100 protein-coding genes (1 of these 100 running past the window's edge) are annotated in these 115343 nt (G+C 36.4%); 59 read left to right on the forward strand and 41 right to left on the reverse strand.

Annotation, left to right across the window (positions count from 1 at the left end):
* The 4 genes from dnaA (at position 1) to PFY09_RS00020 (ending at position 3207) form a co-directional block, all read left to right on the forward strand.
* Positions 1-1455 carry a chromosomal replication initiator protein DnaA gene (dnaA, locus tag PFY09_RS00005; protein WP_076393394.1) on the forward strand — a complete coding sequence of 485 codons (1455 nt, stop codon included), beginning with the start codon at positions 1-3 and terminating at the stop codon, positions 1453-1455.
* Positions 1456-1551: 96 nt separating this feature from the next.
* The gene (locus tag PFY09_RS00010) at positions 1552-2001 is read left to right on the forward strand and encodes a low molecular weight protein-tyrosine-phosphatase (protein WP_271160960.1); all 450 of its coding nucleotides are present in this window, start codon (positions 1552-1554) and stop codon (positions 1999-2001) included.
* A 2-nt stretch (positions 2002-2003) separates the two neighbouring features.
* Entirely contained in the window at positions 2004-2504 is a 501-nt protein-coding gene (locus tag PFY09_RS00015; protein ID WP_271160961.1) for a Cif family virulence factor, read from the forward strand.
* Between the two features lie 4 nt (positions 2505-2508).
* A complete protein-coding gene (locus tag PFY09_RS00020) occupies positions 2509-3207 on the forward strand; it encodes an SAM-dependent methyltransferase (protein WP_271160962.1) in 699 nt (232 codons plus the stop codon).
* Positions 3208-3302: 95 nt separating this feature from the next.
* On the opposite strand, the gene PFY09_RS00025 is transcribed toward PFY09_RS00020, so the two are convergent.
* Both PFY09_RS00025 and PFY09_RS00030 read right to left on the reverse strand, forming a co-directional pair.
* Positions 3303-3680 (reverse strand): GxxExxY protein, encoded by a 378-nt coding sequence (locus PFY09_RS00025; protein WP_076393402.1) that lies wholly within the window; start codon positions 3678-3680, stop codon positions 3303-3305.
* Between the two features lie 31 nt (positions 3681-3711).
* Complete coding sequence (locus PFY09_RS00030; protein WP_271160963.1) at positions 3712-4584, reverse strand: DUF4349 domain-containing protein; 873 nt, start codon at positions 4582-4584, stop codon at positions 3712-3714.
* Positions 4585-4743: 159 nt separating this feature from the next.
* On the opposite strand from PFY09_RS00030, the gene PFY09_RS00035 reads away from it, so the two are divergent.
* Entirely contained in the window at positions 4744-5811 is a 1068-nt protein-coding gene (locus tag PFY09_RS00035) for a DUF2891 domain-containing protein (protein WP_271160964.1), read from the forward strand.
* Between the two features lie 116 nt (positions 5812-5927).
* Here PFY09_RS00035 and PFY09_RS00040 read toward each other — a convergent pair whose 3' ends face one another.
* On the reverse strand, positions 5928-6401 hold the full coding sequence (locus PFY09_RS00040; protein ID WP_271160965.1) for an Mpo1 family 2-hydroxy fatty acid dioxygenase: 474 nt from the start codon (positions 6399-6401) through the stop codon (positions 5928-5930).
* A 71-nt stretch (positions 6402-6472) separates the two neighbouring features.
* Between PFY09_RS00040 and PFY09_RS00045 the strand changes: the two genes are divergently transcribed.
* The 5 genes from PFY09_RS00045 (at position 6473) to PFY09_RS00065 (ending at position 12650) form a co-directional block, all read left to right on the forward strand.
* A complete protein-coding gene (locus PFY09_RS00045; protein WP_087710908.1) occupies positions 6473-7318 on the forward strand; it encodes a helix-turn-helix domain-containing protein in 846 nt (281 codons plus the stop codon).
* Between the two features lie 89 nt (positions 7319-7407).
* The gene (locus tag PFY09_RS00050; RefSeq protein ID WP_271160966.1) at positions 7408-8718 is read left to right on the forward strand and encodes a TolC family protein; all 1311 of its coding nucleotides are present in this window, start codon (positions 7408-7410) and stop codon (positions 8716-8718) included.
* A gap of 22 nt (positions 8719-8740) precedes the next feature.
* On the forward strand, positions 8741-9847 hold the full coding sequence (locus PFY09_RS00055) for an HlyD family secretion protein (protein ID WP_271160967.1): 1107 nt from the start codon (positions 8741-8743) through the stop codon (positions 9845-9847).
* A gap of 94 nt (positions 9848-9941) precedes the next feature.
* Entirely contained in the window at positions 9942-11534 is a 1593-nt protein-coding gene (locus PFY09_RS00060) for an MFS transporter (RefSeq protein ID WP_271160968.1), read from the forward strand.
* Positions 11535-11945: 411 nt separating this feature from the next.
* Positions 11946-12650, forward strand: coding sequence for a class I SAM-dependent methyltransferase (locus PFY09_RS00065; protein ID WP_271160969.1), 705 nt, complete (start codon positions 11946-11948; stop codon positions 12648-12650).
* A gap of 259 nt (positions 12651-12909) precedes the next feature.
* Here the strand turns inward: PFY09_RS00065 and metG are convergent, their stop codons facing one another.
* Positions 12910-14946 carry a methionine--tRNA ligase gene (gene metG, locus PFY09_RS00070; RefSeq protein ID WP_271160970.1) on the reverse strand — a complete coding sequence of 679 codons (2037 nt, stop codon included), beginning with the start codon at positions 14944-14946 and terminating at the stop codon, positions 12910-12912.
* A 332-nt stretch (positions 14947-15278) separates the two neighbouring features.
* Between metG and PFY09_RS00075 the strand changes: the two genes are divergently transcribed.
* From PFY09_RS00075 to guaA, 22 genes are all read left to right on the forward strand, one after another.
* Positions 15279-18005 carry a SusC/RagA family TonB-linked outer membrane protein gene (locus PFY09_RS00075; protein WP_271160971.1) on the forward strand — a complete coding sequence of 909 codons (2727 nt, stop codon included), beginning with the start codon at positions 15279-15281 and terminating at the stop codon, positions 18003-18005.
* Positions 18006-18010: 5 nt separating this feature from the next.
* The gene (locus PFY09_RS00080; protein WP_271160972.1) at positions 18011-19594 is read left to right on the forward strand and encodes a RagB/SusD family nutrient uptake outer membrane protein; all 1584 of its coding nucleotides are present in this window, start codon (positions 18011-18013) and stop codon (positions 19592-19594) included.
* 19 nt (positions 19595-19613) lie between these two features.
* Positions 19614-20693 (forward strand): SusE domain-containing protein, encoded by a 1080-nt coding sequence (locus PFY09_RS00085; protein WP_271160973.1) that lies wholly within the window; start codon positions 19614-19616, stop codon positions 20691-20693.
* Between the two features lie 102 nt (positions 20694-20795).
* Positions 20796-22955: a glycoside hydrolase family 97 protein gene (locus PFY09_RS00090; RefSeq protein WP_108409675.1), complete on the forward strand. Its 2160-nt coding sequence runs from the start codon at positions 20796-20798 to the stop codon at positions 22953-22955.
* Between the two features lie 58 nt (positions 22956-23013).
* Positions 23014-23493 (forward strand): DoxX family protein, encoded by a 480-nt coding sequence (locus PFY09_RS00095; protein WP_076393441.1) that lies wholly within the window; start codon positions 23014-23016, stop codon positions 23491-23493.
* On the forward strand, positions 23490-23849 hold the full coding sequence (locus tag PFY09_RS00100; RefSeq protein WP_271160974.1) for a hypothetical protein: 360 nt from the start codon (positions 23490-23492) through the stop codon (positions 23847-23849). The genes PFY09_RS00095 and PFY09_RS00100 overlap by 4 nt, the downstream gene beginning before the upstream one ends.
* A gap of 42 nt (positions 23850-23891) precedes the next feature.
* Positions 23892-25745: a glycoside hydrolase family 13 protein gene (locus PFY09_RS00105; RefSeq protein ID WP_271160975.1), complete on the forward strand. Its 1854-nt coding sequence runs from the start codon at positions 23892-23894 to the stop codon at positions 25743-25745.
* A 137-nt stretch (positions 25746-25882) separates the two neighbouring features.
* Positions 25883-26395 (forward strand): nuclear transport factor 2 family protein, encoded by a 513-nt coding sequence (locus PFY09_RS00110; RefSeq protein WP_271160976.1) that lies wholly within the window; start codon positions 25883-25885, stop codon positions 26393-26395.
* Positions 26395-27813 carry an MFS transporter gene (locus PFY09_RS00115; protein WP_271160977.1) on the forward strand — a complete coding sequence of 473 codons (1419 nt, stop codon included), beginning with the start codon at positions 26395-26397 and terminating at the stop codon, positions 27811-27813. The genes PFY09_RS00110 and PFY09_RS00115 overlap by 1 nt, the downstream gene beginning before the upstream one ends.
* Positions 27814-28641: 828 nt before the next feature.
* On the forward strand, positions 28642-29544 hold the full coding sequence (locus PFY09_RS00120) for a branched-chain amino acid transaminase (RefSeq protein ID WP_271160978.1): 903 nt from the start codon (positions 28642-28644) through the stop codon (positions 29542-29544).
* Positions 29537-31222, forward strand: a complete 1686-nt coding sequence (gene ilvD, locus PFY09_RS00125) for a dihydroxy-acid dehydratase (RefSeq protein WP_271160979.1) — start codon at positions 29537-29539, stop codon at positions 31220-31222. The genes PFY09_RS00120 and ilvD overlap by 8 nt, the downstream gene beginning before the upstream one ends.
* A 22-nt stretch (positions 31223-31244) precedes the next feature.
* Positions 31245-32984, forward strand: a complete 1740-nt coding sequence (gene ilvB, locus PFY09_RS00130) for a biosynthetic-type acetolactate synthase large subunit (protein WP_271160980.1) — start codon at positions 31245-31247, stop codon at positions 32982-32984.
* Between the two features lie 10 nt (positions 32985-32994).
* The gene (gene ilvN / locus PFY09_RS00135; RefSeq protein ID WP_076393459.1) at positions 32995-33585 is read left to right on the forward strand and encodes an acetolactate synthase small subunit; all 591 of its coding nucleotides are present in this window, start codon (positions 32995-32997) and stop codon (positions 33583-33585) included.
* 157 nt (positions 33586-33742) lie between these two features.
* Positions 33743-35224, forward strand: coding sequence for a ketol-acid reductoisomerase (gene ilvC / locus PFY09_RS00140; RefSeq protein ID WP_271160981.1), 1482 nt, complete (start codon positions 33743-33745; stop codon positions 35222-35224).
* A 137-nt stretch (positions 35225-35361) separates the two neighbouring features.
* Entirely contained in the window at positions 35362-36630 is a 1269-nt protein-coding gene (gene ilvA / locus PFY09_RS00145) for a threonine ammonia-lyase IlvA (protein ID WP_271160982.1), read from the forward strand.
* 112 nt (positions 36631-36742) lie between these two features.
* Positions 36743-37471 carry a pirin family protein gene (locus tag PFY09_RS00150; RefSeq protein ID WP_271160983.1) on the forward strand — a complete coding sequence of 243 codons (729 nt, stop codon included), beginning with the start codon at positions 36743-36745 and terminating at the stop codon, positions 37469-37471.
* Between the two features lie 232 nt (positions 37472-37703).
* Positions 37704-38255: an NADPH-dependent FMN reductase gene (locus PFY09_RS00155; RefSeq protein WP_076393683.1), complete on the forward strand. Its 552-nt coding sequence runs from the start codon at positions 37704-37706 to the stop codon at positions 38253-38255.
* 281 nt (positions 38256-38536) lie between these two features.
* Entirely contained in the window at positions 38537-39535 is a 999-nt protein-coding gene (gene purM, locus PFY09_RS00160) for a phosphoribosylformylglycinamidine cyclo-ligase (RefSeq protein ID WP_271160984.1), read from the forward strand.
* A 48-nt stretch (positions 39536-39583) separates the two neighbouring features.
* Positions 39584-40150: a phosphoribosylglycinamide formyltransferase gene (gene purN / locus PFY09_RS00165; RefSeq protein ID WP_271160985.1), complete on the forward strand. Its 567-nt coding sequence runs from the start codon at positions 39584-39586 to the stop codon at positions 40148-40150.
* Between the two features lie 413 nt (positions 40151-40563).
* Complete coding sequence (purH, locus tag PFY09_RS00170; protein WP_256039242.1) at positions 40564-42081, forward strand: bifunctional phosphoribosylaminoimidazolecarboxamide formyltransferase/IMP cyclohydrolase; 1518 nt, start codon at positions 40564-40566, stop codon at positions 42079-42081.
* 248 nt (positions 42082-42329) lie between these two features.
* Positions 42330-43568, forward strand: a complete 1239-nt coding sequence (gene purD / locus PFY09_RS00175; RefSeq protein WP_256039241.1) for a phosphoribosylamine--glycine ligase — start codon at positions 42330-42332, stop codon at positions 43566-43568.
* Between the two features lie 209 nt (positions 43569-43777).
* Positions 43778-45307, forward strand: a complete 1530-nt coding sequence (gene guaA / locus PFY09_RS00180; protein ID WP_271160986.1) for a glutamine-hydrolyzing GMP synthase — start codon at positions 43778-43780, stop codon at positions 45305-45307.
* A 290-nt stretch (positions 45308-45597) separates the two neighbouring features.
* Here the strand turns inward: guaA and PFY09_RS00185 are convergent, their stop codons facing one another.
* Positions 45598-45867: a hypothetical protein gene (locus PFY09_RS00185; protein ID WP_271160987.1), complete on the reverse strand. Its 270-nt coding sequence runs from the start codon at positions 45865-45867 to the stop codon at positions 45598-45600.
* 93 nt (positions 45868-45960) lie between these two features.
* Here PFY09_RS00185 and PFY09_RS00190 point away from each other — a divergent pair, with 93 nt between their 5' ends.
* A complete protein-coding gene (locus tag PFY09_RS00190; protein ID WP_271160988.1) occupies positions 45961-47460 on the forward strand; it encodes a carbon-nitrogen hydrolase family protein in 1500 nt (499 codons plus the stop codon).
* Positions 47461-47511: 51 nt separating this feature from the next.
* Here PFY09_RS00190 and PFY09_RS00195 read toward each other — a convergent pair whose 3' ends face one another.
* Positions 47512-47661, reverse strand: a complete 150-nt coding sequence (locus tag PFY09_RS00195; protein ID WP_165796727.1) for a bacteriocin-like protein — start codon at positions 47659-47661, stop codon at positions 47512-47514.
* 961 nt (positions 47662-48622) lie between these two features.
* Between PFY09_RS00195 and PFY09_RS00200 the strand changes: the two genes are divergently transcribed.
* On the forward strand, positions 48623-50269 hold the full coding sequence (locus tag PFY09_RS00200) for an ABC1 kinase family protein (RefSeq protein ID WP_271160989.1): 1647 nt from the start codon (positions 48623-48625) through the stop codon (positions 50267-50269).
* Between the two features lie 91 nt (positions 50270-50360).
* On the opposite strand, the gene PFY09_RS00205 is transcribed toward PFY09_RS00200, so the two are convergent.
* Together PFY09_RS00205 and PFY09_RS00210 are read right to left on the reverse strand one after the other, a co-directional pair.
* Positions 50361-53000 (reverse strand): hypothetical protein, encoded by a 2640-nt coding sequence (locus PFY09_RS00205; protein ID WP_271160990.1) that lies wholly within the window; start codon positions 52998-53000, stop codon positions 50361-50363.
* 52 nt (positions 53001-53052) lie between these two features.
* A complete protein-coding gene (locus tag PFY09_RS00210) occupies positions 53053-53232 on the reverse strand; it encodes a hypothetical protein (protein ID WP_116098135.1) in 180 nt (59 codons plus the stop codon).
* A 59-nt stretch (positions 53233-53291) separates the two neighbouring features.
* On the opposite strand from PFY09_RS00210, the gene PFY09_RS00215 reads away from it, so the two are divergent.
* Entirely contained in the window at positions 53292-54035 is a 744-nt protein-coding gene (locus PFY09_RS00215; RefSeq protein WP_271160991.1) for a S24 family peptidase, read from the forward strand.
* A gap of 103 nt (positions 54036-54138) precedes the next feature.
* A complete protein-coding gene (locus PFY09_RS00220; protein WP_271160992.1) occupies positions 54139-55506 on the forward strand; it encodes a flavin monoamine oxidase family protein in 1368 nt (455 codons plus the stop codon).
* 19 nt (positions 55507-55525) lie between these two features.
* On the opposite strand, the gene PFY09_RS00225 is transcribed toward PFY09_RS00220, so the two are convergent.
* Complete coding sequence (locus tag PFY09_RS00225; RefSeq protein WP_076393494.1) at positions 55526-55873, reverse strand: winged helix-turn-helix transcriptional regulator; 348 nt, start codon at positions 55871-55873, stop codon at positions 55526-55528.
* A 114-nt stretch (positions 55874-55987) separates the two neighbouring features.
* Here PFY09_RS00225 and PFY09_RS00230 point away from each other — a divergent pair, with 114 nt between their 5' ends.
* From PFY09_RS00230 to PFY09_RS00240, 3 genes are read left to right on the forward strand one after another with little or no spacing between them, the layout of a single operon-like run.
* Entirely contained in the window at positions 55988-56752 is a 765-nt protein-coding gene (locus PFY09_RS00230; RefSeq protein ID WP_271160993.1) for a type 1 glutamine amidotransferase domain-containing protein, read from the forward strand.
* Positions 56753-56786: 34 nt separating this feature from the next.
* A complete protein-coding gene (locus PFY09_RS00235) occupies positions 56787-57203 on the forward strand; it encodes an OsmC family protein (RefSeq protein WP_408640179.1) in 417 nt (138 codons plus the stop codon).
* Between the two features lie 4 nt (positions 57204-57207).
* Positions 57208-57822, forward strand: a complete 615-nt coding sequence (locus PFY09_RS00240; RefSeq protein WP_271160994.1) for an NADPH-dependent F420 reductase — start codon at positions 57208-57210, stop codon at positions 57820-57822.
* 41 nt (positions 57823-57863) lie between these two features.
* Here PFY09_RS00240 and PFY09_RS00245 read toward each other — a convergent pair whose 3' ends face one another.
* Together PFY09_RS00245 and PFY09_RS00250 are read right to left on the reverse strand one after the other, a co-directional pair.
* Entirely contained in the window at positions 57864-58610 is a 747-nt protein-coding gene (locus tag PFY09_RS00245) for a pirin family protein (protein WP_271160995.1), read from the reverse strand.
* Between the two features lie 60 nt (positions 58611-58670).
* Complete coding sequence (locus PFY09_RS00250; RefSeq protein WP_271160996.1) at positions 58671-59264, reverse strand: isochorismatase family protein; 594 nt, start codon at positions 59262-59264, stop codon at positions 58671-58673.
* A gap of 111 nt (positions 59265-59375) precedes the next feature.
* Here PFY09_RS00250 and PFY09_RS00255 point away from each other — a divergent pair, with 111 nt between their 5' ends.
* Positions 59376-59717: a winged helix-turn-helix transcriptional regulator gene (locus PFY09_RS00255; protein WP_271160997.1), complete on the forward strand. Its 342-nt coding sequence runs from the start codon at positions 59376-59378 to the stop codon at positions 59715-59717.
* A 33-nt stretch (positions 59718-59750) separates the two neighbouring features.
* Positions 59751-61103 carry a DEAD/DEAH box helicase gene (locus tag PFY09_RS00260; protein WP_256039233.1) on the forward strand — a complete coding sequence of 451 codons (1353 nt, stop codon included), beginning with the start codon at positions 59751-59753 and terminating at the stop codon, positions 61101-61103.
* A gap of 32 nt (positions 61104-61135) precedes the next feature.
* Here the strand turns inward: PFY09_RS00260 and PFY09_RS00265 are convergent, their stop codons facing one another.
* The 9 genes from PFY09_RS00265 to PFY09_RS00305 all read right to left on the reverse strand — a co-directional run bounded on the left by PFY09_RS00265 (position 61136) and on the right by PFY09_RS00305 (position 68154).
* The gene (locus PFY09_RS00265; RefSeq protein ID WP_108410240.1) at positions 61136-61570 is read right to left on the reverse strand and encodes a lipocalin family protein; all 435 of its coding nucleotides are present in this window, start codon (positions 61568-61570) and stop codon (positions 61136-61138) included.
* 287 nt (positions 61571-61857) lie between these two features.
* On the reverse strand, positions 61858-62325 hold the full coding sequence (locus PFY09_RS00270) for a hypothetical protein (protein WP_271160998.1): 468 nt from the start codon (positions 62323-62325) through the stop codon (positions 61858-61860).
* Position 62326: 1 nt separating this feature from the next.
* Positions 62327-62980, reverse strand: a complete 654-nt coding sequence (locus tag PFY09_RS00275; protein WP_084196431.1) for a GDSL-type esterase/lipase family protein — start codon at positions 62978-62980, stop codon at positions 62327-62329.
* A 77-nt stretch (positions 62981-63057) separates the two neighbouring features.
* Entirely contained in the window at positions 63058-63519 is a 462-nt protein-coding gene (locus PFY09_RS00280) for a lipocalin-like domain-containing protein (RefSeq protein ID WP_076393510.1), read from the reverse strand.
* Positions 63520-63713: 194 nt separating this feature from the next.
* Complete coding sequence (locus PFY09_RS00285; RefSeq protein ID WP_271160999.1) at positions 63714-64877, reverse strand: iron-containing alcohol dehydrogenase; 1164 nt, start codon at positions 64875-64877, stop codon at positions 63714-63716.
* A 1213-nt stretch (positions 64878-66090) separates the two neighbouring features.
* Complete coding sequence (locus PFY09_RS00290; protein ID WP_271161000.1) at positions 66091-66669, reverse strand: hypothetical protein; 579 nt, start codon at positions 66667-66669, stop codon at positions 66091-66093.
* Positions 66670-66702: 33 nt separating this feature from the next.
* Positions 66703-67107, reverse strand: a complete 405-nt coding sequence (locus PFY09_RS00295) for a hypothetical protein (RefSeq protein ID WP_087710837.1) — start codon at positions 67105-67107, stop codon at positions 66703-66705.
* Positions 67108-67141: 34 nt separating this feature from the next.
* Positions 67142-67687 (reverse strand): hypothetical protein, encoded by a 546-nt coding sequence (locus PFY09_RS00300; RefSeq protein WP_271161001.1) that lies wholly within the window; start codon positions 67685-67687, stop codon positions 67142-67144.
* Positions 67684-68154, reverse strand: a complete 471-nt coding sequence (locus PFY09_RS00305; RefSeq protein WP_271161002.1) for a toll/interleukin-1 receptor domain-containing protein — start codon at positions 68152-68154, stop codon at positions 67684-67686. The genes PFY09_RS00300 and PFY09_RS00305 overlap by 4 nt, the downstream gene beginning before the upstream one ends.
* Before the next feature lie 108 nt (positions 68155-68262).
* On the opposite strand from PFY09_RS00305, the gene PFY09_RS00310 reads away from it, so the two are divergent.
* Complete coding sequence (locus PFY09_RS00310) at positions 68263-70797, forward strand: phosphoenolpyruvate carboxylase (RefSeq protein WP_271161003.1); 2535 nt, start codon at positions 68263-68265, stop codon at positions 70795-70797.
* A gap of 169 nt (positions 70798-70966) precedes the next feature.
* On the opposite strand, the gene PFY09_RS00315 is transcribed toward PFY09_RS00310, so the two are convergent.
* A complete protein-coding gene (locus tag PFY09_RS00315) occupies positions 70967-72577 on the reverse strand; it encodes a S8 family peptidase (protein WP_271161004.1) in 1611 nt (536 codons plus the stop codon).
* A gap of 86 nt (positions 72578-72663) precedes the next feature.
* On the opposite strand from PFY09_RS00315, the gene PFY09_RS00320 reads away from it, so the two are divergent.
* The 4 genes from PFY09_RS00320 (at position 72664) to PFY09_RS00335 (ending at position 76421) form a co-directional block, all read left to right on the forward strand.
* The gene (locus tag PFY09_RS00320) at positions 72664-73788 is read left to right on the forward strand and encodes a DegT/DnrJ/EryC1/StrS family aminotransferase (RefSeq protein ID WP_271161005.1); all 1125 of its coding nucleotides are present in this window, start codon (positions 72664-72666) and stop codon (positions 73786-73788) included.
* 520 nt (positions 73789-74308) lie between these two features.
* Complete coding sequence (locus tag PFY09_RS00325) at positions 74309-74890, forward strand: hypothetical protein (RefSeq protein WP_271161006.1); 582 nt, start codon at positions 74309-74311, stop codon at positions 74888-74890.
* A 27-nt stretch (positions 74891-74917) separates the two neighbouring features.
* Complete coding sequence (gene galE, locus PFY09_RS00330) at positions 74918-75940, forward strand: UDP-glucose 4-epimerase GalE (RefSeq protein ID WP_271161007.1); 1023 nt, start codon at positions 74918-74920, stop codon at positions 75938-75940.
* Between the two features lie 28 nt (positions 75941-75968).
* Positions 75969-76421 carry an adenylyltransferase/cytidyltransferase family protein gene (locus PFY09_RS00335; RefSeq protein WP_076393532.1) on the forward strand — a complete coding sequence of 151 codons (453 nt, stop codon included), beginning with the start codon at positions 75969-75971 and terminating at the stop codon, positions 76419-76421.
* 49 nt (positions 76422-76470) lie between these two features.
* Here PFY09_RS00335 and PFY09_RS00340 read toward each other — a convergent pair whose 3' ends face one another.
* From PFY09_RS00340 to pnuC, 5 genes are all read right to left on the reverse strand, one after another.
* The gene (locus PFY09_RS00340) at positions 76471-79041 is read right to left on the reverse strand and encodes a TonB-dependent receptor domain-containing protein (RefSeq protein ID WP_271161008.1); all 2571 of its coding nucleotides are present in this window, start codon (positions 79039-79041) and stop codon (positions 76471-76473) included.
* A gap of 167 nt (positions 79042-79208) precedes the next feature.
* On the reverse strand, positions 79209-80234 hold the full coding sequence (mltG, locus tag PFY09_RS00345) for an endolytic transglycosylase MltG (protein WP_271161009.1): 1026 nt from the start codon (positions 80232-80234) through the stop codon (positions 79209-79211).
* Between the two features lie 28 nt (positions 80235-80262).
* Positions 80263-81030 carry a diaminopimelate epimerase gene (gene dapF, locus PFY09_RS00350; protein WP_087706375.1) on the reverse strand — a complete coding sequence of 256 codons (768 nt, stop codon included), beginning with the start codon at positions 81028-81030 and terminating at the stop codon, positions 80263-80265.
* Between the two features lie 104 nt (positions 81031-81134).
* Positions 81135-81761 carry a hypothetical protein gene (locus PFY09_RS00355; RefSeq protein WP_116099522.1) on the reverse strand — a complete coding sequence of 209 codons (627 nt, stop codon included), beginning with the start codon at positions 81759-81761 and terminating at the stop codon, positions 81135-81137.
* A 4-nt stretch (positions 81762-81765) separates the two neighbouring features.
* On the reverse strand, positions 81766-82437 hold the full coding sequence (gene pnuC / locus PFY09_RS00360) for a nicotinamide riboside transporter PnuC (RefSeq protein ID WP_271161010.1): 672 nt from the start codon (positions 82435-82437) through the stop codon (positions 81766-81768).
* Between the two features lie 165 nt (positions 82438-82602).
* Between pnuC and PFY09_RS00365 the strand changes: the two genes are divergently transcribed.
* From PFY09_RS00365 to PFY09_RS00380, 4 genes are all read left to right on the forward strand, one after another.
* Entirely contained in the window at positions 82603-84120 is a 1518-nt protein-coding gene (locus tag PFY09_RS00365) for an APC family permease (protein WP_084196433.1), read from the forward strand.
* 61 nt (positions 84121-84181) lie between these two features.
* On the forward strand, positions 84182-85195 hold the full coding sequence (locus PFY09_RS00370; protein ID WP_271161011.1) for a WD40/YVTN/BNR-like repeat-containing protein: 1014 nt from the start codon (positions 84182-84184) through the stop codon (positions 85193-85195).
* A 421-nt stretch (positions 85196-85616) separates the two neighbouring features.
* The gene (gene hemN / locus PFY09_RS00375; protein ID WP_076393548.1) at positions 85617-86975 is read left to right on the forward strand and encodes an oxygen-independent coproporphyrinogen III oxidase; all 1359 of its coding nucleotides are present in this window, start codon (positions 85617-85619) and stop codon (positions 86973-86975) included.
* A 4-nt stretch (positions 86976-86979) separates the two neighbouring features.
* The gene (locus PFY09_RS00380) at positions 86980-88191 is read left to right on the forward strand and encodes a hypothetical protein (protein WP_271161012.1); all 1212 of its coding nucleotides are present in this window, start codon (positions 86980-86982) and stop codon (positions 88189-88191) included.
* A 25-nt stretch (positions 88192-88216) separates the two neighbouring features.
* Here the strand turns inward: PFY09_RS00380 and PFY09_RS00385 are convergent, their stop codons facing one another.
* Complete coding sequence (locus PFY09_RS00385) at positions 88217-89581, reverse strand: PQQ-dependent sugar dehydrogenase (RefSeq protein ID WP_271161013.1); 1365 nt, start codon at positions 89579-89581, stop codon at positions 88217-88219.
* A gap of 215 nt (positions 89582-89796) precedes the next feature.
* Between PFY09_RS00385 and secD the strand changes: the two genes are divergently transcribed.
* The 7 genes from secD (at position 89797) to PFY09_RS00420 (ending at position 97091) form a co-directional block, all read left to right on the forward strand.
* Positions 89797-92709, forward strand: a complete 2913-nt coding sequence (gene secD / locus PFY09_RS00390) for a protein translocase subunit SecD (RefSeq protein ID WP_271161014.1) — start codon at positions 89797-89799, stop codon at positions 92707-92709.
* A gap of 398 nt (positions 92710-93107) precedes the next feature.
* Positions 93108-94340, forward strand: coding sequence for a TCR/Tet family MFS transporter (locus PFY09_RS00395; RefSeq protein ID WP_271161015.1), 1233 nt, complete (start codon positions 93108-93110; stop codon positions 94338-94340).
* Between the two features lie 195 nt (positions 94341-94535).
* Positions 94536-94886 carry a Sec-independent protein translocase subunit TatA/TatB gene (locus tag PFY09_RS00400; RefSeq protein ID WP_076393558.1) on the forward strand — a complete coding sequence of 117 codons (351 nt, stop codon included), beginning with the start codon at positions 94536-94538 and terminating at the stop codon, positions 94884-94886.
* A 1-nt stretch (position 94887) separates the two neighbouring features.
* Entirely contained in the window at positions 94888-95454 is a 567-nt protein-coding gene (locus tag PFY09_RS00405) for a phosphatase PAP2 family protein (protein ID WP_076393560.1), read from the forward strand.
* A complete protein-coding gene (locus PFY09_RS00410; RefSeq protein ID WP_271161016.1) occupies positions 95451-96266 on the forward strand; it encodes a tetratricopeptide repeat protein in 816 nt (271 codons plus the stop codon). The genes PFY09_RS00405 and PFY09_RS00410 overlap by 4 nt, the downstream gene beginning before the upstream one ends.
* Before the next feature lie 13 nt (positions 96267-96279).
* Entirely contained in the window at positions 96280-96591 is a 312-nt protein-coding gene (locus PFY09_RS00415) for a hypothetical protein (RefSeq protein ID WP_271161017.1), read from the forward strand.
* Positions 96592-96635: 44 nt separating this feature from the next.
* Entirely contained in the window at positions 96636-97091 is a 456-nt protein-coding gene (locus tag PFY09_RS00420) for a tRNA (cytidine(34)-2'-O)-methyltransferase (protein ID WP_116547422.1), read from the forward strand.
* A gap of 25 nt (positions 97092-97116) precedes the next feature.
* Here the strand turns inward: PFY09_RS00420 and PFY09_RS00425 are convergent, their stop codons facing one another.
* The gene (locus PFY09_RS00425; RefSeq protein ID WP_108411135.1) at positions 97117-97590 is read right to left on the reverse strand and encodes a 23S rRNA (pseudouridine(1915)-N(3))-methyltransferase RlmH; all 474 of its coding nucleotides are present in this window, start codon (positions 97588-97590) and stop codon (positions 97117-97119) included.
* Positions 97591-97710: 120 nt separating this feature from the next.
* On the opposite strand from PFY09_RS00425, the gene PFY09_RS00430 reads away from it, so the two are divergent.
* Together PFY09_RS00430 and PFY09_RS00435 are read left to right on the forward strand one after the other, a co-directional pair.
* A complete protein-coding gene (locus PFY09_RS00430; RefSeq protein ID WP_271161018.1) occupies positions 97711-98733 on the forward strand; it encodes a DUF4421 family protein in 1023 nt (340 codons plus the stop codon).
* A gap of 1 nt (position 98734) precedes the next feature.
* Positions 98735-99754: a YihY/virulence factor BrkB family protein gene (locus tag PFY09_RS00435; protein ID WP_108411133.1), complete on the forward strand. Its 1020-nt coding sequence runs from the start codon at positions 98735-98737 to the stop codon at positions 99752-99754.
* Here PFY09_RS00435 and nhaA read toward each other — a convergent pair.
* The 13 genes from nhaA to PFY09_RS00500 all read right to left on the reverse strand — a co-directional run.
* A complete protein-coding gene (gene nhaA, locus PFY09_RS00440) occupies positions 99751-100932 on the reverse strand; it encodes a Na+/H+ antiporter NhaA (RefSeq protein WP_271161019.1) in 1182 nt (393 codons plus the stop codon). The two genes, PFY09_RS00435 and nhaA, sit on opposite strands and share 4 nt — an antisense overlap.
* 2 nt (positions 100933-100934) lie before the next feature.
* Positions 100935-103145: a RelA/SpoT family protein gene (locus PFY09_RS00445; protein ID WP_271161020.1), complete on the reverse strand. Its 2211-nt coding sequence runs from the start codon at positions 103143-103145 to the stop codon at positions 100935-100937.
* A 112-nt stretch (positions 103146-103257) separates the two neighbouring features.
* Positions 103258-103623, reverse strand: coding sequence for a hypothetical protein (locus PFY09_RS00450; RefSeq protein ID WP_271161021.1), 366 nt, complete (start codon positions 103621-103623; stop codon positions 103258-103260).
* Positions 103624-103769: 146 nt separating this feature from the next.
* Positions 103770-104744 (reverse strand): XAC2610-related protein, encoded by a 975-nt coding sequence (locus PFY09_RS00455; protein ID WP_271161022.1) that lies wholly within the window; start codon positions 104742-104744, stop codon positions 103770-103772.
* Between the two features lie 78 nt (positions 104745-104822).
* Positions 104823-106730, reverse strand: coding sequence for an acetate--CoA ligase (acs, locus tag PFY09_RS00460; protein WP_271161023.1), 1908 nt, complete (start codon positions 106728-106730; stop codon positions 104823-104825).
* Between the two features lie 102 nt (positions 106731-106832).
* Positions 106833-108719, reverse strand: a complete 1887-nt coding sequence (locus PFY09_RS00465; protein WP_271161024.1) for an AMP-binding protein — start codon at positions 108717-108719, stop codon at positions 106833-106835.
* A 108-nt stretch (positions 108720-108827) separates the two neighbouring features.
* Positions 108828-109187 carry a response regulator transcription factor gene (locus PFY09_RS00470; protein WP_087706415.1) on the reverse strand — a complete coding sequence of 120 codons (360 nt, stop codon included), beginning with the start codon at positions 109185-109187 and terminating at the stop codon, positions 108828-108830.
* Between the two features lie 140 nt (positions 109188-109327).
* Entirely contained in the window at positions 109328-109765 is a 438-nt protein-coding gene (gene tnpA, locus PFY09_RS00475; RefSeq protein ID WP_271161025.1) for an IS200/IS605 family transposase, read from the reverse strand.
* Positions 109766-109840: 75 nt separating this feature from the next.
* Positions 109841-112552, reverse strand: a complete 2712-nt coding sequence (locus PFY09_RS00480; protein ID WP_408640194.1) for an ATP-binding protein — start codon at positions 112550-112552, stop codon at positions 109841-109843.
* Positions 112545-112739, reverse strand: a complete 195-nt coding sequence (locus tag PFY09_RS00485; RefSeq protein ID WP_185205758.1) for a hypothetical protein — start codon at positions 112737-112739, stop codon at positions 112545-112547. Before PFY09_RS00485 ends, PFY09_RS00480 begins: the two co-directional genes overlap by 8 nt.
* A gap of 77 nt (positions 112740-112816) precedes the next feature.
* Complete coding sequence (locus tag PFY09_RS00490; RefSeq protein ID WP_116099539.1) at positions 112817-113044, reverse strand: DUF6814 family protein; 228 nt, start codon at positions 113042-113044, stop codon at positions 112817-112819.
* A 43-nt stretch (positions 113045-113087) separates the two neighbouring features.
* Entirely contained in the window at positions 113088-114668 is a 1581-nt protein-coding gene (locus PFY09_RS00495) for an MFS transporter (RefSeq protein WP_271161027.1), read from the reverse strand.
* 236 nt (positions 114669-114904) lie between these two features.
* Positions 114905-115343: the 3' portion of a porin gene (locus PFY09_RS00500; protein WP_087706424.1), read on the reverse strand. 941 nt of this gene lie beyond the right edge of the window; 439 of the gene's 1380 nt are visible here — the last part of the coding sequence; the start codon falls outside the window, past its right edge — the gene reads right to left on this strand; the stop codon is at positions 114905-114907.

Genomic DNA, 115343 nt, shown 5'->3' on the forward strand with positions numbered 1-115343 from the left:
ATGGATGAAAATTTAATGATGATATGGCAGAAGTGCCTTCAGTTCATGCGCGATAATCTGAACGCAGCTGAAGATAATTCTGATCTGAAAAAACTTGAAAAATCTTTCGATTTACTATTCGATAAGGTTCAGCCGATTTCATTGGTTGAGAATAACCTTACGCTTATGGTACCGAGCGATTTTTACAAGGAATATATTGAGGATAATTACCTGTCCTTGCTTTCGGCTGCCCTGAAGAAAAACATAGGAAAAGGAGTGAAATTATGGTATTCTGTAATGGAAAACAAACCTGCCGGTTTGGAAAGACCCGTTACCATGAATATGAAAGGTAAATCTGTACCTACTCCGAAAGTGCAGGAAACAATGCCGCAAGGTTTTTCTGCCAATATCGTGAATCCATTTGTGGTTCCGGGAATCAGAAAAGTAAATATTGATTCCAACTTAAAATCAGACTTCTCTTTCGATAATTATGTAGAAGGAGAAAGCAACAAATTTGCAGCTACGGTTGCAAGATCTATCGCTAAAAGACCGGGTGCAACAGCGTTTAACCCATTATTTTTATACGGAGGTTACGGTGTTGGTAAAACGCACTTAGGACAGGCTGTAGGTCTGGAAGTAAAAAGCCAGTTTCCGGATAAAGTAGTTTTATATCTGTCTTCCGAAAAATTCATTCAGCAGTTTATTTCGGCTGCAAAAGCACATAAGCAGACCGAGTTTGCGAATTTTTATCAGATGGTTGATGTTTTAATCATTGATGATATTCAGTTCCTTTCCGGGAAATCTGCAACACAGGACAGCTTCTTCCACATTTTCGATCATTTGCATCAGAACGGAAAACAAATCATCCTTACTTCAGATAAAGCTCCGGCAGATATTCTGGATATTCAGGACAGGATTGTTTCCCGATTCAAATGGGGACTTTCTGCAGAGATCAAATCTCCGGATATTTCAACAAGAAAGCAGATCATCATTGATAAATTAAGCCGAGACGGAATCGTTCTTCCGGATGATATGCTGGATTTCCTTGCTGCGGAAGCAAAAACAAACGTAAGAGAACTTATCGGAATCATCAATTCTGTTATTGCTTACTCTACCATTTATAAGCAGGATCTGAGCTTAACTTTACTGAAGGATACCATTAATAAGATTGCATCCAACCAGAAAAAAGTCATCAATATTCCTTACATTCAGGAAGTGGTTTGCGATTATTTCGGAATCAAAAAAGAACAGCTTTTATCCAAAACAAGAAAAAGAGAAATTGCGCTTCCAAGACAATTGGCGATGTATTTTTCTAAAGAGCTAACCAATGCCACTTTCACAAAGATCGGCGAGGAAATGGGCGGAAAAGACCATTCTACGGTAATGTACGCTTGTGATACCATCAAAGATGTTTCCAAGATCGACAAAGAAGTTAAAAAGTATGTGAAGGAATTGGGAGAGAGAATTAAACAGTAAGAAATAATTTAATTTGAATACAGAAAATGGAGAATAATTTTATTCTTCATTTTTTATTTAGTTTTGTTATCTGAAACATTAAAAACTGAGACTGAGATGAAAATATTAATGGTATGTCTGGGAAACATTTGCAGAAGTCCTTTAGCAGAAGGAATTATGAAAGCAAAGGCTCCTGAAAATTTTGTAATAGATTCTGCCGGAACCATTTCCATGCACGAAGGAAATCATCCCGACAAAAGAGCCATTAAAACCGCTTCAAATCACGGAATTGATATTTCGAAACAGAGATCCAGACCGATAAGGTCTGCAGATTTTGAAACATTTGATAAAATCTACTGCATGGATGTGGATGTTTTGGCAGATGTGGTTTCCAAAGCTAAAAATGAAGAACAGCGGAAAAAAGTTTCCTTGTTTCTTGAAGTTTTAGACGATCATGAAAATGCTGAGGTTCCCGATCCTTATTGGGGAGATATGCAGGAATTTGAAGACGTCTATCATTTGCTGGATCGTGGCTGCGATGCTGTTTTAAATAAAATTTCAAAATAATTATGAAGAAATTTTTCATCCTTTTTCTTTTTTGCAGCAGTTTTGCTTTTGCCCAGACAAAAGATGAAATCGCCATCCGTACCATGATGGATGATTTTATGATGTGCATTAAAACCAGAGATGAGGCAAAGTTTGTATCGCTTTTTCAGGATCCGGTTCTCTGGACGGGAGTGTATACAGATCGTACCTATAAAAAAGTTGTAACAGAATATCCCGACGAAAAAAGCTATTTTACAGATAATTACAAAGCCTTCATTAAAAGTTTTAAAGACAATAAATCGGAGGAAAAATTTGATAATGTGAAAATTATCGAAGACGGATCCATTGCTTCCGCTAATTTCGATTACAGTTTCTGGCATGACGGCAAAATGCTGAACTGGGGAAAAGAAATCTGGACGCTGATGAAAACCGACGGCAAATGGAAAATTACTTCCGTTTCTTTTTCCATGGATCTTACAAAATATTACCCACAACCTTCTTTAAAAGAAAGAACAAAAAAATAAAATCATGCTTTTTTTACTTCCTGCTTATCTTTCGGAAAACACTTCTATTACGCATTTTTCACCAGTGATTAAAGAGTATATCATGCAGACCGATTACTTCTTCGTGGAAAATGAAAAAACCGCCAGAAAAGTGGTTAAATTTTTCGCTCCCGAAAAAAAACAGTCGGATCTGAAACTTTTTTTGCTAGATAAATACACAGAAAACGCAGATATTAAAGAAGCGCAGCAACTGATGCTAAAAGGTCAGGATTTTGGATTGCTTTCTGAAGCGGGACTTCCGTGCATTGCAGATCCGGGAAATCTGATGGTAAAATGGTGTCATGAGAAAAACATCCGCGTTATCCCGATTTCAGGACCTTCATCCATTATTTTAGCACTAATTTCCAGTGGTTTTAACGGTCAGGAATTTACCTTCAACGGCTATCTTCCGATTGATAAAAGTGAAAAGAAGAAGCAGATTCTTCATTTAGAAAGTCTGGTTCAGAAGACAGGATATTCGCAGATTTTTATGGAAACGCCTTACAGAAACAACGCGCTTTTTGAAGATCTGACGAAATTTTTATCACCAAACACAAAGCTTTGCATCGCCGCCAATATCAACGATCCTGAACAGGAATTTATTAAAACAAGAACCATAAAAGAGTGGCAGAAGCAAAAACCGGAACTCCATAAAATTCCTACGGTGTTTGTTTTGGGAAAATAGAAGATTTTATAATCTCCCGCAGATTTTACTGATCAGGCAGATTTTTTTAGTGCAAATTTAATCTGCTTAATCTGCAAAATCTGCGGGAGAGATAATTATAACTTATTGACCACTCTTTTAATTCCATCTAAAATATTCGTAGTATTAAAATTAATCAATAATCCGAGTCTTTTATCTGAAAGTTTCAAATAAGTCTGCAATTGCTTGTAATGAATTTCTTCAAGATTTTTTACAGATTTTAATTCCAAGATAACCTTGTCTTCCACCAGAATATCGATTCTGAAATTTAAATCAAACCTTTTGTTGTCATACATAACCGGAATTGCAACTTCTGGCTTCACATCCAGTCCGTTTTCTTCCAGTTCATAAATAAGAATTTTTTGATAGACACTCTCCAAAAGACCTGGTCCAAGACTGTTATATACATTAAAAATGCATTTTCTTACCAAGTAGGAAATTTCATTTTCATTCATTTGTTTTTAATGCAAAATAAAAAAAATATCTTTATTTTTTCTTCCTATTTCTCCATTTTCTCCAAAGAAATACAACCACAGGAATCAGCAGAAAGAAAGGCCAAAGCGAAATAACTCCTAAAAAAAAAGCCACAAAACTGTTCCAGCCTTCCGTTACCGAATCTCCGAAACGGCTTCCGAAACCAATCTTCGAAGTGGCGGAAGTTCTTACTTTTTCTTTGTTTAAACTCAGGTTTAAAGTGCTGTAATTCACGCGATCGTCTATAAAACGAAGTCTGCCTTCCGAAACATCAATTTCATCTTCCAGTTCACGGATGTTTTCCTGAATTTCCAAAATGTCTTTCGTTGTTTTTGCGCTTTTCAGCATATCTCTGTATTTCTCGAGATAAATCTTTTTATTGGCGAGTTTGATGGAAACATCAGTATATTCTTCCGTTACATCATCTGAAGAGATATTTTTAGACAAAACCGAACCGACACCATCTGAAAAAGAATTCACCAAAGCATCGAAATTCTGATGAGGAACTCTGATGGTTAAGTCGATATTTTCCTCATTATCATTATTCTGAAACTCTTCTTTCTGAATATAGGCTTTGTTGCTTTTTACAATGCTACTAACCTGATCCTGAGCTTTTTTAATGTCTCCGACCTGAATTTTTAAATCGCCGTTTTTGATGATTTTTTTGGAAATGGAAGGATTGACTTGAGAGGAAGAGGAATTGTTGTTAGAAGCTATTTTTTCCGAAATTCTGTTTGGCGGCGGTGGCGGTGCTTCTTCCTTTAGAAAAGCTTTGTCAGTATCGTTTGCCGGCATTTCCATTATAACTGCGGCATCTGCAATTTTTTCAGATTTTCCACAATGTATAATAACTAAACAGAATAAAGGCAGAAATAATTTTTTCATGAATACAAGTTTCGGGAATATGATCAAAAATCATGCTTAAAATTGTTTTTTAAAGGATATTTTCTGATAAATATTCAAAATAATTGAAGGTAATTTATGAATTTCTATTTTTAGCCTGATCGCAAATGAAAAATTGAATTTATTTTATATTTTTAATGAATGAAAAAGAGTCTTTTAGCTATCGTTTTTTTACCGTTTATGATGTTTGGTCAGCAAATTCCGAAACTTACCGATGAAATGGCGGTGAGATTATCTGAAAAGCCGCTTCATTGTATCAATCAGGAATATCCGAACAAAACGGCGCATATCATCAATAACGAAAAAGAAGTTCCTTTAAGTCCTAAAGATCTTCATCCCAGTTTTTATGGCTGTTTTGACTGGCACAGTTCTGTTCACGGACACTGGATGCTGCTTCGGCTGCTGAAAACAAAACCCGGTCTTTCCGTGGCAAAAGACATTGAAAACATTCTCGACAATTCATTTAAAAAAGAAAGTTTACAGACTGAAGCCGATTATTTCACCAAATATCAACTAACCGGAACATTCGAAAGAACGTACGGATGGGCATGGTTGCTAAAATTAGACGAAGAACTGGCTACATGGGATCATCCCAAAGCAAAAATATGGCATGAGAATCTAAAGCCTCTTACCGATAAAATTTTAGCTTCGTGGAAGACTTTTTTACCCAAACAAACCTATCCTAACAGAACGGGAGTTCATCCCAATACTGCTTTTGCAATGGTTTTTGCACTCGATTGGGCAAGAGCGACCGGAGATAAAGATTTTGAAAATCAGCTCATTGAAAAGGCAAAATATTTTTATCTGAACAATACCAAAACACCCGCTTATCTTGAACCGGACGGATCGGATTTCTTTTCGCCAAGTCTGGAAATTGCAGATCTGATGCGACGCGTTTTACCCCAAAAAGAATTTGTCGTGTGGTTAAATAATTTCTATGAAAAGCGAAGCCTGGAAAATATTGAAAAAATTCCGGTGGTGAGTGATCTTTCAGATTATCAGACGGTTCATTTAGTTGGCTTATCTTTTTCAAAGGCTTGGTGTATGAAAGGAATCGCTAAATCGCTTCCTGTAAATCATCCTTTGAAACAGAAATTTGAGAAAACAGCCAATGTATTTTTAAACAACGGATTGCCATTGCTTTTTCAGGGAAATTATGGTGGTGATCATTGGCTCGCAAGTTTTGCTGTTTATGCTCTGGAAGATTAATAAGGTTGGAAGTTTGATGCCGGAAGAGGGAAGTTGTATAGCCTGAAAATCAACTTCCATCTTCAATCATCCGTTTCAGTTATCGATCATCATTCATCATTCATCAATCATTAATATTAATATCTGATTCCCAGTTTTTTAAGAATAAAACTCAACAGCCAGATCGGTCCTACCAAAAGAAACTGTAAATCTTTCAGGAAAAAAGGTTTTTTGCCTTCAATCTTATGTCCTACAAACTGAAAAATCCATGTTATTACAAAAACAGCGAGATAAACCATCCACGATTTTTCTTCAAAACGGATGTTGATTCCATAAGCGAAACTTTCCATTAAAATCATCACGAAAAACATAATAAGACCGATTAAAAAAGAAAGTCTGGTGTAAAAAATAGTCACTAAAGCGATGGCTGCAAAGCTTATATAGCTGATTTCGCCGATGTACCTGAAGCCAATTGATTTTGAAGGAATGATAGAAATAAAACCTAAAATTGTCCAGAAAATTAAAGGAACACAGATCCAGTGGATCAGCTTATTGGTCGAGTTTCTGTGGCTTTCGGCGTATTCTGCAAATAGTAAATCGATTTTTCTCATATCTCTAATTTGGAAAACACTAAAATAATAAATTTTTGTGACCGCTCAAGAGATTGCTTTATATTTGTACTATGTCTGTCTTAGAAAAATTCGGAGTTGAAATTTTTACGCAACATAATATTTTCGAGAGAATTTCTGTCGATAAACCGTTCCGTCCTGATAATCCGGCGTTTATCTTTGTGAAAACAGGGAGTATTAAGCTGAAACAGCACTTCCGCGATCTTGAGCTTTCTGCCAATATGTTTATGGTGACGGATCCTCAGACGGTGTACGAAATGATCTCCATCAGCGATGATTTTCAATCGAGAATGGTTTCGTACAAGCGTGAATTTATTTCGGCTTTATCTTTGAAATTCAACAGATTAATTACGTACCGTTATTTCAGGCAGCAGATGAACATTGGTGTTCCTTTCGAACCGGATGAATTGGAAGTCGTCTGGAAAAGTGTAAATTTCCTCAAATACATTCTCGATTCTGAGACAGAAATGACCTACAAGAAAGAAATTGTTGAACATCTTTTTTCCGTTTTCTGTTATCAGATGGCGGGAATTATTTCCAAGGAAGACAGCAATTCCATGAGCCAGATGTCCAGACAGGAAGAAATTGTTTTTATTTTCCTGAACGATCTTGCGCAACACCACACCCATGAGCGAAGCGTGGAGTTCTATGCGCAACGTCAGTCGATTACAACCAGACATCTTTCGGCGGTGGTAAAAGAGATTACGGGAAAGTCGGCAAGCCAGATTATTTCACTGATTGTGATGAACGAGGCAAAAGTGCTGCTGAACTCTTCAAATAAGCCGGTTTCGGAGATTTCAGGTATTCTCGGGTTTAGTGATCCTTATTCTTTTTCGCACTTTTTTAAAAAGCATCTGGGCGAAAGTCCTTCTCAATACAGAAATCAGTTCGAAAACTAAAATCTTACATTTGAACATCTTTTTCCAATTCTTAAACATTTGTTTGAGTTTGTTGCTGCCGTACCTTTGTATCCGTAAAACAAGGTAAAATGGTTAAGAACATAAAAACAGCGCTATCACTCGTGATAGCCTTATTTCCTGCGCTGTTTTTTTCACAGGAAATAAAACAGCTCACTGCAGACGAAGTTGCCGAACTCGCGGTGCAGAATCATCAGCAACTGAAAGTTTCGGCACAGAATATCGACATTGCCAGACAGAATACGGAAGTGGTAAAACTACAGAAACTGCCGAACATTACGGCTTCTACAAGTCAGTTCTACTTAGGCGATGCCGTTGCTATCGACAAAGATTTCTCAAATTCCACAAATGTTCCGATGCCGCACTACGGAAGTTCGTATGCAGTTCAGGCAACACAGCTTATTTTTAAAGGTGGATTGGTGAACAAGTCTATTGAAATGGCGGGACTTCGTGAGCAGCTTTCCAAACTGGATCTGGAAAAGAATAAACAGGACGTAAAACTTCTGGTCATTTCAAATTATCTGGATATTTATAAAATTTTAAATCAGGAAGCAGTTTTTCAGAACAATAAAAAACTGGCTCAGGAAAGACTGAAAAATATTCAGAAATTTTATCAGCAGGGAATGGTGACGAGAAATGAGGTCATTCGAGGTGAACTGGCAATCAAAAATTTAGATCAGGGTATTTTAACGTTAAAAAACAATAAAAAAATTCTGAATTATAATTTAAGCATTGCTTTGGGTTTGCCTACTTATACGGAAATAGTTCCTGTAGAAAGTTTGCAGAACAAAGAATCGGGAATCGGGATTGAATATTATGTAAATCTTGCTCACGACAGCAATCCTTTGCTGAAATCTGCGAAAACAAATATTGATGTTGCCGATAAAAATATTGAAATTATTAAAACCGACAGAATGCCTACAATTTCAGGTTTTGGAGGATATTCTCTGCAAAGACCGATTACAACAAGAAATCCTGTTCTGGATATGTATTCTGGTGGTTGGCAAACGGGGATTTCATTAAGTTACAATATTGATAACCTGTTTAAAACCAAAGAAAAAGTGAAGCTGGGAGAGCTGCAGAAAACACAGGCAAATGATGCCATGACTTTAACGCAGCAGAATATTGATATGGCTGTAAATGCGGCATATACCAAATATCAGGAATCGATTCAGCAAGCGGAAATTTTAAATGATGCTAAAAAATTAGCAGAAGAAAACTACAAAATTACCGAAGCTAAATATCTGAATCAGTTGGCGGTACAGGCGGAAATGATCGACGCGCAGAACCAGAAATTACAATCGGAGCTTGATTATGCGAATGGAGAAATCAATGTGCTGTATCAGTATTATAATCTTTTAAAATCTACCGGAACACTTTAATATTTAAAATTTGAAAAACAAAATGGAAAACAAGGAACAAAATACAACTCGGGCTTCTGCCAATTCAGGAGCTGCAGCCAATAAAAAAGAACGGAAGAAAAACAGAATCAAAGCTGTCATTTCCAACATCGTGGTTTTTGCCGTGATTGGTTTTGGATTGTATTGGCTGATTGCCCAATACTTTCACATCGGTGATAAAACATACACAGAAGCAGCTCAGGTTGAGGAATTTATCAACCCCATCAATACAAGAGTTTCAGCTTACATCAAAGAAATAAAATTCATTGAGCATCAAAAGGTTAAAAAAGGAGATACACTTGTTGTACTGGATGATCGCGAAATTTTAACCCAGATCGGACAGGCGGAAGCAGCATATCAGAATGCTTTGGCGCAAAGAACGGCAACAAGTTCATCGGTGAATACGGTTTCCAATAACGTGAATGTAATGGAATCTAATATTGCCGGAGCAAAAGCAAGACTCTGGAATGCTGAGCAGAATTTAAACCGTTACAAAAACCTTCTGGCTTCCGAAGCGGTGACGAGACAGCAGTACGATCAGGTAAAAACGGAGTATGATGCACAAAAAGCGGCGTATCAGACTTTAATCAACCAGAAACAGTCGGCAAATCTTTCCACGACAGAGGTGAAAAGTAAATTCGGGATCATTGATGCGGAAATTAAACGAACAAAATCCGCATTAGATATGGCGAAAATTAATCTTTCGTACACGGTAATTACTGCACCTTATGACGGAGTGATGGGGAGAAGAACGATTTCTGAAGGACAGTTGATTCAGCCGGGACAACAGGTGGCAACGATTGTTTTGAACGGTCAGAAATGGGTGACTGCCAATTTTCTGGAAAGTCAGATGCCGAATGTAAAAACAGGAGAAAAAATGATGATGACAGCCGATGCATTGGGCGGAAAACAATTTGAAGGAGTGGTTACAGCAATTTCTGCGGCTACAGGTTCGAGATATTCTAATATTCCGACGGATAATTCTACCGGAAATTTCATTAAAGTTCAGCAGAGAATTCCTGTAAGAATTGAGTTTACGCCTTCCAATAAAAAAGAAGATATCGAAAAGCTGAGCGCAGGAATGAATATGAATATTGTGATTAAAAAATAAGAAGGACAGAAAGAAGGATGAGGAACACCGAGGTTAATGTGTTTGGAAAATCATACATCTTCAGACTTTCAGCCTTCAAATCAAATTTTAAAATATGTACAACAAAGGATTATACCGAGATTGGGTACCGAAACCTGTTCAGCTTTTACTGATTGTGCTTTTACTGGCGATCGTGATGCCTTTGGGCGGTGTTTACACAGGAAACATCAGTTATATGGTGGGCGGAACCGGTGCGCTTTCGGAAAATTATATTTTTGCGAATTATGCTTCCACGATCGGAATGGGAGCGGCAATGCCGATTGTTCTGAGACTAAAAATGCGGTTTAAGATCAGGGATAAAATTACAGTTGTTCTGGTTCTTTTGGGAATTTTAAATTACATTAATGCAACCACACTTCAGCCTTCTGTAATCATCGGAAGTTCTCTTCTGATCGGTTTCTTTAAAATGATTGTTGCGATCGAATTATTTTTACCCGTTATGGCAATGGTCGGGAACCGTGGTGTTTTTTACGGCGTTTTTTATTCTTTTATCCTGATTATGAACCAGATTGCGGGATATTATGCCGTAGAAGTTTCGGTTTTGTATAACTGGCAGCAGTTTTTCGTGCTGATTTCGATTTTGTGTTTCGGACTGGCCATTTTGCAGTGGATTTTTATGCACGATCAATATTTTGCTTTAAAAGTCCCGCTTCATTATATTGACTGGCTTAGTATTGTGCTTTTTGTGGCAACGTTTATGTTTTCGGCGTATGTTTTTGCTTTTGGAAAGCAGCAGGACTGGCTGAATTCTAAAAATATCATGAATGGATCGATTGGTGCTTTTGTAAGTTTTGCGCTTTTGGTGACCAGACAGACGCATCTGAAAAGACCTTATTTATCTTTCAAGGTTTTTTCAAAAAGTAATGTTCTTCACGGATTGTTTATGCTTCTTTGTCTGGGAATGTTTATGGCAACGGCAACGTTACAGAATATTTTTGCCGTCGGAGTTTTGGGATACGACCAATTAACGAATGCAAAGCTGAATCTTCTGATGATTCCCGGAATTGTAGCTGCCGGAATTGTGGCGATTATCTGGTTTAAAAGAGACAAACCTGTAAAAATGTATATTTTTTCCGGATTTGCAGCGATGCTGGGATATTCGGTTATTATGTATTTCTCTATGGTTTTGGAGTTTAATTATGACAACTGGTATCTTCCTTTATTCCTGAAAGGTTTTGGGATGACAGTACTTTTTATTTCCGTTTGGTATTACACGCTGGATAAGCTTGAACTTGATGATATGATGGCTGCCATCGGACTGGCTTTGGTCTGGAGAACTTTTCTTACGATCGGCTTCTTTTCGGCGGTATTTTCATGGTTTCAGTACCGTTTTCAGGTGGAAAGTTTAGGAAATCTGGCGGTTTATATGGATGGATTAACGGTGAGTTCACAAAGTGTGGCTGCCAATCTGAAAGGTATTCAGCTCAATGCCATTATTGCTGCCAATAAAAAGATTTTCGGATATATCGTTATTGCTTATTTCGGAATTTTAGGATATATTCTTACGCATCATTTTGGAAGAGAGCGTTTTGTATCCACAAGATTTATAAAAGTGTTAAACGGAAAATCTGTAATTGCCAGAAGAAGACTTTTGGAAAGAAAAAGATTATCCGAAGAAATAAAAGACGCAGCAGGTCCTGCGATGTAAAGAACCTTGTTTTTCATTTACTGAGTCAAAGCTCCATTTTAATTGTAAAGTGGGGCTTTGCGTTTTTAGAATGGTTTAAAATTTTAAAGTTAAAAATTTCGAATGTTAATTTTAGAATTAAAACTTATGATAAACTAATTTCAGAATTAACCGCAAAAGGGACAAAAGATAATGTTAAAGCGAATTTCCAGAATAATCAAAGTGCTCAAAAGAATAAAAATCAAAGATTTTTAAAAACTATTGTGAGCTTTTTCATTGATAATGATCAACTTTAAATAAAAAATTTATTAGATCTTTTGCAGCTTTTGCGGTTAAATAAAAGTTTAAACAGAATTTTAGTTAAATGCGTTTATCACAACAGATGTTCATTTAAAAATTTCAAAAACTTATCTTTGTACCATATATCAAACTATGAAAGATTTAATGGGGAAAGCCATTTGGGATTTTTATCACAACGAAAATCCTGAAGATCTGCAGACCGAAACTTCTATTTCCGAACTGGATGAACTTCCTGTAAAATATCTGTTCCGCGATTTTGACGGAATGAATGCAATCGAGCAAAAAGCCCTGCAACTTGCAAAAGGAAAAACGTTAGACATTGGAGCAGGAGCGGGTTCTCATGCTTTATATCTTCAGAATGAAAAATATCTTGATGTTACCGCATTGGATATTTCTCCGAAATCCATTGAAGTCTGCCAGTTGAGAGGAATAAAGAAAGCGGTTACTGAAAATATGCTTCATTTTTCCGGAGAAACTTTTGATACGATTCTTTTGCTGATGAACGGCACAGGCATTTTCCAAAGTCTTCATGTGATTGATATTTATCTGAAAAAACTTTATTCGCTTCTGAATCCGAACGGTCAGATTTTAATCGACAGTACGGATATTCTGTATATGTTTGATGAAGATGAGGACGGCGGTGTTTACATTCCTGCGGAAGGATATTACGGCGAACTGGATTATATTGTTCATTATAAAGGAGAATCTGAAGATCCGATAAAATGGCTGTATCTGGATTTCAATACCTTAAAAAATGCAGTAGAGAATAATGATTTTAAAATAGAAAAAGTGTTGCAGGAAGAGGATTCTTATTTAGCTAAACTGACTAAAAAATAATTAGTTTTTGTCATTGCGAGGAGCAAAGCGACGAAGCAATCTCAAACTTAAAAAATAACATTCAGACTTAACTTTTCTTAAAGCCTTAACAGAATCTTAATGGTTAAAATTTGAAACATTAAGATTTGAAACATTAAGATTTATTTATATTGTTAAGATTAATAAAAGATTGCTTCGTCGCTTTGCTCCTCGCAATGACAAATAAAAAATCCACATGATTTTTAGTTCATGTGGATTTATTTTTTATCTTAATATTGGATTATCCGATCTCAATACCATTTTCAATATTGCTGTCATCCGGCGTTACGAAAGATAATTTTCCGTCCGCTTTTGTAGTTAAAAGCAGCATTCCCTGAGATTCAATCCCTTTGATTTTTCTTGGGGCAAGATTCAATAAAATCATAACCTGCTTTCCAACAACTTCTTCCGGGGTAAAGCTTTCTGCAATTCCTGAAACTACAGTTCTTACGTCCACTCCTGTATCAACAGTTAGTTTCAGTAATTTATCTGCTTTCTCAACTTTTTCAGCTTCTAAAATAGTAGCTGTTCTTAAGTCGATTTTCATAAAATCATCAAAAGTGATTTCTTCTTTCATAGGTTTTGCGTTAGGATTTGTTTTTTTATTGTTTTGCTTGGTGTCTTCCAATTTCTGGATTTGAGCTTCGATAACATTATCTTCAATTTTTGAGAAAAGAAGAGATGCTTCGTTGATTTTATGACCTGTTTCAATTAAAACAGATTTAGTTTCAATAGTATTCCAATCAGATTTTTGAACATTAAACATATTCAACAATTTCTCAGAGCTGAAAGGCATAAACGGTTCACACAACTGTGCTAAAGCAACTGCAATCTGAGCTCCTACAAATAAAGAATGTGCTGCTTTTTCAGGGTTATCTTTTATTGTTTTCCATGGCTCTTCTGTCTGAAGATACTGGTTTCCGAAACGTGCCAAATTCATTAAAGCTGTTAAAGAATTTCTGAATTCATAGTTTTCTAAAAATCCTGAAATTTCTTTTGCTGATTTGTTAATTTCTTTTAGCTCAGGAGTGTTTACATCACCTTGAGGAACAACCCCATCATAATATTTATGAATTAACACTGCAACTCTGTTGATGAAATTTCCGAAAATTCCAACCAATTCAGAATTATTTTTCGTCTGAAAATCCTTCCACGTAAAATTGTTATCTTTTGTTTCAGGAGCGGATGAAAGCAGGGCATATCTTAATACATCCTGTTGTCCCGGGAAATCTTCTACATATTCGTGCGCCCAAACCGCCCAGTTTCTCGAGGTGGAAATTTTATCGTTCTCAAGATTAAGGAATTCAAAAGCAGGAACATTTTTAGGCATGATATAATCTCCGTGAGCTTTCATCATCGCAGGGAAAATAATACAGTGGAATACAATATTATCCTTTCCAATAAAGTGAACCAAATCACTTTCCTCGCTTTGCCAGTAATCTTTCCAGTTTTTTCCGTTTTTCTCCGCCCATTCTTTCGTGAAAGAGATATATCCGATTGGCGCATCGAACCAAACGTACAATACCTTTCCTTCCGCATTCGGAAGAGGAACCGGAACACCCCAATTCAGGTCTCGGGTCATGGCGCGAGGTTTTAGACCATCATTTAACCATGATTTTACCTGTCCGTAAACGTTGGGTTTCCAATCGTCTTTATGCCCTTCAATAATCCATTCGTTCAGGAAATCTTCGTAATCATTTAATGGTAAGTACCAGTTTTTTGTGTCTTTCAAAATAGGAACGTTTCCGCTTAACATGGATTTCGGATTAATCAATTCCGAAGGTGAAAGGGTAGTACCGCATTTTTCACACTGGTCTCCATAAGCGTTCTCATTGCCGCAGTTCGGACAGGTTCCGACGATGTATCGGTCTGCCAAGAATTCTCCAGCCTGTTTGTCGAAATACTGCTCAGACATTTCTTCGGTGAACTTTCCTTTTTCATAAAGAACCTTAAAGAAATCCTGACTAGTCTCGTAATGTTTCGGAGAGGTTGTTCTGGAATATTCGTCAAAAGAAATCCCCAAATCTGAAAAAGATTTTTTAATGATTTCGTGGTATTTGTCTACAATATCCTGTGGCGTAACCCCTTCTTTTTTAGCTCTTATGGTAATGGGAATTCCGTGTTCATCGCTTCCGCAGATAAACGCTACATCTTTCCCCAATCTTCTCTGAAATCTCGCATATACATCCGCAGGAATATAAACACCTGCCAAATGTCCTATATGAACCGGTCCGTTTGCATATGGCAATGCCGCCGTAATCATCTTTCTGTTTGACATTTATAGTAAAGTTTTAGGGTGCAAAGATAAGCATTATCCATGAAAATCTGATATTGTCTGTATTTTGAAGCTTTACGGGTAATTTGAGGATGTTAAATATTACATTTAGTTAAACGAATGTTTAACTTTTTGTTAATTTTAAACCAGTATTATGTATTGCATATTTTAATGTAACGATTTGAAAAATAAATATTTAACTTAAATGGATCGTTTAATATACATAAATTTATGTTAATTTTAAATAAATTTATCATAATTATAATTTTTTTATAAATTGCAACGCAAGCAGGAATGCTTATTTAACAAGAACGAAACTATATAAAAGAAATATTGTGAAAAACTTTACAACGGTATTAAAAATTGCGCCTGCATTTTTATTGGCAAGTACAATGATTCATGCGCAAACAAAAGACTCTGCTACGAAAGAGAAAAAAATAGAAGAGGTTGTTTTGATTGGGTATGGTAAACAGAAGAAAACGGATCTTACGGGAGCAATTACTTCTGTCACTGCTAAAGATTTTAATGGAGGAGCCACTTCTCCGGGACAGCTTATCCAAGGCAAAACGCCGGGTGTTCAAATTACAACTAATAGTGGAGCACCAGGTTCAGGAACATCAATTCGTGTACGTGGTATTTCTTCATTAACAGGTAATAATACTCCTTTAATTGTTATTGATGGTGTACCTCAGGATTTTGTAGGAATAAGTGGAGCTTCTGATCCTCTATCCCTCATAAATCCAAATGATATTCAGAGCTTCGATATCTTAAAAGATGCATCTTCTACTGCAATTTATGGTAACAGAGCCTCAAATGGTGTTATTTTAATTACAACAAAACAGGGATCCGCAGGCAAATTAAAAATTAACTTCTCAACCCTTGCTTCTGTATCTGAAAAGATGGGTAATGTAGATGTTTTAGATGCAGATTCTTTTAGAAATTTTGTAAATACTTATGCTCCTAACAGTTATAAATCTCGATTAGGAAGTGCAAATACAAACTGGCAGGATCAGATATACAGACAAGGATGGGGAACAGATAATAATCTTTCTCTTACAGGAGGAATTAAAGGATTGCCTTATCGTCTATCTGTTGGTTACAATGAACAAAATGGTATTGTAAGAACAAATTCATTTAGAAGAACATCATTAGGCGTAAATTTAAATCCTAAATTCCTTGATAATCATTTAACAGTAAATGTAAATGCAAAAGGAACATTTACAGATAATCAATTTCCTGCTGGAGGAGTAATTGGTGATGCAACTTATTTTGATCCGACTCAGGCTGTTTATTCTGGTAATTCCAATTATGGAGGTTATTATGAATGGCTATTAAATGGTGCTTTAAATGTGAACGGAACCCCAAATCCTTTAGCAAAGCTTGAAGCTACAAGAGATATATCTTCTGTTGTAAGAGGCTTAGGAAATATTCAGCTCGATTATAAGTTACACTTTCTACCAGATTTACATTTTAATGTAAATGCAGGATATGATTATAGCAAAAGTAATGGTTCAACTACGGTAAGTCCATTATATAAAGTAGGTTTTGCTAACAAAGGATCTTATAGAGAATATAGCCAGGAGAAAAAAAACAGCTTATTGGAAACTTTCCTGAGCTACACTAAAAATATTAATGCTATAGATACTAATGTGGATATTGTTGGTGGATATTCTTATCAGGATTTTAGAAATTATGTACCTTTTGCACCAACATTTACAGGGGTAAATCCTCCAACGGTGGGAAATAACTATGAAGACAGAAAAGTTCTGGTTTCTTTTTATGGTCGTGGAATTTTTACTATTGCTAATAAGTATATTATTTCGGCTTCTGTAAGAAGAGATGGTTCTTCAAGATTCTATAATGGATCAACAGATAATCTTTGGGGTGTTTTTCCAGGTGTTTCTGTAGCTTGGAAAATTAATGAAGAAGGTTTCTTAAAAAATATTTCTGCAATTTCTAATTTAAAGTTGAGAGCAGGATGGGGAAAAACGGGTAATCAGGAAATCACAGGTGGTACATATCCTGCATATGCTGCATATAATCCAAGCCAGAGTGGAGCCTCTTATCAATTTGGCAATCAATATTATTTCATGTATAGACCTAATATTTATAATCCCAATCTAAAATGGGAAACCACAACAACAAAAAGTTTAGGTTTAGATTTTGGGTTTGCAAAAAACAGAATATATGGTTCTTTTGATGTATATCAGAAAAAGACTGAAGATCTGATTTTGGATTCTCCTATCGCTGCAGGAGATTTAAGTAACCATAATATTCTGAATGTTGGAAATATGGAAACAAAAGGGATCGAAGGTTCAATAACTTTTGTACTTATTAAGACAGAAAAAACAACTTGGGAGTTTTCTTTTAACGCAACCCATTATAATTCAAAAATTACAAAATTGGTAAATGGAGCTGATGATAGTTTCAATTTGCCGGTAGGTGGAATTGCGGGTGGCGTAGGGAATACTATTCAAGCACACGCAGTAGGATATCAGCCATTCTCTTTTTATGTATATCAACAGGTTTACGACAATGGTGGAAAACCTATAGATGGGGTATATGTAGACAGGAACGAAGATGGTGTTGTTAACGCAAAAGATATGTATTATTACAAATCAACACAACCGGATGCTATTTTAGGGTTTAATACAAAATTAACACATAATAACTGGGATTTTGGGTTTAGCGCAAGAGCTGTTTTAGGAAATTATGTTTACAATAATGCTGCATCTAACAGTTCATTACAATCTGCTGCAACAAATGATTATTTACAAAATGTATACTCTACAACTCCTGATTATAAATTCTCTCTTCCAAGATATCTTTCGGATATTTTTATAGAGAATGCATCTTTCTTCCGATTGGATAATGTAAATGTCGGATATAATTTTAAAGACTTTATGTACAAAGGAAGTAATTTAAGAATATATGGAATGGCGCAAAATGTTTTTGTGATTACCAAATATTCTGGGGTAGATCCTGAGATTTTTGGAAATATTGATAATGGATATTATCAGATGCCAAAAGTGTATTCATTAGGTCTTAATTTTCAATTTTAATAAGTATGAAAAGAATAAAATTTAACAAAATAAATACAGCAGTAGTACTTTTTGGTCTACTTGCTACAACTTCGTGTGTTAATGATCTTGAACAGTCTCCTATTACAGATGTAACCTCTGTAAGTGTCTTTAAGGATTTTGCAAATTACCCTAATGCCTTAGCAAAAGTGTATGGAGGCTTTGCAAATGGAGGTCAGGAATCAGGTGGAGGAAATGCCGATATCAATGGTATTGATGGAAATTTTTCTCAATACACCAGACAGCTTTTTACAATGCAAAACTTGCCAACAGATGAAGCTGTTATCGCATGGAATGATGGTACTTTGCAAACAATTCATAAGATGACTTGGGACTCTCAAAATGAATTTATCAGTGCTTTATACTATAGAATATATACGGAAATTGCATTTTGTAATGAATTTTTGAGAAATGTTACCGATGAAAAACTGGCTTCAAATAATATTACAGGAGCTAATCTTACGGAAGCAAAATATATGAGAGCTGAAGTACGTTATCTTAGAGCATTATCTTATTATCATGCACTTGATCTATTTGGTAATGTTCCATTTGTAAAAGAAGATTACCTACCTGGATCAGTAAGTCCGCCACCAAGAATTACGAGAGCAGAACTTTTCAATTTTGTAGAATCTGAATTAAAAGATGTAGAAGGTCAACTTAAAGATCCAAAAACAAATGCATACGCCAGAGCTGATAAAGCGGCTGCATGGTCTTTATTAGCCAGATTATATTTAAATTCTGGAGTTTATAATGGTTCAAATCATTATACAGATTGTATTACTTATTGTAATAAAGTTATTCAGGCTGGATATTCTTTAAAAACCAAATACGGAGATTTATTTTTAGCTGATAACGACAAAAATAATCCTGAAGTAATTTTGCCTATTGCATTTGACGGACAGAGAATTCAAACATATGGAGGAACTACTTATATGGTACACGCTGCAGTAGGAGGTAGTATGCCCGCTTCACAGTTTGGAATTAATGGCGGTTGGGGAGGTCTTAGAACTACAAAGGCTTTCGTAAATTTATTTGCAGGCAACAGTTCCGATCAAAGAGGTAATTTTTATACAAACGGTCAAAACTTAGAAATTAACGATCTGGGAACCTTTACAGATGGATATGGTTTTATTAAATATAAAAATGTTACCAGTTCTGGTGTTGCAGGATCTGATAATGCAGGTAACTTTGTAGATTCAGATATTGCAGTTTTTAGGTTAGCAGATATCTATCTAATGTATGCGGAAGCTACATTAAGAGGCGGTTCTGGCGGAAATCTTACTACTGCAATTGGATATGTTAATGCACTTAGAACCAGAGCAGGAGCAAGTACTATAGCATCTATCAATACAGATTATATACTTGATGAAAGAGGAAGAGAGCTTTCATGGGAATTTACCAGAAGAACAGATTTGATCAGATACGGTAAATTTACAACAGCTTCATATTTATGGCCTTGGAAGGGAGGAATAAAAGATGGAAAAGCTGTAGAAGATTTTAGAAATCTTTATCCTATTCCGGCTAAAGATATTATTGCGAATCCAAATTTAATTCAGAATCCTGGGTATTAACAAAAAACACTTTTTTAAAATGAAACATTTATTTAAAATATTCACACTGTTTGCGGTAGCATTTATTATTTCTTCTTGCGAGAAAGATGAGGATCTAGCTGTTGTAAACGATGGGACGAATCCAACAGTTTCTGCAAATAAAACTTCAGTTGTTTTAATTAACAATCAGTCTGCCAATGAGGCTGTTGCGTTTAATTGGGTAAACTCAGATTTTGGGGTTCCTATTCAAATTACCAATCAATTGCAATTTGCTCTTAAGGGAACGAATTTTGCCGCTCCAAAAATTGTTGAGCTTTCAGCAGGGGCTAAATCTTACAGTATGATCGGAAATGATCTTAACAATATAATTTTAGGATTAGGAGTTACATCTGTTACAGCTACAGATATTGAAGTTAGGATAAAGTCAACGGCTGTTGGTAAAACTCACTATTCAAATGTAATTTCATTAAAAGTTACACCATTTATTAATGGTCCTATTTATACTTATACAGATTTATACTTAATAGGTGATGCTACAGCAGGAGCATGGGATAATGTAGCAACAAATGCGAAAATTTACCCATTATTAAAATCCTCAACTCCCAATGTATATACTTATACAGGATATTTTGCACAAGGTGGATTTAAAATTATTAAAACTCCAGGATCTTGGGATCCTCAGTATGGTATGGGTTCATCTGCAGGAATATTAAGTACAAGCGGAGGTTCTGGAAATATTACTATTAGTGGGTCAGGATATTATAAAGTTACTATTAATACATCTTCCTTAACTTACACTGTTACCCCTGTAACACCTTCAACAACTACGTATACATCTATTTCTTTAATCGGTCCTGCCGCTGGAGGTTGGTCTACGGATTTAGATTTAGAGAAATCTACTTTTGATCCTCATGTATGGGTGAAGAAAAATGTAATGTTAAGTTCAGGAGAGTTTAAGTTCAGAGCTAATCATGATTGGGGAACAAACTGGGGATTATCTCAGCAGTACTTTGGAACAGCATTATTGGGTGGAGGGAATATCCCTTTAGCAACAACATTTAATTATAATGTTTATTTTAATGATATGACAGGTGATTTCTCTGTAATTCCAGCGAATTAATCAAATCATGTTTCCAATAATAATTTTAAATTGAATTTTACATAGCAAAGTGTTGCTTTTCGGCAACACTTTCTTTATTTTTAAAGTCTATAAATAGTCATTATGAAGAAAATTACAGCAGGAGCAATCATGCTCTCTATGATGTTTGCGGGTGTTAATGCACAATCTTTAAAATCGCCGGATGGAAAGTTCGAAATGGATTTCCAGTTGAAACAGGGCGTACCTTATTACAATCTTAAATATAACGGGAAAACGATCGTCGAAGATTCCAAATTGGGACTCAGATTATTTAAAGATACTTCAATAAAATTTGCCTCAGAAATTGCAAAACCGGAAGATGTAAAATTCGATCTCAACAACGGTTTTACCAAAGTAGACGAAAAGCGTGATGCTAAAAACGAAACGTGGCAGCCTGTTTTAGGAGAAAAGAAAAACTATATCAATCATTACAATGAATTGGCGGTGACGCTTAATCAGACTTCCACAGACAGAAATATCGTGGTGAAATTCAGACTGTTTAATGATGGTTTAGGTTTCAGATACGAATTTCCTCAGCAGAAAAATCTCAATTATTTCGTAATTAGAGAAGAAGATTCTGAAATTGATTTTCCTACAGATATGAAATCCTGGTGGATTGTTGCAGATTATGATTCTCAGGAATACCAGTATCAGGAAACAAAACTTTCTGAAATTCCTGCAAGATGGCCGAAAGCTGCAGATGCAAACGCTTCGCAGACTTTAATTAAAAATGCCGTTCAGTCGCCGGTAATGTTGAAGCAGGAAGGAAAAGAGCCATTATACATCAATGTTGCTGAAGCTGCCGTTTTAGATTATCCGGCCTCTCACTTAGAAGTTGATGCACAGAATTTTAAATTAAAAACACATCTTACAGCAGACAGACAGGGTGCGAAAGGTTACATTCAGACTCCTTCCGTAACTCCCTGGAGAACCATTATCGTTGCTCCGAAAGCAGAAGAGGTGATGGATTCTAAAATGCTTTTCAATCTTAACGAACCTACGAAATATACCGATACTTCTTACATCCACCCAACAAAATACATGGGAGTATGGTGGGAAATGATCATCGGAAAATCTCAATGGGCTTACGGACAGCCGGAATCGAATGTACGTCTTGGTGTAACAGATTTTTCTAAACTGACACCAAACGGAAAACATGGAGCCAACAATACAAAAGTGAAAGAATATATAGATTTCGCAGCAGAAAATGGTTTTCAGGGACTTTTGATTGAAGGCTGGAATGTTGGTTGGGAAGACTGGTTCGGTCATTCAAAAGAATTTGTTTTCGATTTCATTACTCCTTATCCTGATTTCGACATCAAGATGTTAAACGATTACGCACATTCCAAAGGCATCAAACTGATCATGCACCACGAAACTTCAGGTTCTGCAACGAACTATGAAAGATGGGCAGACAAAGCGTATCAGTTAATGAATAAGTACGGTTATGATGCCGTGAAAACTGGGTACGTAGGAGACATGATCCCAAGAGGAGAACATCATTATTCTCAATGGACAATCAACCATTTTTACAGAATTGCTGAAAAAGCAAATGAATATAAAATTATGGTAAACTCCCATGAATCTGTTCGTCCGACAGGAGAAAGCAGAACATATCCAAACTATATCTCTGCGGAAGCAGCGCGTGGAACGGAATATGAAGCTTTCGGAGGAAACAATCCGGATCATCAGACCATTCTTCCGTTTACAAGATGGATGGGAGGTTCGATGGATTATACCCCGGGAATTTTCCAGACAAAACTGGATTACTATTTTCCCGGAGACAAGCGTTTCGTAAAAACAACTTTGGTAAAACAGTTAGCGCTTTATGTAGTAATGTATATGCCTCTTCAGATGGCGGCAGATTTGCCTGAAAATTACAAAAAGCACATGGATGCCTTCCAGTTTATCAAAGATGTTGCAGCAGACTGGGACGATACGAAAATCTTATCGGCAGAACCGGGAGATTACATCATCACGGCAAGAAAAGCAAAAGGAACTGAAAACTGGTTCGTAGGTGGAATTACCGATGAAAACAAACGTGATTACACTGTAGATTTTTCTTTCTTAGACAAAGGAAAAAAATATGAAGCTACGATTTACGAAGATGGAAAAGATGCGGATTACATCAATAATCCTCAAAGCTATAACATCTACAAAAAAGAAATCACAAGCAAATCTAAAATTAATTTTAAAATGGTACGAAGCGGAGGTTTTGCCATCTCTATCAAACCTGTAAAATAATTTTAATAAACTAAAAACCTTACAGATTTTCTGTAGGGTTTTTTTAACACTTGTTCCTATGATAAAAAGAATTTTTACCCCCATTCAGATGCCATTTTGGTGGCAGGATCTGCTGTTTGCTGTTCCAAGAATAGTTTGCGGATATTTACTGACGAGCGACTTCGGTGCAGCAAAATTCGGTTTGCCGTGGTCTCCCGCAGACAATAATTTGAAATTTTTTGAAGTGGCTTTCTGGTTTCCGAATGATGTCGCAGAATATGGTGGTATTTTCGCCATGTTTCCTGCGTTTTTTGCTTGGATGGGAGCATTCAGTGAAGCAGTGGGCGGAATTTTTTTATTGTTAGGATTATTAACAAGACCTTTTGCAGTGCTTATTTTCATTACCATGTTTGTCGCTGCATTTTTTCAGCAGATGAATCAGGGAGTCTGGAATATGCTTCCTGCAATGGGAATGATGTGGGTGAGCTTATTTTATAGTATTTTAGGCTCCGGAAGATTTGGGTTAGATTATATAATTGCTAAAAAAATGATCCGATGAAAAAATTAGTATTTCTTATAATCTCCTGTTTTCTGATGTTCAGTTGTGTTCAGAAAGCCTATAATCAGACTGTAATTTATACAATTGAGATTCCGGATTCTGAAGGAGTTATCTCTGTAGGAATCAGAGGGAATGACAAACCTTTGAATTGGGATCAGGATATGGAGCTTAAAAAAATTAATAATAAAGGTTTTTATCAGGTAAAAGTCACTTATCTTACAGGATATAAATTTACTGAAGTAAAATTTACCCGCAACGGAGAATATGAACTTCAGAATATGCCTAATCGGAGAATTGAGTTTAATCCTTCTGGAGTTACCCAATACAAAGCCGTTTTTAATCAGCCACTAAAATAAATACTAAAATCATTCATATTATATTAATTATATTAAAAAAATATGCGTCATAAACTTTTTTACATAACAACGCTTTGTGCATCCTCTTTATTTTTTTCACAGATTCAGAAAGTAGAACCTGCATTCTGGTGGAAAGGAATGAAAAATCCGGAACTTCAGATTCTGGTGTATGGAAAAGATATTGCTAAAAACGAAATAGAGCTTTCAGACGGTGTTCAGATCAAAGATATTCAGAAAGTTGAAAATCCGAACTATGTTTTTGTAACCGTTAATACCAATGAAATTAATGTTCCGAAGTTTAAAATCAATATTAAAAACGGAAAGAAAAATATAAGTTCTTACACTTATGAATTAAAGCAAAGAAATCCTGATTCTTCAAACAGAGAATCCTATTCTTCCAAAGATGTGATGTACCTCATCATGCCCGATCGTTTTGCGAACGGTGACGAAAAAAACGACTCCAGCCCGAATTTAACCGAAAAAGCAAACCGAAATCTTCCTAACGGCAGACATGGAGGAGATCTGCGCGGGATCATCAACAATTTAGATTATATTCAGAACCTTGGAGCAACTGCAGTCTGGCTTACTCCAGTTAATGAGGACAACGAAAAAGTATATTCTTACCACGGATATGCACAGACCGATTTATACAAGATCGATGAACGTTACGGAACCAACGAAGAGTATAAAGAACTTTCCCAAAAACTGAATCAGAGAAAAATGAAGCTCGTAATGGATTATGTAACCAATCATTGGGGAGTTTCGCACTGGATGATCAAAGATCTGCCTACAAAAGACTGGATTCACTGGTTCAGTGATGGAGAAAATGGTTTTAAACGTTCCAACTATAAAACAACCACTCAGTTTGATACAAACGCTTCTGAGGTAGATAAAAAATTAGCTTTGGACGGATGGTTTGATACGACAATGCCCGATATTAACCAGAAAAATCCTTTGGTTTTAAAGTATTTGACTCAGAATGCAATCTGGTGGATCGAGTATGCCGAACTGGGAGGCTTTCGGGTAGATACCTATCCTTACAACGATAAAGAAGCCATGGCAAAATGGGCAAAAGCCATTACAGATGAATATCCTAATTTCAATATTGTAGGAGAAGCATGGCTGTACTCCAGCGCACATATCGCAGCATGGCAAAAAGATTCTAAAATAGGAGAGGCAGCAAATTATAATTCAAATCTTCCTTCTGTAATGGACTTTACGTTATATTCTGATCTGCCGAAAGCCTTGAAAGAAAAAGACGGTTGGGATTCCGGAATGGTAAAATTATACAATGTTTTTACAAGCGATTTCCTGTACCCGAATATCAATAACCTTTTGGTGTTTTTTGAAAATCACGATACCGAAAGATTTAACGAAGTTTTCAACGGAAATCCTTCAGAATACAAACTGGCAATGACTTTAATATCGACAGTTCGCGGAATTCCACAGTTGTATTATGGCTCTGAAGTGGGAATGCGCGGCGACAAAAACAAAGGGGGCGATGCAGACATCAGAAGAGATTTTCCGGGCGGCTGGAAATCAGATAAGATCAATGCTTTCAATCCTTCAACTCAGACTCCTGAGCAAAAAGAATTTTACGATTTTACCCAGAAGTTGCTGAACTGGAGAAAAGGCAAAGAAGTCATTCATACAGGAAAAACAAAGAATTTTGTTCCGCAGAATAATGTTTTTGTGTATTTTAGATATAATGAAAAAGAAAGCGTAATGGTCATTTTAAATAATAATGATGCCGAACAAACGATAGACGTGAAGCATTTCGCAGAATCTCTGAACGGTTTTTCAAAAGGGAAAGACATCATTTCCGGCAAAGAATTTCCGGTAAAGGACAATTTTAAAATTCCTGCAAAATCATCAATGGTTATTGAATTGAATTAAAACTAAGTTTCACAATTAAAATCTTTGTGATCTTACCTAAGTGAAACGCCTTTGCGAACTTAAAGACAGTTAGTAGTTAAAAAGAAAACTTTGAGCTCTTTGCGTTAAAAAATAAAATTAAAGGTTTATAATTAAAAATGAAAAAAACAACAATATTCTTTACATTCATCCTATTTGTATTGAGTTTTACATCCATTTCTGCTCAGTCAAAATTCGATAAAGAAAAAACAGAAATCGGAACCATGCTCGACGGATTTAATGTCGCGGCAGCAAAAGCAGATTTCAATACTTACTTTAATTATTTTGCCGACGAATCTGTTTTTATCGGGACAGATGCTACAGAAGTCTGGGACAAAAAAGCCTTTATGATTTGGGCAAAACCTTATTTCGACAAAAAGAAAACATGGAATTTTACTTCCCTGAAAAGAAATATCTACTTCAGCAAAGACGGAAAACTGGCGTGGTTTGATGAGTTACTAAATACCCAGATGAAAATCTGCCGCGGTTCAGGAGTGGTGGAAAAAATCAACGGAATCTGGAAAGTAAAACAGTACGTACTCTCTGTAACCGTTCCAAATGAAGTTGTAGACAAAGTTGTCGCTGAAAAAGCACCAATCGAAGAGATGTTAATCCAAAAACTGAAGAAATAATGGCAGAAATGGTAGGAAAAGTAGATGCAGGAAAATTTGGAAAAGTAAAAAAACCAAATCTTTCAATGGCTCAAATCATCAACATGAGCATGGGATTCTTGGGAATCCAGATGGCTTTTGGTCTGCAAAATGGAAACGCAAGCCGGATTTTGGCAAATTTCGGAGCCGATGTACATGAATTATCATGGTTTTGGCTCGTAGCACCCGTTACAGGACTTATTGTTCAGCCGATCATCGGTCATATGGGAGATAATACATGGAGTCCGCTGGGAAGAAGAAAACCTTACTTTTTAATAGGAGCCGTTTTATGCGCCATCGGATTGGTAATGCTTCCCAATGCCGCTTCTGCAACACAAATGATGGCTGCAAACGTTTTACTGATGGCGGTTATTTTTCTGGCCATGATGGATGCTTCTATCAATGTGGCAATGGAACCTTTCCGTGCTCTGGTGGGAGATATGCTTCCAAAACATCAGGCAACGATTGGTTTTTCTGTTCAGACAATTTTGATAGGAATTGGAGCAGTGATCGGTTCAGATTTACCAAACTGGCTTACCAAACTGGGAATTTCCAACGAAGCTCCCAAAGGGTTCGTAGCAGATAATGTCATCTATTCTTTTTACATCGGAGCAGCCGTACTTATAATATCAATTTTATATACAATTATTACCACCAAAGAATATTCTCCTGAAGAATTTGCTTCATTTGAAGGCGGAAAAGAAATCGCAGAAGAAAAATCCAAAATGTCGGATATTTTCAAAGATTTTGCCAATGCACCCTCACAGATGAAAAAACTGGGAATTGTTCAGTTTTTCTCATGGTTTGCATTATTTACCATGTGGGTTTTTACAACGAGTGCTTTGGCGACGCATCATTTCGGGCTTTCCCCGGAAGATACCCATTCAGCGGAATTTAATAAAGCAGGAGATTTAACGGGAAGCCTGTTCGGAAGTTATAATTTCTACGCCATTTTCTTTGCGTTTGCATTAACACCGATTGCTAAATTTATCGGTAAAAAACAGACTCACGCGCTGGCTTTGGCAAGTGGCGGTTTCGGACTGATTTCCATGTACTTTATAAAAGATATTAATTACCTGTGGATTTCCATGGTAGGATTAGGTTTTGCATGGGCAAGTATTTTGGCAATGCCTTACGCGATGCTTATTGACTCAATTCCACAAAAGAAAATGGGCGTTTATATGGGAATTTTCAATTTCTTTATTGTAATTCCTCAAATCATTAACGGAGTTTTTGGAGGACCAATTGTTAGCAGAATTTTCGGTAAAATGGCAATAGATTATATTGTAGTGGGCGGAATCTGTATGGTTTTAGGAGCTGTTCTCACTCTTCTTTTCGTTAAATCTGAAAAAGACACCCCAAAAGAAATTGAAAAAGAAATTCAGCAGGTGCATTTCTGATAAAAAGAGAAATACTTCAGTTGATTTCCTAAAATTACCCAAGTTCGGAATAAAGATTATAAAAAACTTGTTTAAACTAATTTCAGAATTAACCGCAAAAGGGACAAAAGATCATATTAAAGCGAATTTCCAGAATAATCAAAGCGCTCAAAAGAATAAAAATCAAAGATTTTTAAAAACTATTGTGAGCTTTTTCATTTATAATGATCAACTTTAAATAAAAAATTTAGTAGATCTTTTGTGACTTTTGCGGTTAAGTAAAAGTTTAAAACAGACTTAAAATATAAAAATAATAGCTTAGCTCATTCTCGTTAAATTAAGGATAAGCAAAATTTAAACACTTTTTATCCAGAATTCAGGTTAAAATTTTAATATCAAAATCTACCGGATCCGGTAGATTTTTTTATTGATGACGGTAAAAAATCGAGAAAAACTTTAAAAATACAATCCCGATACATGATTTTTAGCAAATTTTAGACGTCGTATTTTTATTCCGCTTTACACTTTAGCAATCAGTCGGTTATGAATTATTATGTTTTGATGAATATCGTAAAAAAGATCGGTTTTTATGGATTTTTGATAATTTTAGGGTAGAATTTTTACGAAAAAGTAAATCTGTCTCAAAATTAGTTTATACATTTGTATTGTTAAATACAAGCAAAATGAATAACTCAATTATTATTCTTGTCATTCTTGTCATTATCGGGTTTCGGTGATGGGCAATGGCTTGTGATAATTTTTGAAATTGAAATAATACAGACCATTCTCATCACGAGGATGGTTTTTTGTTTAAACTACACACCAAAATAAAAATTAAAACGATATAGAATGTATTACAATGACGACAGTGTTCTCTTCTTTGATGGAGAATATGTGAAAGCAAAAGAAGCAAAGACCGATTTGTACGGTCAATCATTACACTACGGATACGCGGTTTTTGAAGGCATTAAATCCTACAAAACAGCCAATGGAACCAAAATTTTTAAAGCAGAAGAACATTATGAAAGACTGAGAAAATCAGCAGAAGCAATGCATATGCCTTTCCATTATTCTACCGAAGAAATGGTAGAGAGTACGTACAAACTATTGGAAATTAATAATTTGAGCAATGCCTATATCCGTCCTTTAGTTATCTGTTCTCCCAATATGTCCCTTTCAAAAGGACAAAAAAGCTACCTTGTTATTGAAGCATGGAATTGGGATAACGGTTATCTGGCAAATAAACTGAGAATTATGACTTCTTCCTTTCAGCGCCCCAATCCGAAAGCATTTAAAATAGAAGCTAAAGTGAGCGGACATTATGTAAACTCTATTTTGGCGTGTCAGGAAGCAAAAGATAAAGGTTTTGACGAAGCACTTGTTCTGGATGAAAAAGGAAATGTGGCAGAAAGCTCTGGCGCAAACGTATTCTACGAAAAAGACGGAAAACTTTTCACGCCGGCAAAAGGAAACATCTTGCCCGGTATTACAAGAGCCACGGTGTTTGAAATATGTAATCAGTTAGGGATTTCATACCAAGAAAAATTGTTTACGCCACAAGAAATGCAGGGCGCAGATGCGGCATTTTTCTGTGGAACGGCGGCAGAAATTGTTGCTCTGGAATCTTTGGATAATATCCCTTTCAGAATCGATTGGGAAGACAGTTTATCAGCGAAAATTCAGCAGGCTTACCGTCATTTGGTCGTAGAAGAAAATTATTCATATCTGAAATCAAACTTACAAAATGCATAGTACAGAACTGAACAAATATTCCAAAACGCTTACAAAAGACCCGACGCAGCCTGCAACTCAGGCAATGTTTTACGGTATTGGTTTCCAGAAAGAAGACTTCGACAAAGCCCAGATCGGAATTGCAAGTATGGGTTACGATGGAAACACCTGCAATATGCATCTTAACAGCCTCGCTGAAATCGTGAAAAAAGGAGTGAAAGAACAGAATTTGGTAGGCTTAATGTTTCATACTATAGGAATAAGTGATGGGATGACCAACGGTACAGACGGGATGCGCTATTCTCTGGTAAGCCGGGACATTATTGCAGATTCCATAGAAGCTGTATGCGCAGGACAGTATTACGACGGGCTCATCACCGTTCCCGGATGCGACAAAAATATGCCCGGTTCCCTCATTGCTATGGCAAGACTGAACCGACCTTCCATTATGGTATATGGCGGAAGTATTGCTCCCGGACATTACAAAGGTCAGGATCTGAACATCGTTTCTGCTTTTGAGGCTTTGGGAAATAAAATTGCCGGAAAAATTTCAGAAGAAGACTTTCAGGGAGTCATTCAAAACTCCTGTCCGAGTGCAGGAGCCTGTGGCGGAATGTACACCGCAAATACCATGGCTTCTGCTATTGAAGCTCTGGGAATGAGTCTTCCGTATTCTTCTTCCTATCCGGCGCTCAGTCGCGAGAAAAAAGAAGAATGCCAATTTGCGGGACATTACATCAGAATTCTTCTCGAAAAAGACATCAAACCTTCCGATATCATGACACCAAAAGCCTTTGAAAATGCTTTGAGACTGATTATGATTTTAGGTGGAAGCACCAATGCTGTACTGCATTTTATTGCCATTGCAAAATCAATAGGATACGATCTGACTTTGGATGATTTTCAGCGGATCAGCGATGAAACACCGTTTCTGGCAGACCTCAAACCCAGCGGAAAATATCTGATGGAAGACCTTCATAAAGTAGGAGGAGTTCCGGCGGTAATGAAATACCTTTTGGATCTGGGACTTCTTCACGGCGACTGCCTTACAGTAACAGGTAAAACTATTGCAGAAAACCTCGAACATGTCACCTCCATTATAGAAAGAGATCAGCATATTATTCACGATATTAAAAATCCCATCAAAGAAACAGGACATATCAGAATACTATACGGAAATCTTGCCGAGAAAGGTTCCGTAGCCAAAATCACAGGTAAAGAAGGAAACTATTTCAGGGGAACTGCTATTGTATTTGATGGCGAAAAAGAATTCATCAAAGGAATTGAAGACAAAAAAATCAAAGAAGGAAACGTTGTCGTTATCAAAAACGAAGGTCCGAAAGGCGCTCCCGGAATGCCCGAAATGCTGAAGCCAACTTCCGCTTTAATGGGTTCCGGCTTAGGAAAAAATGTAGCACTGATAACAGACGGAAGATTTTCCGGAGGAACACACGGTTTTGTTGTAGGACATATCACACCGGAAGCATTTGAAGGAGGACTGATCGGTCTTATACAGGACGGAGACCTCATTGAGCTCGATGCAGAAAAAAATACCATCAATGCATTGTTGTCGGATGAAGAAATTACAAAAAGAAAAGCCGGTTTTCATCAGCCTGAATACAAAGTGAAAAGCGGAGTCCTTTATAAATATGCCAAATCTGTGGCAGATGCATCGCAGGGCTGCGTAACCGACCTGTAATCACAATTAAAATTAAAACATTATGAATACACTTGAAATAAATGAACAGAAAGATACCCTAAGTTCGGAAGCCATTGAGATATCCGGTTCCAAAGCAGTTTTAGAAGCCTTATTGCAGGAAAATGTAGACACTGTTTTTGGTTATCCCGGAGGAGCAATTATGCCTATTTATGATACTTTATACGATTATTCCGAAAAACTGAAACACATTCTCGTTCGTCACGAACAGGGCGCAATTCATGCAGCACAAGGATTTGCAAGAGTATCAGGAAAAACGGGCGTTGTCTTTGCGACAAGTGGTCCCGGAGCCACCAATCTGGTGACAGGTCTTGCAGATGCCATGATCGACAGTAACCCGGTGGTTTGCATTACAGGACAGGTTTATGCTTCCTTGTTGGGAACAGATGCATTTCAGGAAACCGATGTTATCAATATCACCACACCGGTTACCAAATGGAACTATCAGGTTACCGATGCCACAGAAATTCCTGAAGCCATTGCCAAAGCATTTTACATTGCAAATACAGGTCGTCCCGGTCCTGTTTTAATTGATATTACCAAAAATGCACAGCTTCAGTTGTTCGATTATTTAGGCTATAAAAAATGCACTCACATCCGAAGTTATCGTCCCGAACCCGAGATCAGAAAAGAATATATTGAAAAAGCAGCACAGCTCATTAATCAGGCCAAAAAACCATTCGTTCTTTTCGGACAGGGAGTAATTCTGGGGAAAGCGGAAGAAGAATTAAAATCTTTTATTGAGAAAATTAATCTTCCGGCTGCAGCTACCGTAATGGGACTGAGCGCGTTGCCTACCCATCATAAATTGCACGTAGGAATGTTGGGAATGCATGGAAATTACGCTCCCAACGTAATGACGAATGAATGCGATGTGTTGATCGCCGTAGGAATGCGTTTTGATGACCGCGTTACCGGACGCCTCGATAAATATGCAAAACAGGCAAAAGTAATTCACCTTGATATTGATCCCGCAGAAATTGATAAAAATGTAAAAACAACAGTTCCTGTTTGGGGCGACTGTAAAAAAACACTCCCTTTACTGACGGCACTTCTCAAAGAAAACGACCACTCAGAATGGGTAGAGAAATTCCGCGAACTGGAAAAAGAAGAAATAAAAGAAGTCATACATAATGAACTGAATCCCAATACAGATGCCATGACGATGGGAGAAGTTGTCAGAGTATTAAACGAGCTTACCAACGGAGAAGCCATTATCACAACAGATGTCGGTCAGCATCAGATGGTTGCTTGTCGATATGCCCGGTATAACCGTTCAAAATCCAGTGTAACTTCCGGAGGACTGGGAACAATGGGATTTGGCTTGCTTACTGCTATCGGAGCATGGTATGGAGCCCCCGAAAAAACAGTCGTTGCGATTATCGGGGATGGCGGATTTCAGATGACACTTCAGGAATTGGGAACCATTATGCAGTTTGGGGCAAAAGTTAAAATACTTATTCTCAATAATGAGTTTCTGGGAATGGTGAGACAATGGCAGCAATTATTCCACGACAGACGTTACTCCTTCGTAAATATTACAAGCCCCGATTTTGTGGCAGTTGCCAAAGGATATTACATTGAAGGTGAAAAAATATCCGAAAGGAAAGATTTAAAAGCTGCCCTCGAAAAAATGCTCAGTCATGATGGGGCATACCTTCTGGAAGTGATGGTAGGAAAAGAAAACAATGTATTTCCGATGGTAGCGCAGGGAACCTCAGTTTCGGAGATCAGACTAAAATAAAAAAAAGAAAATGGAAAAACAGGAATTTACCATCACACTATACACCGAAAATTCAGTGGGATTAATCGGCAGAATATCGGGAATCTTCTCACGGAGAAAAATCAACATCGAGAGTCTGAATACCTCACCTTCAGAAGTAGAAGGCATTCACAGATTCACCATCGTTATCCAGGAGAACGAAGAAGTAGTGAGAAAACTTTGCCGACAATTGGAAAAGCAGATCGATGTAATGAAAGCCTATTACAATACAGACGATGAAATTGTATGGCAGGAACAGGCACTTTACAAAGTACCTGCAGATGTGGTTACCGAAAAAGTATATGTAGAGCGACTGCTTCGGCAGTATGGCGCATCAACCGTAGTCATCCGTCAGGATTACATCGTTTTTGAAACAGCCGGACATCGTGAAGAAATAGACAGATTAACCGAAGAACTTAATAAATACGGTCTCATAGAATTCGTTCGCGGTGCCAGAATCGCCATCATTAAAAACAGTGCGGGAATCCACCAAAAAGTACTTCAGTTTGAAAACCGTGAACCCTCTCCGCATATTGTAGAAAATGAATATCTCGATAAGCGGGATGATGTTTTTACCATGTAACAAATCAGTCAAAACAATCAAACTCCGAATTGAATTGAATACAATGTTTTATTGTTTCAAAAAATATTCAAAACAAAACCTAAAATAAAAATATTAATCCTGAAAAGTAGTTACAGTAAACATTTTACTTAATACTTTTTACATTTTACCCAAAAATATGGCAAATTACTTCAATACCTTATCACTAAGAGAACAACTGCATCAGCTTGGACAGGCAGAATTTATGGACAGTACAGAATTTTCCGATGGTGTAGCAACTTTAAAAGGAAAAAAAATAGTAATCGTAGGATGTGGCGCTCAGGGACTTAATCAGGGGCTTAACTTAAGAGACAGCGGACTCGATGTTTCCTATGCCCTCAGAAAAGAAGCCATCGACGAAAAAAGAGACTCATGGAAAAATGCCACAGAAAACGGATTTCATGTAGGAACATATCAGGAACTCATTCCCACGGCAGATTTAGTCATCAATTTAACACCCGATAAACAGCATACTTCCGTCATCAGCACCGTACAGCCACTCATGAAAGAAGGCGCTACATTGTCCTATTCCCACGGATTCAATATCGTAGAAGAAGGAATGCAGATCCGTAAAGACCTCACCGTAATCATGGTTGCCCCGAAATGCCCCGGTTCCGAAGTCCGTGCAGAATACCTGCGAGGTTTTGGAGTACCCACACTTATTGCCGTACATCCCGAAAATGATCCTCAGGGAAAAGGATGGGCAGAAGCAAAAGCCTATTGTGTGGCAACTGGCGGACATAAAGCAGGCGTATTAAAATCATCCTTTGTAGCAGAAGTAAAATCAGATTTAATGGGAGAACAGACCATTTTATGCGGACTTTTGCAGACTGGCTCCATTCTTTCCTTTGATAAAATGGTAGAAAAAGGTATTGATGCAGGGTATGCTTCCAAGCTCGTTCAGTACGGTGTTGAGGTGATCACAGAAGCACTGAAACACGGCGGTGTGAGCGGAATGTTAGACCGGCTTTCCAATCCTGCAAAAATCAAAGCATTTGAACTTTCCGAAGAATTGAAACACATCATGCGACCGCTTTTCCAGAAACATCAGGATGATATCATCTCCGGGGAATTCTCCAAAACCATGATGCAGGACTGGGAAAACGGAGATGCCAACCTTTTGAAATGGCGTGCGGAAACCGGCGAAACAGCCTTTGAAAAAACTCCGGCGGGAGACGTAAAAATCTCCGAACAGGAATATTTCGATCATTATCTCCTCATGTCCGCATTCATAAGAGCAGGCGTAGAACTCGCTTTCGAAACCATGGTGGAAGCAGGAATAAAACCGGAATCTGCCTATTACGAATCCCTGCACGAAGCTCCCCTCATTGCCAATACCATCGCCAGAAAAAAACTATTCGAAATGAACCGCGTGATTTCCGACACCGCAGAATATGGCTGCTACCTCTTCGATCAGGCTTGCAAACCCCTTCTGGCAGACTTCATGAAAAAAGTAGACACAGACCTCGCAGGAAAAAACTTCAACGAAGGAAAAGACGCGTCCGTAGACAATGCGCAATTGGTTCACATTAACGACACCCTCAGAAACCATCCGGTAGAAACGGTCGGCAGAAAACTTCGTCAGGCAATGACGGCAATGAAATCCATAAAAACCGTATAAAATTTTTTGGGCAGCTATTTCCGCCCTCCGTTCCCGCTTTTTTCTTTTCTCGAAAAAGAAAAAGAGCTCCACTCAGGTCGGGCTGCGAGACATTTCCGCTTTCAGGAAATAAAGACCATAAAAAACCGGTAAAATAAATGAAGATGAATAAAACACTCACACTTCCCACACTCGAATCCGTCATACAGGCAAGAAAAAGCATCGAAAACGTGGTGAATTACACCCCTTTGCAATACAACGCCCGTTTGTCGGAAAAATTTGATGCGCATATTTACCTTAAAAGAGAAGACTTACAGCCGGTGCGATCCTACAAATTAAGAGGCGCTTATCATAAAATAAAAACCCTTTTCAACGAAGGCAGAACTTCAGAAGGAATAGTTTGTGCAAGCGCAGGAAATCACGCTCAAGGAGTTGCTTTTTCATGTAAGCAGCTTCAGATTAAAGGAACTATTTTTATGCCCGTAACCACACCAAAACAAAAGCTGGAACAGGTAGAAATGTTTGGCGGTCATTTTGTAGACATTAAACTCTTCGGAGACACCTTTGATGCATCCAAAAAAGCCGCTTTGGATTTTGCAGAAACTTCTGGCGCTGCCTTTATTCATCCTTTTGATGACGTTCAGATCATTGAAGGACAGGCAACAGTCGCACTCGAAATTTTAGAACAGAAAAAAGAAGCAACAGACTTTGTTTTTATTCCGATTGGAGGAGGAGGACTCGCTTCCGGAATTTCCACCGTATTTAGAGAACTTTCCGCAGAAACCCAACTTATAGGCGTAGAACCGAAAGGAGCGCCTTCCATGAAAACATCCATAGAAAACAAAATCAATACCGAGCTTGCTGAAATTGACAGCTTTGTAGACGGAGCAGCCGTGAAAAAAGTAGGAGATTTAACATTTGAAATTTGCAGTAACACACTCTCAGACTGCATTTCCGTAGATGAGGGAAAAATTTGTGAAACCATTCTTCAGCTTTACAATAAAGACGCTATCGTACTGGAACCGGCGGGAGCATTATCAATCTCTGCACTCGAGCAGTATAAAACGCAGATTAGAGGAAAAAATGTAGTGTGCATCGTCAGCGGAAGCAATAACGATATTACCAGAATGGAGGAAATTAAAGAACGCGCTTTGCTCTACAATGGTCTTAAGCACTACTTTATGGTAAAATTTCCGCAGCGTCCCGGTGCTCTTAAAGATTTTGTCCTCAATGTATTGGGAACAAACGATGATATCACCCATTTTGAATACACCAAGAAAAACTCCAGAGAAACAGCTTTGGCAATTGTCGGAATCGAGCTTTCCGATCCATCAGACTTCGAAGGACTCAGACAGAGAATGCAGAATCTGGATTATTTTGAGTCCTATCTCAATGAAAACCCCGATGTTCTCAATATGCTTGTGTAATATCAAAAACAAACAATAAATCCGCTGAAAATGCGGATTTTGTCGTTCTTATCTTACATCAACAGTTTAGCCGTTTATCTCCTGTACATTTGTATCATAAAATAAAAACATTATGAAAACAGTATATCATAAAGCAGACACAAGAGGTCACGCCAATCATGGATGGTTAAACTCTTACCACACCTTCAGTTTTGCCAATTACCAGAATCCTGAAAGAACACACTTCGGAGTATTAAGAGTATTGAACGACGATACCGTTACGCAGGGAATGGGTTTCGGAACACATCCTCACAGAGACATGGAAATTATTTCCATTCCGTTGGAAGGAGATCTGGAGCATAAAGATTCTATGGGAACTACAGCAGTCATTAAAAAAGGAGAAATTCAGGTAATGAGTGCCGGAACCGGAGTAATGCACAGCGAATACAACAAAAATAAAGATCAGGCGGTAAAATTCTTACAGATCTGGATATTCCCGAGAGAAGTAGGAGTAGAACCAAGATACGATCAGCAAAGCATTAAAGAAGGCGAAAAAATAAACGGCTTCCAGCAGATCTTATCTCCCGATAAAAACGACGACGGCGTTTGGATTCATCAGGATGTATGGTTCAATCTTGCCAATTTTACCAAAGGAAACGGCAAAAACTACACGCTGAACAAAAAAGGAAACGGAGTCTATGCGTTTGTACTGAAAGGAAGCGCAAAAATCGGAGACCGTATTTTAAATGAAAGAGACGGCTTAGGAATCTGGGATACCCAAAGTTTCAACATTGAAGCCATAGAAAACGCAGAAATATTATTAATGGAAGTTCCGATGGAATTACCGTCATATCTCAGATAAACCCTTAATTTTGCACAACGAAAATTCCCCGCCTTTGGAGGGGTGGCAAAAATTCAGAATGAATTTTTGACGGGGTGGTTAAAAAAAATTTAGTCGGACTTCTCATCTTTGCTGAGTGAAACGCCTTTGCGAACGAAAAAATAGAGATTTGCCAATAAAAAAAATCTTTGCGACCTTAGCGTTAAAATTCGGACAAAATAACAAAAACATACTTTAAAATAGATAAAAAACAATGAAAGTTTTAGCAATAGCAGGAAGCAATTCCGATACATCGATCAATAAAATGCTGGTTACTTACGCAGCTTCATTAATTCCAAACGCAGACGTGGAAATCGTAGACATGAACGCTTTTGAAATGCCTATCTACAAACACCAGCGTGAAGTGGCAAGCGGAGTTCCGCAGGAAGCAAAAGACTTTGCCTCAAAAATCGACGGAGCAGATGTTTTACTGGTTTCTCTGGCAGAACATAACGGAACATACTCTTCAGCATTCAAAAATGTATTCGACTGGACATCAAGAATTAAAGACAGAGCAGTATGGAACGAGAAACCAATGCTGCTAATGGCGACAGCTCCCGGAGCAAGAGGAGGTTTAGGTGTTTTGGAAGCTTCAGGAAAACGTTTCCCTCTTCATGGCGGAAATATTGTAGACACCTTCACACTGCCTTTCTTTAATGATAATTTTGATAAAGCGGCTCAGAAAATTTCTAACGAAGAGAAAGACAGCGAATTAAAAGAGAAAATTCAGAAAATTTCTGCCTTAGAATCTATTCTTGAAAAATAGATTTGAAAATTAATATAAAATTAATATCTTTGCAAAAAGGAAAAAAGATGAAAATTCAGACCACTTTTAAAGAATGTTTCTCCAAGAAAGGGAATATTGTGGACTCTGAAATTCTGAGATAAAACAACGGCCGATAATCTACCAAGATTGTCGGCTTTTTTGTTTTCTGAATTTGAATAAAAAGTAAAAATAAAATGTACCAATTCAGTAATGCAGAAATTTACCAATTCAAAACATTGTTACATTGCTAAACTGATACATTGTTAGATTATTAAAATACTATGAGCAACACGTACAAATCAGCAGGAGTAGACAAAGAAGAAGGATACAAAACCGTTGATAAGATCAAGAAAGCGGTGGGAGAAACGCACAATTCCAATGTACTCAATCATTTGGGAAGCTTTGGAGCATTCTATGAGATCGGAGGATACAAAAATCCGGTTCTGGTTTCCGGAACAGACGGAGTAGGAACAAAGCTTAAAGTAGCTTTAGACTCAAAAAAATACGATTCTATCGGGGTAGACTGCTTTGCTATGTGTGCCAACGATATTCTTTGTCACGGAGCAAAACCATTATTTTTCCTTGATTATCTGGCTTGCGGAAAACTGGACTCCGAAATTGCTGCAGAAATCGTTTTAGGAATGGTAGAAGCCTGTAAAGACAATAACTGTGCATTAATTGGCGGAGAAACTGCTGAAATGCCGGGAATGTATCAGCCGGGAGATTACGATGTTGCGGGATTCTGCGTAGGAATCGTTGAAAAAGACCAGATTATTGATGGTTCAAAAATCAAAGCAGGAGACAAAATTATTGCGTTGCCAAGTTCAGGATTCCATTCCAACGGATTCTCTCTGGTAAGAAAAGTGTTCCCGGATTTCAACGAAGAATTCGAAGGAAAGCCTTTGTACGAAACGCTTTTGGTTCCAACAAGACTATATTATAAAGATATTCATAAAATTCTTGAAGAAGTAGAAGTTTCAGGGATCGCGCATATCACAGGAGGTGGTTTGTACGAAAATATTCCAAGAATTATTGGTGACGGACTTTGCGCATCGATTGATGCTTCAAAAATCCAGATTCCAACAGTTATGTTAGAACTGGAAAAAAGAGGAGGAGTTGCCCGTGAAGAAATGTTCGGAACATTCAACATGGGAGTAGGAATGATCGTTGTAGTGGATGCACAACACGCAGAAAAAGTATTGCACCTTTTAGACGATGCTTACGAAATCGGAGAAATTACAGAAGGAAGCGAAAAAATCAACTTGAAAATTACCAATTAGATAATGTATTCCATTTTCAAAATTAACTAATTTTCAAATTGACTAATCATGAAGAATCTTGTCATACTCGTTTCAGGTTCAGGAACCAATCTTCAGAGAATAATCGATACCATTGATAATGGAGAAATCCGCAATGCAAAAGTATCGTTAGTGATTGCCGACAGAGAATGTTACGGACTGGAAAGAGCGAAAAACCATAACATAGAAAATATTCTGATTCCGAGAGGGAAAAACTTCAGTAATGAACTGTCTGAAAAAATTCCTCAAAATACAGACTTAATCGTTTTAGCAGGATTTTTATCCATCCTGAAATCCGAGTTCTGTGAAAAATGGAACGGAAAAATAATCAATATTCATCCGGCTTTGCTTCCGAAATTCGGAGGAAAAGGAATGTGGGGACACCACGTTCATAACGCCGTGATCGAAGCAAAAGAAAAAGAAAGCGGAGCAACCGTACACTTTGTAACTTCAGGAATCGATGAAGGAGAAGCCATCCTTCAGAAATCATTTGAAATTACAGAAGACGATACTCCCGAAAGCGTAGCGGAAAAAGTTCACTTAATAGAATATGAAATTTTCCCAATTGCGATAAACAAAGTATTGAATAATAATTAGACATTAATTATTAGCGATACAAAAAATTCCCCTCCTTTGGAGGGGTGGCAAAAATTCAAAGAATTTTTGACGGGGTGGTAAAAAAGCTAACAACAATGAAAGGCTTCGACAAGCTCAGCCTGACAACGCAAAATCTAGCCACTCAGTTTGTCATTCCGTAGTAATCTAAGCTTAGTTGAGATGCTTTCAGCGTGACAAACAGAATGGAAAAATAGTTAGTATTAGAGATGCAGCGCTGAGCCAAGAGTTTATCCTGAGCTTATCGAAGGAAATCATCTCTTTAATGAAAAAACACATTTAGATTTTATTATTTCGAAAAACAAGAAAAATCTAAGTAAAAATAAAAAGATCGGAGGTGAAAGAACCGGTCTACAGTTTGAAATAGCTGTAAAAAGTAAAAAATCGAAAGTAAAATGAGCAAAAAAAGAGTTTTAATCAGTGTTTCTGACAAAAGCGGGTTAACCGAATTCGCGCAGTTTTTGGAAGCCCAAAATTATGAATTGATTTCTACAGGAGGGACGTTCAAACATTTGAAAGACGCTGGTTTAAATCCGATTCAGATTGATGAGGTTACCAATTTCCCTGAGATGTTGGATGGAAGAGTGAAAACATTACACCCGAAAGTTCACGGTGGTTTGTTGGCGGTTCGTTCCAACGAAGAACACATGAATACTGTTCAGGAACACGGAATTGGACTGATTGACATGGTAATTGTGAATCTTTATCCTTTCTTCGAAAATGTAAACAAAAACATTTCTCTTCACGAAAAGGTAGAATTCATCGACATCGGAGGACCTTCAATGCTTCGTTCTGCAGCGAAAAACTTCGATTCGGTTACAGTAATCACGGATGTTGAAGATTATGCAACCGTAAAAATCGAAATGGAACAAAACGGTGATACGTACATCGAAACCCGTAAAAAACTAGCAGGAAAAGTATTCAACCTTACTTCGGCTTATGATGCCGCGATTTCAAGAATGCTTTTAGATGAAGAATATCCAACCTATCTTAATGCTTCTTACAAAAAAGTTTCTGATTTAAGATATGGAGAAAACCCGCATCAGACAGCAGCTTACTACGTTTCTACTTTCGAAAACGGAGCGATGAAAGATTTCGAACAGTTGGGAGGTAAAGAATTGTCTTTCAACAACCTTCGGGATATGGATCTTTGCTGGAAAGTAGTGACCGAGTTCAAAGAAGAAATGGCTTGTTGTGCAGTAAAACACTCTACACCTTGCGGAGTGGCGATCGGAACTTCAGCTCTGGAAACCTATCAGAAAACTTTCGAGTGCGATCCGGTTTCCATCTTTGGCGGAATTGTTGCTATGAACTACAAAATCGATGCGGCAACCGCAGAAGAATTAAACAAAACCTTCCTTGAAATTGTAATGGCTCCTGAATTTGATGAAGAAGCACTTGAAATTTTAAGAAAGAAAAAGAACTTAAGAATTATAAAAATTGTCAATCCGGTTTCAGACAAACAGACTTGGGTGAAAATTGACGGAGGAATCCTTGTTCAGGACAACGACAGCATCTTTTCGGATGACATCAAAGTTGTCACAGAAACACAGCCTACAGAAGAGCAGAAAAAAGCATTATTATTCTCTCAGAGAGTGGTAAAATATGTAAAATCCAATGCGATTGTCGTTTCCAACGGAATTCAGGCTTTCGGAATCGGAGGAGGACAGGTAAACAGAATCTGGGCAACTCAACAGGCGATCGAAAGAGCCAAAGAAAAATTCTCCGGCGACTTAGTATTGGCTTCTGATGCATTTTTCCCGTTCCGTGACGTAGTAGATTTCTGCGCTCAGGAAGGAATTACAGCAATCATCCAGCCGGGAGGAAGTGTAAAAGATCAGGACAGTATAGATGCCGCCAATGAACACAAAATCCCGATGATGTTTACCGGAATTAGACATTTTTTACATTAATTAAAATTAAATTAAAATTATAGATGAAAATCTGTAATTTAGGATAGATTGCTTTCCGGTCTTTGCTGAGTGTTAACGCCTTTGCGAACTTAAAAAGCAGTCAGTTATTAAAGATATCTTAGCGGACTTTGCGTTAAAAATTTTTATTGAGATTAAATGCATACATCCGGAAATTATATTTTGAGATTGTATTTATAGCATCCAAAATTATATATTTGTAAATTATAGACTAGTTAATTAAATAAAGTATGAGAATATTAATCATAGGTGAAGGTGGAAGAGAATCTGCTTTGGCAGCAAAACTTCAGAATGACCCGAGAATTTCTAAAATGTTTTTTGCCAACGGAAACGCGACCACTGATGTTATTGGAAAAAATGTTCATTTATCAGAGATTAAAGAACTTAGAGATTTTGCCATCAAAGAAAAGGTAGACTTAACGATTGTTGGTCCCGAAGCTCCGCTTGTAGCAGGTTTGAAGGACGAATTCAAAAAACACGACCTTAAAGTTTTTGGTCCGAATCAGAAAGTTGCAAGTTTGGAAGGAAGTAAGGCTTTCTCTAAGAAATTCATGCAGACCTATGATATCAAAACGGCAAAAGCAGTAGTATTCGATTCCTATAATGAAGCTAAAGAATATGTGCAGACACAAAAGTTTCCATTGGTTGTTAAAGCAAGTGGTTTAGCAGGCGGAAAAGGCGTGGTAATCTGCGATACATTGGAAGAAGCTGAAGCAACGATTCATGATTTTATGATCAGAAGAATCTACGGAGATGCAGGAATCCGTTTAGTGATCGAAGAATATTTAGAAGGATTTGAAGCCTCTATCATCGCATTCTCAAACGGGGAAAAATTATTCCCTTGTATTGCGGCGAAAGATTATAAAAAAGCCGGAAATGGCGATACAGGACCCAATACAGGAGGTATGGGAACCGTAGCTCCAAGCCCCGAATTTACTCAGGAACACTACGCAGATTTCGAAAAAAATATCTTAGAACCTACCATTAAGGGTCTTAAAGGAGAAGGGTTCAGCTTCAAAGGAATCATTTTCTTCGGATTAATGGTAACGAAAAACGGAACCTATCTTTTAGAATACAACATGAGATTCGGAGATCCTGAAACGCAGGTTTTAATGGCTTTAATGGAAAACAATCTTCTGGATGTTATTCAGGATTGTATGGACGGAAAAGATATCGAGCTTAAATTTAAAGACGAAAAAGCAGTTTGCCTTGTGATGTGTTCAGGAGGTTACCCAAGAAACATCGAAACAGGTTTCGAAATCGTGGGCGAAGATAAACTGAAATACAGCAAACTTTTATACGCAGGAGCCATCAGAAAAGGAGATAAAGTAGTTTCTAACGGTGGAAGAGTACTGAACATCGTGGCTACAGGAGCAACGTATGATGATGCCCGCAAAAAAGTGTATGAAGATGCAAGTCATGTGCATTTCGATTACGGCTTCTACAGAGAAGACATCGGAAAGTTTTAAAATAATGCCCTGATTTTTCGGGGCTTTTTTTGTTAGAAGCTATTTCCCGCTTTCCGCTGTATCTTTTTTGTCATTGCGAACAAAGTGAAGCAATATTTGGGACTTCTCAGCAATCGCAATAACAAAAAAGGATGCCGCTGCAATCGGGGCTATAATTTCAGACAATTTTATAAAATCATTTATCAATCATTATTCATCAATTATAAAAAATGAACAACGGTATTATCATATTAGATTTCGGATCACAGTACAACCAGCTTATCGGGAGAAGAATCCGTGAGATGGGCGTATATTCTGAAATTTTACCATTCAATACACCTTTAGAAACGCTATTAGAAAAACAGCCGAGAGGAATTATCCTTTCCGGCGGACCAAGTTCTGTGAATGCAGAAAATGCCCATTTGGTGGAAAAAGAATTATATGAACAGGGAATTCCGGTTCTGGGAATTTGCTACGGAATGCAGTTAACAGCACACCTTTTAGGCGGAAAAGTTCATAAAGGCGTAAAAGGTGAGTACGGAAAAGCACACCTTGAAATCGTAAAAGAATCGTCTTTATTAAAAGGCGTTACCAATAATTCTGTGGTTTGGATGAGCCATTTCGATGAAGTGGGAGAATTGCCTGAAGGTTTTGAATTAAATGCAAAATCCGGCGTAATCGCTTCCATCTCTAATGAAGATAAAAAAATCTACTGTGTACAGTTCCACCCGGAAGTTTCCCACACCGAAGAAGGAGGAAAAATGCTGGAAAATTTCGTTTTCGGAATCTGTAATGCAGAGAAAAACTGGAAACTGACCAATTACATCGAAAAAACCGTTACAGAAATCCGTGAAAAAGTGGGAGATCAGAAAGTAATTCTTGGACTTTCAGGAGGAGTAGATTCTTCTGTAGCGGCAGTGTTAATTCACCGTGCCATTGGCGACCAGTTGACTTGTATCTTCGTAGATACAGGTTTACTGAGAAAAGACGAAGGCAAAAAAGTAATGGATAATTATGGAGAGCATTTCCATATGAACATTAAATTAGTGGATGCTTCCGAAAGATTTTTATCGAAATTAGCCGGAGTAGATGATCCCGAAGCCAAAAGAAAAATTATTGGAAACGAGTTTATTCACGTTTTTGATGAAGAATCTCATAAAATTGAAGGCGCTAAATTCTTAGCACAGGGAACAATTTATCCGGATGTAATTGAAAGTCAGTCGGTAAACGGTCCTTCTGCGGTAATTAAATCGCACCATAACGTTGGCGGACTTCCTGAAGATATGGAATTCGAATTGCTTGAGCCTCTGAGAGAATTATTCAAAGATGAAGTAAGAAAAGTAGGCGAAGAATTGGGAATTCCTCATCATCTGGTTCACAGACATCCTTTCCCGGGTCCGGGATTGGGAATCAGGGTTTTAGGAGCAGTTGATGCAGAAAAAGTAAGAATTTTGCAGGAAGCAGATGATATTTTCATTGAAGAATTATACAAAAACGATTTGTATGAAAAAGTTTCTCAGGCTTTCGTGGTGCTTCTTCCGGTAAAATCTGTAGGAGTAATGGGCGATGAAAGAACATACGAATATACAGCCGTAGTTCGTTCCGCAAACACCATCGACTTCATGACCGCAACATGGAGCAGACTTCCTTACGAGTTTTTAGATACCGTTTCAAGCAGAATCATCAACGAAGTAAGAGGAATCAACAGAGTAGCGTACGATATTTCAAGCAAACCACCTGCAACCATCGAGTGGGAATAATTTTGTCTTGAATTTTAAATATAAATCCTGCCTTTTGGCGGGATTTTTTGTCTACCAATCCTGTCTCAGGAAAATTAATATGCTTAAAAGATAAATCAGGATAAGAAAAACAATTCCATTTAAAATATAAAGTAGAACTTTCCGATGATGCTGATGAATAATGTAAAAGTTAATAATTAGAATTAGTAAAATAACGGGAATAAATTCAAGGAAAAACTCAATTTGAATACATATTGACAAAACCAGATAGATCCATGATATCAATAAAGTAACTACAGAAATAGTTTTCATTAGTTTAATTTTTCAAATATAAAATCAGAAAATATCTTAGAATAATCTTCACTAAAATAGAAAATTCTGCTTATTCCATCATATCTTGCAATTACAAACTTGATATACTTGTAAGATTGTTTTTGTATTAAATAAAAGTCATCTAAAATCTGCTTTGTATTTTTTTTAATATTTTCATTTTTTGCAATATGATTTCTAAGTTCGTACAAACTAATGAGCTCATTTATAGGCAATGGGCGATCGGTATATGAAATGTCAAAAGTTTTCATCTTCGAATCATAATTTTGGATTTTACTATAAATCAACTCTTGCATTTTTTTAATACTAACTTTTTTCCCTAAATTTAAATAAAATTACATCAAATGCAAATAGAAACAAGACCATTAACGGTTCAGGATTATGATGAATTGGTCGTTACCATGAAGAGAGCTTATCCCCAAATGTCGGAATACGTCTGGTCTAAAAAAAGTATCGAAAAACTTACCCGAATATTTCCTAAAGGACAAATCTGCATTACGGTAGACGGAAAACTCGCAGCGGTTGCCCTTTCCATTATTGTGAATTATGACGAATTTGGCGACGATCACACGTACAGCGATATCACAGGAAATTATACTTTTAACACCCACCTTTCAACAGGAAATGTCTTATATGGGATCGAAGTTTTTGTAGATCCTGAATTCAGAGAATTGAGATTAGGAAGAAGATTGTATGACGCAAGAAAAGAACTTTGCGAATTACTGAACCTGAGATCCATTATTTTAGGCGGCAGAATTCCAAATTACCACAAGCACAGCGATTTATCTCCAAGAGAATACATCCGCAGAGTTCGGGATAAAGAAATCTACGATCCGGTTCTGTCTTTCCAGCTTTCCAATAACTTTTTGCCAATCAGGGTTTTAAAGAAATATCTTCCTGAAGACGAATCATCCAAAGAAAATGCAGTTCTGCTTCAGTGGAACAATATTTATTACAGCAAAAAACCAAACACCATGCAGGACAGCATTATCCGTTTGGGATTGGTTCAATGGCAGATGAGACATTTTAAGGATATTGATGCTTTCTACGAACAGGTTGAGTTTTTTGTAGATGTGATGGGAGATTATAAAGCAGATTTTGTTCTTTTCCCCGAATTATTCAATACACCTTTATTGGCACCGTTCAACAAACTTTCGGAGCGAGACAGTATGATCGAACTGGCAAAATTAACGGATGAGATCAAAATGAAAATTTCCGATTTGGCGATCAGTTATAATGTCAATATCATTTCCGGAAGTATGCCGGTTTTTGAAAATAATGATCTGTATAATGTAAGTTATCTTCTTCATAGAGACGGAAGAGTCGATGAATATCGAAAGATTCATATCACGCCCAACGAGAAAAAATATTACGGAATGAAAGGCGGGAACGAAATCCGTGTTTTTGATACCGACTGCGGAAAAATAGGGTTAGTAATTTGCTATGATGTTGAATTTCCGGAGCTTCCAAGAATTTTAGCCGATCAGGGAATGAAAATTCTTTTTGTTCCGTATCTTACGGACACTCAGAACGCCTATATGCGTGTTCGCCATTGTGCGGCGGCAAGAGCGATTGAGAACGAATGTTATGTGGCAATTGCAGGTTGCGTAGGAAATCTTCCAGGAGTTAATAATATGGATATTCAGTTTGGTCAGGCTGCGGTTTTTACCCCTTCGGATTTTGCGTTTCCGTCCAATGCGGTGAAAGGAGAGGCAACCCCGAACACAGAAATGACATTAATTGTAGATGTTGATTTAAATTTACTGAAAGATCTTCATCACCACGGTTCAGTTCAGGTAATGAAAGACCGGAGAAGAGATTTATACGAAACCTATCTTAAATAAAAAAACGGGACGCTACTACAGCGTCCCGTTTTATTTTTTTCACAAAGAAATCTAGTTTGGACATAAAACAGCCAGACAGATCAATCCCGGACATCTCGGTTTTCCGTCATCAGGACAGCATTTGTTCGAGCAGTTTCTGACTAATCCGCCACCTGCAATACTTTTCATTTCTTCTCTTGAAACTTTCTTTAAATTTTTCATTTTAATAATTTTTTAGCGTTGGTTTTAATATTTTGTCATTGTAAAGTTAAAGAAAAAAAATGTAATAAATTCATTTAGAGCTTTTTCCCGCTATCCACTGTATCTTTTGGGTTACGGCTTCCTGAACTACGTTCGTAAACCTCCGGTTTATGCTCCAGCCGCAACCCAAAAGGATGTCGTTTCTATCGGGGCTAGGATGGAAGTTGTTTAATTAAACAGCAGAAAATAACCACAGAGTTTGTCATTTTTTAGAAATCTAAGTGCAAATCTTTCAATATTATATTTCTAATACTACGTTTAGATTCCTGCGGAAAGACAAACTAAATTAAAAAGATTGAACAGCTTTATTATCATTTGCTGAGTGAAATCGAAGATTCGATGTAGTCAAACGCCATTGCGAACGAAAAATATTTTCAATCCTTTAAATAAAATCCTCGTGATCTTTGTTTTAGAAAATAGATTCTTCAATCTGCTACGCTTCTTTCAGGATGACATATCGTATTTAATTAAATTTAATTCAAAAATTTGCGATAAGAAAAACTTGCATTACACTGCTATCATTTGCTGAGTCAAACGCCGTTGCGAACGAAAAATATTTTCAATCCTTTTAAATAAAATCTTCGCGATCTTTGCATTTAATATAGATTCTTCAATCCGCTGCGCTTCTTTCAGGATGACAAATCGTATTTAATGAAATTTAATTCAAAAATTTGCAATAAGAAAAATTAGCATTACACTGCTATCATTTGCTAAGTAAAACGCCATTGCGAACGAAAAATGTTTTCAATCCTTTAAATAAAATCCTCGTGATCTTTGTTTTAGAAAATAGATTCTTCACTGCGTTGCACTTCGATCAGAACAAAACTGAAAGGGAAAATTATAAAAAAGCAATTTAAAATAGAAAATTAATTATTATCAATAGGAACAATTTTTGAACTAAATTGCAACTACATTTCAGAATATGTTCGATAAACAGCAAAGAAAATTAAAGAGATCTGCCAGATTAATTTCCGTATTAAGCAAATACGGTTTTAAAGATATGTTGGCAAGAATGAATGGCGGAACTAAAGACGAAATTCCCTCCAATTCCGACGAAGTAGTTTCAAAAGGAACTGTTTACGAAAGAATCCGGCTCGTTTTGGAAGAACTGGGACCTACTTTTGTGAAGCTCGGACAGTCCTTCAGCAACAGGGAAGACCTTCTTCCGCCGGAACTTATTCAGGAACTGCAAAAACTTCAGGATAAAGTGGAAACGGTTGAAATGAACGTGGAAGAAATATTGGAAAACGAATTCAGTATTTCGGTAAAAGATCATTTTGCTCAGGTTCAGAAACTTCCTTTGGCAACTGCATCTATTGCGCAGGTTTACAGAGCAACATTAATTGATGAAACAGAAGTTATTCTGAAAATCAAAAAAGCGGATGTTCAGTCTGTGATTGAGGACGATTTACTGCTTATCAAAGATCTGGAAAAGCTTGTTTCTTCCTATTCCGAAATAGGAGAGAAGCTCAATCTGAAACAGGCAATTTCCACGTTTGAAAAATCTTTGCTCGAAGAAGTTTCGCTGATTAATGAAAAGGAAAATATCCTGCAGTTCAGAAGAAATTTTAAAAACAGCAAAGAAACCTATGTACCGAAAGTATACGAGGAATTTTCCAACAACAATGTACTCTGTATGGAGTTTATTGATGGAATTAAAGTAACGGATACAGCAACTCTTTTACAATACAATATTGATCCCGTGAACATTTCCGAAACGGGACTCAGACTTTTTGTTTCCCAGATTTTAGACTATGGTTTTTTCCATGCAGATCCTCACGCGGGAAATATTTTGGTGAAAACAGACGGAAAAGTGGTTTTTATCGATTTCGGTGCAGTCGGGAAAATTCCGCCGAATGACAAAGAAGTCCTTGAAAATCTTATTGTAAGTTTTGTTGCCAAAAATCCACATAAAATTGTCAGATACCTGAAAAAAATGGCGATCAGTTATGAGATTCCGGATGAAAGAAGATTTGAAAATGATGTGGAAGATATTCTGAATTTCGTTCACAGCTCATCCTTGAAAGAAATTAATGCACAGGTCATCATCAATAAAATGAAGGATGTCCTGAAAGACAACCGTCTTCAGATGCCGGATTATTTTTATCTTTTATTTAAAGGGATCAGCCTTATCGAAGGAGTGGGAAGAACCATAAATCCGGATCTGGATGTTGTAAAAAGCCTTCATCCTTACACCAAAAAAATATTTACCAAAAAAATAAGTCCGAAAAATATTGTAAAAACAGGAATGGACAGAATGCTCATGTTTACAGATAATGTAGACGAAATTCCCAAAGAGCTTCGTTCCGTTTTACAGAAATTAGACGAAAACAAATTCACTGTTTCCAGTGAAATCAAAAATATAGAAAAGACGAATCAACTGATAAAATCGAGCATTATCAATCTTATTCTGGCAATGGTTTTAGGCGCAAATATCATCGCAACGGCTATTGTATTTACTTCAGAATCGGAACCGAGAATCGGGGAATTGTCTTTGGTAGCCGTTTTAGGATTTATCTTTTCTGTATTTTTAGTAATTGTTATTTTACTGAGGGTTACGAGAAAGTAAAACTTTCAGTTCTAAAATAAAAACCCTGCAAGTTCAGCATTTTAGTCTGGACTTGCAGGATAATATGGTTTTAGTGATTTAAATTTTGAAATTAGCTATAGACTCTGAATTCAAATGATCCGGCTTCTCCGTAAACATCATAGTTGAATCCGTAAGAATCTACAATATCTACGTAAATAGTATCATTATCTATTCTTCCGCTCACACAAAATCTCTGGTCTTTTCCTACGGTTTTTTGGTTTATTACACTTACTGACCAAATTTTTCCGGCAGGAAATGCTCCGTTTAAAGTACCGATAAATTCTCCTGTACCTTTCTTACTCCACACAATATCTCCAACGGTATTTTCAAATACTGTAAATCTTGGCTGTGCTGTAGATTCATCAAACACCAAAGATCCTGAATAAATTTTGTATGGTTTAACCTCTTGTAAATGCTTTCTCTGAACAAAATCTGTATCGCTATTGGCTGGAAATACATTAATTCCTGAAATACCTGTTCTACGGTCTATTTTAGCAATATTTGAAAGATATACAGAACTGATGTTTGAATTACCAATCGTTGCAGTATTGTCACCGTTTCCTGTTGTTGCTGCACCTAGTACAATTTCATTAGTAGATGTGTTTCGATCTTTGAAACCACTTCTGTTACCTACAACAACACTTTGAAAAACATTTTTGGAGCTTCCGGTTGCCTCACCTATGAAAATACTTTTCTGTGCTTCTTCTACGTTTATCCCTGCCCCGGTTCCAATAGCGATCAATTCGTTCCATATATTAATATCATAGAAATTTCCTTTGAAACTTTGTAGTGCATAACAGCCTAGTATAACTGATGATCTTAAATTTAAAGAATTTTGAGCGATATCCTGACCAACGGCTACTATTCTGTCAACAATATTACTTGCATTCTTGAAGTTGTTGTGTCCGAGTATGGTGTTGATTCTTGATTTTCTTATATTTTGAAGATTATTATTACCAAAAACAAATGTTGTTGCAATAGAGTTTGCTTTTGATAAGGAATTAGTCCCAAAAACAGCATTATCAATACCTACTGCATATTTGGACGCAGAATTTTTACCGAAAGCGATATGATTGTCATTGCTGTTTGCTGTTCTCAGCTCAAATGTTACTCCATTGTTAAAATCTCTGACTTCATAAATGGACAATTGATTTTCATTATTTTTAATATGTTGTAAGGAAACAATTATCTCTCCAGTAATACTTGTTCCTTCTAAAGGGATATCGAAAAAATTATTGATATTATCCGTTATTTCAGTTAATTGGTTGTTTACTACCCATGAGTCATCATTTCCGCTGTCAAATATAAAACCAGTTTTGTATCCCCATGTCCCGGTATTACCAATATTTGAAGTAATGCTAAACAGGTAAGATTCTCCCGGAGTTAAACCTTCAAAAAGTCTGTAATTTCCGGCGGGGGAATTTTTCAGGATTAACTTTTTTGTTTTTACATCATATGATGCGTTGGAATTTGGCGGTGAAGAAACTAAAGAAAGATTTACATTCTCAACAGGAACTTTATTCAATTCGTCCTGAATATGATTAATAGATTTTCCCTGAATTCCAAAATATTTTTCTTTAAAATTCCCTTCTACTAACGGTCTGTAATTGAAGTCTGGGCTTCCGTTTCCGTAATGCTCGTGAGAACCGATTAACAAGTTGTGACTTGCAGGATGTCTTTTCGGATCTTTATAAAATCCAAAACCTAACATGACATCATTATCTAAATAGGAATCATGCGTTTCGTCGGGATATTTTCCACTTGCATCGTAAATATTTCCTCCCATCACCAACGAGTTAAATATATAACGGTAATTTCTTACATTATATCCTGTAACTACAGAACTATGTATATCGCCTGCCCAGATTAGATTTCCGATAGTGACATTATTAGTCATCATTTGCCTTAAATTAAAACCATTGGAGGCTATTGCGGTTCTGTTTTGGTTGCCATAAATTCCTTTAGCATTAGCAATATTGTTACCAAAGGCTGTTATTGAATCGCCAATCGGAATATCATTCAATTCATACAAACCAGTACCGAATAAACTGTAATTTGTTCCATCAACAAAACCTTTCCCTAGTTTTGAACCGTAGGCGATTAACGAATCATGCGCAGGGTGTTCAGGTCTGTACTCTGTATTTCCTTTAAAATCAGAAAGAATATCGGTTCCCTGTAAAATGTATCTTGAAGAATATAATTTTTCGCTCTCATCTTTGCCAATATAATTCGGTAAGACATTCCATCCTGCAATAAAAGCATCATACATTGTTTTGTTTTCATGATCTTTGTTGTTTGTAATAACCCTTCTGCCAGAGTTTGTTGTATACTGCAAATAATGATCGTTGATGTATTGTTTTGAATAGACATTTCCTGTTAATCCACTTTCAGAATTGTCTATTGTGGCAATATTTGAAGGTAACTGATTAACATTTAATTTATTTTTCCAATTTTGGACGTTCTCACTGCTTAAATTGGAAGCGTCTAATTTGGCTAAACTGTTTTCATGAGCATTAGAAGAATTAAGGTGACTATTGAACGCTTCTAAACTTGCTGTTTGATGAAAAAGTGCAGAAAGTCCTTCAATTGATGAAAGCGGAATAGATTCACTTTTGTGAAAAAAAGAAGACCAGGATGCTGCAAATTCCTCTTCCGTAGGTGTTTTTCCTGTCTGAAACCAATATAGAATTGTATTTAAAGGTGTTGCCATTTTTTTAATATTTTGTTAGTATTTGGTTGATAGATTTTAATTTGTGATAATATTAGTAAGTGATTTTAAATTTCGGGAACATGTAATCGTCCTTTCGGATCTCAGGATAATAATTTTGTTCATCAGATAAATCGATCTTATAATTTGATTTCGAATAGAAATCTTTTGCTGTTTTTTGACAAGTGGCGAGAATTTCAGCAATTTCTTGTAACTTAGTTATTAATATTTCCATACTTTTGGTTGATTTAAAAAAGCAAATGTAAACGATTTATTTCGTATAAAAAAATAAATATGCATCAAATTTCGCCTATAAAAAATAAAATTTTACAATACATTGAATATAAGGGTATTAGTAAATATAAATTTTATCAGGAAAGTGGTATTACAAGAGGGGTTTTGGATAAAGAAAGCGGAATAAGCGAAGATAATATAGCGAAATTTATCGCTTACGCGCCGGAAGTTGATCTGTCATGGCTTTTTTTAGATCAGGGAAAAATGCTTAAAAATAAAGAAATCGAAAAAACGTTTGAAATTGGTGATTTTAAAAATGATAAAAAGCTTCAGCCTGAAATGGTAGACATTTCCAGAGATAAGCAATATGACAAAGTTTTTAGTAAGCTGAAATTTGATGATGAAATAAAGATTGTTGAAAACGGAATTCCTTTTTACAGCCTGCCGGTAAGCGCAGGGAAGCTTAATGAACTGCTAGAATTAACAGAAACACCTACCGGATATATCAATTTGCCCGGAGTTCACTGTGATGCATTTTTTCCTATTATTGGCGCTTCATTTGAGCCCTATATTAAAGCAGGAGACATAATAGGAATCAATTTTATAGATAAATGGGAAAATCTCGATCCGGATTGTATTTATTTAATTATTACTTATGATCAGAGAATGATTAAAAGATTAATGCATCATCCTGATGATAGTACATTGCTGATATGTATTTCTCCAAACTATAAAGAATTTACTATTGATAAATTTACTATCCGATATATTCATAAAGTAACATTTTGCGGACGTCCAATCTGATTTTCATAAACCGTCGGACTTAATATTTTTTGTTTTAAAAGTTTTTATTGCATTTATAGAAAAATTGAAAAATAAATTATATTTGTTTTTCAAAAAAATACAAATGCAACGCAGAAAATTTATTAAGAATACTTTAGCAGGTCTTCCCCTGATATTTTTAGCACCTTCTTTACTGGCTAACTCATGCGCTTCTTCTGAGGATGAAGCTGATGATCCTAACGGAAAATCTGTTGTCGTTATAGGAGCGGGGATTTCAGGTCTTGCTGCAGCCAAAAGATTGAAAGAAAAAGGCTTTGAGGTTACAGTTTTGGAAGCTCAGGAAAAAGTGGGAGGCAGACTGAGAACCAACCGAAGTCTGGGAATTCCTTTTGATGAGGGAGCAAGCTGGATTCACGGAATCAATGGAAATCCGATAACAACTCTGGCTCAGCAGGCAGGAATGCAGACTTTTGAAACGCTTGATGACAGCAGAAAATCCTATGATATTGGCGGAATTCTCCGTAGCGATACTGTATTTGATAATATAGAAGCTGAGTATTACAATATTCTTGCTGCTTTAAAAAATAATGGTAACCCTGCGCAAAGCTTTCAGACCGTTTTCCAAAATTTATATCCGGCTAAATTTAATGACAGATTATGGAAATTTTTCCTGTCTACCTATTTCACGTTCGACAGGGGCGATCTGGATAAAGTTTCATCATTGCTGTATGATGAAGGAGAAGAATTCGGAGGGGCAGAAAAAATAGCAACTAATGGTTATGATACGATTGCCAATTTCTTAGCTTCCGGACTTAATGTTAAATTTAACGAAAGAGTCACCAAAATAGATTACAGCAATACCAAAATAAAAATAACACACAACGGAATCATTTCGGAGGCAGATTATGTGATTGTGAGTGTTCCGCTGGGTGTTTTAAAAGCCAATAAAATTGAATTTCTTCCTTCACTTCCCGCTGCAAAGCAAAACGCTATCCAAAAAGTGGGAATGAACTGTATAAATAAATTTCTTTTAATATGGAACACTGCTTTTTGGGATGATGTACAGTATATTTCCTACACACCGGAAACAAGGGATAAATTCAATTATTTTGTGAATGTAAAAAAGTTTCATCCGAATGTAAATGCGTTAATGACTTTTGCATCCGCAGATTATGCAAGACAGACGGAAACAATGTCTGATTCTCAGGTTATCTCAGAAATTATGACTCATCTGAAAGATATTTACGGAAACAGCATTCCGAATCCTTCAAATTTGCTTCGTACCAAATGGCAGAATAATGAAAATTCTTTCGGTTCCTATTCCTATACGGCAGTCGGTACAGAAATGTCTCATTTCGATGATTTGGCAGAAGAGGTAAACGACAGACTTTTCTTTGCCGGAGAACACACGGAAGCAGATTATTTTTCAACCGCTCACGGTGCTTACTTAAGCGGAATTCGGGAAGCTGATAAAATTATAGCGCTGCTTTAAATGAAGTAACGGACTTAAATTATTTTTCTTCAATGCCGAAGTCTTTCATCAGTTCAAATCCGTAATTTCTTAAAATTGAAATAATTTCTACAGCTTTTTTACCGCGCTCAGTAATGTTGTATTCTGTTCTGGGGGGAACTTCCGGAAATATTTCTTTGGAAATAAAACCGTCTTCCAGCAACTCTTTTAAATTTTTAGAAAGCATTCTGTCTGAAATATGAGGAATACTGTTGGCTAATTCCGAGTAACGCCATGCTTTATCTTTCAGACGCCAGAGAATAGGCATTTTATAGGTTCCGCCTATTTTGCTCATGGCAAATTCTACAGGATTGTGAAAAAGGTGCTTATCCGATACAAAATCAGGCATACTTACATTTTTGTGAGTTCCTTACAAAGATAGCCATTATTCATTTTCTTTCTTACTCAGAATTATCTTTGTTTCATCAAAATTAAAAATTTTAAAATCAAAAAAAAACAAAAAATGGAAAAAGTAAAAGAAGTAAATAGTTATGTTCATTTTCACGGTGCTCCCGTAAAAGGTAAAATTCTGATGATTGCAAGTTCGCCAAGTGTGAGTAAACAAACCAATTGGCCAATCGGTTTCTGGGCAGCAGAATTAACGCACCCTTTGAGAGTTTTTCAGGAAGCAGGTTACGAAGCGGAACTGGCTTCAACAGAAGGCGGAAAACTGGAAATGGATGGCTATTCCAACCCTTTGGATGAAAGCGGTTATTCTGCACACGATGTAATTTCTTTAGGGTACATGCAGAAAACTGACTTTAACGAGATGCTTGAAAATACAAAAAAACTAACCGAAGTTGATGTAAAAAACTATGACGCTGTTTTCTTGGTTGGCGGACAGGGACCGATGTACACATTCAGAGGAAATAAAGATTTGGAACAATTATTTGTGAGTTTCTATGAAAGCGGAAAGCCGAGCGCAGCGGTTTGCCATTCAACAACTTTATTATTGGAAGCTAAAAAATCAAATGGTGAATTGCTTGTAAAAGGAAAAACATGGACGGGTTTTGCTGACGCAGAAGAGGAATTTGCAGATCAGGCGGTCGGAATGAAAATTCAGCCTTACAGAATTGAAGAAGAAGCTAGAAAATTACAGGAAACAACATTTAAAGTTGCGGCTCCGTTTAGTTCATACGCTATTCAGGACGGGAATTTAATTACCGGACAACAGCAGAATTCGGGAGCGGCTGCGGCAGAATTAGTAGTAGAACTTTTAAGTAAATAATTATTAAAGTTTAAGATTGATTAAATAAAATAGCATGCAGATCAAAAGAAAATCAACCGCAATATGGAGCGGAACCGGGAAAGACGGAAAAGGAAATCTCACGACTCAAAGCACGATTTTAAACGAAACCCAATATGGTTTTAATTCCCGTTTTGCAGACGGAATTGGAACGAATCCTGAAGAACTGATTGCTGCAGCTCATGCCGGTTGCTTCAGTATGAAACTGGCGTTTAATTTGCAAGCTGCAGGTTTTTCGGCAGATGAATTGAAAACTGATTGTGAAATCGTTCTGGAAGACGGAAGCATTACTCAGTCTAACATTACTTTGGCAGCAAAAGTTTCCGGAATTGAAGCTGAGAAATTTGAAGAGCTGGTAAAAGATGCTGAAGCCAATTGTCCGGTTTCTAAACTGCTGAATGCAAAAATTACCGTAAATTTCACGTTAAACTAAAAGTATGAATATAGCAATCATCGGCTCCGGAAATGTAGGCGGAGCTTTGGCTCAAAAGTGGATAAAAGCGGGACATAACGTTTTGATAGGCGCACAGTTTCCTTTGAGTGAAAAAAATATTTCCCTTGCAACAAAAATCGGGGAAGATCGCTTTGCTGTGATCGAAAATGCGGTGAAGCAGTGTGAAGTTGTACTTATTGCAACACCTCCAACGGCGATTTTTGAAGTGATTGAACAGTTAGGCGATGTTTCGGGAAAAGTAATTATTGATGCTACCAATGCAGTAATGAAGTCTCCAGAACCTTACAAAACAGTGTATCATGCTTTGGCAGATAAAACCAACGCAGAAATCGTAAAATGTTTTAACACAACAGGTTTTGAAAATATGCTCGATCCGATATACAATGGTGAAGGAATCGATATATTTATGGCGGGAGACAGCGAAAAAGCAAAAGAAATTGCCAAAAAACTGGCTTTAGATTGTGGTTTCGGTTCTTGCATAGATTTTGGAAAATCTGATAAAGTAGAACTTTTGGAAAAATTTGCACTTTCGTGGATCAATCTCGCCATCATGCAGGGTTACGGAAGAGATATGGCTTTTAAGATTTTGAAAAGATAATTTATAAAAAAGGCTGAAGTTTAAAATTTCAGCCCTTTTGTTTATCTTTTCATTCCGCTATACATTCCGTTTCTTGTAAACGTTGAGTTTTTATCAATTTCAAAACAAACCAGTGTGCAGGTTTCATCTACAGATAAAATTTGGGACTTATTATCAAGAATGACGCTTTCACCTTGCTGCAAGAAAGTTTCATTTATATTCACTTTCCCGTCGAAAATATAAATAAAATATACAGAGTTTTCAAAATATGAATCGGGTAACCTGATGTTGTTTTTTTCCGCTTCCATATCATACACCAAAATATTGCTTTTGATTTCAAGCGATGCATTACTGCCTTTTACGCCTGCTACGAGCCGCCATTCATTCTTGATTAATTTTCCGGCATTGGCAAACTGTACCTGTGGTGGATCGTTTTCGTTCTCAGGTCTTATAAAAATCTGCAAAAGCCGTACATCTTCTGTAAACCTCTCAGCAGGAATACTTTCTTCGTGATAAATGCCGTTTCCTGCATTCATTAGCATTAAATTCTCCGGTGTTACTGCGATTTCCTTACCCGTGCTGTCTTTGTGCAGCATTGTACCGCTTCGCATCAGCGTAAGTATTTCGTCATTTTTGTGAGGATGCATCCCTACAAATGCGCCCGGTTTAAGATGAGCATCATCAAATCTGCCTAAATTATAAAATCCAAGATCATGATCAGCCGTATTTCTTCCGGGAATTACAATATTAATATGAAAATCCCCATGTCCGGCTTTTTGTCTTTCAGAAGCTTTATTTATTGTGAACATAAAAAAGTTATTTTAAAAAAATAAATGAATCCTTAAATTGAGGACTCATTTATTCTTAATTTATCCCATAGATGGTAAAACATCAGAAAACAAGATTCCTAATAATTCTCCACCTTCCGGTCTTGCCCAGTCTTCAGCAATTTCTGCCATAAGCGTATTAGTAGCTGTTAAAACAACTCCTGCTTTTGCCATTCTCTGCTGGCTTAGATTTTCACTTAAATCAAACGGAGAACCTGATGCATCCATTACAGCCTGTACATTAAAACCTTCTTCAACAGCACTGATAGCCGGATAAACAAGACAGACATCTGTGGTTACTCCTGCCATAATTAAATTTTTCTTTCCCGTTGCCAAGACTGCGTCACGAAAATCTGTATGCTCCCAACAGTTTACAATTCCTTCTCTTTTTATTCTTTTTTCAAAAGCTTCAGGGAGAATTTCTGCTAATTCGGGCATTAAAGGTCCCTGTGCAGCATATTCCTGGCTGCTTGTAAATATAACAGGAATATTCAGAACTTTTGCCATTTTTGCCAAAGCCAGTGTTTTCTTTTCAACTTCCTCCAGAGGAATATTTTTGATGAGTTTCATTGTTCCCACCTGGTGATCTATAAGCAATAAAGCGGTGTTGTTTGATGTAAATTTTGTTGTATTCATTTGTTTTATTATTTAAATATATTGCAAAATTAAAATACTTACTATACTTTTGCAATAAGTGTATAAAATGTATATTAGTATACTTTAATATAGTTATTTAAATAATAGGCAATGCAAGAGAAAATAGAAATTCAGCCGGTAATGGATGCACTGGAAGTTATTGGCGGAAAATGGAAATTTCCGATTTTATACAGTTTGTGCAGCGGAAAAAAACGATTTAAGGATTTATTGCAGGATATCGGGAAGATTACTCCCAAAATGCTTAGTCTGGAATTAAAAGATTTAGAAATAAACGGATTGGTAACGCGCACCGCCATACCTACCGTTCCGGTTACCGTTGAATATGAAATGACAGAGTATGGTTTAACGCTAAAGCCTGTTTTGGTTCATATTCAGGAATGGGGTAAAAAACACCGTGAAAAAATTATTAATGAAAGCCTGAATTCAAAATAAGAGCTTCAAAAATTAATTCTCTATCTTTGCAAAATGGAAAAACTCACTTTTGCAGATTTTGACCTTCCGGTTAAAATTCTTGATGTTTTAGCGGATCTTAATTTATTTGAACCTACTCCGATTCAGGAAAAAAGTATTAAACCAATACTTTCCGGGCGTGATGTGATGGGGATTGCACAGACGGGAACCGGAAAAACACTGGCTTATCTGTTACCTGTTCTTAAAACCTGGAAATACAATAAAACAGGAAATCCTACGGTTGTTATTTTAGTTCCTACAAGAGAATTGGTGGTTCAGGTAGCTGAAATTGTTGAGAAATTAACAGAAAATATTACTGCAAGAGTGATAGGGATTTACGGTGGAAAAAACATCAACACCCAAAAATTATTGTTTAATGATGGCTGCGATATTCTGGTAGGAACTCCGGGAAGAGTAATGGATTTGGCAATTGATAATGCCATTTCTTTAAAGGAAGTTCAGAAACTGATTATTGATGAGTTTGATGAAATGCTGAATCTGGGTTTCAGACCACAGTTGACACACATTTTTGAAATGATGAGAGAAAAAAGACAGAATATTCTTTTTTCTGCTACCATGACGGAAGCTGTAGACGAAATGCTGGATGAGTATTTTGCCAGTCCTGTTGAAATTTCACTGGCAAAATCCGGAACGCCGCTTGAAAAAATAGATCAGACCGCTTATAAAGTAGAAAATTTTAATACCAAAATTAATTTACTAGAGCATTTGCTGAAAACAGATGCCGATATGTCTAAAGTTTTGATTTTCACTAATAATAAGAAGAATTCAGATCTTTTATTTACAAAAATTGATGAGCTTTTTCCTGAACAGTTTGATGTGATCCACTCCAATAAATCGCAGAACTACAGACTAAAAGCGATGAAACGTTTTGAGAATGAAGAAATCAGAGGTCTTATTACGACAGATGTCATGGCAAGAGGTCTGGATATTTCAGACATTACGCACGTTATCAATTTTGAAACGCCCGATATTCCGGAGCAGTATATTCACAGAATCGGTAGAACGGGTAGAGCTGACAAAGACGGTAAAGCCATAACCTTCGTTACCAAGAAAGAAGAAACTTTAGCTCTTGACATCGAATTATTGATGGATAAAGAACTGAAATACATCGATTTCCCTCAGGAAGTTAAAATCAATCCTAAAAAGATTGCTTCGGAAGAAGAAACGGTAATCATGAAAAATCCTGTGAAGGTTAAACTGAATGACGGTGGAGGTGCATTTCATGAAAAGAAAGCAAAAAATACCAAAGAAAACTGGGGCGGACCTTCCAAAAGAAAAGCTCCCAAAAAATTTGGAGCCAACAGAGCGCAGCAGAAATCAATATCTAAATCCAAAAGAAAGAAATAAAAAAACTCCCGAATTTTTCGGGAGTTTGCTTTTTATCGGGTTAAAACCAGAACTATTTTGTCATCGATTCCGTCTCCGTCTTCATCACTGTAATCCGAAACAATATGCATTTCATTATTCGTAAGCTTCAGAACTTCACTGGCTTCGCCGTCTATAACGATCTGTTTGTTTAGTGGGTCATAAGAATAAGAAGAAGTGTCTGTTCCCAGATTTTCACAATTTCCGCTCATTCCCTCATCAAAAATGTTGCTTACCATTGTATTATTCGATTTAAAATCAAATGTACTTTTTTTGTAGCAGCTTGAAGAAGGATCATTGTAAATAGTACTTCCGTTTTTTCCGGAAACTGCCATTTCTCTGGATGGCTTCCAGACTCCTACAACAGATGCATAAACATCGTCATCATCACTTTTGCAGGCTGTGAAAAGAAAACCTGCTGAAATAGCAAGAAATAAGATTTTTTTCATGGTTTAAACTAATTTTTAAGGCTGCAAAGAAAAGGAAAAAAACTTTTCACACAAAATCTTTCAATAAAATAATCATCGAGTTTGTTTAAACTTTTTAACCGCAAAAGATGCAAAAGATTTTAACACTTTAGTTATTTAAGTGGAAAAAAAGAACACATAAGTTTAAAAAAATCAAAGATTTTTTTCTTTGCAGACGTTTGAATACTTTAAATAAACCCGTATTCTAGCTATAAGTTTAAATTAATTTATCAACAAAAAAGCTGCTTCAATACTGAAACAGCTCATTTTTATTCCTCATCCTCATCAAGAAAATTCAGTTCGTCATCCCGCTGAACATAATCATGCGAAATTCCCGGAGGATTAAACAATCCCCAATTATCAACAATAAAATGTTTAGGATTAAATCCTGAAACCCAGTCGACGAATAAAAGCCTGAATTCTTCGGTAAGATTTCTTATAATTGTATAATACTTTGCATCTGTAAATCCCATCATTTCAAGTGTATTTCCGCTTACCATAATGCTTCTTGCCGCTTTTCTTATGATCGCTGCATTTTCCATCTTAATGTCATACAGTTTTACGGCTTCCGCACCGGATATTTTTGCCTGAATAATCATGCTGTCTTCAAGAAGATGCGATTTCAGTGTCTGGAGATAATCATTATCCTCAGGAAATAAATCTGTTATCACTTTTAGAGTTTCGTAGATTTCCTGCGCTTTTTTAAAAATCGGAATGTTTCGGGTAGATTCTCTCATTTTATTTCATATAAGGATTCATCACAGAAGTCCATAATCTGTAGCCTTCCGGCGTCATGTGAAGCATATCTTCCACAAACAGGTCTTTTCTCACGTTTCCGTTTGTATCCTGCATTACCTTTGTGATGTCAATAAACGCTGCATTCGGCTGCTTTTTCATGAAATCGGCAATCTTTTTATTGGCTTCCTTCATTTGCGGCCATAACTTTTCGCGGCTCGGAGAATATTTAATGGAAATATAATCTACTTCAATTTTCGGGAATTTTGCACGGATTTTTTTGTAGAATGTTTTAAATCTTTCCACTACAACATCGGCTTTCAATTTATCGTTGTCGGCAAAATCGTTCTCACCACAGTAAATGATGATCTGTTTGGGTTGATAAGGATTTAAAAGATCTTCTGCATAATCATTTAGATCCGTTAATCTTGAGCCTCCGAAACCTCTGTTGATGATGGTTTTATCCGGAAAATAATTCGCAACATCCGTCCATTTCGTGAAAGACGAACTTCCTACTAAAAGAATTGCATTTTCAGCAGGAGGATTTTCCAGATTCAGTTTCTTAAAATTTTGGATGTCCTGCCAGAACATCGGTTTTTCCTGTGCAAAAAACAGGGCAAAAGTCAGCATCAGAAATGCCGAAAAAATCTTCTTCATTGTTTTAATAATTTTAGTTGAATATTAAAATTTTCTTTTCAAGAAAAAACTCCCGAATTTTTCGAGAGTTTTCTTTTTTATCTTTTATACGTTACGTATTCTGCATCTGGTATCGTATCGCCGTCTTGATCTATATTGCCGGACAATTGCTTTATTCTCATTTCAGAGCTTGTAAGAACTACAATTCTGTACTTCACAGCACTGTTCCCAGTGTAGGTAACGGTTAAATCCTTTGTTTCAGAATTGTACTCATATTTTCCTTCTACTTTTGCCACTACATTACAGTTTGTTCCTGTTCCTCCATAAGTAGTAAACGAGGTGTAGTAATCTGTTCTGAACTCCAGTTTGTCATTTACGGAACATCCTGTTGGAACATGCGTATCAATTACAAATTTATCGTCTTTTCCTGATATCGTTTCTTTTTTACTGATCTTCCAATCACCTTTCATCATATCCATTTCATAACCCTGGATATCATCATCGTTACATGAAGTAAGCGCTAACGCTGAAAAGGCAAATAAAAGTAATGGTTTTTTCATTTTTACAAATTTAAGAATATGCTAAAATATAAATAAATTTGAAATATCTCTAATGAAATTAAGGTTTTTTAAACGATTGATTACATAAAAAGCAAATTGGAATAAAAGTTGTAAGAGGAAAGTTTATCCCTGTCTGCTTTATTTTCAGCAGCATAAGAATAAACTTCCATCTTTAATTCTGATACTTTCTGCTTTTAATAGCTCATTTCCACAATTTTAGAAGCATCTTGAGGAGTCAGTTTTCTGTATTCTCCCAAACCAAGCCAGTTTCTCTCTGTAAAAGTTTTTTCCACTCTTTCAGCCGTTCCTTTATAATCTTCTGTGTAATCAGAAAGTTTCGTATCAATATGAAGGCTGTGGAAGAATTCTTCCAGTTTTTTGATTCCCAGTTCTGCCTTTTCTTCTACAGATCCCTCTTTAATTCCCCAGACTCTTTCCGCATACTGAGCCAGTTTACCTTTCTTGGATTCAAAATTATAACGGTAATGCGATGGTGCAATAATGGCTAAAGTTCTTGCGTGATCGATCCCGAAATAAGCCGTCAGTTCGTGTCCCATCGCGTGAACCGCCCAGTCTGTAATCACACCCTTCTGAATCAGTCCGTTAAGAGCCATTGTACAGCACCACATGAAATTTCCGGCAGCGTCATAATCAAATTCCTCCACCAAAACTTTCGGAGCGGTTTCCTGTAAACTGATCAGAATACTTTCTGCAATTCTTTCCTGAAGATCTGCCGAAGAAGGAGCCGTCATATACTGTTCCAAAACGTGAGTATAAGCATCCGTTAAACCATTAACGATCTGTCTTTGCGGAATCGATCTCACCACTTCCGGATCCAGAACCGAGAATTGAGGAAATAATCCGGGACCTCCCGAAGACAATTTTTCGTTGGTTTCTCTTCTGGAAATCACGTACCCCGAATTCATTTCAGAACCTGTTGCAGGAAGCGTAAGAACAGTTCCGAAAGGCATTCCTTCGCCTTCAAAAGTTCTTACAGGTTTCGTAAGAATTTCCCATGGTTCCCCTTCATAATTTGCAGCAGCGGAAAGAAACTTCGTTCCGTCGATTACAGATCCGCCTCCGACAGCCAAGAGAAAAGTAATATTATTTTCTTTGATAAAGCTTAAAGCATTAATTAATACTTCATATTCCGGATTGGCTGGAACTCCGCCGAATTCATGCACTTCATGATCTTTTAAAGCTTCTTTTACCTGATCGTAAACACCGTTGTTTTTGATGCTTCCGCCTCCGTAAATCATTAAAATTTTGGCATCTGCGGGAATTTCTTTTGAAATTTTAGCAATTTCACCTTTTCCGAAAAGTATTTTGGTTGGATTTTTTAGTTCGAAATTAAGCATTGTTCTTAAATTTATTTTAAATCAAAATTACGCAATACCACACAAAAACTAAGTTAATAAAGTTTTAAAATTTTAATGATTCCTTTTTATTAAAACTATTGAATTTTGTTGAATAATCATTTAAAAGATCACATAAGAAGAAAATCAAAGCTTTTCATAGACTAATGTGTTCTGATATAAAGCTTAGAAATTGTTTTAAAATCTTATGTTATTGATGTGTTTAAAAACTTTTAGATTCAATCTACAACACTGTCATTTTGAGCGCAACGAAGTGGAGTCGAAAAATCTCAAAAAACTTCATATGAATAGATTCTTCATTGCATATTGCTTCGTAAAATTTCATTCTGAATGACAGTTTTTTAATATAATACATTAGTCACATAAGTTTAGTTTAATTAAATACTTAGAAGTTCACATAAGAAGAAAATCAAAGATTTTCACAAACTAATGTGTTCTGATATAAAGCTTAGAAATTATTTAAAATCTTATGTGACTAATATGTTTAAAAACTTTTAGATTCAGTCTGTAAAACTGTCATTTTGAGCGCAACGAAGTGGAGTCGAAAAATCTCAAAAAACTTCATATGAATAGATTCTTCATTTCATAATGCTTCGCAAAATTCCATTCAGAATGATAGTTTTTTTTAATATGACACATTAGTCACATAAGTTTAGTTTAATAAAAATAATTAGAAGATCACATAAGAAGAAAATCAAAGATTTTCACAACTAATGTGTTCTGATATAAAGCTTAGAAATTATTTAAAATCTTATGTGACTAATATGTTTAAAAACTTTTAGATTCAGTCTGTAAAACTGTCATTTTGAGCGCAACGAAGTGGAGTCGAAAAATCTCAAAAAACTTCATATGAATAGATTCTTCATTTCATAATGCTTCGCAAAATTCCATTCAGAATGATAGTTTTTTTTAATATGACACATTAGTCACATAAGTTTAGTTTAATAAAAATAATTAGAAGATCACATAAGAAGAAAATCAAAGATTTTCACAACTAATGTGTTCTAATCTAAAGCTTAGAATCATTTTAAAATCTTATGTGACTAATGTGTTTTAAAAACTCTTACATTTAATGTGTAACGCTGTCATTTTGAGCGCAACGAAGTGGAGTCGAAAAATCTCATATTAAGATAGATTTTTCATTGCAAATTGCTTCGCAAAATTTCATTCTGAATACCAAAAAAATTAAAAAACTTTAATAAGCTCCATTACTTTTTACCTCCAATTTTCCTGTTTTTCTATTGATTTTAATGAAAAAAGATTCCTTAGTTTCAGAATTGTTTTTAGATTTTGAAAGATACAGTGAAATGTACTGATCTTCAATTTTATATGAACTCCCCAACTGATTGGAACTGTCAACCGTATATCCGAAAGTATTGGCAATTAAAATAGCTTCCGGAAGATTGTCTACAAATCCGATAAAATCTCTTAGCTGCTGTTCGTTTGAAAAGTATTTCGACTGGCTTTTTTCACAGGCTAAAACGTAGGAAAAACAATTTTCTCCGATGCATTTCTGAAAAAATCCTTTTTCCGGTGCAGGATCATTCAGCGTCATCAAATCCGGCATCTGGCTTTCGTAAATAATGGCTTTATCGGGATCGGGATTATTTCTGAGAACGCTCCAGTATTCGTATTTTTTATCCGGAACGATAAAAGGGTAGAGCAGTTCTGTATTATCAAGGATTTCCGGAATTTTTTTGAAGTCTGAAGGAACGGTTTTCTGGCTGAATATCCAACCTGAGCAAAGCAGTAAAACCGGAAATAATACTTTCATTCTTTTATTTTTGCAAATGTAGCGAACAGAAATTTACTGGAAAATAATTTTGTAGTAGCCGTTCTCGTCTTTCACATCAATTCCAATGCCAGTAAAGGTGAGTTTGTTGATCTGAAAACCATCGCAGCCTCCTTTAAATTCAGATGATTGTATCGTAAAAGTGAAATTTTTAATATTGGAAGTAAAGGTATAATTTTTCGTTCCGTTGTAAGCACCCACATTTTCCAGAATAACCATATCATCATTGGTTTTTGTAAGCTGAATATTGGTCTGGTTTTCCTCCTTCACCGAATAATTGGTAAGCGTTCCGTCTGTTATCAGATTCACATCATTGGAATCCACAAATTTAAAAGCAATCGGCTGTGGCGCATTGTAGCAATCTTCGCCACAGGCGGAGAAAAGGAGAAGGGGAAGTAAGAATAGGAGTATTTTTTTCATGGGATTCAGATTGGTGATTAAGCTTTAGAAATAATTAATGGTAACTGTGAAGATCTATATTGAGTTCTTTCAATACAATGGGATTAAGACCATTGTCAAAATATTCACTCCACACTTTTACACTTTCCTTTCGAATTGTTTCGTGGGATATTTTTTTCTTTTCATTTATAAGATAAGGAGCCCAAAAGCAAAAATCATATGTTTCGGAATCATGTAGAGAATCATTCGGAAATTCCCATAAAATATACGGTAAATCAAGTTCATGATACCAATCAATTAAAAAAATCATTTCATAAATTTCTTTAATCGAAGCTTTTTTTGAAATCCACTTTTTTGTTAGGCGAATCATTAAATTCATATCACGAGACGGTGTAAATTCTGGATTATAGGTGATATTAAGCGGTAAATTATATTGATTTAATAATTCTCGTTTCTTCTTTTCTTCTAAAAATTCGTCTTCTAAATTTTCATCAGAACAATACCAATCGAAAAATGCTTCCTCAAAATGAACTAAATTTTTAATTCGAGTTTCAGTATCAATTATATATTTTTTACGTTCAAATTCATTACAATTTATCAAAAATTGAACTTTTTTTTTACTTCGTCACATTCGATAATGCGTGTATTCTCTAATTCTAAAATTTTTTTTACGACTTTGTCAATTTCATTATTTATGACTTGAATTGATACTTTATCAGCTAATAAAGGTGAAAAATCATATATAGAGTCAAAAGAAATATTTAACCAAATAGGTAAAATAGTCTTTTCTTTATTGAAAATTTCTTTTGAAATTAATCCATTTAATTCTTTTTTAGTCCATTCTTTTCTTAAGAAGTTTTCACTAATTATTACTAGACCATAATTTGATTTTTTAATTCCATTAGAAATTTCTTCAAATAGGGAATCTCCAAATTTTAATGTTAGCTCGTCATACCAAACTTTAAAACCTAATTTCAATAGTTCTTCGGCTAATGGTCTTACAAATGTTTCTTTATCTTCTGATGCATGACTTATAAAAAAGTCATATTCTTTCTTGATTTGATGCATTTTGTTATTTAATGATAATAAATCGAAATTACGACAATTTATCATTTTTAAAAGAATTTTTTAAATAGAATTAAAATGAATTTCTTAAAAATCCCCTACATTTGTTATATGATACACGACCAACGCGCAGAAAAATTCAGGCAGATCGTGGAAAATAAGTTCCAGATCTACAATTCATTGTTTATGAGCCTGCCTTATGATAAAATGACGAATATCGGGATGCTGCTTCCGTTCCTTTGTGAAGAAAGCAAAATCGGCTACGAAGCCGGAAAAACGCCTGAAGAAATCGTTGAAGAATTCTTTAAAAATCATACCGATTTGCAGACTGAAGAACAGAAAACAGAACTTCTTTTCAAAATCATTCAATACATTGAAAGACAGGTGGTTTTGTTTGACAGTATTGAAGATGCTGCATTTCCGAACCTGCATTCCGAAAGTGATAACGGAACGGTAACCAATATGTACGAACGTTCGCTTCAGGATCATAAATTGGAAAAAGTGCGTGAAAAACTAAAAGATTTTGCTATTAAAATTGTGTTTACGGCGCACCCGACACAGTTTTACCCAAATTCTGTACAGAGAATTCTTCACGATCTCAGAAATGCCATTACAACCGATTCTATCACGAATATCGATATGCTTTTGCAGCAGTTGGGAAAAACACCGTTCGTCAATAAAGAAAAACCAACTCCGATTGATGAAGCGTTGAGCATCATTTATTATCTGAGATATGTATATTACGATACCATCGGAGAACTTTTCACGAAAATAAAAACGACATTCGAAAACGATCATTTTCATCTGCATGAAGATCTGATCCAGCTTGGTTTCTGGCCGGGAGGAGACCGCGACGGAAATCCTTTTGTAACGGCAGATGTCACGAAAAGAGTAGCAGAAGAACTGCATACTGCAATTTTAAAAGCCTATTACAACAACCTGAAATCGGTTCGAAGAAGATTGAGTTTCAGAGGCGTTTCGGAGGTTTTAACAAAACTGAGCAACGAACTGTATTCCGCGATTTTCAGAAATGAAAAAATTACGGCAGATGATATTATCAAAAGACTTGAAGAAGCCGAAAAGATTCTTGTGGAGCAGCACAATTCATTGTTCCTTGATCAGTTGGTGAATTTCAAAGACCGTGTGAAGATTTTCGGGACGCATTTTGCGACTCTGGATGTTCGGCAGGACAGCAGAATTCATCAGAAAGTAATTGATGAGGTTTTTGCTAAAGTATTCGGAGCCATTGATGCTACGCACGAAGAAAAATTCAATAAGTTAATTCAGGTTAGTGAAAAAGTAAATCCGGATGATTTTGAAGATATTGTAAAAGATACTTTGCTCACCGTTTCCCAGATTTCAGAAATTCAGCAACTGAACGGTTTAAGAGGAATGAACCGCTATATTATTTCCAATTCCGATGCGATAAAAGATGTGATGAATGTGTATGCGTTTTTTAAAGTCTGCGGTTATCAGGAAGAAGAAATCAATATGGATATCGTTCCGCTTTTCGAAACAATGGAAGGTCTTGCCAACGCAGAAAATGTAATGAACGAATTGTATCAGAATCCTGTTTACAAAAAACATCTGGAAAAAAGAGGAAATCAGCAGACGATTATGTTAGGTTTCTCGGACGGAACGAAAGACGGAGGTTACCTGAAAGCCAACTGGGAAATTTATAAAGCCAAAGAAGTGTTAACGAAACTTTCCGAGCAAAACGGAATTAAGGTCGTGTTCTTCGACGGTCGAGGAGGACCTCCCGCAAGAGGAGGCGGAAAAACCCACGATTTCTATGCTTCACAGGGAAAAACCATTGCGAATAATAAAATTGAATTAACGATTCAGGGACAGACGATTACGAGTATTTTCGGAAATAAAGAACAGGCAAAATATAATTTCGAACAGCTTCTGACCGCCGGAGTGGAAAATGATGTTTTCAAAAATTCGAAAAAAGAATTAACCGAAAAAGAAAGGGCGTTAATCATCGAACTGGCTGAAATCAGTTATCAAAAATATTCAGATCTGAAAGCGCATCCGATGTTTGTACCCTACCTTCAGGAAATGAGTACGCTCGAATATTACGGAAAAACAAATATCGGAAGCCGTCCGTCGAAAAGAGGAGGCGGAAGTGAGCTTAAATTTGAAGATTTAAGAGCGATTCCTTTTGTTGGATCATGGTCGCAGTTGAAGCAGAATGTTCCGGGATTCTTCGGATTTGGTTTTGCGATGCAGCAGTTGAAAGAACAGGGAAGGTTTGATGAAGTAAGAGAATTGTACAGAGGTTCGGATTTCTTTAAAACGTTGGTTTTAAACTCAATGATGAGTATGAACAAGACCTATTTTCCTTTGACGTATTATATTAAAAACAACTCGAAATTCGGCGCATTCTGGAATGTTCTGTTTGATGAATACAATCTTTCCAAAAATATCATGCTGGAATTAACAGGCTTTAAAATGCTACAGGAAGAAGATCCGCTTTCCAGAAAATCGGTGAAAATCCGCGAGAGAATTGTTTTGCCTTTGTTGAGCATTCAGCAATATGCATTAATGAAAATTCAGAAAGGAGAAGGCGATCTGGAAGCATACGGAAAACTGGTGACACGTTCTTTATTCGGAAATATTAATGCGAGCAGAAATTCGGCTTAATAATAAATAATCCGTGTGTCATTCTGAATGCAGTGAAACGGAATGAAGAATCTATAAATATTTTGCTTAGATTTTACTGAATGATGATTTGCAATTAGACATCAGGCTTCGGCTTCGCTCAGCCTTCGGGAATAATAAGAAAACCTCTCGCATTGAGAGGTTTTTCAGTTTATTCTTTTATGAATTTTTCGTAGTAAATTTTATCCTTCGTCTGGATTTTCAGGTAATAAACGCCTTTTGCAAAATCTTCGACTTTTATAGATTTTTGAATATTGGTTTTTGTAATGAATCTCCCTAAGTTATCGTAAACTTCCAAGGATAAAACATCACTTTCTGAAGCTATGTTTAAAATATTTTTAACAGGATTCGGAAAAATGGCAATATTGTTTCTTTTTACCAGTTCCGAAGTGCTTAAAACGTTATTGTAAAGACCTCCGAAATTTAAAATTCCGAATCCCATCTGATCGGTATGATTGGGATAAAGCGATGCATTCTGTCTTAATTTATCCCTCATTAAATCTCTGTTCATTGCCGGGAAAGCCTGAATCAGACAGGCAACACCTCCCGCTGCAATCGGAGTGGCAATGGATGTTCCGCTGACCAAAATTGTCGAATTGTTATTGGTAACACTGGTTGCGGTGGTTCCTCTTGCACTGGCATCGGGTTTTATAACCCCCGCAGAATTCGGACCGAAAGATGAGAACGTGGAAGAAGCTCCTGAAGAATCTACGGCTCCGATGGTAAAGACTTTTGCATTATCCGCTGGAGTTAGAATATAATGCCATGTTTGAGCTCCTGAATTTCCTGCGGCAAATAATGTGAAAATTCCTTTGTTAACAGCTATTTCGGCTCCTCTTGCAATAAAGGAAGTGGTTCCGTTCAGGTTGGCGTAAGTGTAGTTGTATTTCGGATCATCAAAAGTACCATAACCTAAAGATGTTGTAATCATATCAACGCCTTTTCGGTCGGCTTCTTCAGCAGCTTCAATCCAGTACAGCTCTTCTTCTGGAATTTCGATTGCTGCATTTTCACTTCGGTACAGATAAAAATCCGCATCCGGAGCGGAACCTACAAAAGTATCCTGAACATATCCTCCGATTGCGCCCAAAATAGCAGAACCGTGATTATTAAGCGAAGTATTGTAAATGTCTGTGCCTTTGGTTACAAAATCATATCCGCCTTTGATGTGTCCGTTGGTCCATAATCTTGAAAAAGCAGAACCTGTATTTGCATAAGGAAATCCTGTATCAATCACGGCAATGGTAACTCCGGTTCCTGTGTATCCTGCCAAATGAAGCGGACGGAGATTGATCTGGTCGATCTGTGCGGAACCTGAACCATAGTCAAAAGTGGTTAAATTTTTATTAGCGGGATCTGTTGGATTATCCCACTTATTCTGATGGCTTAATTTTGTTCCTCCGGAAGAATTTCTGGCAAAACTTTCTACAGACTGTACATAATTCTGCGCCTGAAGCGTGGCAATCTGAGCCGGAGTTGCATTTACGGCAACCCCATTCAGCCATTTTGAGTAATCGGTTACGGTGAACCCTAAATTCTGAATATTGGTAATGTAAGTCGGTTCTATCGGAGCATCCTGATCATTCAGCGTAATTCCTAACGAAGTACGTCTGTTAAGGGATTTTTGAGATAATTCTGATAACGGATTTGCATAGAATGCAGCCTTGTTCGGTTTGTCTTTAAAAAATACAAAAACAAGCGATGTCTGTGCAAAACTGGCAGAGTAACCCGCTAAGAGACAAAAAAGTAAAGTTTTTTTCATGTATTTATTTTGTATAAAGATAAAACAAAATCAATAAAATTTTTGAAGGGATTTTAAATTCCTTATTTTTACAGAAATATTTATTTATGAAAAAGATTCAAATGGTTGACTTACAAAGTCAGTATTACAAGATAAAAAATGATGTGGATAATGCCGTTTTAAATGTAATGGATTCAGCGGCTTTTATCAATGGTCCTGAAGTAAAGTCTTTCCAGAATGAATTAGAGTCCTATCTGGACGTAAAACATGTTATTCCCTGTGCAAACGGGACAGATGCACTTCAGATTGCTTTAATGGGTCTTGATCTGAAGGAAGGTGATGAAATCATTACGGCAGATTTTACTTTTGCGGCAACTGTGGAAGTTATTCATTTGCTTAAACTTAAATCGGTTTTAGTGGATGTGGATTATGATACTTTCACCATTTCAACAGAGGCGATTAAAAAAGGCATTACTCCGAAAACAAAAGCGATTATTCCGGTACATATTTTCGGACAGTGCGCGAATATGGAAGAAATTTTAAAAATTGCTGAAGAGCACAATTTATATGTAATTGAAGACAATGCACAGGCAATCGGTTCCGAATTCACTTTTTCAGACGGAACCATAAAAAAAGCGGGAACCATGTCTACGGTGGGAACGACTTCTTTCTTTCCTTCTAAAAATTTAGGATGCTATGGAGACGGAGGAGCAATTTTCACGAATAATGATGATCTGGCGCACCGTTTAAGAGGAATTGTAAACCACGGAATGTACCAAAGATATTATCATGATGAGGTTGGCGTAAATTCAAGATTAGACAGTGTTCAGGCTGCTATTTTGAGAAAAAAACTTCCACATCTCGATAACTATAACGAAGCAAGAGGAAGAGCAGCAGATTATTATGATGAAGCTTTTGCCGGACATGAACATATTTTAACTCCAAAGAGAGCTGATTATTCAACGCATGTTTTTCACCAGTATACTTTAAGAATTCTAAACGGAAAGCGTAATGATTTGCAAAAATTCTTAGCTGAAAAGGAAATTCCGGCAATGATCTATTATCCGGTAGCTTTAAGAAAACAAAAAGCCTATTTTCAGGAAAGTAACGATGCCGATTTTGTGAATACAGATAAATTATTAGATCAGGTAATTTCTCTTCCGATGCACACTGAACTGGATGATGAGCAGCTGAAGTATATTACGGATGCGGTGTTGGAGTTTATGGGATAAGTTATGCTTCACGACGAAAGGATATTGAAAAATAAGTTTGCTTATTTTTTTACAATTGTTTTTGTATTCTGTTGGATAATATTTTTTGCATACAATATGTTTAATCTTTTTTTAATGGATTACGGATTAAAGGAAGAATATCTTCAAATTAAGATACCTATTTATATATTGTATTTTTTAATATTTCCATTATTGGTTATTACTTTTATAAGTATTTTTAGAGAGTCAAGGAAAATGTTTATATACTTAAATATCTCTTTGTTCTTTATGATTATTTTTCATGCAATATTTTTTGTCGTTAGATATCAAAAAGCTATTGATCCCACAAGATTTCTATTATCTTATATATTTTTTAATTTATTATTTGTGATAGTTCCGACTGTATTAATAAATTATTGGAAGCATTTGCCAGTTGACAATGAAATAGAAAGTATAGGAACACACAATGATTAACAAATAAAAATTAATAAAACATAACTTTGTCAAAGTTTAAATCTTTGACAAAGTTAAAAACATAACCATGGAGATAAGGGGAACTCATTTGGAAATAGATAAGTTTTATCATATTTTTAACATAGGAATTAATTCTAAACTAACTTTCTTAAGTAATGAAAATTATAATTATTTTCTTCAGAAGGTTAAAGTATATTTAGTTCCTTATTTTAATATTTATGCTTATTGTTTAATGCCAAATCATTTTCATTTTCTTCTCAAAGTAAAGTCTGTCGAAGAAATAGCTTTTTCTGAAAAAAAGAGTGGACTCAATTCCGAAGATGGGTTTTTCAGTAAAGGCATTGGCAAATTGATTAGCAGCTATACTCAGTCTTTTAATAAAGTATATCAAAGAAGCGGACCCATTTTTGAGTCACCTTTCAAAAGAATTCATATAGATTCTGATGATTATCTTAGAAATTTAATTGTATATGTTCATCAAAATCCAGAAAATTTTCATACTTATAAGTTTTCATCTTATCCCGCAATAATTTCCAATGCAGAAACCAATATTATGCGTAAGGATGTTTTGGAGCTATTTGGCAACCGTGAAAATTTTATACAGTATCACTTAAAAGAAATTAACTTAAACTTTGTCAAAGATTTTTAACTTTGACAAAGTATTTAAAAATTAAAAATGGCAATACTCGTAACAGGAGGTTTAGGATATATCGGTTCCCATACGGTGGTGGAACTTTTAAATAACAATTTTGAGGTTGTTATTGTAGACGATTTATCGCATTCCGAGAGATTTATATTAAAAAATATTGAGGAAATTACAGGGAAAAAACCTGTTTTTTATCCTTTTGATTTAAAAAGAAAAGAACTTTTAACGCAGGTTTTTGATGCTCATAAAATTGAGGGGTGTATCAACTTTGCGGCATTCAAAGCGGTGGGTGAAAGTCAGGTAAAACCTGTTGATTACTATGAGAACAATTTGTTTTCGTTAATCAATATTCTGCAGGAATTTAAAGAAAGAGGAATTTCAAACTTTATTTTCAGCTCATCCTGCACGGTTTACGGACAGGCGGATGAAATGCCGATCCATGAAAATACTCCGTTAAAAATGCCTGAAAGCGTTTACGGAAAGACAAAACAGATGGGAGAGGAGATCCTGACTGACTTTGCAAAAGCATATCACCGTAAAATTTCTTTATTGAGATATTTCAATCCGATCGGAGCGCATCCTTCCGGGAAAATCGGGGAACTGCCTATTGGAATTCCGAATAATTTAGTACCTTACGTGATGCAAACTGCGGCAGGAATTCGCGAGAAGTTGAGTGTTTGGGGAAATGATTATCCTACCGAAGACGGAACGGCAGTTCGTGATTATATTTATATTGTGGATTTGGCTAAAGCCCATGTTGCAGCACTGAAAAAATTAATGGAAGACGATTCTGATCATGCTGTGATTGATATTTTTAACTTAGGAACAGGAAAAGGTTCATCGGTTCTGGAAGTAGTAAAAGCTTTCGAAACAGCAAATGATGTGAAAGTTCCTTACCAGATCTGCGACAGAAGAGAAGGAGATATTACCATTGCTTATGCAAACGTAGATAAAGCCCAAAAAGAGCTTAACTGGAAGTCTGAAACGTCTCTGGAAGAGGCATTAAGAACAGTTTGGCAGTGGCAAAAATATTTAGAAACAAGAAACACTTAATAATTTGTACAAAAAAGAAGATATTTATATGAAAACACAAAGAATAGGCATCACGTTTTCGTCATTCGATCTGCTTCACGCAGGACATATCAAAATGCTTGAAGAAGCAAAAACGGTATGTGACTACCTTATCGTAGGTTTGCAGATTGATCCCTCTCATGATCGTCCAACCAAAAATAAGCCGACTCAGACGATCGTAGAGAGATATATTCAGCTAAAAGCAGTAAATGCTGTTGATGAGATTATTCCATATTACACAGAGGAAGATCTCCTGGATATTTTAAAATCTTTCGTAATTGATGTAAGAATTATCGGGGACGATTATTTAGACAGAGATTTCACCGGTAAAAAATACTGCGAAGAAAAAGGAATTGAGATTTTTTACAATAAAAGAGATCACAGGTTTTCTTCCAGCGATTTAAGAAAAAGAATCTACGAAGCCGAACTTCAGAAACTGGAAAAAGCAGAAGCTGCAAAATAAAAAAATCCCGAATTTAATTTCGGGATTTTTTGTTTGTATGAAAGGCGGATTACATTGGTCCTCCTTGCTGATCGTCTCCGGTTGCATTGGAGTTGATGTCTTTTTTACGTTTTGGCTGCTCTACTTTTTCGTTTCCTTGCTTGAATCTGTAGGTTAAAGATAAAGCAAATTGTCTTGGCTGCCATTGCATATAAGAATCTCTTATACTGTTTGCAGTGTATGTTGTAGCCTGCATTGCTCTCGTATTGAAAATATCCTGAATATTGAAAGATATCGTTCCATTACCATCCCAAATCGTTTTTGATGCTCCGAAGTTAATGGCATACATATCTTTTCTGTCCTGATAAGCAGTTTTTTGTCCTCCTCTGTAGAAACCTTGAATCTGGAAATTAAAAGTTTTGTCGACTTTAAAAGTTGTGGTAAGTCTTGCTCTTGTTGAAAAACCACTACCGTTAAAATCTGCAACTGCCTGAATAGGATTTCCGTTTTTGTCGAATGTGTCATACAAAGTGCTGCCTTTGGTATTATATCCAAATAAATCTACGTTACCTAAAAATTTAAGCCAGCTTGTTGCATCCCAGTTAAAATTCAGATCTAAACCGTAACGGTCATCAGATCCCAAATTAATTGGCTTGGTATGAGATTCAATACGTCTTGGTATAATAAGACTTCCATTTTCATCTTCTGCAAGTTTATTATAAACTAACATTTTTGTATCATCGGTCTGATGTCTGAAATACAAAGTCGGGTTAATAGTGAATTTCTTTTTAGAAATACTGTAACCGAACTCGTAAGAATCTACGTAGGAAGGATTCAGATCAATATTTCCGTCAAAAATATTTTGATTATCACTATAATTCGGGTTAGGAATCATAAAGAATGATCTTGGACGATCAATTCTTCTCGCATAGTTTAGTAAAAGCTGATTGTCTTTAGCAAATTCATAGCTTAAATAAACACTTGGAAACAGATTATTATAATTCTTTGTAGTAATTATAGCCTTATCCTTAGGAGATAAATTGGCATAATTAATATCGATATTAGAGATTTCATCTCTTAATCCTAATTGATAGCTTATTTTTCCGATCTTACTTTTAAACTGCAAATAAAAAGCATTAAATGTTTCTTTATACGTTGCGTCATAGGTGTAAGGTCTTAAGAATGATAAGGTAGGATTTAAAGCTGTACTTTCCTGAACATCATTGCTGTAATCATTAGAGTTGATGTCTATTCTGTATCCTGCCTCTAATTTGGAATACTCTCCAATCGGCAATTCGTAATCTGCTTTACCAATTAACGTTTTATTTTTAGTGTTCTGGTTTACAATATCCTTAAGGCTGAATATTCCATTTCTGGTTTCATCAATATTGGTATCATTAAAAGATCTGTTGCTTTGTAAACTTAGTGATACGGATAAATTCTGACCTTTATCGTCAAATTTATGATCTATTCCAAAATCTCCCTGAAAAGCAAGATTGTTATTTGTACCCAAAGTTCTTCTGTTAGAAGATGAACTTGGATTACTTAAATAAAAATAGCTGTAGTCAATATTTCCGTCATTTTCACTGTCAAAAGTTCTCACCGTACCGGAGGCGTTAAGTGAAGTTTTTGGAGAAATGTCGTATACAACTCCTGCGGAAGCGTTGTAATTGTTATTCTTACTGTTGGTTACTGAATTTTGATGTCTTTCCGTAAAATCGCTTGCGGCAATAGCATTAGAGAAATAATCGTCGCTTCTGTTTGTATTTTTAGATTCTCTATAACCACCTCCGCCATTAAGAAACCATGAGAAGTTTCCCTTTCTCCAGCTTAAATTGGTATTAAGGTTTGTTTGTGGCAAATATCCTAAAGTTCCGGTAACACTTCCGTTGAAGCCTGTTTTCTTATTTTTCTTAAGAATAATATTTAAGATACCTGCTGTTCCGCTTGCCTCAAATTTTGATGAAGGGTTGGTAATTACTTCAATTTTCTCGATCTGATCTGCCGGAATACTCTGCAACGCATTGGCTCCGTCATCAATTCCAAGAAGGGCAGAAGGTTTTCCGTTGATCAAAAATTTCACATTAGAACTTCCTCTCATAGAAACCGTTCCGTCTGTGTCTACAGAAACCGAAGGAACGTTGGAAAGGACATCCTGAAGATTTCCACCTTTACTTACAATATCCTGAGACGGATCATATGTTCTTTTATCCAGTTCCACCTTGTAAGGCTTCGTAGCCTGAGCTGTGATCACAACTCCCTGAATGTCTCCTGTTTTCAGATTGGTAGCGCTTTTTTCAGGGTCGATTGATAAAGCACCGATGTTTCCTGCCGCAGTAATTTGTTTGTTAACTACACTTTTCTGGTAATCGATTGCTTCAATAGTAATGTCGTAAGCTCCCGGAGCAAGATCAAGCTTGTACTGACCTTTTTCGTCGGTAAGCGTAGCATCACTGAACTGTTTGTTTGCCTTGTTACTGAAGGTAACAGAAGCGTAAGGAACGGGCTGGTTGTTCTTGCTGACCACCGACCCGGAAATACCGACCTTCTCCTGTGCAAAAGCCAATGCTGCTGCCGAAAGTACAAAAGTAAGCCCTAAGGTTTTCTTTGTAAAAATGTTAATGATTTCCGTCTGATTCATAAGGTATTTTTTGTGTAAAATCGTGAAAGATTTTGCTTAATATTATGAAATTGTTAATGTGTTTAAATTTCAGAATATTAAGTTTAATTTATTATTTGTAAGGTATATGTCGAATTAAAAAGCCAAATGTTAGTTATAGAATTGTTAAAAAAAAGTTAATATGATTATTATTTTATATTTTTTGAATTCAGCCAGTCCTGATAAGCTTTTGCATTAATAGCATGTTGCTCTGCACTCGCTGTAAATTTGTGGTATCCGAATCTCACAGGATCGGCACACATAAAAATATAATCGTTCTTTTCTGCATTTAACACTGCATCCACAGAATTTTTATCTACTACGCAAATAGGTCCCGGAGGAATTCCTTTGTTTGCATACGTGTTGTATGGCGATGGAGTAGACAGATGCTTATAAAAAACCCTTTTGATCTGTTCCTTAAAATTTGTCTGCTTATTGATTGCATAAATTACCGTTGGATCAGATTGAAGCTTCATTCCTTTTTTATAACGGTTAAGATACAATCCTGCAATCGTTTTCTGTTCGTCCTTTTTTCCTCCCGATTCCTTGTATACAATAGAAGCCAGAGCATAAATCTGATCTCTCGTTAAACCGGATTGCTGTTCTTTAGACTTTCTTTCGCTGTTCCAGAATTCATTATACTGATCATCAAATTTTTTGAAAAATTCTTTCGGAGTTACCGTCCAGAAAAAATTGTACGTATCAATAAAGAAATACTTTTTTAAATCTTCCGCATTGTTATATCCTTTTTCGGCAGCAATCGAATTGAAATCATTCACAAATTGTAAAGAATCCTGTTCTGTTTTTTTTGTTACTTTACCAATCATCTGATAAACATCCCCAAAATCACCAATTCTGAAGCTGTTCTCACTCTGATTTCCTGCTTTAATCATATTAACCAAATTCGCGTTCCCTAAACCTTTCTGAAAGTGATAACGTCCCGGTTTGAAATACTTGTCTAGATCTTTTTCTTTCGCAACAGCTTCAAAAGCTTCTTTATTATCGACGTATTTCGCCGCAGAATCAAGGATTTGTTTAAAATTTGCCTGATGAGGAATCAAAACATATCCGTCTTTTTCGATGTTATTACCGTAATATTTTCTATAAAATTTAAATCCAAAAAATCCTCCTGCTACAAAAACAAGCAGGATGATGATAAGAATAGCTTTCTTCATTTAAATGGTGATTAAAAGTTTTGCTTTTTTAAATAAGGTCTATTTTACCTCTAAAAACCTGCTTTGCAGGACCTTCGAGCCAGATATTCTGAAAAGTGTCTCCGTTTTTTTCAGCATATACTTTCAGATTTCCGCCCAAAGTTTTAACTTTTACAGAGATTAGATGGTTATTTTGCAGAAAAGTTAAAGCCGAAGCTGTAACTCCGGTTCCGCAACTGTACGTTTCGTCCTCAACGCCTCGTTCATAGGTTCTTACGAAAATCTCATCATCCGAAATTTTTTCCATAAAATTCACATTGATGCCTTTTTCCTTATAATTTTCAGAATTTCTGATGCTGTTTCCTTCCGCAAAAACGTTGTAGTTAACGATATCTTCCACATATTTCACGTAATGCGGCGAACCCGTATCCATCACCGTATCCTCTCCGTCATTGGAAATGGTAGCAACATCGCTCATTTTTAATTTTACAATTCCATTGTGGATTTCGGCAATATGCTCTCCATCGATAGCGGTAAATTTGCAGTTGCCTTCAAAAATATCAAGGAAAAAAGCGAACGCTACAGAACATCTCGCCCCGTTTCCGCAAAAACTTTTAGAGCCGTCTGAATTGTAATAATCGACTTCAAAATCATACCCTTTCGCTGTGTTTATTTTGATAAGTCCGTCTGCACCGATCCCGAAACGGCGGTCGCAAAGTTTCTGAATATTCTCAATGGAAAGATCATCCCATTCTCCGGAACGATTGTCTATCATTACAAAATCGTTTCCTGTACCCTGATATTTATAAAATTCCATATTTCTTAATAGAATGTTTGTTTTAAAAATTGAAACTGCAAAATTACTATAATTAAAACGAAAACGAACAGTGTTAGCTGCCCGTTTCCTTATTTATAATGGTTTTATCTGAATCCGCCTCCGCTTCTCGTTGGTTGAGGAGAAGTTGTCTGCGGTTGAGGAGTCGAAGCTCCCGAACTGTTTCTGAATCCTCCGCTGTTTGAATTCGTATTGCTTCCGGAATTATTTCTAAAGCCACTGTTTGAATTGCTGTTCCCCGAATTATTTCGGAAACCTCCGTTGTTCTGAGGTCGTGGAGTTGTTGTATTCTGCTGTGGATTTCTGAATCCGTTATTCGGTCTCTGGTTTGTATTCTGTCCGTTGTTCGGTCTGAAACTTCCGTTCGAACTTCCGTCGTTTACACCGCCTCTGAAACCGTTATTAGGTCTTGCCGAAGTCGTTCCGTTCGATCCTGATCTTCTTTCAACATAAACTTTTCTTCTGGAGTTATTATAATTCTGGTAATAATAAGGCATTCCATTATCATAATAATACGTATAATCGTTTCTGTAATAATATCCGTCGTTTCCCCAATATCCGCCGTTTCCGTAATATCCCTGAGGCGCATAATAATATCCGTTGTCATAATAAGGATCTCCGTAATTATTGGCATAAGGATCCGAATATATCGCGCAGGAAGTTAAACTTGCCATTGTAATTAAGCTGAATGCTATTTTAAATAAATTTTTCATGTTTTTAATGTACTTTTTTTTCTTTATAACTTTTTTTCCAACTGGCGTATCCCTGGATCGCCATAAATGTAAATACCAAATATTGAACCGAAGTGATTCCGAGTTCCTTATAAATCATCATCGGAATGCAGATAAAATCTCCGATGATCCAGAAAATCCAGTTCTCTATGCGCCTTTTCGCCATAAACCACATCCCCACCAGAAAAATGGAAGTCGTAATCACATCCAGCCAGTTTCCCCAGTCCAAATGATCCAAACCTAAATCCACACCTTTCATGGAAAACTTATTGTCAATATAAGGCTTGAAATAATACACTACCATTACTAAGATTAAACTTAAAACGAAAAGTAAAATCCCGTACTGCCATTCTTTTTTGGATGCCCAGCTTACTTCTACATGAACGTGATCTTGAGAACTTTTTCCCCACAGAATCCATCCGTATATGCTCATTACGGTGTAATAAACATTAATCATACAGTCGCCGAGAAGCCCCAGATTAAAAAGAATATAGACGTAAATGAGGGTTGAAACAATTCCTGTAGGATAAACCCAGATATTTTTTTTAATTGAAAAATAAACACTTAAAATTCCGAATACCGTAGCTGAGAATTCCAACAAAATCTGCGTGAGAGAGGCGGTTTCATAAGGTTTTATGAAAAGATCATATACATTCATGCGTTCAAAAGTAAATAAAAAAACACTTACTTTGCAATGATTTAAATATTATGAAAATCAGATTTTTAAGTTTCATAATTTAAAATTAACACGGAAAAATTATTAATAAACGTTAATGTTTCTAAATTTTTTATATTTTCGTAAATCTTTAATAAATAATAAAATATGTCTAAAATTTGGACCAAAAAACCGATGAGTGCTTTCGAAAATGATATGAAAAGCAGTCAGCTCAAAAGAGTACTCGGTAAATGGAGTCTTACAGCTATCGGAATCGGGGCTATTATTGGTGGAGGAATTTTCGTACTTACAGGTACCGGAGCGTATTATCATGCGGGACCTGCATTGGCTCTTTCCTTCATTATTGCCGGAATTGCTTGTGTATTTGCAGCATTGTGTTACTCAGAATTTGCATCTATTCTGCCTGTTGAAGGTTCTGCGTATGCGTATGCGTACGGAACAGTGGGAGAAATATTTGCATGGATCATCGGTTGGGGACTCATCCTCGAGTATGCGATGGGATCTATGACAGTAGCCGTTTCCTGGTCGGGATATTTTAATAAGTTGTTAAAAATGTTCGGTCTTCATCTTCCGGATTACCTTACCTCAGATCCTGCAAGTTATTCAGGAGAAGGTTTTTCAATGAATTTACCGGCATTCCTTATCGTAATTTTTGTAATCTCTATTCTTATCAAGGGAACTAAAGAAGCGGCTAAAGCAAATAACCTTATCGTAATCATGAAGGTTTCTGCGGTTCTTTTCGTGATTATTGCAGGAGCATTCTTCATTAATGCAGATAACTGGAATCCTTTCATTCCTGCTGCTACAATGGTAAAAGAAGGAGAAAATCTTAAAGAAGCGTATGGAATTCAGGGGATTATTTCCGGAGCGGCGGCAATTTTCTTCGCGTATGTAGGTTTCGATGCCGTTTCTACACAGGCTGGAGAAGCGATCAACCCGAAAAAAGATGTTCCGTTTGCGATCATTGTTTCACTTTTGGTTTGTACAGGATTATATATTTTGGTATCTCTTGTTTTAACAGGGATGATGCATTACTCAGACTTCAATCCACAAGGAAAATATCCGGACGCAATTAAAGCACCTGTAGCGTATGCATTCGAAATTGCAGGACAGGGTTGGGCTGGATACATCATCACGATTGCAGCAACTGTAGGTTTGATTTCTGTATTGATGGTAATGATCATGGGACAATCGAGAATTTTCTTGGGAATGTCTAAAGACGGTCTTATTCCTAAAATGTTCAGCGATGTTCATCCGGTAAGAAAAACACCGGCTAAAAGTTTAATGCTTTTAGGAATCATTATCGCTACTGTAGCAGCGTTTACACCAATTAGTAAACTGGCAGATATGACGAGTTTCGGTACTTTATTCGCATTTACAATGGTTTGTGTTGCGGTTTGGATCTTAAGAAAAAAAGAACCGAATATGCCAAGAACATTTAAAGTTCCTGCACTTCCTGTAATCGCAACATTAGGAATCTGCATCAACCTTTATCTGATCTGGAACTTAAGCCACGAAGCAAAATACCTTTCTATGGCTTGGTTAGCGCTTGGTGTGGTCATTTACTTTACCTACAGTTTAAGAAACAGTAAACTTCACAAAGTGGGTTATGGCGAAACGTTCAAAGCAGAGCAGGAGCCGTTAGAAAAACCTGATTTAGATTAAAATTTTATAAATAGATCAAATAAAATCCACAGAATTCTGTGGATTTTTTATTTTTGTGAATATGAAAAAGCTTTTACCATTTTTACTGTCATTCTCCGGGATTTTTACATTTTCTCAGCAGATTGAAAGTTCAGAAACAATTTTAAACGACAAAATCAGCATCAGAGCTATTGAAATCTACGATAACAAAGTCTGGTACAGCGGAACGGATTCTAAGTTTGGTTTTGTTGATCTGAAAAATACAGACAATCAGAAACAGATTAAATTATCGGAAAAGAAATTGCAGTTCCGTACTTTGGGACAGGATAAAAAGGCTTTTTATGCCATCAATATCGAAAGTCCCGCTGAATTTTTTAAGATCGATAAAAAAAGTTTGAAATATGAAGTAGTATTTAGAGATGCTGTGAAAACGGCTTTTTATGATGCGCTCCATTTTGTGAATGATAAACTGGCTTATACTTTCAGTGATGCAGATAAGGACAGCAAATTAAAACTTGCCAAATTTGATAACGGAAAATGGACTATGCTTAAAAATGATGTCGTACTGAATGAAGGAGAAGCAGCTTTTGCAGCAAGCAATACCAATATTTCATCCACCAAAAACTATTTATGGATTGCAACAGGAGGGAAAGCTTCAAGAATTTTAAAATTAAATTTTAAGAATAATCAATTTAAAATTTTCAATACTCCGGTTATTCAGGGAGAATCTTCTCAGGGAATCTATTCCATCGATTTCTTAGATGATACATTCGGGATCGCGGTTGGCGGAGATTATACAAAACAGGAAGCCAATATCAACAATATCGCAACCACCAACGACGGCGGCGAAACATGGCAAATCCAGGCTTCCGGACAAAATTCAGGATATACAACCTGCGTGAAGATAAAACCAAATTCCAAAGGAAAAGAGATTATTTCGGTTGGAGATCGACATATCAGTTATTCTTCGGATTTCGGAAAAACATGGAAGAAAATTTCGGAGGAAAAAGGGTTTTTTGTTTGTCAATGGATTAATGAAAATACCGTTGTTTTTGCAGGAAATGGTAAAATTTCTGTCATGAAATTGAAATTCTGAATCTAAAGAATAGAATTTAACTTCAGAAATTCCAAAAACGATTATTTTTTTGAACTTATCTTTGATGTTTTTATATGGAGTCTTTTTAAACTTTTTATTTAACAGCAAAAGGAGCAAAAGATAACTAACCTTTTATTTAAAGCTGATGATTATAAATGAAAAAGTTCACAATAGTTTTTAAAATCTTTGATTTTTATTCTTTTGAGCACTTTGAATATTCTGATTATGCAGTATGATGTCTTTTGCCACTTTTGTGGTTAATTCCGAAATTAGATTAAACATATTTAAATTCGGAATATTTAGACTCATTATAAATTTCGTAAAAACGGCTAATATATTTCATGATACAAAATTCATCAGATATAGTTAATTTTGCATTATGAAACCTGATCTCGGTTCACCTTAAAATTGTAAACAGAAAATGAATTCTTTAATCGATAAATATAATATTCCCGGACCTCGTTACACTTCTTATCCCACCGTTCCTTATTGGGACGAAAATTCTTTCACTCCGGAATTGTGGAAGCAGAGTGTGATCCGAACATTCAAAGAAAGTAATGCAGAAGAGGGAATTTCTATATACATTCATCTTCCTTTTTGCGAAGCTTTATGTACCTTCTGCGCATGTCACAAACGGATCACAAAACAACACAGCGTTGAAATCCCTTATCTCGAAAGTGTTTTAAAAGAGTGGCAACTTTACCTTAAACTGTTTAACGAAAAGCCCAAACTGAAGGAATTGCATTTAGGAGGCGGAACTCCGACTTTCTTTTCTCCGAAAAACTTAAAAACCTTACTGGAAGGAATTTTTGAAACAGTGGAAATTGCCGAACATCAGGAATTTTCTTTTGAAGGACATCCGAATAATACCACGAAAGAACATCTTCAGACTTTGTACGATTTAGGCTTCAGAAGAGTGAGCTTTGGCGTTCAGGATTACGATCCGAAAGTGCAGAAAGCGATCAACAGAATCCAGTCTTTCGAAAAAGTGAGAGAAGTGACGGAATGGGCGAAAGAAATCGGTTACAGAGGCATCAGTCACGATTTGGTGTTCGGACTTCCGCATCAGACGTGGGAAGCGATGGAAAGCACCATCCGCAAAACGATGGAATTAAAACCGGACCGCTTGGCATTTTATTCTTACGCGCACGTTCCGTGGGTGAAAGGTGTCGGACAAAGAGGTTTTGATGAAAACGATTTGCCAAGTGGTGAAGAAAAACGCCGTTTATACGAAGATGGTAAAAAATTACTGGAAGAATTAGGCTACATCGAAGTCGGAATGGATCATTTTTCTCTTGAACACGACGATTTGTACCAATCTCTGATTCAGAAGAAATTGCACAGAAATTTCATGGGCTATACCTCAAGCAAAACCCAGTTGATGGTTGGTTTGGGAATGTCTGCCATTTCAGATTCTTGGTATGCTTTTGCCCAGAATATCAAAACCGTGGAAGAATACCAGAAAATGGTGGAAGAAGGAGAAATTCCTGTCGTAAAAGGTCATATTCTGAATGATGAAGATCTTACGGTAAGAAGACATATTCTGAACCTGATGTGTCAGTTGGAAACCACTTTTGACATCAATAATTCTTTTCCGGAGCTTGAAAATGCATTTGAGATGCTGAAAGAAATGGAAAATGATGAGCTGGTGGAAATTAACGGTCATCATATCCAGATTACAGAAAAAGGAAGAGCCTTTACGAGAAATGTAGCAATGGTTTTTGATCTCAGAATGATGAGAAACAAGCCGGAAACGAGAATTTTCTCGATGACGATATAATGGCATGAACAGAAAATTTCTTTTGATATTTCTTTATCTGTATGCGCTGATTTTCAGTGTTTCAAAAACGATAAGGATTCCGAATGAATGGGCAAGATCTCATTGGTTGCTGGATTACAGATTTGGATTTATCAAAAGAGGTTTAGCCGGAGAATTATTTGGTTTTCTGTCGCAGAAAAATCAATTTTCAATAACCGTTCTTTCAGCAGGGATCTTATTTTTACTGTACTTTTTAATTTTAAAAATTGCATTAAAATCCACCTTAAGTTTTCAGAAAAGTTTTTACAGGATTTTATTCTTTGTCATTTTTCTGCTTTCCCAATACATCGTTTTTTCTGCTCATTTAATCGGCTATTTTGATCATGTTATTTTTCTGCTGACTATTTTATCAGTGTACCTGATCGGGCGGGGAAAGTTATTTTTATCTTCGTTGGTGGCGGTTTTCAGCATTTTCATCCACGAGATTTCTCTTTTTCTGATGCTTCCTGTCTGTTGTTTTTCCATTATTATTAATGAAACTTCAATACAGCGATTTTCCTTCAGAAACATTTTTTCGAAACATCTTTTAAAGAAATTTGGTGTATTTATTATTCTGCCTCTTTTTGCCGTGTTTTCAATTTCTTTTTTTCAGGAAATTTATGGAGGAAATTATTATTCTGAAATTTTCAGCTATCTGAAAGGCTCATCAATTTCACCAAAAGTTGCAGATTCTGTTTCCGGAGCCTATACAAAAAGCTTTTCGTATTATCTTAAAGATCAGTATGTGCATTTTATACAAAGGCTGTTTATATCTAAAGCGACAATATTTTACGGAATTCCGCTTCTTTTTTCTTTATGGATGATGTTTAAGGAATTCAAATTACAGAAGAATATTCAGTTGTTCATACTTTTGGCATCAGTTTCTTTTATTCCGTTGCTGTTGCATGCTATCGCTTATGATACCTACAGAATCTGGAGTTTCCCTTTTATGATTCTGTTTTTAATTTTCTGGATTTTAAGCTCAAAATCTGAAAAGAATGAACATGAGACAAAGCCAATATCAGTTCCCGAAATTGTATTTTTTATGGCTGCTTTTCTTTTGGTAACCCTGATTCCCAATTTTTTATTTGATGATGAAACGGAGAGGTTTTCTTTATGGATGAGACTCATTTTAATCCTTCCGATTCTTTCAATTCTTTATTTTTTTAAAAAAAGCTTCAATCAGAAAACTGACTAAAGCCTATTAAAAACTGTTTGAAAATTTATTTAATTATTATTTTTTTGCTGTAAGATTTTTCATTTCCTGAATTCAAATTAATAAAATAAACTCCCGCAGGAATTCCTGAAATATTTACACTGTTGTCATTTTCAATTTTTCCCGGTTCCAAAACCTTTCTTCCTTCAAAACTGATGATCTCAACCGTTGTATTTTTATCCTTCACACCCTCGATGAAAACCTTTCTAGAAGCAGGATTCGGATAAACTTTTATCTGGGTTGAAATACTGTTCTCATTCGTTCCCAGACTTGTCGTGGTGATTTTGAAAATTTTACCGCTGTTAACGGCAGCTACAAAAAGCTCATTTTGATTATTCACTCCGAATGTTGAAAAATTATTGCCTGAAAAAGCGGAAGTCCATGTGATCGAATCATCGGAATTCAGACTTCCGATCTGCGTGGAGCAGTAATCTGCAAAAAAATACCTTCCCTGTAATGCTGGAAACTGCGTTCCTCTGTAAACATAACCTCCCGTTATTGAGCATTTTCCTCCGGAATGATCATAGGCTGCAACAGGAAAAGTCATCGTTGATTGCGCAGGGCAACCTGCCGTATTGTACGTATTATTTCCTTCATAACAGCGCCATCCGTAGTTAATTCCGGCCTGTGTTAAAGGCATTCTGTTGATTTCTTCAATCTGTCCCTGTCCCACATCAGCAATCATTACGTTACCTGAAACAGTATCAAAATTAAACTTCCATGCATTTCTCAATCCGTAAGCCCAGACTTCATCGGCTCCGTCAACTCCCACAAAAGGATTTCCCGGCGGAATATTGTAAGGTCCGGTAGAATTGATGTCCAACCTCAGTAATTTACCCAAAAGAGAATTTTTATTCTGGGCATTATTGTTCGGATCGCCGCCGCTTCCGCCATCGCCTGTAACGACCCACAAATAACCATCCGGTGCAAAATGAATACTTCCACCATTATGGTTATCAAAAGGTTTAGGGAGATTCAGAACAATTTTTTCAGTTGCAGGATCGGCAACATCAGGATTGGCAGAACTTCTGGTGTATCTGGCTACAGTAATATTTCCGCTTATGTCATTGTAATACACAAAAAAATACCCGTTTGTCGGGTATTGCGGGTGAAAAGCCAGTCCGAGAAGCCCTCTTTCTCCTCCGTAAGTGATTTTTGAGCTGATGTTTAAAAAATTAGTAGAGTTTACTGTTCCATTCGATTGTAAAATTTTAATGATTCCGTTTTGCTGAACAACAAACATCCGGCTGTCGTTCGCGTGGGCAATTTCTACGGGTGCCGTAAACCCGGTCGCAAATTCTTCCAGAGTAATGCTTTGGGCATTAAAGAGGAGGGAGGAAAAAATACCTGCGCAAAAAAGTAGTTTTTTCATAATATTTTGATATTTAGTGTATTAAATCTGAATGAAAATTTCATACCAATCAAACTTTGAAAAATTCATTAAAATATCACAAAAAAATTATTAAATCTTAAATGAAAATAAGAATGCCGATATATCTGAAAATAAACGATTTCTGTTGTTAAAAATTCATAAAATTCAAGAAAATGATTATATTTGCCGACTTAATTTAACGTAGTTATAACAAAATGCAAGGAAAAGGACTTATTACAATTGTTGCTATTGTACTAGGGTTAATTTGCTTAAATGAGCTATTACCAACATGGTACGCCAGCAAAATTGAAAAGCAGGCGACTGCTATTGCAGGAGACAATCCGGAGAAGTATCAGAAAGAAATTGCAAAACTTTCTAAGGATACTCTGAATCTGGGATTCACTAAACTTTATTACACAAAAGCCAAAGACAAGGAAATGAAACTTGGTCTTGACCTTAAAGGGGGGATCAACGTTCTTTTGGAAATCAACCAGAGAGATCTTGTGAATGATCTTACAGGGTATTCTACAAATCCGATCCTTATTGAGGCTTTAAACAAGACAGATGAAGTTCAGAAGAATTCTACAAAAGCTTACATCGACAATTTCTTCGATCAGTTCGATGCAATTAACACAGCAAAAGGTACAAATCTGAAGTTGGCAGATCCGGAACTTTTCGGAAACACAACGCTTACTGAAGTAAAGTACAACACGCCTGATGATCAGGTAAAAGCGATTGTTAAAAGAAAGATCGATGCATCTGTAGGAACCGCTTTTGAGGTAATCAGAACCAGAATTGATAAGTTGGGGGCAATCCAGCCGAACGTTCAGAGAGTTCCGGGTACAGCAAGAATTTCTGTTGAAATGCCGGGGATGAAAGATATCGATAAAGTAAAGAAAATGCTTCAGACTTCTGCAAAACTTCAGTTCTGGGAAGTACAGCAATCTCCTGAAGTGTATCCTTATTTCCAGACATTAGCTACTATGATCGCTGCAAAAGGAGATTCTATGGGAGTTGCAAAAAATGTAAACTTCATGAATATCATGCAGGGTGGAAAATCTATGAGCCAAAGTGCTGTAGGAAGCGTAAAATTGTCTGATACCGCTGTTGTAAACAAAATTTTAAACAGCAAAGTTGCAAAGTCTTTACGTCCTGCAAACATAAAATATACACAGTTTATGTGGGGATACAAGCCGGAAGCTTCCGATGCTGAAAGCTTGGTATTATATGCCATCAGAGGAAATATCAACCAGAAAGCTCCGGTAGACGGTGCTGTAGAAAGTGCAAACATCAGCTATGATGAGTTGAGCAGAGTAGTGGTAGATATGCAGATGGATTCTAAAGGAGCTAAAGAATGGAAAACATTAACGGAGAAAAACGTTGGAAAACCTGTTGCTGTAACGCTTGATGGCAGAGTTTACACTGCGCCGAACGTTGTAGGTGCTATTCCAAACGGTAGAACTCAGATTTCTGGGAACTTCTCTCAGGAGGAAGCAAAAGAGTTGGTTGACGTTTTAGGAGCGGGTAAATTACCGGCAGGTGCAAAAGTAGTTCAGGCTACGGTTGTAGGGCCGTCTTTAGGTCAGGAATCGATTGATGCAGGGTTAATGTCATTCATGATTGCCTTTGCGATTATTATCGTTTACATCATTTTCTACTACGGTGGAGCAGGTGTTTATGCAGTAATTGCTATGATCATCAACTTATTCTATATTTTCGGTATTATGGATTCGGGCGACTTTACGCTTACGCTTCCGGGTATCGCGGGTATCGTTTTAACGATGGCAGTAGCGGTCGATACAAACGTTATCATTTACGAAAGAACAAAAGAAGAATTATTCGCAGGAAAAAGTATTCTTGAAGCATATAAAGATGGTTTCAAACACGCATTGAATGCGATTATCGATGGTCACACAACCACATTCTTAACGGCTGTTGTATTGTTCTTCTTCGGAACAGGACCTATCAAAGGTTTCGCATTGACTTTGATGATCGGGGTTGCAATGACATTGTTCACTTCCGTATTGCTTTCAAGAGTAATGATCTTCTCAAGATTGTCTAAAGGAAAAGGACTTTCTGTATGGACTCCGGCAACAAAAAATCTATTCAGAAATACGTGGATCGATTTTATCGGGAAAAGAAAATATGCATACATTTTCTCGGCTGTTTTAACGATTGCTTGTATCATTTCTATTGCTACACACGGTTTCAAATACGGTATCGACTTTACAGGTGGTAGAAACTACGTGGTAAGATTTGATAAAGATATAAAAGCGGAAGATGTTGAAGACAAATTAGTGGCTTTATTCAAAACTGAAGACGGTAAAAACTCTTCTGTTGAAGCTAAAACTTTCGGAAGCAACAATCAGTTAAAGATCTCTACAGATTACCTTATCGAAGACGAATCTTTAAAAGCAGATCAGGTAATTGAGCAAAAATTATATGAAGGTTTAAAATCAAACTTACCTGCAGGAACCACGTTGAAAGATTTCAAATCTGCAGATAAAGAACATGCAGGAATTATTTCTTCCGAGAAAGTAGGACCTTCGGTTGCAGATGATATCAAAATTCACGGGATCTACGCCGTTTTAGGAGCTTTAGGAATTATCTTTATCTATATTTTATTAAGATTCAGAAAATGGCAGTTCTCTTTGGGTGCGGTTGCTGCGTTATTCCACGATGCGATCATTATTTTGGGGGCGTATTCATTGCTTCACAAATATATGCCGTTCAATATGGAGATCAATCAGGATTTCATCGCTGCGATCCTTACCGTATTGGGGTACTCAATTAACGATACCGTAATTATCTTCGACAGAATCAGAGAATATTTAAGAGAGAAGAAATCGTTAACATTAGCAGGATTATTTGATGATTCTATTTCAAGTACTTTGGGTAGAACCTTCAACACCTCATTTACGACGATCTTAGTAATTCTGGCAATCTTCATTTTCGGTGGAGATAACCTTAGAGGATTTATGTTTGCGATGTTAATCGGTATTGGTTTCGGTACGTATTCATCCATCTTCGTAGCATCGGCAATTGCCTATGATTTCCTGAAAACAGGAAAAGAAGATGAAGTTCACGGCAAGACGACAACCAACAAAGAAGTACTTGCTTCAAAATAATTTATACTACAATAAATAAGAAAAAAGCCTTCCGACTTCGGGAGGCTTTTTTGTTGCTGTTGACCCCTTTGATATTGAATCTTTAAGACTCTCCAACTCTTTTATTTAATCAGGAGTTATTTCCTGCTTTCCGCACTCGCTATTTTTAATGATTCTTGTGGCGCGGCGAAGCCGCGCCACAAGAATCATTAAAAATGAGCTCAGACAAATGCTGCAATCAGGACTAGGGTTCCAGTCGGATATTAAATATTTGAAAAAATCAAAAATTGATGCACTCAGCTTAAACTCTTAAACCATCCACAATCAATCATCAACCATCAATTATCAATCATCCGCCAACACCATTTCTCATAATTTAGAATCATTATTTTTCCTTATTTGACTATTTTTGCAACATTATGGAAAACGCAAAAAAAAAAGCCGCTATCGGCTTCATTTTTATAACCTTACTGATTGATATTACGGGATGGGGCATCATCATTCCGGTGGTTCCGAAACTTATTGAAGAACTTATTCATAGTAACATAAGTGAAGCGGCAAAATATGGCGGCTGGCTTGGTTTTGCCTATGCATTCACACAATTTATTTTCTCTCCGATTGTAGGAAATCTCAGTGATAAATTCGGACGGAGACCTATTATTCTGATCTCGCTTTTCGGCTTTGCGATAGACTATATTTTTCTTGCTTTGGCACCTTCCATTGTCTGGCTATTTTTAGGTCGTGTTATTGCGGGAATTACAGGCGCAAGTGTAACTACAGCGAGTGCTTATATTGCGGATATTTCCACAGACGAAGACCGTGCTAAAAACTTTGGACTGATTGGAGCTGCTTTTGGACTTGGATTTATCATCGGTCCTGTTTTGGGTGGTCTTTTGGGACATTATGGTTCCAGAGTTCCTTTTTACGCGGCTGCAGGATTGTGTTTGCTGAATTTCCTTTACGGATATTTTATCCTTCCTGAAAGTTTAGACAAAGATAAAAGAAGAGAATTCAACTGGAAAAGAGCAAACCCAGTTGGTTCTTTTAAATTTTTAGGAAAACATCCCGAAATCTCAGGTTTAATTGTTTCTTTGATCTTAATTTACATTGCAGGACACGCCGTACAAAGCAACTGGAGCTTCTTTACCATGTATAAATTCAACTGGAATGAAAGAATGGTCGGGATTTCCTTAGGAGTGGTCGGTTTGCTCGTAGGATTGGTTCAGGGAGGTCTGATAAGATGGACAACGCCCAAATTGGGAGAGGAGAAAAGCATTTATTACGGTCTTGCTTTGTATGCAGTCGGAATGCTTCTTTTTGCATTTGCTACACAGGGCTGGATGATGTTTGCATTTTTGGTTCCTTATTGTTTAGGCGGAATCTGCGGACCCGCATTGCAATCTGTGATTACGAAAAGTGTTCCCGCCAATGAACAGGGAGAATTGCAGGGTGCATTAACAAGTTTAATGAGTGCCACTTCCATTATCGGTCCTCCGATGATGACCAATCTTTTTTATTTTTTCACCCACGATAAAGCCCCATTTCAGTTTTCGGGTGCGCCTTTTTTCCTGGCTTTCATTTTAATGACGATCAGCGTGATTATTACCTATATTAATTTCAGAAAAAAAAATAGTAAAAAAGAAGAAATTTAGTCGTGATAGAAGAAACGAATTATTGATAATTTGTTTTTTTATGAAAAATAAGTTTTTTATATTTAAATAATAATATCGGTTAATTGTCTTATTTTTAAAGAATTATAAAACTAAATGATTACGGTCTTAGCTTAATATTTTATTAAAAATAAATATTTAACATCCAATTTCGTATATCTTTCGTAATTTTACAGTATGGAATTAAGCATTGGAGAAATGGCACTGATTGCCATAGCAATCGTTGTATTATTCGGACCGGATAAACTTCCTCAGATTGCACGCGACTTGGGTTCGGGTGTAAGAAAAATGCGTGGCGCAGTGGAAGACATCAAAACCGAGATCATGAAAGAGACAGATAACCCTGTTTCTGAGATCAAACGTGAGATTGAGAAAGTAAAAGATGCTGCGAAAGATTTCAATCCGATGAATGATATTCAGAAAGATATCTTAACAGAACCTCAGACAGCTCAGGCATCCAATGAAAATGAACCTCCAAAACCAAAACCTTCTGAAGACGAAACCTACGAAGGTCCTGTAAGCAGATAGGATGGAGGAGATCATTCAGGAAGATAAAAAAGTCTTTTTGTTTCTCAATAACTTGGGAGACCAATCTTTTGATCAGTTTTGGCAGCTCATTTCCAGTACATGGATCTGGATTCCGCTTTACATTATTTTCTGTTATTTTTTATTTAAGAATTATAAACTAAGATCTTTAGTTTTTATATTAATCTTTGTCGGTATAGGCGTGACGGTTTCAGATCAGCTTGCCGGTATTTTCAAATATGGGGTCGCAAGACTCAGACCGTGTCACGATCCTACATTGGAGCATCATATGAGAATTGTGAAATGTGGCGGACAGTACGGCTTTTACTCTGCTCATGCTTCCAATACATTTTTTTTGGCAACTTATTTAAGTATTTTATTAAAAAAGAATCTTAAATGGTTTCCTTATGTTATATTTGTATGGGCGGCAGTGGTTGCATACAGCCGCATTTATTTAGGAGTGCATTTCCCGATAGATATTTTGGTGGGGGCGTTTGTTGGATCTTTATTGGGAGTGGTTTTCAGTGCGCTCGCAAAAAAAGTAATCAACAAACAAAAAATAACTTCATGAAAAAATCTTTATTCCTTCTAGCAGCACTATTTGCTTCATTCAATCTTAACGCACAGGACAAAAAAACAGCTGAAGACTGCTTTCAGAAAGCAGACTATAAATGTGCGGAAGAACAATATTCCAAATTGGCTCAAAGTGAAAGAATCCAGAAATTACAGTCTGAATATTACAACAATTTAGGAACTGCCCAGAGAAGGCTGGGTAAAACTGCACTGGCTTTTAAATCTTACGAATCTGCCCTAAAAGCGAATCCTATGTCCGCTGCTGTATATTCCAATTTAGGCTCCATTCACGGACAGAAAGGAAATAAACAGGCAGCAATCGATTATCTTAACAAAGGGCTTCAGATTGAGCCTGAAAACGCAGATATTTACCTTACCCGTTCTAAAGTCTATGAAAGTTTAGGCAAAAAAGATCTCGCCATGAAAGATCTTAACCAGATTCTTACGTTTGCACCCGATAATATTTATGCAAGAACCGGACTGGCGAATCTGAAAAAGAACAGCGGAGATCTTGAAGGTGCTTTAAAAGATTACAACCAGCTTATTTCAGAGAAGCCCGAATCTTTGCTGTACAGTGGAAGAGGAGACGTTTATTTTAGGCTGAAAAAAAACAAAGAAGCGCTTGCAGACGTTAATAAAGCAATCTCTATCGATCCTAAATTTGCTCAGGCTCATGTAAATAAAGCTTTGATTTTATTTGAAACCGGAAAACCGAAAGAAGCATGTGCAAGTCTGGATAAAGCAGTAAGTATGGGATATGAAAAGCCTTTGCTGATGGATCAGTATGCTAAATGTGAGGTTAAAAAATAAATTACGATACTACATGAAAATGCCAAATTTCAAATTATTGATAACGGCAGTTTTTACTTTTGGAGTAATGACTGTTGCAAATGCTCAGCAAACTGAAGTAAAGACGACGGAAAATTCACTTTTGAAAGCTTCTTTGAAAAAAGCTGATGCAAAGTCTGAAAATTCTCTCTTTTACATCAATAAAAAAGAAACAGATATTGAGACTGTAAAGAAAATTCCGGCTGAAGATATAAAATATGTAATGGTTCTTAAAGACGATAAGATCAGGAAAAAATTTAAAGAAAAAGGAATTACACAAATTGTGATGATCACCACAAAAAGTTAATTTTAAATCTTTTTTCCAATTTCAAAATAAATTTAAATCATTCAATGTTAAACATCGTTCTCGTAGAACCGGAAATACCCAATAATACAGGAAATATAGGAAGATTGTGTGTAGGAACAGAAAGTAAATTACACTTAATTCATCCTTTTGGATTTGTCATTAATGATAAAAATCTGAAACGTTCAGGATTGGATTACTGGGTTCATCTTGATGTTACGGAATATCAGAATGTCGACGAATGGATCCGGAATATTCCGGATTTGTCGCGTGTTTTCCTGATGAGTTCCCATGCCGAAAAATCCTATCTGGAAACAGAATTTCAGGATGGTGACTGGCTGGTTTTCGGAAAAGAAAGTGTGGGTTTAAGTAAAGATGTGCTTGATCGTTTTGAAAATCATCTGACGATTCCGATGTCTAAATTGATTCGAAGTTTTAATATTGCCAATTCCGTTGCTTTTGTGGTGGGCGAAGCAAAAAGACAGATTGGCTTAAAAGTTTAATATTATTTTTAAAACCTTATCCTATTTAATCATTATGATAAGGTTTTCCCTGTAAAATCTGGTCTGCTCGATACAGTTGTTCCACAATGAATAATCGGATCATCTGGTGCGTAAAAGTCATTTTGGATAACGACATTTTTTCATTCGCTCTGCTGTAGATTTCTTCTGAAAAACCATAAGCTCCGCCAATCAGGATATGAATTTTTTTCACGGAAGAATTCATCCAGTTGTCAATTTTTTGGGCAAATTCTCTGCTGGTAAACTGTTTTCCTTTTTCGTCAAGAATAATCACAGAATCAGTTCTGTCGATGTGGTTCATAAAAAGCTTTGCTTCCTCTTTTTTAAGAAGATCTGGAGAAAGATTTCTTGCGTTTTTTACGTCGGGAATTTCAATAATTTCAAAATTCCAGTGTTTGGGAAGACGTTTCAGATAATAATTGATTAAAGAAGAGATTTCCTTATCGTCAGTTTTGCCGATGCAAAGCAAATTAATCTGCATTTTTTAATTTAAATTTAGACAGCAAAGATATTCATAAATTAAAGAATCTCATCATCTGAAAATTGGCATCAGGTTTTCAAGTTTAAAAAAATCATTATTTTTGTGATAACACCATAATTAATGAGCAGCAGAAAACTTTCTTTTACATTTTTATTTTTCTCATTAATTTCTTACAGTCAGGAAATTAACGATGAAAATATAAAGCAGTTTTTAGAAGAAGACAGGAAGAAAATATCTGCTGTTGCTGGATTAAGCTATCTGCATAATTCATTTGGACTTCTGTATCAGGATAAAGTATTCAGACTAAGACCGAATGATGCTTTTTATACGGAATTTTTTCTGCGCTACCGATGGCTTGATGTTAGCTTTTCTTTCGCACCAAAATTTGCTCATATCAACAATGATGATCCGGAAAAAGGAAAATCAAAATATTTCAATTTCGGATTTACTTTTTTTCTGAATCCCAAAATCAGGCAGTATATTTATTTTAGTCAGGTAAAAGGACTCTATTTTCAGGACACGAAAGAATTTTTACGACTGATTTACGGTGATGCTTACAATGAGGATCATTATCTTCAGTTTCCGAATGCGAAATACCGCTCATTCAAAGGAGAAACTACCTATTTATGGAAAGGAAATAAGGAAGAGTACAGAAGTTTTAACAATATGACGTATGAACCTCTGAAAGATGTTTTTATAGTGAGTACAGGACTGTTTTACCAGTATAATATTTTGAACGATCTTGGCAAAACAGTTTATAAAGGCGAAGTTTTTGATGATACGATTAACAATGAACCTTCTAAAGACATAAGAATTGCTGTAAGATCAGGTGGTGGTGTACAAAAAAAGATTAAAGATCACTGGTATATAATTGTAGAAGCTTATCCTGAATTTTATTATTCCAGATTGCTGAATGAAAACTTTCATCAGTTTAATATTGGATTATATTCTAATGCAAGAATGGGATATGATGACGGAAAATGGTTCTTTGGAGCTGGAACACAGCTAAATTGGATCAACAGTTCAAATGAAAATTTTTATTCGGCAACACAATGGTTATTTAGGGTAGGGATTGGTTTCCGGTTTAATTCTCCTACCTTTGTGAACAGAAATTTTGATAAAATAGATAATATTTTAAAGTAAAATGGGCATCAAAACTCCTAAATTCATCTTGAAAATTCAAGAATTTTTTGACGATATACATATTCCTTTTTTGGGAATATCGCTTTGGCAGATGTTTCAGATCTACATCAGCGGTATTTTTAAAGATAAAATCGGAAGAAAAGCTGCGGCTATTTCCTGGAGTTTCACCATCAGTCTTTTTCCGTTTATTCTGTTCCTGCTTTCCGTTTTGCCGTATATGCCGCATTATGACAAGCTTCAGTTCTACATTTTTGAAGTGTTGCTGCATAATGTATTCCCGTCCAATATAGAAGGTGACGTCCGAAATTATATAGAAACGAGTATTGTTCCCAATATGAAGGGAATCAGTAATTTAACCATTGTTTTTGCTTTGATTTTTGCAACGAACGGAACGTTTTCACTCATTAATGGATTTAATGAAAATACGGATGAAAAAATGTCTGATGTTAAAGAATTTATACTGTCTTTTTTCATCACCATCGGGTTTATTACGATTGTGTTTTTAGCGCTTTTCGGAGTCTATTATTCAGAGTTTGTGCTTAAACTTTTTACGCCGGTTCAGGATATTTCGTGGCTGGTGGATAACCTTTCAAAAATCATCGGATTTGTATCGTTTCCCATCTTTTATTTTATTCTGCTTACTCTATTTTATTGGTTGGGAACGGTAAGAATTGCGAGATTCAGACAGGCGGTTCCGGGAGCTATTTTAACCACGGTTCTGTTTGTGGTAACCACGTACGGATTTGCGCTTTATGTGAAGAATATCGCCCGTTACAACGTTCTTTACGGTTCTATCGGAAGTATGATTCTTCTGATGGTCTGGGTAAATGTAAATGTATATCTTCTGCTTTTCGGCAACGAATTAAACATGGCACTGAGAAAAGTGAGAATTGAAAAACTGCTTTCCGATGAACTGAAGAAAGAAGCAAAAGGCTATCACGCAAAAAATTCTGAGCCGGATTTAGAAGGCGATGAAAATCATAAGTGGAAATTTAACGATAAAAAAAACGAAGAAAATTAATTTTCCTCGTCTTCAATAATATCATTTTTAGAGCTTACTTTCAAAATTAAAAAACCTGAAACCGCTGCTATAAAAGAAGCAATTAAAATGGCAAATTTAGCCTCATCCTGAATCGGAATTTCATCCTTGAAGGACAATAGTGCGATGAAAATAGACATCGTAAAACCAATTCCGGCAAGCAATCCTACGCCAATCATGTGCATCCATGTGCTGTTTTGAGGAAGAGAGCTGAGTTTCAGTTTTATGGCTATTAAGGAAAAAAGATTGATTCCTATTAATTTTCCGGCAACTAATCCGATAATAATTCCCAAACCTAAAGTACTTGTAAGACCTCCGATCATTTCGTTATTGAAAGTGATGTTGGTATTGGTTAAAGCAAAAACAGGCATAATGAGAAAACTTACCGGAAAATGAAGCTGATGTTCGAGTTTTTCTAACGGAGAAATCTCAACGGTTGAAACATTGGTAGGAATGGTAAATGCCAGTAAAACCCCCGCAATAGTAGCATGAATTCCCGAATGATGAAGGAAATACCACAAAAATAATCCGGGAATCAGATAGAAGATAATTCGGGTAACTTTTAGGAAATTCAATAAAAATAATAAAGCAGTAATTCCTAAAGATAGAAATAAATACATCCAATGGATCTGTTCTGTATAAAATATTGCGATGACGAGAATAGCTCCCAGATCGTCCACAATTGCCAGAGCAGCAAGGAAAATTTTAATGGAATTCGGAATTCTTTTTCCCAACATAGAAATAATTGCCAGTGAAAAAGCAATATCTGTTGCCATCGGAATTCCCCAACCGTTTCCGTATGAAGTTCCGAAATTAAAAAAACTATAAATAATTGCCGGAACCAGCATTCCGCCGATTGCCGCAAATATCGGCAGAGAAGCATTCTTAAATGAAGAAAGTTCACCTTCCACCATTTCCCTTTTAATTTCCAATCCTACCAAAAGGAAGAAAATCGCCATCAAACCGTCGTTAATCCAGATACTAACGGGATATTTCAGATGAAAAATTTCTGTTCCTGCTTCTCTGTCCAAAAAGTGCTGAAAGCTTTCCGCAAAAGAGGAATTGGCAATAAGTAAGGAAACTAAAACGCAGAAAATCAAGATGATTCCTGAAGCCTGACTGCTTTCGAAAAATTTTTTAAAATATACCGTTAAATTCATATCTAAGATTGTAGTCGTCTCACTCTGGAGACGCCGTTAATATCATTCAGTTTGGTGAAGGTCTGCTCGAGCTGGCTTTTATTTTTTACTTCCAGAATGATCGTTCCGGTAAAAATCCCGTCGTTGGATTCGATGGACATACTTTTCATATCCATTCCCATCGCACCACTGATAACGGTGGTAATATCATTGATCATTCCCATTCTGTCGAGCCCTTCAATTTCTATTTTTACTCTGTTTTTGAAGCTTTCCGCATTCACCCATTTCGCAGGAATTACCCTGTAATCGTATTGTGCGCGAAGGTTGATCGCGTTCGGACAATTGTCGCTGTGTACTTTGATCCCGTCTGAAATCGTGATGAATCCGAAAATTTTGTCTCCCGGAATTACCGTACAGCATTTTGCATAGCTGTAATTCAGTTTTTCTTCATCTTTTCCAAATACGATCATGTCGAGATTCTGCTCTTTCGGCTCTACAAAAGTTGTATTTTTCGCAGGCGATTTTCTGAATCTTGAAAGCAGGTTGTTGAATACATTTTTACTTTCAATGTATTTTCTTAAACTGCTTGCATCCAGTTCGTTGCTTTGGAATTTTAAAAATAATTCCTGTGAACTTTTAAGATTAAAGAATTTTTGAAGCTTATTGATTTCCTCATCATTAAAATTAATTTTCGCATGACGCAGTTTTCGCTGTAAAATTTCTTTTCCGTCTTCAACCAGTTGATTTTTTTGTGAGTTTAAATAACTCTTGATCTTGGATTTAGCTTTTGAAGTAACAACAAATTCAAGCCAGTCGGATTTTGGTTTCTGGTTTTGGGAAGATAAAATATCGATCTGATCGCCATTCTGCAAAACATACGAAATCGGAACGAGTTTGCCGTTGATTTTCGCACCTAAACATTTCATTCCCAGATCGGAGTGAACGGAAAAGGCAAAATCCAGAGCGGTTGCATTGGTCGGTAAAATTTTAATCTCACCTTTTGGCGTAAACACAAAAACTTCCTTTGAATATAAATTCAGCTTAATATTATCCAGTAATTCCGAAGTGGAAAGATCCTGCTGCTGTTCCAGAACTTCGCGGATTTCGGTTACCCAGTTTTCAAAATTCCGGTCTTCGGAGCTTTGTTTATAGCCTTCTTTGTATTTGTAATGCGCTGCAACGCCTTTTTCAGCAATTTCGTCCATTCTTTCGGAACGGATCTGTACTTCAATCCATTTTTTATCAGGACCTAGAACGGTTAAGTGTAAACTTTCGTATCCTGTAGAACGTGGCTGCGTAATCCAATCCCGCATTCTGGATGGATTGCTGTGATAAACATCCGTTACAATGGAGTAAATTTTCCAAGCCAGGAATTTTTCGTTTTTGGCATCCGATTTATAAATGATTCTGATGGCGTAATTGTCGAAAACCTCTTCAAAAGAAACGCCCTGTTTCAGCATTTTCCTGTAAATTGAAGAAATGGCTTTTGCACGTCCTTTAATTTTGAAATTTAATCCCTCTTCATTTAATTTCTCAGAAACTTCTTTTTTAAATTCCTCAATATATTTTTCGCGGCTTTCCTTGGCGAGCTCCAATTTCTCCGTGATTTCTTTGTAAACATCCGGATTATTATATTTTAAAGATAAATCTTCAAGCTCAGATTTGATGTTGTATAATCCGAGACGATGCGCCATCGGAGCGTAAATATAAACGGTTTCGGAAGCAATTTTCTTCTGCTTGTCCGGAGCCATGCTTTCCAGAGTACGCATATTGTGAAGACGGTCTGCAATCTTAATAAGAATCACCCTGAAATCTTCAGACAGTGTCAACAGAAGTTTTCTGTAGTTTTCAGACTGCACCGAAATATTCTGATGATTCATGATGGAGATTTTCGTGAGTCCGTTCACGATATTGGCTATTTTCTCTCCAAAAATTTTCTTCAGGTCTTCATAAGTATAGTCAGAATCCTCAATCACATCATGTAGAAGGGCACACGCAATGGAAGTGGCTCCCAAACCGATTTCCGTTGCTACAATTTTGGCAACAGCAATTGGATGGTAAATGTAGGGTTCACCAGATTTTCTTCGCTGATCTTTGTGCGCATCGAGCGCTATATCGAATGCCTTTCGGATGAGCTTGTTATTTTCCTCATCTAAAGTTCTGTATGTATTCGAAATCAGATCCTTATATCTTGCAAGGATCTCCTTGTTTTCCTGTTCTAAGTCGTAACTCATTTGTGTAAAAGCCTATATTTACACGAAAATACGAAATTTTTTGCAGTTTTCAGCATTAAAAGATCCGCAGAACGCTCTGCGGATTTCGGTTATTAATTTTTATCTTGAATGGTTAAAATTTTACTTCAGAATCCATTCCGGCAGTAGAGGTTTTTATTTTTATATCCGGACTGTCGTGGATTTCCGCTTTATTTCTGGCATCGATAAACCTTTTGATGTTCATATAATTTGCCTGCTCAATTTCTATATTTTCAAAAAGATAGGTTTTTAACACATTATTCCGGCTGAAAATAGAGGAAGCATTATCTGTCTGATGGTGGTCTTTTACGGCTACACTTACCAGATATTGGGAATGTAACTCATCATCATGAAGATAGACAATATATTCTGAATCTGTGAAACCTGAGTTTTCAAGGTCTGTTTCTATTTTTTTATAATCGCTGTGATGTCCAAATAATCCAGCTACTATATTTGACATAAGCAATAGTTTTTAATTTGATTATAAATTTAGTGATATTAATCCATGTATTTTAATAAAATTCTAATTAAATAAATGTTTTAATGTAAAATCTATAAAAAACAATAGTTTCTTTGAAAGTATCTATTGGAAACAGTTTGATTTTACTAATTGATAATTTCCAGATTTTCTATATTTTCATTTTTAAAAGAATTATAAACATTTGAGATATTATTTCTCCTCGTTTCGGTTTTTGCCTGAATAATGGTTTTTGCATTATTCACGTTAATTTCAATCTTATTATTAAAAATCGTATAACGCACATTGCCACTTTCGAAAGAAAGCGAATTTTCTTTTTTTGAATAGAAAAAGACATCACGGTAGAGAAATTCAATATCTCCGTTTTTTTTAGTGAAAAAATAATACAGATGGTTTGTTTCAGTTTTAATGAGGTACATTTTTTTGTTGTTTTCCAGCGTGTAGGAGAGAAGAATGTATTTACTTACAATATCAGTATCAATGGTTTTGTATTTATAATTGATGTATCTGTTTTTCCATTCTTTAACTGCCGTTTCATAATAAAGACCGGAAGCATCGAGCTCTTCTTCAGATTGTTTCAGAAGAAAAGGTGAGCCATTTTTTATAATGAAATCAGAATATTGATGCCAACAGCAGCCAGACTTAGTCATGACATGAATCTGCTTTTTAGCTTTATCGACATCAAAAAAGCCACAATAGTTTTGGGCTAAATCTGAAAAATCTGCATTTTCAACAAATGTGTTATTTTCATAAAGATAAACCACAAACGACGGACCGCCGTAGCAGCTTTCATTACCATATTTTATTGCAATGTCTTTTTTACCGTCAAAATTAAAATCATCATAGATAATAATACTATAATGACCATATGGGATTTCTGCAATATTGGATTGGGTATTTTTAAAATCATACTCGCTTAAATTTACCGTTTGCGTGATAAGTGGTTTTTTATTTTTTAGACTAAAAACTTTGAGGATCTGTGATGTTTTGTCTCTTGAGTTTTTAGTAACTGTAGCATAATAATCTTTAGAAAAATCTGATATTTTATAGTTTTGAGCGTTCAGAAAAACAGTTGAAAATGTCAGAAGAATAAGCTTTTTCATGATGATAAATTGAATTTAAAAATAACAAAAAAACCTCACATTTCTGCGAGGTTATGTATAGGTTTTCAGTGAAAAATATTAAATTCTTTCGTTCTTGATTTCTTCAACAATTTCAGGATTCAAAAGGGTAGTGATGTCTCCGAAGTTGCTGAAATCTCCTTCTGCAATTTTTCTCAGGATTCTACGCATAATCTTTCCAGAACGCGTTTTTGGAAGTCCTGAAACAAACTGTATTTTATCAAGCTTCGCAATCGGACCGATCTGGTCTGAAATCAACTGATTAATTTCTTTTTTCAGATTGTCCTTATCTCTGCTTTCTCCGGATTCTTTCAGGATAACGAAACCGTACAGCGCATTTCCTTTGATGTCGTGAGGATAACCTACGATTGCAGATTCCGCTACAGCAGGATGTTCATTGATGCTGTCTTCAATTGGGGCTGTTCCTAAATTGTGTCCGGAAACAATAATTACATCGTCTACACGACCAGTAATTCTGTAATAGCCGACTTCATCTCTCAAAGCACCGTCTCCCGTAAAATATTTCCCCGGAAAAGCAGTAAAATACGTTTCCTTGTATCTTTGATGGTCTCCCCAAATCGTTCTTGCAATTCCCGGCCATGGAAAACGGATGCAGAGATTTCCCGTCACCTGATTTCCGGTAATTTCGTTGCGTTTATCATCCATCAGAACAGGCTGAATTCCCGGTAAAGGAAGTGTAGCGTACGTTGGTTTTGTAGGGGTAACGAAAGGGAGCGGTGAGATCATAATTCCTCCGGTTTCTGTCTGCCACCAAGTATCAACAATCGGACATTTCTTGTTGCCCACATGATCGTTGAACCAATGCCAAGCTTCATCATTAATGGGCTCTCCAACAGAACCGATCACTTTTAACGAGCTTAAATCGTGTTTGTCTACCCATTCTGAACTTTCTTTAGCCAGAGAACGGATTGCAGTCGGAGCTGTGTAAAACTGTGTAATTTTATGTTTTTCAATCACTTCCCAGAATCTGTCCGGTTCAGGATAAGTAGGAACGCCTTCGAAAATAACAGTGGTTGCACCGTTTAAAAGCGGTCCGTAAAGGATGTAGGAATGTCCTGTAATCCAGCCGATATCTGCAGTACACCAATAAATATCATTTTCTTTATAATTGAATACATTTTTAAAAGTATACGCGGTGTACACCATATATCCGGCACAGGTGTGAAGCATTCCTTTAGGTTTTCCCGTAGAACCGGAAGTGTACAGAATGAACAGCGGATCTTCTGCATCCATAATTACGGTAACGAAATCCGGAGAGGCGTTTTCGTAAAGATCTTCCATCCAGAAATCTCTGTGCTCCTTCATTTTTACTTCATTGTGGGTTCTTTTTACCACCAAAACTTTTTCTACGCTCGGTGTTTTCTCCAGAGCTTCGTCTACAATGCTTTTAAGATCTAAAACTTTGTTTCCTCTGTAGCTTCCGTCTGAAGTGATGACCATTTTTGCACCGCAGTCATTTACTCTTGAAGAAACTGCTGATGCTGAAAATCCGGCGAAAATAACGGAATGAACGGCTCCCAGTTTTGCACAAGCCAGCATCGTGATGGCGAGTTCCGGAATCATCGGAAGGTAAATACAGACTCTGTCACCTTTTTCGATGCCCATTTCACGAAGAACATTCGCGGTTTTGTTCACTCTTTTGTAGAGTTCGTTGTAAGAAATATGCTGTGCTTCTTCTTTTGGATCGTTGGGTTCCCAGATGATTGCCGTTTTATCGCCTCTTACCGCTAAATGTCTGTCGATGCAGTTTTTGGTAATATTTAATTTAGCATTTTTAAACCACGAAATTTTGGCTTCATTCATATCGTATTTCACGACCTTGCTCCATCTCTGATACCACACGAAATTTTCATCTGCAATTTTATCCCAGAATTTTTTAGGATTTTTGATCGATTTTTTATACTCTTCAAAATATTGCGGTAAGTTTTCTATCTGATAGTTTCTCATATTTTTCTTTTTTGAAATTTTATTATTTAAATTTTTAGTCTCTTTTAAAGTCTGTTTAAACTTTTGTGGTTAATCCTGAAATAGTTTAAACAATTTTATATTTTATCTTCTGTAAGCTCCAATTTTCTCCTGAATCTCTTCAATGATCTTTTCATCATCAATCGTCGACGGAATCTGGAATTCTTTTCCGTCCAGTAGAGTTCGGATCAGCTTTCTTAAAATTTTTCCTGAACGGGTTTTAGGTAAGCGTTTTACAACCATCACATTTTTAAGACAGGCAACAGCGCCTATTTTTTCGCGGACTGTTTTTACGATATCCTTTTCTACCTGATCTTCGGAAACAGCGGATCCGTTTTTTAAAACAACAGTTGCAAAAGGAATCTGCGCTTTCAGTTCATCATTAATTCCTACAACAGCGCATTCTGCAACATCGGGATGAGAAGAAACAATTTCTTCCATTTCGGAAGTGGAAAGGCGGTGTCCTGCAACATTAATTACATCATCCACTCTTCCTGTGATGAAAATATAGCCGTCCTCATCTTTTATGGCTCCGTCTCCGGAAAAATAATAGCCTTTGTACTGTGAGAGATAGCTTTTCTCAAAACGGTCATAATCTTTCCAGATTCCCAGCAAAGCTCCGGGAGGAAGCGGTAATTTTATAACTAAATAACCTTCATGATGTGCATCCAGTTCATAGCCGTTTTCATCGAAAATTTTAATATCATAGCCGGGAATTGGTTTTCCTGCGGAAGCTCTTTTTATTTTGTAGTCTTCATTAAAAGTCATTAAACCCAACATGGGTGAACCGGATTCGGTCTGCCACCAATGATCGATTGCCGGAACGCCGATGTGTTCTGCAAACCAGTCCAGAGTGGCAACATCACATCTTTCTCCTGCTAAAAACTGCTTTCTGAAGTGGCTTAAATCATATTTTTTCACCAATTCTCCGTTCGGATCTTCTTTTTTGATGGCCCTGATTGCTGTAGGAGCGGTAAACATGGCTGCTACTTTATATTCGGAAATAATTCTCCAGAATGTTCCCGCATCGGGCGTCATAATAGGTTTTCCTTCAAAAATAATCGTTGAATTTCTGTTGATTAAAGGACCGTAAACGGTATAACTGTGACCAACTGCCCATCCGAAATCGGAAGCTGCCCAAAAAGTTTCTCCCGGTTCGATTCCATAGATGTATTTCATCGAAAACTTCAACGCGGTCGCGTAACCTCCTGTATCTCTTGCAACACCTTTTGGTTTTCCAGTTGTTCCGGAAGTATACAGTAAATAGAGTGGGTGAGTGGATTCCACCGAAACGCAATCCGAAGGTTCTGAGTTCTGTACCAATTCTTCGTAATCAATTAACCCATCAAACATTTCATGTTGATTATCAACTAGTTTTCTGTTGTATACAATGATGTGATCTACCTTATCTTGTGCCAGTTCGATCGCTTTTTCTACCAAAGGCAAATAAGGGATTCTCTTTGCGATTTCGACTCCTGCGGTTGCCGTAATTAATGCTTTTGGTTTGCAGTCGTCGATTCTCACCACCAGTTCATGCGGTGCAAAACCTCCGAAAACCACATTATGAATGACTCCGATTCTCGCACACGCAAGTATGGAGAACAAAGTCTGCGGAATCATCGGCATATAAATAACGGCGGTATCGCCTTCTTTTAAACCTAAAGAAATTAATCCTCCTGCCAATTTAGAAATTTCCTCTTTGGCTTCATTGAAGGTATAGGTTTTCTTCTGGTTTGTTACCGGAGAATCGTAAATAATTGCAACCTGATTTCCAAAGCCATCTTCAATATGCTTATCAATGCATAAATAGCACATGTTGAGCTTTCCATCGGGAAACCATTGGTTGTATTGATTTTCGTCATTAGAAGTAATGGTTTTCGGGAATTCAAACCAACTGATTTCCTGAGCCTGTTCTTTCCAAAAATTTTCTTTGTTTTCTATGCTTTGCTTAAATAAAATATCTGTATTCATATTAGTTTTTGTGTTTTTGTCATTGCGAGGAGCGTAGTGACGAAGCAATCTTTTAATATTTTGTTGAGATTGCTTCACTTCGTTCGCAATGACGGTGTGTAAAATGTATTAAAACATTTCCTCAATCTGCTGCATGAGTTTTTTGATTGAATAAGGCTTTGTAACGTAAGCATCGGCTCCCATTTCCAGACCTTTTTCAATGTCTTTCGGATTGTTCTTGGCACTCAGGAAGATTACTTTCGTATCTTTCAGTTTTTCATCCTGTTTTATTAGTTCCAGAGTACTGTATCCATCGAGATTCGGCATCATAATATCCAGTAAAATAACATCGGGAGTCATTGTTTTCAGAAATTCCAGAACTTCTGTTCCGTCTCTTGCAATAAATACATCGTATCCGTTTTTCTTGAAGCTGTATTCCAGCGACATTAATATTTTGTGCTCGTCGTCGGCAATGATTATCTTCTTCATATTGTGGTTATCTTTTTGTTCGACTGCATTGTTTTTTTTGTTTCTTTTGGGGAACCCGAAGGGTTCAATTTAAATAGCCGTAGGTGAAACCTATGGAATAATGATTCGCATCAAATCAACCTGCAAGGGTTGAATTTTAATTAATTTAATTCCGGCTCGATTCCATGTTCTGTTAAAAGCTTTTTAAATTCGTCATCAAAAGTCTCTGTTTTATGGTGATGTTTTTGATTTTTTATAAAATTTATAATTGTTTCTTTATCCTTTAATGAATAGGTGAACGCTCCATATCCTTCCTGCCACCCTGAGAATTCAGGAAATAATCCCGATTCTTTCATCCATAAATTGGATGCAACTTTTATGTCTTTTACAAAGTTGCTGAGAGTGATATTCGGATGAACGTCACAAAAAATATGAATATGATCCGGCATTCCGTTAATTCTATATAATTTACACTTTTTATTTTTTAAAATTCCCCAAATATATTTGTATAGATCTGATTCATTTTCTTCATTAATTGTTTGTTCCCGATGCCTTGTTCCGAAAACAATATGATAAAATATTTGTCGATACGTTCCCATTTTTTTTCATTTGTGTTTTTTATTATTGAACCCTTCGGGTTCCGGTATCATTTTATTTATCTGTTTCCATAGGTTTTACCTACGGCTACTATTATTGAACCCTTCGGGTTCTCCTCCTTCTTGTTCTTTTGGCAGAGCGATTGTAAAAGTCACGCCCAATCCGCTGTTTTCTGCTTTTATCGTTCCGCCCTGAGCTTCTGTGATTTTTTTTGAAATAGCCAGTCCCAGTCCGCTTCCCGTTGGTTTTAAAATATTTTGATTTTTCGACTGATAAAATTTATCGAAAATCATTTCCAGATCCTCTTCGGGAATATGTTTTCCGGTATTGAAAATTTTAATGATTAACCCATCTTCCGTTTCTGATAATTTGGTCTGAATAGTTCCCTGTTCATCCGTAAATTTCAAAGCATTTCCTAAAATATTCTGAAAAAGCTGAATCATTCTTGCTTCATCATATTTAAATAAAAACTGATTGAGAAGATTGACTTCACTCAGATGAATATTTTTCTGCTGAATAAGATGCATAAGAGGGTTGACTGCTTTTTTGTACGTTTCAAGAATATTATTTTCCTGAATGTGCAGTACGATTTCTCCATGCTGCAATTTGTCCAGATACAGAATATCGTTGATGATTTCACTCAGCCTGTCGGATTCTGTAATGATGTTGTTTAAAAATTCCTTTTTAATTTCCAAAGGAATATCGTCATCATCGGCTAAAATTTCTCCGGCGGAACGGATGGCGGTAATCGGAGTTCTTAGTTCATGGGCAACAGAATCCAGAAAATCATCTTTCTGACGGTCTTTGATGATGAGGTTTTCATTGGCATTTCTCAGATCATCGGATAATTTCTGTAGCTCTTCCGATTGTTCGGTAAGCTTTTTATTAAGCGTGATGGTTTCTTTTGACTCTTCAAGGATGTTTAAAACTTCCTTTAAAGAAATTTTATCTTCTTTGGTTACACCTTCGATAAGGATTTTGGCAGAAGCCGTTCCGATTCTACCCGCAAGAAGGTTTTCGGAGAATTTAATGAATCTGGAATCGGCGGTTTCCGTCTGCGAATCAATATTATATTTTAAATTAAAAATTCTTAAAGCCTGTTCGGTTTTGTTTTTACCTAAAAATCGTTCCAGAATATTTTTAATGTCCGAAACGTAGGCTGTTCCGCGCCAGATAAAGGCATTTTCGTGGTTTTGAATGTACTTGTCAATGTCTACATACAATTCAGCAAAATTTCTTTCACGGTAATTTCCTTTGGTGCTCACCGAAATGATAGAAAATAAAGCAGTGTTCACTAAAAGCGACCAGAAGAAAATTTGTGGGATTCTACCCAGAAAAGAAATTTTAAAAAAGTCAAAAGCGTCATAAAGATCTCTTAAAACACCTTTAAATTCCTGATTGTAAGAGAAATAATATTGCGGAATAATTAATCCGAAATAACAGATTGCCAATCCTGCCAATAAACCGATAACAGCACCTTTATAACTCCCTCGTCTCCAGAAAATAGCTCCGAAAAAAGCAGGTGCCAATTGAGCAATGACAACGAAAGAAATGAGTCCGACAGAATCCAGCGAGGTTTTTAAAATAAAATATTTGTAAAAACCAAAAGCCATGATAATCAGTGCAAAAATACTGAATTTCCTGATGTTGGTGATATTTCTGGTATTCTGAATTTCGTTTTCAGATTTAAATTTACCCAAAAGTCCGTAAGGAATGATCAGGTTATTGGAAAGCATGATGGATAAGGTGATCGCGGAAATAATAATCATCGAAATAGATGAGCTTAATCCTCCCAGAAAAACCAAAACCGTAATTAAGGTATTGTCAAAATACTGCGGAATCAGGATAGAGTAGAACTCCGGATTGACGTTTTGTCCGTCAAAAATCAATCTTCCTGCCCATGCAATTGGAAAAATGAAGATTGTAAAAATCAATAAATAAAGCGGAAAAAACCAGATGGCTGTTTTGATGTGTTTTTCCTGTCGGTTTTCTACGATTGCGGTATGAAACTGTCTTGGAAGAATACAGATTGCTGTTCCGGAAATCATGCAAAGCACCATCCAGTTCATCGCACCTTCAATACCGTTGAACGTATTTTTTTCTTTAAAATCTTTGAAAAGACTCGCTTTTTGGTAAATATCCGAGAATCCGTCAAATGCAAAGTAAATAACGAATAATCCTAAAATAATGATAAAGAATAGTTTAAGAAAACTTTCTAGTGCAATGGCGGAAATTATTCCCAAACGTTTTTCGGAAGCATCTACGTAACGTGTTCCGTAATAGGATGAAAATAAAGCAATTAAAACAACAACGAAAGTTGCATTATCTGTTAAAATATTTTTAGAAATTGCTGTTTTGGTTACAAGATGAAAGGTTTCAGAAATAGCCTTGATCTGCAAACCAATGTAAGGAACAATTGCCAAAAGACAAACCACCGTAATAATCGCGCTGAAACTTCTGCTGTTCCCATATCGTAAAGAAATAAAATCCGCTAAACTGCTGATTTTATTCACCCTGGAAATACGTACAATTCTCGTGTTGATGTAGATCCATGCAGGAATTACCATAACCGGTCCTACATAAATCGGAAGATAATTAAGTCCGCTTGTTGCCGCCACACCAATGCTTCCGTAGTACGTCCATGCGGTACAGTACACGGCGAGAGAAAGTGCGTAGATGTAAGGATTGTTGATCCAAAGCTTGCTCTTTTTCTTCTCCGCCAGATGAGCGACTAAGAATAAAAGTGCCAGATAAAACAAAACTACGGTGAATAAAGCGAAACTACTCATCATACTTTTTTACGATTACAAAAGAAATAATGATGGAAACCATCCAGACAGCGAAAATATAAACCAGAATCATCGGGTAACCGAAAACTTCCCGGTCACTGTTGAACAGCAGTGAAACAGGAATGCTGAAGGCAATCATAAGTCCAATGCTCAGAATGATCAGTTTTTGTTCGTGTCTTTTTTTCATATATGATAATTAAATGAATGATAATTGATGGTCTGATATTTTGTATCATGCATCAACTATCATTCATCATCAATAGATTAAACTTTATCGTCAGAATATTCCCCGATTAATGCATAGTAGCCGAAAATTGCCATTCCGCCGGAAATAATCGGCATCAGTACACAAAGGATAATGATCCCGAAAACCAGATCTTCCTGTTTTCCTGAGGTGATTTTTGGAATTCCCATTACCGTAATTCCGAAATATCCTACAACTAATGCAATGGCGATCCAGAGTACGCCTAATATTTTTTTTAGTCCGTTCATTTTAGTAGTTTTAAAATTAATAAATTTTTAAGTGATTCTGGGCTTAATCGTGAATATTATTGTTCTTATTTTTTAGATAAATTAATCCGACTAAAAGACAGACTCCGGCAACGCCTATAGGATACCAAAGTCCTTCCAGATACCATTCAGGATGTCCTCCATCTTTTCCTGTGGTTACGAGATAAGTGGCAACTGCAGGAAGCAGTCCTCCGAAAACCCCGTTTCCGATATGATAAGGCAGTGACATCGAAGTGTAGCGGATTCTTACCGGGAACATTTCAACTAAAAATGCCGCAATAGGACCGTAAACCATCGTTACAAAAATCACCTGAATAAAAACTAAAAATACAAGATACCATTTTGTGCTGTCGTTGATCTTTATCGACTGAGTTACTTTTGCTTCTTCTGCTTTTCCGTCTTTCATCACAGGTCCGGTCGGAGACCAGTGTACAATGCTGTCTTTTTTAGCTAAAGTTCCGTCTGTGAAAAGCGTTTCTTTGTGAAAGGTGATTAAACTGTCCGTTGCAATTTTATCATGAATTTTTGCCGTTCTTTTTTCGACCAAGCCACTTTCTGCAACGGTTTTGGATTTTAAATCAACGCTTTTAAACATCCTGTCATAAATCGGTCTGTACGCTAAAATGGCGATCAGCATTCCGGTCATCATGATTGCTTTTCTTCCAACTTTATCAGAAAGCCATCCAAAGAAAACGAAAAAAGGAGTTCCCAAAAACAAGGCAGTTGCCATTAAATAATCCACCTGGATCGATTCAATATTCATCACTTTCTGAAGGAAGCTCATGGCATAAAACTGTCCTGTATACCAGATTACTCCTTGCCCCATTGCCGCTCCGAACAATGCAAGAAGAACAAATTTGAAGTTCAGTTTGTTTCCGAAACTTTCTTTTAACGGATTTTTGGAAGTTTTTCCTTCACTTTTAGCTTTGGCAAAAAGCGGAGATTCTTTCATGTTTTTTCTGATGATGTAAGAAACCCCCACCATTAAAATTGAAATCCAGAACGGAACCCTCCATCCCCAACCGTCAAATTCCTCAGTGGAAAGAGTAGTTTTTGTCACCATAATTACAATAAGTGAAATGAAAAGTCCGGCTGTTGCGGTAGTCTGGATCCACGAAGTCCAGTAACCTCTTCTTCCGGGCTGTGCGTATTCTGCCACATAGGTCGCAGCTCCTCCATATTCACCTCCTAAAGCCAATCCCTGTAATAATCTTAAAATTAATACCAAAACAGGAGCCATAAATCCTATGGTTTCATAACTGGGAATACATCCGATAAGGAATGTAGAAAATCCCATGATCAGTAAAGTAACCAAAAAAGTATATTTTCTCCCGATAAGATCTCCTAATCTTCCGAAAAACAGCGCTCCGAAAGGTCTCACGACAAATCCTGCGGCAAAAGTAGCAAGTGTAGATAAAAATGCTGCAGTAGGATTATCTGCCGGGAAAAATTTAGTGGCCAGTACAACGGCGAGACTTCCGAAAATGTAGAAATCGTACCATTCGATCAGTGTTCCGAGAGATGATGCTGTAATGACGCTCCAGATCGTACGATTCTTTTGCTTATCCGTCATATTCTCGTAGCTTATTTCATTGTTATCGCTCATATGCTTTAATTTTTGATGTTAGTTTAAATTGATTGGATTTTGATAGTTTTTGTTTTTTATCGCAAGGGTGCAAGGAAAATTTTATATGCTTTATGTTGTAAGGCGCAAAGATTTTATCTTCGATAAAATTTAAAAGGGACTTGCTGAAAATCTTTGATTTTCTTGCGTCTTAAAAACGTTCAGGTTTAAAAAAAACTTTGCGATTGCGATTGTAAAAAAAATAATGATTAATATTTTTATAAATAAATCTGGAACTGTACAATGAATTCCCCTTTTGAAGAAGGACTTTCCGTTGGACTTGTATAAACCGGTCTTGTTGAATACTGTGTGGTAATTTTCGCATGATGACCGTCTATGAACCAGTTTGCACCCACATCAAACTGTGACGAAGATTTGTCAAACGCTTCAAAATTTTTGTGAGTATACGCTGCGAAAGGCTGGATTCTGATTTTCGGTTTTTCTGCCTGACTTGGTAAAAGCAATCCGGCTTGTGCATAGATAATATTCCCTGTTCCGATGGTCGGCTGTAGATTTCCTACTCCTGCAATGGCTTTGCTTCCCGTAAAATTCGGATCAGAAGCAGCGATATTCATAATTCCTAAATTTCTCACGTAATTCGGACCAAACTGATAATTGTAATAGCCTGCATACGCGGAAACTGCCATTTTATTTTTA

Origin of the sequence: Chryseobacterium gambrini, assembly GCF_027920505.1 — a bacterium.
GTDB classification, from domain to species: Bacteria; Bacteroidota; Bacteroidia; order Flavobacteriales; family Weeksellaceae; genus Chryseobacterium; species Chryseobacterium gambrini.

What these genes read in the sequence shown, in the direction of transcription:
- dnaA (WP_076393394.1), top strand. Translation starts at nt 1, where the DNA reads ATGGATGAAAATTTAATGATGATATGGCAGAAGTGCCTTCAGTTCATG.
- PFY09_RS00010 (WP_271160960.1), top strand. Translation starts at nt 1,552, where the DNA reads ATGAAAATATTAATGGTATGTCTGGGAAACATTTGCAGAAGTCCTTTA.
- PFY09_RS00015 (WP_271160961.1), top strand. Translation starts at nt 2,004, where the DNA reads ATGAAGAAATTTTTCATCCTTTTTCTTTTTTGCAGCAGTTTTGCTTTT.
- PFY09_RS00020 (WP_271160962.1), top strand. Translation starts at nt 2,509, where the DNA reads ATGCTTTTTTTACTTCCTGCTTATCTTTCGGAAAACACTTCTATTACG.
- PFY09_RS00025 (WP_076393402.1), bottom strand. Translation starts at nt 3,680, where the DNA reads ATGAATGAAAATGAAATTTCCTACTTGGTAAGAAAATGCATTTTTAAT.
- PFY09_RS00030 (WP_271160963.1), bottom strand. Translation starts at nt 4,584, where the DNA reads ATGAAAAAATTATTTCTGCCTTTATTCTGTTTAGTTATTATACATTGT.
- PFY09_RS00035 (WP_271160964.1), top strand. Translation starts at nt 4,744, where the DNA reads ATGAAAAAGAGTCTTTTAGCTATCGTTTTTTTACCGTTTATGATGTTT.
- PFY09_RS00040 (WP_271160965.1), bottom strand. Translation starts at nt 6,401, where the DNA reads ATGAGAAAAATCGATTTACTATTTGCAGAATACGCCGAAAGCCACAGA.
- PFY09_RS00045 (WP_087710908.1), top strand. Translation starts at nt 6,473, where the DNA reads ATGTCTGTCTTAGAAAAATTCGGAGTTGAAATTTTTACGCAACATAAT.
- PFY09_RS00050 (WP_271160966.1), top strand. Translation starts at nt 7,408, where the DNA reads ATGGTTAAGAACATAAAAACAGCGCTATCACTCGTGATAGCCTTATTT.
- PFY09_RS00055 (WP_271160967.1), top strand. Translation starts at nt 8,741, where the DNA reads ATGGAAAACAAGGAACAAAATACAACTCGGGCTTCTGCCAATTCAGGA.
- PFY09_RS00060 (WP_271160968.1), top strand. Translation starts at nt 9,942, where the DNA reads ATGTACAACAAAGGATTATACCGAGATTGGGTACCGAAACCTGTTCAG.
- PFY09_RS00065 (WP_271160969.1), top strand. Translation starts at nt 11,946, where the DNA reads ATGAAAGATTTAATGGGGAAAGCCATTTGGGATTTTTATCACAACGAA.
- metG (WP_271160970.1), bottom strand. Translation starts at nt 14,946, where the DNA reads ATGTCAAACAGAAAGATGATTACGGCGGCATTGCCATATGCAAACGGA.
- PFY09_RS00080 (WP_271160972.1), top strand. Translation starts at nt 18,011, where the DNA reads ATGAAAAGAATAAAATTTAACAAAATAAATACAGCAGTAGTACTTTTT.
- PFY09_RS00085 (WP_271160973.1), top strand. Translation starts at nt 19,614, where the DNA reads ATGAAACATTTATTTAAAATATTCACACTGTTTGCGGTAGCATTTATT.
- PFY09_RS00090 (WP_108409675.1), top strand. Translation starts at nt 20,796, where the DNA reads ATGAAGAAAATTACAGCAGGAGCAATCATGCTCTCTATGATGTTTGCG.
- PFY09_RS00095 (WP_076393441.1), top strand. Translation starts at nt 23,014, where the DNA reads ATGATAAAAAGAATTTTTACCCCCATTCAGATGCCATTTTGGTGGCAG.
- PFY09_RS00100 (WP_271160974.1), top strand. Translation starts at nt 23,490, where the DNA reads ATGAAAAAATTAGTATTTCTTATAATCTCCTGTTTTCTGATGTTCAGT.
- PFY09_RS00105 (WP_271160975.1), top strand. Translation starts at nt 23,892, where the DNA reads ATGCGTCATAAACTTTTTTACATAACAACGCTTTGTGCATCCTCTTTA.
- PFY09_RS00110 (WP_271160976.1), top strand. Translation starts at nt 25,883, where the DNA reads ATGAAAAAAACAACAATATTCTTTACATTCATCCTATTTGTATTGAGT.
- PFY09_RS00115 (WP_271160977.1), top strand. Translation starts at nt 26,395, where the DNA reads ATGGCAGAAATGGTAGGAAAAGTAGATGCAGGAAAATTTGGAAAAGTA.
- PFY09_RS00120 (WP_271160978.1), top strand. Translation starts at nt 28,642, where the DNA reads ATGTATTACAATGACGACAGTGTTCTCTTCTTTGATGGAGAATATGTG.
- ilvD (WP_271160979.1), top strand. Translation starts at nt 29,537, where the DNA reads ATGCATAGTACAGAACTGAACAAATATTCCAAAACGCTTACAAAAGAC.
- ilvB (WP_271160980.1), top strand. Translation starts at nt 31,245, where the DNA reads ATGAATACACTTGAAATAAATGAACAGAAAGATACCCTAAGTTCGGAA.
- ilvN (WP_076393459.1), top strand. Translation starts at nt 32,995, where the DNA reads ATGGAAAAACAGGAATTTACCATCACACTATACACCGAAAATTCAGTG.
- ilvC (WP_271160981.1), top strand. Translation starts at nt 33,743, where the DNA reads ATGGCAAATTACTTCAATACCTTATCACTAAGAGAACAACTGCATCAG.
- ilvA (WP_271160982.1), top strand. Translation starts at nt 35,362, where the DNA reads ATGAAGATGAATAAAACACTCACACTTCCCACACTCGAATCCGTCATA.
- PFY09_RS00150 (WP_271160983.1), top strand. Translation starts at nt 36,743, where the DNA reads ATGAAAACAGTATATCATAAAGCAGACACAAGAGGTCACGCCAATCAT.
- PFY09_RS00155 (WP_076393683.1), top strand. Translation starts at nt 37,704, where the DNA reads ATGAAAGTTTTAGCAATAGCAGGAAGCAATTCCGATACATCGATCAAT.
- purM (WP_271160984.1), top strand. Translation starts at nt 38,537, where the DNA reads ATGAGCAACACGTACAAATCAGCAGGAGTAGACAAAGAAGAAGGATAC.
- purN (WP_271160985.1), top strand. Translation starts at nt 39,584, where the DNA reads ATGAAGAATCTTGTCATACTCGTTTCAGGTTCAGGAACCAATCTTCAG.
- purH (WP_256039242.1), top strand. Translation starts at nt 40,564, where the DNA reads ATGAGCAAAAAAAGAGTTTTAATCAGTGTTTCTGACAAAAGCGGGTTA.
- purD (WP_256039241.1), top strand. Translation starts at nt 42,330, where the DNA reads ATGAGAATATTAATCATAGGTGAAGGTGGAAGAGAATCTGCTTTGGCA.
- guaA (WP_271160986.1), top strand. Translation starts at nt 43,778, where the DNA reads ATGAACAACGGTATTATCATATTAGATTTCGGATCACAGTACAACCAG.
- PFY09_RS00185 (WP_271160987.1), bottom strand. Translation starts at nt 45,867, where the DNA reads ATGAAAACTTTTGACATTTCATATACCGATCGCCCATTGCCTATAAAT.
- PFY09_RS00190 (WP_271160988.1), top strand. Translation starts at nt 45,961, where the DNA reads ATGCAAATAGAAACAAGACCATTAACGGTTCAGGATTATGATGAATTG.
- PFY09_RS00195 (WP_165796727.1), bottom strand. Translation starts at nt 47,661, where the DNA reads ATGAAAAATTTAAAGAAAGTTTCAAGAGAAGAAATGAAAAGTATTGCA.
- PFY09_RS00200 (WP_271160989.1), top strand. Translation starts at nt 48,623, where the DNA reads ATGTTCGATAAACAGCAAAGAAAATTAAAGAGATCTGCCAGATTAATT.
- PFY09_RS00205 (WP_271160990.1), bottom strand. Translation starts at nt 53,000, where the DNA reads ATGGCAACACCTTTAAATACAATTCTATATTGGTTTCAGACAGGAAAA.
- PFY09_RS00210 (WP_116098135.1), bottom strand. Translation starts at nt 53,232, where the DNA reads ATGGAAATATTAATAACTAAGTTACAAGAAATTGCTGAAATTCTCGCC.
- PFY09_RS00215 (WP_271160991.1), top strand. Translation starts at nt 53,292, where the DNA reads ATGCATCAAATTTCGCCTATAAAAAATAAAATTTTACAATACATTGAA.
- PFY09_RS00220 (WP_271160992.1), top strand. Translation starts at nt 54,139, where the DNA reads ATGCAACGCAGAAAATTTATTAAGAATACTTTAGCAGGTCTTCCCCTG.
- PFY09_RS00225 (WP_076393494.1), bottom strand. Translation starts at nt 55,873, where the DNA reads ATGCCTGATTTTGTATCGGATAAGCACCTTTTTCACAATCCTGTAGAA.
- PFY09_RS00230 (WP_271160993.1), top strand. Translation starts at nt 55,988, where the DNA reads ATGGAAAAAGTAAAAGAAGTAAATAGTTATGTTCATTTTCACGGTGCT.
- PFY09_RS00235 (WP_408640179.1), top strand. Translation starts at nt 56,787, where the DNA reads ATGCAGATCAAAAGAAAATCAACCGCAATATGGAGCGGAACCGGGAAA.
- PFY09_RS00240 (WP_271160994.1), top strand. Translation starts at nt 57,208, where the DNA reads ATGAATATAGCAATCATCGGCTCCGGAAATGTAGGCGGAGCTTTGGCT.
- PFY09_RS00245 (WP_271160995.1), bottom strand. Translation starts at nt 58,610, where the DNA reads ATGTTCACAATAAATAAAGCTTCTGAAAGACAAAAAGCCGGACATGGG.
- PFY09_RS00250 (WP_271160996.1), bottom strand. Translation starts at nt 59,264, where the DNA reads ATGAATACAACAAAATTTACATCAAACAACACCGCTTTATTGCTTATA.
- PFY09_RS00255 (WP_271160997.1), top strand. Translation starts at nt 59,376, where the DNA reads ATGCAAGAGAAAATAGAAATTCAGCCGGTAATGGATGCACTGGAAGTT.
- PFY09_RS00260 (WP_256039233.1), top strand. Translation starts at nt 59,751, where the DNA reads ATGGAAAAACTCACTTTTGCAGATTTTGACCTTCCGGTTAAAATTCTT.
- PFY09_RS00265 (WP_108410240.1), bottom strand. Translation starts at nt 61,570, where the DNA reads ATGAAAAAAATCTTATTTCTTGCTATTTCAGCAGGTTTTCTTTTCACA.
- PFY09_RS00270 (WP_271160998.1), bottom strand. Translation starts at nt 62,325, where the DNA reads ATGAGAGAATCTACCCGAAACATTCCGATTTTTAAAAAAGCGCAGGAA.
- PFY09_RS00275 (WP_084196431.1), bottom strand. Translation starts at nt 62,980, where the DNA reads ATGAAGAAGATTTTTTCGGCATTTCTGATGCTGACTTTTGCCCTGTTT.
- PFY09_RS00280 (WP_076393510.1), bottom strand. Translation starts at nt 63,519, where the DNA reads ATGAAAAAACCATTACTTTTATTTGCCTTTTCAGCGTTAGCGCTTACT.
- PFY09_RS00285 (WP_271160999.1), bottom strand. Translation starts at nt 64,877, where the DNA reads ATGCTTAATTTCGAACTAAAAAATCCAACCAAAATACTTTTCGGAAAA.
- PFY09_RS00290 (WP_271161000.1), bottom strand. Translation starts at nt 66,669, where the DNA reads ATGAAAGTATTATTTCCGGTTTTACTGCTTTGCTCAGGTTGGATATTC.
- PFY09_RS00295 (WP_087710837.1), bottom strand. Translation starts at nt 67,107, where the DNA reads ATGAAAAAAATACTCCTATTCTTACTTCCCCTTCTCCTTTTCTCCGCC.
- PFY09_RS00305 (WP_271161002.1), bottom strand. Translation starts at nt 68,154, where the DNA reads ATGCATCAAATCAAGAAAGAATATGACTTTTTTATAAGTCATGCATCA.
- PFY09_RS00310 (WP_271161003.1), top strand. Translation starts at nt 68,263, where the DNA reads ATGATACACGACCAACGCGCAGAAAAATTCAGGCAGATCGTGGAAAAT.
- PFY09_RS00315 (WP_271161004.1), bottom strand. Translation starts at nt 72,577, where the DNA reads ATGAAAAAAACTTTACTTTTTTGTCTCTTAGCGGGTTACTCTGCCAGT.
- PFY09_RS00320 (WP_271161005.1), top strand. Translation starts at nt 72,664, where the DNA reads ATGAAAAAGATTCAAATGGTTGACTTACAAAGTCAGTATTACAAGATA.
- PFY09_RS00325 (WP_271161006.1), top strand. Translation starts at nt 74,309, where the DNA reads ATGGAGATAAGGGGAACTCATTTGGAAATAGATAAGTTTTATCATATT.
- galE (WP_271161007.1), top strand. Translation starts at nt 74,918, where the DNA reads ATGGCAATACTCGTAACAGGAGGTTTAGGATATATCGGTTCCCATACG.
- PFY09_RS00335 (WP_076393532.1), top strand. Translation starts at nt 75,969, where the DNA reads ATGAAAACACAAAGAATAGGCATCACGTTTTCGTCATTCGATCTGCTT.
- PFY09_RS00340 (WP_271161008.1), bottom strand. Translation starts at nt 79,041, where the DNA reads ATGAATCAGACGGAAATCATTAACATTTTTACAAAGAAAACCTTAGGG.
- mltG (WP_271161009.1), bottom strand. Translation starts at nt 80,234, where the DNA reads ATGAAGAAAGCTATTCTTATCATCATCCTGCTTGTTTTTGTAGCAGGA.
- dapF (WP_087706375.1), bottom strand. Translation starts at nt 81,030, where the DNA reads ATGGAATTTTATAAATATCAGGGTACAGGAAACGATTTTGTAATGATA.
- PFY09_RS00355 (WP_116099522.1), bottom strand. Translation starts at nt 81,761, where the DNA reads ATGAAAAATTTATTTAAAATAGCATTCAGCTTAATTACAATGGCAAGT.
- pnuC (WP_271161010.1), bottom strand. Translation starts at nt 82,437, where the DNA reads ATGAATGTATATGATCTTTTCATAAAACCTTATGAAACCGCCTCTCTC.
- PFY09_RS00365 (WP_084196433.1), top strand. Translation starts at nt 82,603, where the DNA reads ATGTCTAAAATTTGGACCAAAAAACCGATGAGTGCTTTCGAAAATGAT.
- PFY09_RS00370 (WP_271161011.1), top strand. Translation starts at nt 84,182, where the DNA reads ATGAAAAAGCTTTTACCATTTTTACTGTCATTCTCCGGGATTTTTACA.
- hemN (WP_076393548.1), top strand. Translation starts at nt 85,617, where the DNA reads ATGAATTCTTTAATCGATAAATATAATATTCCCGGACCTCGTTACACT.
- PFY09_RS00380 (WP_271161012.1), top strand. Translation starts at nt 86,980, where the DNA reads ATGAACAGAAAATTTCTTTTGATATTTCTTTATCTGTATGCGCTGATT.
- PFY09_RS00385 (WP_271161013.1), bottom strand. Translation starts at nt 89,581, where the DNA reads ATGAAAAAACTACTTTTTTGCGCAGGTATTTTTTCCTCCCTCCTCTTT.
- secD (WP_271161014.1), top strand. Translation starts at nt 89,797, where the DNA reads ATGCAAGGAAAAGGACTTATTACAATTGTTGCTATTGTACTAGGGTTA.
- PFY09_RS00395 (WP_271161015.1), top strand. Translation starts at nt 93,108, where the DNA reads ATGGAAAACGCAAAAAAAAAAGCCGCTATCGGCTTCATTTTTATAACC.
- PFY09_RS00400 (WP_076393558.1), top strand. Translation starts at nt 94,536, where the DNA reads ATGGAATTAAGCATTGGAGAAATGGCACTGATTGCCATAGCAATCGTT.
- PFY09_RS00405 (WP_076393560.1), top strand. Translation starts at nt 94,888, where the DNA reads ATGGAGGAGATCATTCAGGAAGATAAAAAAGTCTTTTTGTTTCTCAAT.
- PFY09_RS00410 (WP_271161016.1), top strand. Translation starts at nt 95,451, where the DNA reads ATGAAAAAATCTTTATTCCTTCTAGCAGCACTATTTGCTTCATTCAAT.
- PFY09_RS00415 (WP_271161017.1), top strand. Translation starts at nt 96,280, where the DNA reads ATGAAAATGCCAAATTTCAAATTATTGATAACGGCAGTTTTTACTTTT.
- PFY09_RS00420 (WP_116547422.1), top strand. Translation starts at nt 96,636, where the DNA reads ATGTTAAACATCGTTCTCGTAGAACCGGAAATACCCAATAATACAGGA.
- PFY09_RS00425 (WP_108411135.1), bottom strand. Translation starts at nt 97,590, where the DNA reads ATGCAGATTAATTTGCTTTGCATCGGCAAAACTGACGATAAGGAAATC.
- PFY09_RS00430 (WP_271161018.1), top strand. Translation starts at nt 97,711, where the DNA reads ATGAGCAGCAGAAAACTTTCTTTTACATTTTTATTTTTCTCATTAATT.
- PFY09_RS00435 (WP_108411133.1), top strand. Translation starts at nt 98,735, where the DNA reads ATGGGCATCAAAACTCCTAAATTCATCTTGAAAATTCAAGAATTTTTT.
- nhaA (WP_271161019.1), bottom strand. Translation starts at nt 100,932, where the DNA reads ATGAATTTAACGGTATATTTTAAAAAATTTTTCGAAAGCAGTCAGGCT.
- PFY09_RS00445 (WP_271161020.1), bottom strand. Translation starts at nt 103,145, where the DNA reads ATGAGTTACGACTTAGAACAGGAAAACAAGGAGATCCTTGCAAGATAT.
- PFY09_RS00450 (WP_271161021.1), bottom strand. Translation starts at nt 103,623, where the DNA reads ATGTCAAATATAGTAGCTGGATTATTTGGACATCACAGCGATTATAAA.
- PFY09_RS00455 (WP_271161022.1), bottom strand. Translation starts at nt 104,744, where the DNA reads ATGAAAAAGCTTATTCTTCTGACATTTTCAACTGTTTTTCTGAACGCT.
- acs (WP_271161023.1), bottom strand. Translation starts at nt 106,730, where the DNA reads ATGAGAAACTATCAGATAGAAAACTTACCGCAATATTTTGAAGAGTAT.
- PFY09_RS00465 (WP_271161024.1), bottom strand. Translation starts at nt 108,719, where the DNA reads ATGAATACAGATATTTTATTTAAGCAAAGCATAGAAAACAAAGAAAAT.
- PFY09_RS00470 (WP_087706415.1), bottom strand. Translation starts at nt 109,187, where the DNA reads ATGAAGAAGATAATCATTGCCGACGACGAGCACAAAATATTAATGTCG.
- tnpA (WP_271161025.1), bottom strand. Translation starts at nt 109,765, where the DNA reads ATGGGAACGTATCGACAAATATTTTATCATATTGTTTTCGGAACAAGG.
- PFY09_RS00480 (WP_408640194.1), bottom strand. Translation starts at nt 112,552, where the DNA reads ATGAGTAGTTTCGCTTTATTCACCGTAGTTTTGTTTTATCTGGCACTT.
- PFY09_RS00485 (WP_185205758.1), bottom strand. Translation starts at nt 112,739, where the DNA reads ATGAAAAAAAGACACGAACAAAAACTGATCATTCTGAGCATTGGACTT.
- PFY09_RS00490 (WP_116099539.1), bottom strand. Translation starts at nt 113,044, where the DNA reads ATGAACGGACTAAAAAAAATATTAGGCGTACTCTGGATCGCCATTGCA.
- PFY09_RS00495 (WP_271161027.1), bottom strand. Translation starts at nt 114,668, where the DNA reads ATGAGCGATAACAATGAAATAAGCTACGAGAATATGACGGATAAGCAA.